The sequence below is a fragment of the Arsenicibacter sp. R0_47 genome (assembly GCF_057652235.1).
Map to the genome: position 1 here is coordinate 89,716 of NZ_JBYFCJ010000012.1, position 106,379 is coordinate 196,094.

At 53.6% G+C, this 106,379-nt stretch carries 67 protein-coding genes; 37 read left to right on the forward strand and 30 right to left on the reverse strand.

What is annotated here, in order from left to right; all coding sequences use genetic code 11:
• Nucleotides 1-200 precede the first annotated feature (200 nt).
• Both AC23NW_RS19675 and AC23NW_RS19680 read left to right on the forward strand, forming a co-directional pair.
• The gene (locus AC23NW_RS19675; protein ID WP_487451461.1) at nucleotides 201-542 is read left to right on the forward strand and encodes a PadR family transcriptional regulator; all 342 of its coding nucleotides are present in this window, start codon (nucleotides 201-203) and stop codon (nucleotides 540-542) included.
• A gap of 129 nt (nucleotides 543-671) precedes the next feature.
• Nucleotides 672-3,323, forward strand: coding sequence for an ABC transporter permease (locus tag AC23NW_RS19680; RefSeq protein WP_487451463.1), 2,652 nt, complete (start codon nucleotides 672-674; stop codon nucleotides 3,321-3,323).
• A 219-nt stretch (nucleotides 3,324-3,542) separates the two neighbouring features.
• Here AC23NW_RS19680 and AC23NW_RS19685 read toward each other — a convergent pair whose 3' ends face one another.
• Nucleotides 3,543-5,927 carry an ABC transporter permease gene (locus AC23NW_RS19685; protein ID WP_487451464.1) on the reverse strand — a complete coding sequence of 795 codons (2,385 nt, stop codon included), beginning with the start codon at nucleotides 5,925-5,927 and terminating at the stop codon, nucleotides 3,543-3,545.
• Between the two features lie 48 nt (nucleotides 5,928-5,975).
• A complete protein-coding gene (locus tag AC23NW_RS19690) occupies nucleotides 5,976-6,269 on the reverse strand; it encodes a hypothetical protein (protein WP_487451465.1) in 294 nt (97 codons plus the stop codon).
• A gap of 46 nt (nucleotides 6,270-6,315) precedes the next feature.
• Between AC23NW_RS19690 and AC23NW_RS19695 the strand changes: the two genes are divergently transcribed.
• Both AC23NW_RS19695 and AC23NW_RS19700 read left to right on the forward strand, forming a co-directional pair.
• Nucleotides 6,316-6,660 (forward strand): PadR family transcriptional regulator, encoded by a 345-nt coding sequence (locus AC23NW_RS19695; RefSeq protein ID WP_487451467.1) that lies wholly within the window; start codon nucleotides 6,316-6,318, stop codon nucleotides 6,658-6,660.
• A 97-nt stretch (nucleotides 6,661-6,757) separates the two neighbouring features.
• Nucleotides 6,758-9,415, forward strand: coding sequence for an ABC transporter permease (locus AC23NW_RS19700; RefSeq protein ID WP_487451468.1), 2,658 nt, complete (start codon nucleotides 6,758-6,760; stop codon nucleotides 9,413-9,415).
• 173 nt (nucleotides 9,416-9,588) lie between these two features.
• Here the strand turns inward: AC23NW_RS19700 and AC23NW_RS19705 are convergent, their stop codons facing one another.
• Together AC23NW_RS19705 and AC23NW_RS19710 are read right to left on the reverse strand one after the other, a co-directional pair.
• On the reverse strand, nucleotides 9,589-9,978 hold the full coding sequence (locus AC23NW_RS19705; protein ID WP_487451469.1) for a DoxX family protein: 390 nt from the start codon (nucleotides 9,976-9,978) through the stop codon (nucleotides 9,589-9,591).
• A gap of 224 nt (nucleotides 9,979-10,202) precedes the next feature.
• Nucleotides 10,203-12,314, reverse strand: a complete 2,112-nt coding sequence (locus tag AC23NW_RS19710) for a S9 family peptidase (RefSeq protein ID WP_487451471.1) — start codon at nucleotides 12,312-12,314, stop codon at nucleotides 10,203-10,205.
• 180 nt (nucleotides 12,315-12,494) lie between these two features.
• On the opposite strand from AC23NW_RS19710, the gene AC23NW_RS19715 reads away from it, so the two are divergent.
• The 5 genes from AC23NW_RS19715 to AC23NW_RS19735 all read left to right on the forward strand — a co-directional run bounded on the left by AC23NW_RS19715 (nucleotide 12,495) and on the right by AC23NW_RS19735 (nucleotide 23,798).
• Nucleotides 12,495-12,830: a PadR family transcriptional regulator gene (locus AC23NW_RS19715; protein ID WP_071506666.1), complete on the forward strand. Its 336-nt coding sequence runs from the start codon at nucleotides 12,495-12,497 to the stop codon at nucleotides 12,828-12,830.
• 105 nt (nucleotides 12,831-12,935) lie between these two features.
• Nucleotides 12,936-15,584, forward strand: coding sequence for a permease prefix domain 2-containing transporter (locus tag AC23NW_RS19720; protein ID WP_487451473.1), 2,649 nt, complete (start codon nucleotides 12,936-12,938; stop codon nucleotides 15,582-15,584).
• Between the two features lie 69 nt (nucleotides 15,585-15,653).
• Nucleotides 15,654-18,299 (forward strand): ABC transporter permease, encoded by a 2,646-nt coding sequence (locus AC23NW_RS19725; protein ID WP_487451475.1) that lies wholly within the window; start codon nucleotides 15,654-15,656, stop codon nucleotides 18,297-18,299.
• A gap of 55 nt (nucleotides 18,300-18,354) precedes the next feature.
• Nucleotides 18,355-21,039 carry an ABC transporter permease gene (locus AC23NW_RS19730; protein ID WP_487451477.1) on the forward strand — a complete coding sequence of 895 codons (2,685 nt, stop codon included), beginning with the start codon at nucleotides 18,355-18,357 and terminating at the stop codon, nucleotides 21,037-21,039.
• A 56-nt stretch (nucleotides 21,040-21,095) separates the two neighbouring features.
• The gene (locus AC23NW_RS19735) at nucleotides 21,096-23,798 is read left to right on the forward strand and encodes a permease prefix domain 2-containing transporter (RefSeq protein WP_487451478.1); all 2,703 of its coding nucleotides are present in this window, start codon (nucleotides 21,096-21,098) and stop codon (nucleotides 23,796-23,798) included.
• A gap of 53 nt (nucleotides 23,799-23,851) precedes the next feature.
• Here the strand turns inward: AC23NW_RS19735 and AC23NW_RS19740 are convergent, their stop codons facing one another.
• The 3 genes from AC23NW_RS19740 to AC23NW_RS19750 all read right to left on the reverse strand — a co-directional run bounded on the left by AC23NW_RS19740 (nucleotide 23,852) and on the right by AC23NW_RS19750 (nucleotide 27,496).
• The gene (locus tag AC23NW_RS19740) at nucleotides 23,852-24,442 is read right to left on the reverse strand and encodes a molybdopterin cofactor-binding domain-containing protein (RefSeq protein WP_487451480.1); all 591 of its coding nucleotides are present in this window, start codon (nucleotides 24,440-24,442) and stop codon (nucleotides 23,852-23,854) included.
• A gap of 171 nt (nucleotides 24,443-24,613) precedes the next feature.
• Nucleotides 24,614-26,290 carry a serine hydrolase domain-containing protein gene (locus AC23NW_RS19745; RefSeq protein WP_487451482.1) on the reverse strand — a complete coding sequence of 559 codons (1,677 nt, stop codon included), beginning with the start codon at nucleotides 26,288-26,290 and terminating at the stop codon, nucleotides 24,614-24,616.
• Nucleotides 26,291-26,350: 60 nt separating this feature from the next.
• Entirely contained in the window at nucleotides 26,351-27,496 is a 1,146-nt protein-coding gene (locus tag AC23NW_RS19750) for a helix-turn-helix domain-containing protein (RefSeq protein ID WP_487451484.1), read from the reverse strand.
• A 226-nt stretch (nucleotides 27,497-27,722) separates the two neighbouring features.
• Here AC23NW_RS19750 and AC23NW_RS19755 point away from each other — a divergent pair, with 226 nt between their 5' ends.
• The 5 genes from AC23NW_RS19755 (at nucleotide 27,723) to AC23NW_RS19775 (ending at nucleotide 38,832) form a co-directional block, all read left to right on the forward strand.
• On the forward strand, nucleotides 27,723-28,043 hold the full coding sequence (locus AC23NW_RS19755; protein ID WP_293837397.1) for a PadR family transcriptional regulator: 321 nt from the start codon (nucleotides 27,723-27,725) through the stop codon (nucleotides 28,041-28,043).
• Between the two features lie 110 nt (nucleotides 28,044-28,153).
• Complete coding sequence (locus tag AC23NW_RS19760; RefSeq protein WP_487451486.1) at nucleotides 28,154-30,775, forward strand: ABC transporter permease; 2,622 nt, start codon at nucleotides 28,154-28,156, stop codon at nucleotides 30,773-30,775.
• A 117-nt stretch (nucleotides 30,776-30,892) separates the two neighbouring features.
• The gene (locus AC23NW_RS19765; protein ID WP_487451488.1) at nucleotides 30,893-33,508 is read left to right on the forward strand and encodes an ABC transporter permease; all 2,616 of its coding nucleotides are present in this window, start codon (nucleotides 30,893-30,895) and stop codon (nucleotides 33,506-33,508) included.
• A gap of 441 nt (nucleotides 33,509-33,949) precedes the next feature.
• Nucleotides 33,950-36,376, forward strand: a complete 2,427-nt coding sequence (locus AC23NW_RS19770) for an ABC transporter permease (RefSeq protein WP_487451489.1) — start codon at nucleotides 33,950-33,952, stop codon at nucleotides 36,374-36,376.
• Nucleotides 36,377-36,417: 41 nt separating this feature from the next.
• On the forward strand, nucleotides 36,418-38,832 hold the full coding sequence (locus tag AC23NW_RS19775; protein WP_487451491.1) for an ABC transporter permease: 2,415 nt from the start codon (nucleotides 36,418-36,420) through the stop codon (nucleotides 38,830-38,832).
• 289 nt (nucleotides 38,833-39,121) lie between these two features.
• Here AC23NW_RS19775 and AC23NW_RS19780 read toward each other — a convergent pair whose 3' ends face one another.
• Together AC23NW_RS19780 and AC23NW_RS19785 are read right to left on the reverse strand one after the other, a co-directional pair.
• Nucleotides 39,122-40,552, reverse strand: coding sequence for a tetratricopeptide repeat protein (locus AC23NW_RS19780; RefSeq protein WP_487451493.1), 1,431 nt, complete (start codon nucleotides 40,550-40,552; stop codon nucleotides 39,122-39,124).
• Nucleotides 40,553-40,599: 47 nt separating this feature from the next.
• Entirely contained in the window at nucleotides 40,600-41,037 is a 438-nt protein-coding gene (locus tag AC23NW_RS19785; RefSeq protein ID WP_487451494.1) for a hypothetical protein, read from the reverse strand.
• A gap of 503 nt (nucleotides 41,038-41,540) precedes the next feature.
• On the opposite strand from AC23NW_RS19785, the gene AC23NW_RS19790 reads away from it, so the two are divergent.
• The 5 genes from AC23NW_RS19790 to AC23NW_RS19810 all read left to right on the forward strand — a co-directional run bounded on the left by AC23NW_RS19790 (nucleotide 41,541) and on the right by AC23NW_RS19810 (nucleotide 48,910).
• Nucleotides 41,541-42,632 carry an efflux RND transporter periplasmic adaptor subunit gene (locus AC23NW_RS19790; protein ID WP_293837389.1) on the forward strand — a complete coding sequence of 364 codons (1,092 nt, stop codon included), beginning with the start codon at nucleotides 41,541-41,543 and terminating at the stop codon, nucleotides 42,630-42,632.
• Nucleotides 42,633-42,723: 91 nt separating this feature from the next.
• Nucleotides 42,724-45,831 (forward strand): efflux RND transporter permease subunit, encoded by a 3,108-nt coding sequence (locus tag AC23NW_RS19795; RefSeq protein WP_293837388.1) that lies wholly within the window; start codon nucleotides 42,724-42,726, stop codon nucleotides 45,829-45,831.
• Nucleotides 45,832-45,946: 115 nt separating this feature from the next.
• Nucleotides 45,947-46,807: a sugar phosphate isomerase/epimerase family protein gene (locus AC23NW_RS19800; protein WP_293837387.1), complete on the forward strand. Its 861-nt coding sequence runs from the start codon at nucleotides 45,947-45,949 to the stop codon at nucleotides 46,805-46,807.
• Between the two features lie 136 nt (nucleotides 46,808-46,943).
• Complete coding sequence (locus tag AC23NW_RS19805) at nucleotides 46,944-48,287, forward strand: Gfo/Idh/MocA family protein (protein ID WP_487451496.1); 1,344 nt, start codon at nucleotides 46,944-46,946, stop codon at nucleotides 48,285-48,287.
• A 236-nt stretch (nucleotides 48,288-48,523) separates the two neighbouring features.
• Entirely contained in the window at nucleotides 48,524-48,910 is a 387-nt protein-coding gene (locus AC23NW_RS19810; RefSeq protein WP_487451498.1) for an iron chaperone, read from the forward strand.
• A 69-nt stretch (nucleotides 48,911-48,979) separates the two neighbouring features.
• On the opposite strand, the gene AC23NW_RS19815 is transcribed toward AC23NW_RS19810, so the two are convergent.
• Complete coding sequence (locus AC23NW_RS19815) at nucleotides 48,980-50,215, reverse strand: TlpA family protein disulfide reductase (RefSeq protein WP_487451500.1); 1,236 nt, start codon at nucleotides 50,213-50,215, stop codon at nucleotides 48,980-48,982.
• 249 nt (nucleotides 50,216-50,464) lie between these two features.
• Between AC23NW_RS19815 and AC23NW_RS19820 the strand changes: the two genes are divergently transcribed.
• The 3 genes from AC23NW_RS19820 (at nucleotide 50,465) to AC23NW_RS19830 (ending at nucleotide 52,928) form a co-directional block, all read left to right on the forward strand.
• A complete protein-coding gene (locus AC23NW_RS19820) occupies nucleotides 50,465-51,370 on the forward strand; it encodes an esterase-like activity of phytase family protein (RefSeq protein ID WP_487451502.1) in 906 nt (301 codons plus the stop codon).
• A gap of 152 nt (nucleotides 51,371-51,522) precedes the next feature.
• Nucleotides 51,523-52,287, forward strand: a complete 765-nt coding sequence (map, locus tag AC23NW_RS19825) for a type I methionyl aminopeptidase (protein WP_293837383.1) — start codon at nucleotides 51,523-51,525, stop codon at nucleotides 52,285-52,287.
• A gap of 17 nt (nucleotides 52,288-52,304) precedes the next feature.
• Complete coding sequence (locus tag AC23NW_RS19830) at nucleotides 52,305-52,928, forward strand: DUF2306 domain-containing protein (RefSeq protein ID WP_487451503.1); 624 nt, start codon at nucleotides 52,305-52,307, stop codon at nucleotides 52,926-52,928.
• Between the two features lie 66 nt (nucleotides 52,929-52,994).
• On the opposite strand, the gene AC23NW_RS19835 is transcribed toward AC23NW_RS19830, so the two are convergent.
• A complete protein-coding gene (locus AC23NW_RS19835) occupies nucleotides 52,995-53,762 on the reverse strand; it encodes a nuclear transport factor 2 family protein (RefSeq protein ID WP_487451504.1) in 768 nt (255 codons plus the stop codon).
• A gap of 554 nt (nucleotides 53,763-54,316) precedes the next feature.
• On the opposite strand from AC23NW_RS19835, the gene AC23NW_RS19840 reads away from it, so the two are divergent.
• The 9 genes from AC23NW_RS19840 to AC23NW_RS19880 all read left to right on the forward strand — a co-directional run bounded on the left by AC23NW_RS19840 (nucleotide 54,317) and on the right by AC23NW_RS19880 (nucleotide 64,180).
• Complete coding sequence (locus AC23NW_RS19840; protein ID WP_487451506.1) at nucleotides 54,317-55,180, forward strand: AAA family ATPase; 864 nt, start codon at nucleotides 54,317-54,319, stop codon at nucleotides 55,178-55,180.
• Nucleotides 55,177-56,313 carry a vWA domain-containing protein gene (locus AC23NW_RS19845; protein ID WP_487451508.1) on the forward strand — a complete coding sequence of 379 codons (1,137 nt, stop codon included), beginning with the start codon at nucleotides 55,177-55,179 and terminating at the stop codon, nucleotides 56,311-56,313. The genes AC23NW_RS19840 and AC23NW_RS19845 overlap by 4 nt, the downstream gene beginning before the upstream one ends.
• A 73-nt stretch (nucleotides 56,314-56,386) precedes the next feature.
• On the forward strand, nucleotides 56,387-57,499 hold the full coding sequence (locus AC23NW_RS19850) for an XdhC family protein (protein WP_487451510.1): 1,113 nt from the start codon (nucleotides 56,387-56,389) through the stop codon (nucleotides 57,497-57,499).
• Between the two features lie 138 nt (nucleotides 57,500-57,637).
• Nucleotides 57,638-58,087, forward strand: coding sequence for an SRPBCC family protein (locus tag AC23NW_RS19855; protein WP_293845535.1), 450 nt, complete (start codon nucleotides 57,638-57,640; stop codon nucleotides 58,085-58,087).
• A 79-nt stretch (nucleotides 58,088-58,166) separates the two neighbouring features.
• Nucleotides 58,167-58,643 carry a (2Fe-2S)-binding protein gene (locus AC23NW_RS19860; RefSeq protein ID WP_487451512.1) on the forward strand — a complete coding sequence of 159 codons (477 nt, stop codon included), beginning with the start codon at nucleotides 58,167-58,169 and terminating at the stop codon, nucleotides 58,641-58,643.
• Between the two features lie 66 nt (nucleotides 58,644-58,709).
• Complete coding sequence (locus AC23NW_RS19865) at nucleotides 58,710-61,073, forward strand: xanthine dehydrogenase family protein molybdopterin-binding subunit (RefSeq protein ID WP_487451514.1); 2,364 nt, start codon at nucleotides 58,710-58,712, stop codon at nucleotides 61,071-61,073.
• Between the two features lie 128 nt (nucleotides 61,074-61,201).
• Nucleotides 61,202-62,059: an FAD binding domain-containing protein gene (locus AC23NW_RS19870; RefSeq protein WP_487451515.1), complete on the forward strand. Its 858-nt coding sequence runs from the start codon at nucleotides 61,202-61,204 to the stop codon at nucleotides 62,057-62,059.
• Between the two features lie 81 nt (nucleotides 62,060-62,140).
• A complete protein-coding gene (locus AC23NW_RS19875; protein WP_487451517.1) occupies nucleotides 62,141-63,277 on the forward strand; it encodes a cysteine desulfurase family protein in 1,137 nt (378 codons plus the stop codon).
• An 84-nt stretch (nucleotides 63,278-63,361) separates the two neighbouring features.
• The gene (locus tag AC23NW_RS19880; RefSeq protein ID WP_487451519.1) at nucleotides 63,362-64,180 is read left to right on the forward strand and encodes a ThuA domain-containing protein; all 819 of its coding nucleotides are present in this window, start codon (nucleotides 63,362-63,364) and stop codon (nucleotides 64,178-64,180) included.
• 89 nt (nucleotides 64,181-64,269) lie between these two features.
• Here AC23NW_RS19880 and AC23NW_RS19885 read toward each other — a convergent pair whose 3' ends face one another.
• The 6 genes from AC23NW_RS19885 to AC23NW_RS19910 all read right to left on the reverse strand — a co-directional run bounded on the left by AC23NW_RS19885 (nucleotide 64,270) and on the right by AC23NW_RS19910 (nucleotide 76,218).
• Nucleotides 64,270-66,627 carry a hypothetical protein gene (locus tag AC23NW_RS19885; RefSeq protein WP_487451520.1) on the reverse strand — a complete coding sequence of 786 codons (2,358 nt, stop codon included), beginning with the start codon at nucleotides 66,625-66,627 and terminating at the stop codon, nucleotides 64,270-64,272.
• Nucleotides 66,628-66,630: 3 nt separating this feature from the next.
• Entirely contained in the window at nucleotides 66,631-67,758 is a 1,128-nt protein-coding gene (locus tag AC23NW_RS19890) for a DUF4249 domain-containing protein (RefSeq protein WP_487451522.1), read from the reverse strand.
• 19 nt (nucleotides 67,759-67,777) lie between these two features.
• Complete coding sequence (locus AC23NW_RS19895; protein WP_487451523.1) at nucleotides 67,778-70,546, reverse strand: TonB-dependent receptor; 2,769 nt, start codon at nucleotides 70,544-70,546, stop codon at nucleotides 67,778-67,780.
• Nucleotides 70,547-70,548: 2 nt separating this feature from the next.
• A complete protein-coding gene (locus AC23NW_RS19900) occupies nucleotides 70,549-71,271 on the reverse strand; it encodes a hypothetical protein (protein ID WP_487451525.1) in 723 nt (240 codons plus the stop codon).
• A gap of 279 nt (nucleotides 71,272-71,550) precedes the next feature.
• On the reverse strand, nucleotides 71,551-72,672 hold the full coding sequence (locus AC23NW_RS19905) for a glycoside hydrolase family 88/105 protein (RefSeq protein ID WP_487451553.1): 1,122 nt from the start codon (nucleotides 72,670-72,672) through the stop codon (nucleotides 71,551-71,553).
• 264 nt (nucleotides 72,673-72,936) lie between these two features.
• On the reverse strand, nucleotides 72,937-76,218 hold the full coding sequence (locus AC23NW_RS19910; RefSeq protein WP_487451527.1) for a cyclic nucleotide-binding domain-containing protein: 3,282 nt from the start codon (nucleotides 76,216-76,218) through the stop codon (nucleotides 72,937-72,939).
• Between the two features lie 106 nt (nucleotides 76,219-76,324).
• Between AC23NW_RS19910 and AC23NW_RS19915 the strand changes: the two genes are divergently transcribed.
• Genes AC23NW_RS19915 through AC23NW_RS19935 form a run of 5 tightly spaced genes read left to right on the forward strand, consistent with a single transcriptional unit; the run spans nucleotide 76,325 to nucleotide 82,350 of the window.
• On the forward strand, nucleotides 76,325-77,695 hold the full coding sequence (locus tag AC23NW_RS19915) for a sensor histidine kinase (RefSeq protein WP_487451529.1): 1,371 nt from the start codon (nucleotides 76,325-76,327) through the stop codon (nucleotides 77,693-77,695).
• 1 nt (nucleotide 77,696) lies between these two features.
• Nucleotides 77,697-79,904, forward strand: coding sequence for a sensor histidine kinase (locus tag AC23NW_RS19920; protein WP_487451530.1), 2,208 nt, complete (start codon nucleotides 77,697-77,699; stop codon nucleotides 79,902-79,904).
• A gap of 56 nt (nucleotides 79,905-79,960) precedes the next feature.
• A complete protein-coding gene (locus AC23NW_RS19925) occupies nucleotides 79,961-80,893 on the forward strand; it encodes a sensor histidine kinase (protein ID WP_293845646.1) in 933 nt (310 codons plus the stop codon).
• Between the two features lie 39 nt (nucleotides 80,894-80,932).
• On the forward strand, nucleotides 80,933-81,307 hold the full coding sequence (locus AC23NW_RS19930) for a response regulator (protein ID WP_487451531.1): 375 nt from the start codon (nucleotides 80,933-80,935) through the stop codon (nucleotides 81,305-81,307).
• Nucleotides 81,304-82,350 carry an adenylate/guanylate cyclase domain-containing protein gene (locus tag AC23NW_RS19935; RefSeq protein ID WP_487451532.1) on the forward strand — a complete coding sequence of 349 codons (1,047 nt, stop codon included), beginning with the start codon at nucleotides 81,304-81,306 and terminating at the stop codon, nucleotides 82,348-82,350. Before AC23NW_RS19930 ends, AC23NW_RS19935 begins: the two co-directional genes overlap by 4 nt.
• Before the next feature lie 80 nt (nucleotides 82,351-82,430).
• Here the strand turns inward: AC23NW_RS19935 and AC23NW_RS19940 are convergent, their stop codons facing one another.
• From AC23NW_RS19940 to AC23NW_RS19980, 9 genes are all read right to left on the reverse strand, one after another.
• Nucleotides 82,431-83,411 (reverse strand): alpha/beta fold hydrolase, encoded by a 981-nt coding sequence (locus AC23NW_RS19940; protein ID WP_487451534.1) that lies wholly within the window; start codon nucleotides 83,409-83,411, stop codon nucleotides 82,431-82,433.
• A 290-nt stretch (nucleotides 83,412-83,701) separates the two neighbouring features.
• Nucleotides 83,702-85,489 (reverse strand): RagB/SusD family nutrient uptake outer membrane protein, encoded by a 1,788-nt coding sequence (locus tag AC23NW_RS19945; RefSeq protein ID WP_487451536.1) that lies wholly within the window; start codon nucleotides 85,487-85,489, stop codon nucleotides 83,702-83,704.
• Nucleotides 85,490-85,496: 7 nt separating this feature from the next.
• Nucleotides 85,497-88,688: a SusC/RagA family TonB-linked outer membrane protein gene (locus AC23NW_RS19950; protein WP_487451538.1), complete on the reverse strand. Its 3,192-nt coding sequence runs from the start codon at nucleotides 88,686-88,688 to the stop codon at nucleotides 85,497-85,499.
• A gap of 409 nt (nucleotides 88,689-89,097) precedes the next feature.
• Complete coding sequence (locus AC23NW_RS19955) at nucleotides 89,098-90,402, reverse strand: MFS transporter (RefSeq protein WP_293840715.1); 1,305 nt, start codon at nucleotides 90,400-90,402, stop codon at nucleotides 89,098-89,100.
• On the reverse strand, nucleotides 90,399-91,064 hold the full coding sequence (locus AC23NW_RS19960) for a beta/alpha barrel domain-containing protein (protein ID WP_293840718.1): 666 nt from the start codon (nucleotides 91,062-91,064) through the stop codon (nucleotides 90,399-90,401). The genes AC23NW_RS19955 and AC23NW_RS19960 overlap by 4 nt, the downstream gene beginning before the upstream one ends.
• Nucleotides 91,065-91,118: 54 nt before the next feature.
• Nucleotides 91,119-92,129 (reverse strand): sugar kinase, encoded by a 1,011-nt coding sequence (locus AC23NW_RS19965; protein ID WP_293840721.1) that lies wholly within the window; start codon nucleotides 92,127-92,129, stop codon nucleotides 91,119-91,121.
• Nucleotides 92,068-93,534, reverse strand: coding sequence for a glucuronate isomerase (uxaC, locus tag AC23NW_RS19970; RefSeq protein WP_293840724.1), 1,467 nt, complete (start codon nucleotides 93,532-93,534; stop codon nucleotides 92,068-92,070). The genes AC23NW_RS19965 and uxaC overlap by 62 nt, the downstream gene beginning before the upstream one ends.
• Nucleotides 93,535-93,655: 121 nt before the next feature.
• The gene (locus tag AC23NW_RS19975) at nucleotides 93,656-95,311 is read right to left on the reverse strand and encodes a UxaA family hydrolase (protein ID WP_487451541.1); all 1,656 of its coding nucleotides are present in this window, start codon (nucleotides 95,309-95,311) and stop codon (nucleotides 93,656-93,658) included.
• 32 nt (nucleotides 95,312-95,343) lie between these two features.
• Complete coding sequence (locus AC23NW_RS19980; RefSeq protein WP_487451542.1) at nucleotides 95,344-96,873, reverse strand: tagaturonate reductase; 1,530 nt, start codon at nucleotides 96,871-96,873, stop codon at nucleotides 95,344-95,346.
• Between the two features lie 253 nt (nucleotides 96,874-97,126).
• Between AC23NW_RS19980 and AC23NW_RS19985 the strand changes: the two genes are divergently transcribed.
• On the forward strand, nucleotides 97,127-98,146 hold the full coding sequence (locus AC23NW_RS19985; RefSeq protein ID WP_293840732.1) for a LacI family DNA-binding transcriptional regulator: 1,020 nt from the start codon (nucleotides 97,127-97,129) through the stop codon (nucleotides 98,144-98,146).
• Between the two features lie 44 nt (nucleotides 98,147-98,190).
• Here the strand turns inward: AC23NW_RS19985 and pelA are convergent, their stop codons facing one another.
• The 4 genes from pelA to AC23NW_RS20005 form a co-directional block, all read right to left on the reverse strand.
• Complete coding sequence (pelA, locus tag AC23NW_RS19990; RefSeq protein WP_487451544.1) at nucleotides 98,191-99,219, reverse strand: pectate lyase; 1,029 nt, start codon at nucleotides 99,217-99,219, stop codon at nucleotides 98,191-98,193.
• A gap of 84 nt (nucleotides 99,220-99,303) precedes the next feature.
• Nucleotides 99,304-100,377, reverse strand: a complete 1,074-nt coding sequence (locus AC23NW_RS19995; protein ID WP_487451546.1) for a pectinesterase family protein — start codon at nucleotides 100,375-100,377, stop codon at nucleotides 99,304-99,306.
• A 98-nt stretch (nucleotides 100,378-100,475) separates the two neighbouring features.
• Nucleotides 100,476-102,392 (reverse strand): glycoside hydrolase family 88 protein, encoded by a 1,917-nt coding sequence (locus tag AC23NW_RS20000; protein WP_487451547.1) that lies wholly within the window; start codon nucleotides 102,390-102,392, stop codon nucleotides 100,476-100,478.
• A gap of 1 nt (nucleotide 102,393) precedes the next feature.
• Nucleotides 102,394-104,727, reverse strand: a complete 2,334-nt coding sequence (locus AC23NW_RS20005; RefSeq protein WP_487451549.1) for a glycosyl hydrolase family 28 protein — start codon at nucleotides 104,725-104,727, stop codon at nucleotides 102,394-102,396.
• Nucleotides 104,728-106,379: the final 1,652 nt, after the last annotated feature.

A 106,379-nucleotide genomic window follows, 5' to 3' on the forward strand; every position in this document is an offset into this window, starting at 1 on the left:
AACCAACCAGCAGCCACCAGAACCAACCAGCAGCCACCAGAACCCCAAAACAACAAACTAAAACCGGACAAAGAGCGTCCGGAAACGGACAGCGTAACCAATACAAAATCAGACAAAAACGGCCCGTTCTACGCCTGAACGGGCTTTTTGTTTTTCTGGCAGAAGATTTGTTCTACAAAAGTGAAATTAATACCGCTTTTATGAAACGCAGTTATCTGGGCGAATTCGAAGAACTGGTTTTACTGACCGTGGCCACGCTGGGTCAGGGGGCTTACGGCGTGGCCATTGCCGACGAACTGGACCAGCAGGCAGGACGGCCGGTGAGTATCAGCGCCGTTCATGCTGCCCTGCACCGGCTCGAAGAAAAAGGGATGCTTACCTCGCATATGGGCGATGCCACGGCCGAGCGGGGTGGTCGCCGGAAGCGGCTGTTTTCCGTCACCGCCCTGGGCAGCCGTACCCTGCACGACATCCGCGACATGCGCAACCGCCTCTGGGACGCCATTGCTCCGAACACCTTACCGGCAACGGGTATACTGTAAAATGGATAATGAACAATGGATAATGGTTTGTCGCCATGTCCGTCAGTAACCACCTACAGCATCATTCCTGATTATTCATTCTACATTATTCATTTTACATTTTACATTTTACATTATTCATTCTATCGTATGCATACACCACCCCGCTGGGCCGACCGGCTTCTTGACTGGTTCTGCGCCCCGCACCTGCTCGAAGAAGTGCAGGGCGATTTGTATGAGCGCTTTCTGCGAAATGAACGCCTCTTCGGCCTGCCGATGGCACGGCGGCAATATGCATGGGAAGTCATTACGTTTCTGCGCCCTTTCGCGCTGAAACGGCAACCGGGCGAACAGTCAACAACATATACTCTTTCTCCAGCTATGATCCGGAATTACCTGACCGTTGCGTGGCGGAACCTGCTCCGCAACAAAACCTTTGCCGCCATCAACATCACGGGGCTGGCCGTCGGCCTGGCCACCTGTCTGATGATTATGCTCTACGTGATGCATGAGCTCAGCTACGACCGCTACCATGCTAAAGCCGACCGCATGTACCGCATGACCATTATCGGGCAAGTCGAAGGCAAAGCCCTGAATATCGCCTATTGCAGCGTGCCCGCCGGCCCGACGCTCGCCAACGACTATCCCGGCGTGGAGGCCGTTACCCGCGTGGACAACAGGCAAGGCACCTTTATTGTCACACGCGGAACGGAAAGCTTCAAGGAAGAACATGTTGCCCACGCCGATTCCAATTTTTTCGATACATTTTCGATTCCGCTGCTGAAAGGCAGAGCCGGCGATGTACTGACCCAGCCCAATACGGTTGTCCTCAACGAATCAACCGCCCGCAAATACTTCGGCAACGAAGACCCTGTCGGACAAACCATTACGCTCGGCACACTCGGCTTATACCGCGTAACGGGTGTGTTTAGAGACATTCCGTCGAACACCCATTTTCACTACAACATCATCGGCTCCCTACGCTCGCTCAAACTGCGTGACACATGGCTCAGCAGCGGCATCATGACCTATATTGTGCTCCGGCCGAACTTCGCCATCAGCCAGCTGGAAGCCCGTATACCGGAGATGGTCCGGAAACACATCAGCAGTGAAATGAAGCAACTACTCGGCGTCAGCCTGTCCGATTTCCAACATAAAGGCAACAGTTTCCGGTTTGGGTTTCAACCCATTACCGACATTCACCTGCATTCACATTTAGAAGAGGAGGCGGAGCCGAACGGTGACCTGAAGTATGTGTATATTTTCTCGGTTATCGCGGTGTTTATTCTGCTGCTGGCCTGTATTAACTTCATGAACCTATCAACGGCAGGGTCGGCAAAACGGGCGCGCGAAGTGGGTGTCCGTAAAGTACTGGGCTCTCATCAGGGCCAGCTGATCGGGCAGTTTCTGAGCGAATCCATGCTGGTCACGTTCATGGCGCTGGTTATTGCCCTGGGGCTCGTGTTCATGGCATTGCCTGTATTCAATCAGCTGGCAGGCACGGATTTTACATTCAGCGCATTGCTGAGCGGCCGCATGATTCCCGCCATTCTGCTGTCCAGTCTACTGATCGGGCTACTGGCAGGCAGCTATCCGGCCTTTTTCCTGTCATCCTTCAAACCGGTCAGCGTACTGAAAGGCCGGTTTCAGACAGGCGCCCGAAGCGGCTGGCTGCGGCACTCGCTCGTAACGGTGCAGTTTATGGTGTCGATCGGCATGATCATCGGGACGCTGATCGTTTACCGGCAACTTCACTTTATCCAGCACAAAAAGGTTGGTTTCGACAAGGAGCAGGTGCTGATGGTCCACGACACCTATACGCTTGGGGATAAGACCGGTACGTTTAAAAGCGAACTCCGGAAACTGGCCCAGGTGGTTGATGTTACCTCCGGCGGCTACATGCCCGCCGGCCCCTCCAACCATTCAGTCGATGGCATACGGCTGGAAGACGGCAATCCGCAGGCGACTCTGTATCGGGAAAAGAGCTTTTACATTGATGACCGCTACATTCATACGCTCGGCATCGCATTGGCACAGGGCCGCAATTTCCTGCCTGCCCACCCTGCCGATCAGTCGGCGGTGCTGCTGAACGAAGCGGCTGTAAAACGGTTTGGGTTCAAACAGCCGGTCGGGCAACAAATCTGGGCGGTTGGCGACGGTAGCCCGAACAGCCAGCGCCGGTATACGGTCGTCGGGGTTTTGAAGGACTTCCACTTTGAATCGATGCACGAGGCCATTGCGCCGCTGATCATGTTTTACGGCGAAGATAACTACCAGATGGCCATCCGGATCCGGACCGACAAGTTGCCTGAGTTACTGAAAACACTGGAAACAATCTGGAAAGCGCAGACCAATAACCCGTTTGCCTACTCGTTTCTGAATGAACGCTTTAACGCCATGTACCAGTCCGAAGAGCGCGTCGGTAAGCTATTCGGCATCTTTGCGGGCCTGACCATCTTTGTAGCCTGTCTGGGGCTGTTTGGTCTGGCAGCCTTTACGGCGCAGCGCCGGACCAAGGAAATCGGCGTCCGGAAAGTACTGGGGGCGTCGGTAGCCAGCGTCGTAGTCCTGCTCTCCCGCGATTTTCTGAAGCCGGTGCTGATCGCCCTGATCATTGCCACGCCGGTTGCCTGGTATGGTATGCATCAGTGGTTGCAGGACTTTGCCTACCGCATCAATGTCGAGTGGTGGGTGTTTGTCCTCGCCGGTGCGCTGGCCATCGCCATTGCGCTGCTGACGGTCAGCTTTCAAAGCATCAAAGCAGCGCTGGTCAATCCGGTAAAGTCGTTGAAAACGGAATAAACTTTTGGTTGTTTTTTTGTTGCTGATTGTTCTGGGTTACTGGTTGTTGCTGGGTTACTGGTTGTTGCTGGGTTACGATAACAACCAGTAACCACCAGAACCATCAGCAACTCAGAATAATCAGCAACTCAGAACCACCAGAACTACCAGCAACCACCAGAACCAACCAGTAACCACCAGAACCATCAGCAACCACCAGAACTATTCAGAACCAAAAAACTATTCCGACTTCAATGATTTAACGGGGTTAATGAGTGCGGCTTTGAGGCTCTGGTAACTGACCGTCAGCAGCGTGACCGCCAGGGCACCGAGAGCCGCAATCACAAATACCCACCACGAGATATCGACGCGGTAGTCGTAGCCGCTGAGCCAATCGTTGAGATAGTACCAGGCGATAGGGCTGGCAATCAGGGAAGAGAACAGCACCAGCAGGGCAAAATCACGGGTCATCAGCTGCCACAAACTCAAAACACTGGCACCCAGCACCTTGCGGATACCAATTTCTTTAGTACGCTGTTCGGCCACAAAACTTGCCATGCCGAAAATACCCAGGCACGAGATCAGTACGGCCAATACGGCGAAATAGGACGATAGCTTACCGATCCGCTCTTCCGATTCGAATTTGCTGCCGTATTGCTGATCGACGAACTCGTAATGAAACGGTACATTGATTACATACTTCCGCCAGATTTTCTCAATCTGCGCCAACGACTGGCTTGAGCTTCTGGCCGGATTCAGGCGAATCACCATGTTGTACGTATTTTCGGTGTTAATGTGGTAGATCGACGGGCGCACCGGATAGAACGGTGACTCAGCCATGATGTCGCTCACTACACCGATAATGGTATACGGTTTGTCGTTCCATTTAAGGATTTTACCGACGGGAGACCCCTTAAAATTCAGAAATTTGACCATCGCTTCGTTAACGATAAACGCCGAGGAATCAGTGGCAAATTCGCGGGAGAAATCGCGGCCTTCCTTTACTTTCCAGCCCACCGTTTTCCCCCATTCGTAGGTCACGTTCGAGTTCGGAAAGTCGACAGCCAGGTTCGGGTCTTTGCCCTCCCAGTCGAATCCGCCGTTTGTGTTCCAGACACCCGTCAGCGGGCTGTTTGATCCGGCCAGCTCTTCAATTGCGCCAGCAGATTTAAGTTCATTCCGGAAGGCGTCAAAATGGTCCCTTACTTCTTTATCAACCGCCATATTGACAAGCCCGGAACGGTCATAGCCAATCGGCCGGTTTTTGGCGTGCTGGATTTGCTGGTATACGATGATGGTGCCGATGATGAGCACAACCGACACCGTAAACTGCACCACTACCAACGCTTTACGCGGCACCGATGCCCATTTGCCCACCCGGAACGTACCTTTCAGGACGCTAAGCGGCTGGAACGACGACAGGTAAAACGCCGGATAACTACCTGCCAGCAATCCGGTAAGACCAAGTACAAGCAGACAGATAACCCAAAACAGCGGGTTGGCCCACATGAACTCAATCCGTTTGCCGGCCACCTCATTAAACGGCGGCAACAGCACCAATACCAGCATGACCGAGCATAAAAACGCCAGAAACACAACGAGATAGGATTCGGCAAAAAACTGGCTAATCAGCTGTGACCGTACCGAGCCGATAGCCTTGCGGATGCCGACTTCCTTGGCCCGTTTTTCGGAGCGGGCCGTGGCCAGGTTCATAAAGTTGATGCAGGCCAGCATCAGCACAAACACACCAATGATGCCGAACATCCAGACGTATTTTATTTCCCCGCCGGTATTAACCCCGTTTTTGAATTCGTTGTACAGCTCCCATTTGCTCATCGGGTGCAGAAAAACAGCCCATTTATACTTCGCCTCTTCCTTCCCAACATTAGCCAGCTTCACGTTTTTGATCCGCGCCGAAGCATCCTCAATCGCTACATTGTCGGCGACCTGCGCAAACGTCTGGCTGAAGTTGCTGTTCCATGGATTTTTCATGGTCTTCACCCACGGGTTATCAATCTGCCACAACGACCACGGCAGGATTACTTTCAGATCGCGGAACCAGGTATTGTATGGCAGGTCTTCGTAAACACCGGTTATTTTAACGTCGAACCGCCGGCTGAGCTTGATCATTTTCCCCACCGGATTGGCGTCTCCGAACAGCGATTTCGCTACCGATTCAGAGAGCATGATCGAATACGGATCTTTCAGGCCGGCCTGTGTACCCTGACGCATGTGCAGCGCCAGCATGGCCGGTGCGTCCGGCTCCATAAACATCCCTTCTTTACTCACATGCGTATTGCCAACCGATAGCACATACGAGCCGGGCCACGACGTCTGCACCACGTATTTAAAATAACTACCGTACTTATCACGGATTTCCGGCCCCATAGCAGCAGGGTTCGCGGTCTGCGTCTCTACTTTGCCGTTGAACGTCCCGTGCTGCATAACCTGCGCAATGCGGTCATAATTTGTGTGGTACTTATTGTAGCTCAGTTCGTCGTATATCCAGAATCCGATCAGCATCGCTACGGCCAGACCCACGGCCAGCCCACCGATGTTAATGAATGAATACGCCTTATTTTTCTGCAGGTTCCGCCAGGCAATCGTGAAGTAGTTCCGTAACATAAGCAGTCGGGGCTATTGGTTGAGGTTCGGTAGTACTTGTTGTTTGTTTTATATGCGCAAATCTGCTGCCAGAGCGTAAAAAATGCCTTTTATGGCCCGTTTCTGGGTGTATGGTCCGAGGCGCTGTCCGTTTCTGGACAGTGTTTTGTACGGGATGGGACGCGCAACTCTCCGTCCCTGTCCAACTTCCAGGAAGTTCAAAACTTCCTGGAAGTTGGACAGGGACTCTTTATCCATTGCCGGACACGTTTCTGTCCGGAGCCGGACAAGCAAATAGACCATACCCCCAAAAAAACGCTCCGGACGGGCATTCCGGAGTTTGGCACCGGATTTGATTTGCATTATTATAACTAATCAGAAATTGTATCGGCCAGACCGGTTTTGCGATATGAAACGAGCGTTTTTAGGAGAATTTGAAGAGGTGGTGCTACTGGTAGTGGCTGCCTGTACGGAAGAAGCCTATGGGAACATGATTCTGGAGCATCTCCAGGAGCAGACGGGCCGGCAGATTACCATCAGCGCCGTTCATGCCACCTTATACCGCCTCGAAGAAAAAGGCTACCTCGCCTCCGAACTCGGCGGCGCAACGGCTGAACGCGGCGGGCGCCGCAAACGCTTTTTTACCCTGACCGAAGCAGGCAGCAAAGCCCTGCTCGACATTCAGGCCATGCGCCAACAACTCTGGCAGGCCATCCCCAACGGTAAACTGATGAGCGTTGGGCAGAGCGCTTAGAGCAGAGAGCTTAGGGCGGAGAGCTTAGAGTCCTATGCTCCAAGCCCCAAGCTCTACGCCCTAAGCCCCCTGCCCCCAACACTAAGCCCTAAGCCCCATGCACAAAGCCCCTCAACATACACCGCCCCGCTGGGCCGACCGCTTACTGGAATGGTTTATTTCGCCCTATCTGCTCGAAGATGTACAGGGCGATCTGTACGAATTTTTTGAAAAACGACTCACGCAGGTCGGGCCGGCGAAGGCCCGCCGTGAGTACGCATGGGCAGTAATCTGTCACCTGACCCCGCTCTTTTTCCGCTGGAAAGCCAATGACGACTACCTGAATGAATCACCTCTTTTTACCAACCAATACAACAACATCACGCTAATGGACATGATCGGTAATTACCTGAAAATTGCATTCCGGAATCTGGCCAAACACAAAGGCTATTCCTTTTTAAACATGGCCGGTTTGTCGGTCGGCATGGCGGTGGCCCTGCTGATCGGGCTGTGGTTGTGGGACGAACTGTCCTACAATAAATACCACGACAACTATGACCGGATCGGGCAGATTAAACAGCACCTGAACAACAACGGCGAGGTTCAGACCTGGTCGACTACCCCTTATCCGCTGGCCGAAGAACTCCGGAAAAACTACGGCAGCGACTTTACTCATGTGGTTCTGGGGCGCGAAGACGGCGACCATATCCTGACCTACGGCAACAACAAATTCACGAAACGGGGTATGTTTTTCGAACCGGCCGTTACGGAGATGCTGTCGCTGAAGATGCTGAAAGGCAGCCGAAACGGTCTCAACGAACCGGCCTCGGTGCTGCTGTCGGCCTCTACGGCACAGGCGCTGTTTGGCGAAGACGAGCCGATGGACAAAATTATCCGGCTGGACAACCGGCTGGACGTGAAGGTGACGGGTATTTATGAAGACCTGCCCCGCAACTCGACGTTCCACGAACTGACGTTTATGGCCCCGTGGCAGCTCTATTACAACACCAACGACTGGGTTAGAGCCGCACCGGACCCGTGGCGGCCGAATGCCTTCCATATTTACGCACAAATCGCTGAAAACAGCGATTTTGACAAGGTATCGGCAAAAATCAAAGACGCCAAACTGAACAGAGTCAGTGCTGAACTGGCCAAGAAAAAGCCGGTACTTTTCCTGCATCCGATGTCGCGCTGGCATCTGTATTCTGACTTTAAAAACGGTATCAACGTCGGGGGCAAAATCCAGTACGTCTGGCTCTTTGGCATCATCGGTGTGTTTGTGCTGCTGCTGGCGTGCATCAATTTCATGAACCTCAGCACCGCCCGCTCCGAAAAACGGGCCAAGGAAGTCGGCATCCGCAAGGCCGTCGGCTCGGTACGGTCGCAGCTGATTTATCAGTTTTTTGCCGAATCAATCATGGTCGTTCTTTTTTCCCTGGTACTGGCACTGATCTGGACTGCCGCACTCTTACCGGCGTTCAACGAGGTGGCCGACAAAGACGTCCGGATTCTGTGGGACAAACCGCTGTTCTGGGGCATTTGTCTGGGTGTCAGCCTGCTGACCGGCCTGATAGCGGGTAGTTATCCGGCGTTTTACCTGTCATCGTTCAACCCCGTTAAAACCCTTAAAGGCACGTTCAAAGCCGGCCGGCTGGCGGCGATTCCACGAAAAACGCTGGTGGTGTTGCAGTTTACGGTGTCGGTTACGCTCATTATCGGCACCATCATGGTGTTCCGGCAGATTCAGTTTGCCCGCAACCGCCCGATCGGGTACCAAAGCAACGGACTGGTCGCGGTTCCGCTGGTAACGGGCGACATCCAGCGCCATTTTGAGGCCGTGAAACATGACCTGCTGCAAACCGGCACCATCGTCAGCATGGCCCAGGCCAGCAGCCCGCCCACCGAAATCTGGTCGAGCAGCAGTACGTTCGACTGGAAAGGCAAAGACCCTAACCTGTCGGTTGACTTCCCGGTGATGGTCGTTTCCCACGATTACGGCAAAACCATTGGCTGGAACATAAAGGCCGGCCGTGACTTTTCGACCTCCTTCGGCACCGACACCAGCGCCCTGATTCTGAACGAAACCGCCGTCCGGTTTATGGGGCTGAAACATCCGGTTGGCGAAACCATTCAGTGGTGGCAGCAGCCCTACCGCATCATCGGTGTTGTCAGCGATCTCGTTATTCAGTCGCCTTATGAGCAGGTGAAACCTACCATTTTCAGCCTGGGGCGTGATGCGACGTTTGCCGTCCTGAAGATTAACCCGGCCAAAAGCGCGGGGGAGGCGATGATCAGCATTGAAGCGGTATTTAAGAAACACAATCCGTCGCAGCCATTTGAGTACCGTTTTACGGATCAGGCGTTTGCGCAGAAGTTCGGCAACGAAGAGCGGATCGGAAAACTGGCGAGTTTTTTTGCCATACTGGCGGTGTTTATCAGCTGTCTGGGCATTTTCGGGCTGGCCTCGTTTATGGCTGAACAACGGACCAAGGAGATTGGTATCCGTAAAGTACTCGGCGCATCGGTACCGTCACTCTGGCGGTTGCTCTCGATGGATTTTGTCGTACTGGTCCTGATTTCCTGCGTCTTATCGGCCCCCATCGCCTGGTATTTCCTGCATGGCTGGCTGCAAACCTATACCTATCGTACCGACCTGTCGTGGTGGGTCTTCATCGCCGCCAGCGGTGGCGCCCTGCTCATTACTCTCCTGACAGTCAGCTTCCAGGCCATTAAAGCCGCGACGATCAACCCGGTCAGGTCGTTAAAGTCAGAATAGTCTTTATTTTTGGTGGTTACTGATTGTTGCTGATTGTTGCTGATTGTTGCTGGTTGTTGCTGGTTGTTGCTGGTTGTTCTGAGTTACTCAACCATCAGTAACCCAGAACAACCAGCAACCCAGAAAAAACTATCAGTAACCCAGAACAATCAGCAACCACCAGCAACTCCTTTTTACAGATTATTCGTGCTTTTCAGCGCCCAGTACACCAGAAGCGGCTGAAAAAAAAGACGGGCCAGGCGTTTCTGATCGGTGTCGAGGCCGAATGCGCTGCGTTTATTGACGTATTGCGAGATATTTCCCGGGAAAACGGCCGTAAAAAATGACGCCGCCACTTTGCCGACGGTTTCCTGATGGGCGTTGTCGGTTAAGACCAGACTGCTGCCGAGCGCGATTTCAGCAATGCCGGAATATACGACGGTATCGTCTTTCTGAAGCGGCACCCAGTCGGGCACCTGCGCCCTGAAGGCATGGCGGGCGAATGTCAAATGGCTGATCCCTGCCACAATCAGGTTGGTTCCCAGCAGGATACGGGCTACTTTTTTAGCGGTTTGTTCGTTCATGTCTGTATTGTTGTGTACTGTAACACAAACCGGCATCACCCGCTTTTGTTTCCGGAAAACGATTCGTTTACGTGTTGTCTTTAGGTATTGGTTGTTCCGGGTTGCTGGTTGTTCTGATGGTTGCTGGTGGTTCTGAGTTACCGGGCCATATTTAGTGGTGGCACGACTAGGCGGCCCCGTCAAAATCGTACCATGTACCATCACTCACTCATTCAATCATTCAATCACTCAATACCCCTTAGTTTCCGTTTAAAATAGTCGGCGGTGATTTTACCCAGCCGGAGAGCGTTGGCGTGTTTCATCCAGTGATGTGTATCGTCGACGATGACCATGGTTTCCATCGGAACGCCTTTGGCTTCCAGGCGGCGAACCAGATCCGTACTTTGCGAAAACCGGACATTCCGGTCATCATCGCCGTGAATGATCAGGACCGGTGATGTCCAGGCCGATACCGACGAAATCGGCGACGAGTCGTAGGTAATTTTAGCGGCCAGTTCGGCATCCGGAATTTTCTCGAAGCCCGTCGAAGCCCCCGTTGCCCGTTGCTGCCCCCAATCGTGCACGCCGTGAATATCGACACCGGTAGCAAACAGTTTTGAGTCACGGGCCAGTGCCAGCGCGGTCAGATAACCGCCATACGAACCACCGTAAATACCGATCCGCGACGCATCAATCCCGGGCTGTTTGGTCAGCCACAGCGCCGCCGCCTTTACATCCTGATACTCCGACGCCCCGTTGGCCCCGCCATTGGCCGGCTGATGGAAATTATAGCCATACCCGATGCCCAGCCGGTAGTTAACCGATAACACCGCAAACCCCTGACTGGCCAGATACTGGTTCATCGCGTAGGCATTGGCGTAATAGTCCGAGTAGTTCCAGCCCAGCAGCATCTGCCGTGGCGGTCCGCCATGTACGTAAATGATCGCGGGCTTTTTGCCGGTTCCGTTGGCCGGTTCAAACAACTGCCCGTGTACCGTCATGCCGTCCGGCGCGGTAAAGGTGACCTGCTTCGGCGTCACAAGCTGCTGCAACGGGAAATTTGCCGGCATCAGGTTTTCGGCCAGTACCGCCGGTTTACCGCCAGCAAACGGCATGGTGGCCGGCAGCGGCGGGCGTTGTGCCGTCGCGCTGATCATAGCGACCGTTGCTCCGTCGCCGGTCACCACCGGCATCCATTCCAGACCGGTGCCGGGCGTCAGGACTTCCATAGCGGCTTTATCGACGGGCACACGAACCACGTGGCGGCGGTCAATATCCAGTTTGTCAGGGCCCGTATTGCCGCTGCATACAAGCCACTTACGGTCATGGGTCAGGGTGATGTGTTCCGCCATAAACGGGCCGGCCGTTAACAGTAACGGGTTGCCGCCCGCCGACGGCAGCGAGTACAGATGCGGCCAGCCATCTTCGTAAGACAGGTACACAATGCGGTCTCCGGCAGCCCAGTGCAGGTTGGTGCCGCCATGCGTCGTCGGGACGGAGCCGGCGAGGGTCTTCGGTGCCTGCCAGATTTTGGAGGCAGTACCCGTCGACACGTCGGCCGTCCAGATCGCCCACGGCCGGTGGCGGCGGGCCAGTATAGAATCGGGTGCGCCACCAGTACCCGGCGTCCGGACAAAGGCCAGTTTCTGCCCGTCGGGTGACCAGCGGGGCGAGGCATCACGGGCAAAGGACGGCGCAATCCAGGTAACCGGAGCCGTTTCGGACGTAAATACCCCGACAAACGCATGGTCTTTCCGGTCGCAGACAAAGGCAATTTTCGAGCCGTCGGGCGACCATTGGATACCGCTGTTGGTGCCACGGGCCGTAAACAGGAGTTTGGCCGGTGCCGATCCGTCAACCGGTGCACTCCATACCTGCCCGCCTTTGATGAACGCAATCCGGTCACTTTTGGGTGAGATTACCGGTTCGTCGCCCTCGGCAATGGCTTTGGGCTCCCCTCCGGCAAACGGAACGGCCCAGATCTGCACCTTAGGCGCTACCGGCATCGACCCCGTATTCACCGGCACGTCATCATCCCAGTTCGATCCGTGATCGCCGCCACGGACATAGACCACCCACCTGCCATCATCCGAAACAGACAGACTGGTGATTTCCTGCCCGTCGTCTTCGGTGTAGCCGGTCAGTTTACGGGGCGTAAAAGCGGGTCCTTCGGCGACGTAGACATTGCGTTTGCCCTGTTCGTTGAATGCCCAGGCAATCCGCGCCCCCTGCGCCGAACTAGTCAGCTCATTCGGAAACGGATAGCTTTTAATGGCCTCGAAGGTGAATGTCTGGGCCTGTGCCCCCTGACAGAGCAGCCATGCTGATACCAGAAAATAAAGGAGATGTTTGTTCATGGGTTGTATCCAACTGTCCGGCTGCGTACAACCATTGTCCGCGAACGGACAGTTCAGGTTTCCTTAAATATAGTAAAAATGGCATTTCCAGCGTGCCTGCCTGCTAGTTTCCCGTTTGGCGCAGGATTTGACATACCGAAATAGATGATATAAACACCGGCCTCCATACCGGTTAACGATATGCGACGAAGCGATCTGGGTGAGTTTGAAGAAGTGGTACTGCTGACGGTAGCGGCCCTGTCGCCGGGAGCCTATTCAGTGGCCATTGCCGAAGAGCTGGAACAGGAAACCGGCCGGCCCGTTAGTACGGGAGCCGTTCATGCGGCTCTGCAGCGGCTCGAACAAAAAGGGTATCTGCGCTCAGAAATGGGCGAAGCCACCGCCGAACGGGGCGGCCGCCGGAAACGGTTTTTCACCGTGACAGCCCTTGGCGGCCGCGTGCTCAACGAGGTTCACGATGTCCGCACCCGCCTCTGGGACCGCATCGTACCAACCATCCGGCTGGAATGGCGATGACCTAAAATAGTGATTGAGTAATTGAGTGATTGAGTGACCGCTCAATTACCGCGCAGTAGCCGCTCTTTCACTCTTCCACTCTTCCACTCTTTCACTCTTTACCCCATGAGACCTCCCAAACTCGCTGACAGGCTGCTGGCCTGGTTTTGTGCCCCCCACCTGCGGGAGGACGTCCTTGGCGACCTCCACGAGCGCTTTGCCCTGCGCACCACACGGGAGGGTGTGCGCAACGCACGCCGGCGCTACTGGCGCGATGTGCTGGCCTACGTACGGCCGGAGTTTATCAGACGACAACCTGAGGTATACCCTCAACCAACAAATACAACTATGCTACGGAATTATATCAAGATTGCCTGGCGCACATTCAGGAAAGACACCACCTTCACCATGATTAACGTGGTTGGTTTGGCTACAGGGCTGGCAGTGGCACTGCTTATCATCCAGTATGTGCGTTTTGAGTTAAGCTACGAGAACACGCACCCGCTGGCAGACCGGATCGTGCGACTTACCATGGACTATATGAATGGTGGTACCGTTTATTCGCAGGATACGGAAACAAACCCACCGCTTGGGGCCAGAATAAAGCGGGAAATGAGCCAGGTAGTCAACTATACCCGTGCTTATCCAGTCGGTGAACCCAATATAACGGTTCAAATTGGTGAGAATTATCACCTCGTAGAGCGCGTACTGGCGGTGGATTCTTCGTTTTTCTCTCTTTTCAACTACCCGCTCATTCGGGGCAACCGAAATGCCCTCTTTACCAAGCCCCGGCAAGCTATTCTGACGGAGTCTATGGCGTTGACTTACTTTAACACACTGGATGTGGTGGGTAAAACTGTGAAAATTCCAAAGTCAGCAGGTAGCATTCTGTTGGAGGTCATTGGCGTAGTGCCGGATAGTCCGGCCAATACGCACCTGAAATTCGATATGCTTTTATCATATCCAACGATGCTGTCAGACTTTGGCGAACGGGAAGATAACTGGGAGGGCAATAATACCCTTACCTACGTCCAGCTAGCCGAAAATGCCAGCTACGAACGTTTTGAAAAATCGCTGATCGCCTTCAACAACCGATTACACAAAGAAAAGAGGCTTGTGAATGAGCAGGTGATTGGCCAGAAAATCAGCGATATTCACTTGTATTCCCACAAAACCTTCGAAACGGAGCCCAATAATGAAGCACGGTCAGTGTATTTTCTGCTGGGCGTAGCGTTTCTAGTGTTACTAAGCGCCTTTGTCAACTACGTAAATCTGACCACGTCCAAAGCACTCGACCGGGCGCGGGAAATCGGTATGAGAAAGGTCGTCGGCTCAACGCGGAGACAGATAAAGACCCAGATTTTTACGGAAACGTTGCTGATCAACCTGGTTGCCGGAGGACTGGCGGTGGGGTTGGTAGCCGCCCTTCGGTCAGTGTTCGTTGAGGTAGCGGGCCTCCCTGAAGGCTTTACCGTATTTCAGGACGCATTTTTCTGGGAAAGTCTGGGGGCTTTTTTATTGTTAAGCATTGGCCTTTCGGGTTTTTATCCGGCCTTTGTTCTGTCGTCCTTCGATCCGGTTGTTGTTCTCAAAGGCAGCTTTTCCCGCTCTGTCAGAGGCACGCTGCTGCGCAAATCGCTGGTGGTTTTCCAATTCACCGTTACCGTTATTCTGCTGGCCCAGACATTCGCGGTTTACAAGCAAGTCAACTTTTTGCGTGACCAAAACTTAGGCGTCAACATAGACCATACCCTGGTGGTAAAAGCCCCGGCAGGAGCCAATGCCCAAAAGGATTACGGTGCGTTCCGACAAATGTTACTTGACGAGTCACAGGTCAAAGCGGTGTCTCTTTCCGGTACTGTACCAGGCTTGAGATCGACCCACATGGGTACGACAACAGGCGTTAATCTGTCAGACGCCATCAAGAAAACCTCCTACAATTATTACCTGACTCAGATAGATACATCATTTATCGGGCTGATGGGCCTTACGTTACTGGCGGGGGAAAACTTTGATGCTTCGACCCAGCCAGCCTTTTCGGATCCAACAAACCGGCAACTCATTGTGAACGAAGAAACCATACGACTCTGGGAAATTCCCACACCCGCAGCAGCTATCGGGAAACAGGTAGACCTCTGGGGGCGCAAAGCAACGATTCGGGGTGTTGTCAAAAATTACCACTATGAATCGCCCAAGGCGGCCTATATCCCAATTATTCACATGTACTCGCCCAATTTCGATTCGTTCGCCAGCGTGAAGTTTGCAGGTGGCAATGCCAGGGATCAGCTGACTATGCTTAGAAAAGTGTACGAGGCTAACTTTCCTCATTCACCGTTCAGCTACTTCTTTCTGGACAGTGAATATGACAAACAATACAAAGCCGATGATCGCTTTCAGCAAGTATTTGGGGCCTTAACGGGCTTTGCCATTCTGATTTCCTGCTTAGGATTATTTGGTCTGGCTACGTTTACCGTTTCCAAACGGACTAAGGAAATCGGCATTCGTAAAGTCATTGGTGCCAGTACCATCAATTTAATGGTCTTACTCTCAGGGGATTTTATCCGAACCGTGCTGATATCCATCTTTATCGGCTTGCCAATCACCTACTTTATCATTAAAAACTGGCTAGCCAATTATGCGGTCCGTATTGAATTAAGCTGGTGGCTTTTTGCATCCCCGGCCCTATTGGTCATGCTGCTGGTACTGGTATCCATTAGCAGCAAAACGATTGCAACAGCGCTCATGAATCCGGTAAAATCGCTTCGATCAGAATAATGGAAGAGAGAAAGAGCGGAAAACAATTTAGCCACTCTTTCTCTCTTCCACTCTTTCACTCTTTACCCCATGAGACCTCCCAAACTCGCTGACAGGCTGCTTGCCTGGTTTTGTGCCCCCCACCTGCGGGAGGACGTCCTTGGCGACCTCCACGAGCGGTTTGCCCTGCGCAACGCACGGGAGGGTGTGCGCAACGCACGCCGGCGCTACTGGCGCGATGTGCTGGCCTACGTACGGCCGGAGTTTATCAGACGACAAAAACAGACAGAAATACCCTTATTTCCTTATACCGAAACCTACAGTAAACCAGCAAATACGACAATGATCCGGAATTATCTCAAAATCGCGTGGCGGACTCTCCTGAAACACAAGGGTTACTCGTTCATTAACATTTTCGGGCTGGCTACCGGTATGGCGGTGGCCATGCTGATCGGCTTGTGGCTGTACGATGAACTGTCGTATAACAAGTCATTTGCCAATTACGACCGCGTAGTGCAGGCCATGCAGCATCAGACCAGTAACGGCAAAACAGGTACACAGATTGCTATTCCGGTTCCGCTGGAAGATGAACTGCGCAACAAATACGGCAGTTCGTTTAAACACATGGCAATGGCTACCTGGCAGGGAAGCCGTATTCTGACCTATGGCGACAAGAAAATTACCCGGTCCGGCAATTTCATGGGCGCGGATATGCCCGAAATCCTGTCGCTGCCGATGATCAAAGGCAGCCGCGACGGCCTGAAAGACAATAACTCGGTGCTGCTGTCGGCCTCTACGGCAAAATCGCTGTTCGGCGAGACCAATCCGATGGGCAAAATCATCCGCCTCGATAATAAATCGGATGTGAAGGTGACGGGTATTTACGAAGACTTTCCCCATAACAGTGATTTCCGGGAGCTGACGTTTATTGCGCCCTGGAAGCTGTATGTCAGCACCCAAACGTGGGTAAAAAAAGCATACGACGAACGCCAGTGGGGTAACAACTCCTTCCAGCTCTACGCACAACTTGCTGACAATGTGCAGCTCGAAGCGGTTAACACGCGTATCAAAAATGTAAAGCTCGACAACGTTGATCCCGAAGACCGAAAATACAAACCAGAAATTTTTATGTACCCCATGTCGCGCTGGCACCTGTACAACGACTGGGAAGAGGGCGTCAACACCGGCGGCTATATCCAGTATGTTCGGTTGTTTGCCATTGTCGGCATTTTTGTCCTGCTGCTGGCCTGCATCAATTTCATGAACCTCAGCACCGCCCGTTCCGAAAAACGGGCCAAGGAAGTGGGCATTCGCAAGGCCGTCGGCTCGGTACGGTCGCAGCTGATCAGCCAGTTTTTCAGCGAATCGTTTCTGATCGTCGGTATCGCCTTTGTGGGTGCCGTGAACCTTGTGTTACTGTTTCTGCCGTGGTTCAACGAAGTGGCAGGCAAGGAAATGGATTTCCCGTGGACACAGGCCCTGTTCTGGCTGCTGAGTCTGGGCTTTATCATCATCACCGGCCTGCTGGCAGGCAGCTATCCGGCGTTGTATCTTTCTTCATTCCAACCGGTTAAAGTCCTTAAAGGTACGTTCAGGGTTGGCCGGTTTGCCGCCGTTCCCCGCAAGGTGCTCGTGGTCGTTCAGTTTACGGTGTCGGTAACGCTCATTATCGGAACGGTCATTGTCTACCGCCAGATTCAGCACTCCAAAAACCGGCCGCTCGGCTATAATAATGACGGGGTCGTGATGATTCAGATGATGTCACAGGAATTCTACGGCAAGTATGACCTACTCAAAACACAACTGCTCAATGCCGGCCTCATCACGGACATGGCGGAGTCGTCGAGCCCGCTTACGCAGGTGTGGTCGAATAACGGCGGATTTTCATGGCCGGGCAAAAAACCGGGTGTCGACGGCGAGTTTAACACCATCTGGGTCACGCATGATTTCGGCAAAACCATCGGCTGGCAGTTTAAGGAAGGCCGCGATTTTTCCCGGCAGTTTTCGACCGACACCTCGGCGATGGTCATCAATGAAGCAGCCGTTAAATTCATGGGCCTGACCGGGTCGCCGGTCGGGAAGGTGGTTACCTGGGGGAGCAGTCAGTACCGGATTGTCGGTGTGATCAAGGATATGCTGATGGAGTCGCCATATACGCCGGTTTATCAGACGGTGTACATGATGAACTACGAAAACGTCAATTGGATGATTCTGAAACTGAATCCGGCTAAAAGTCCGACGGAGTCACTGGCGGGTATCGAATCGACATTTAAAAAGCTGATTCCGAGCGCCCCGTTTGACTACAAATTTGCCGACGACGAGTTTGGCAAGAAGTTTACCTCTGAAGAACGGATCGGGAAACTGGCCGGTGGTTTCGCCGTACTGGCCATCCTGATTTCGTGCCTTGGCTTATTCGGGCTTTCCTCGTTTGTTGCCGAGCAGCGGACGAAGGAAATCGGTGTCCGCAAGGTACTGGGTGCTTCGGTCCTGAACCTGTGGGGGCTGTTGTCGCGCGATTTTATCCTGCTGGTCCTGGTCGCCTTCACCATTGCCACGCCGGTGGCCTGGTACTTCCTCGATGACTGGCTGCTGCAATACGAATACCGTACCGACCTGTCGTGGTGGATTTTTGTCCTCTCCGGGCTGGGGGCGCTCCTGCTCACGCTGCTGACCGTCAGCTTCCAGAGCATCAAAGCCGCGCTCATCAACCCCGTTAAATCACTGAAATCGGAATAATCATTGCTACCTTCCAGGAAGTTTTGAACTTCCTGGAAGGTTAATCTATAACCCTATGTCAGAAACGCCGCCCCGCCTTGCTGACCGGTTGCTGAACTGGTTCTGTGCGCCCCACCTGCGGGAGGACGTCCTCGGCGACCTCCACGAACGGTTTGCCCTGCGTGCCGCCCGGGAGGGTGTGGGCAGGGCAAGGCGGCAGTACTGGCGCGATATGCTGGCTTATGTCCGGCCTGAATTTATTCGACGACAACCCGAACCGGCACGTTACCCGATACCGGAATACACAAAACCAACAAATACGACAATGCTTCGAAATTATCTTAAAATCGCCTGGCGGACGCTGCGCAAACAGCAGGGGTTTACCGTCATCAATGTCTCCGGACTGGCGCTGGGAATCGCCTGCTGTCTGCTTATTTCGCTCTACGTGCTCGATGAGCTGAGCTATGACCGCTTCCATACCAAAGCCGACCGGATTTACCGCATTAATTCGGATATTCATTTCGGGGGCAACGACATGCATTTTGCCGTTTCGCCCGATCCGCTGGGAGCTGCTCTGAAAAAAGATTACCCGCAGGTAGAAGCTTACACGCGCCTGCATCAGCGGGGTACATGGCTGGTTAAGCGGACCGACGAGGTGCAGAGCCGGAGTGAAAAAGACATCCTTTTTGCCGATTCTACCGTGTTTGATGTCTTTACGCTGCCGCTCGTTGCGGGTGCCGAGCCCAAACGCGCGCTGGCTTCCCCGAACGCAGTGGTGATCAGCGAATCGGCAGCCAAACGGTATTTCGGCGATCAGCAGGCGGTCGGCAAGACACTGACCTTCGACAACCGGCTGACGTTTACCATAACGGCCGTTATGCGCGATATGCCGCTGAACAGCCACTTCCGGAGCGATTTTCTGCTGTCGATGCAGAACGATGACTACCCGTGGGGGCAGTGGCTGAGCGTTAACCACCACACCTACATTGTCCTGAAGCCCGGCACCGATCCGAAGGTCTTTGAACGTAATTTCGATCAGGTGATTAAAACCTATGCCGGGCCACAGGTGAAGCAGGTTCTGGGCAGTACACTGGAAGAATTTACCAAAACCGGCAATTCCATGCGGTTCTGGCTGATGCCGCTGACCGACATTCACCTGCGGTCGAAACAGACCATTGAGCTGGGTGCCAACAGCGACATTCAGTACGTGTACATCTTCTCGGCCGTTGCGCTGTTTATCCTGCTGATTGCCTGCATCAACTTCATGAACCTGGCAACGGCGCGGTCATCGAAACGGGCCCGCGAGGTCGGCGTCCGCAAAGTGCTTGGCTCCGAACGCAGCCAGCTGATCGGGCAGTTTATGGCCGAGTCGATCCTGATGACAACGCTGTCGCTGGTACTGGCCCTGGGCATTCTAACGACCGTAATGCCTTTGTTCAACGACCTTACCGCCAAAGACTTAACCTTCGAGCGCTTGCTGACACCCCGAATGCTGGCCGGCATCGCTCTGTTGCCAATCGTAGTCGGCGTGCTGGCGGGCAGTTATCCGGCCTTTTTCCTGTCGTCGTTCCGGCCGGTCAGTGTGTTGAAAGGCACGGTCAAGAACAGCCTCAAAAGCCTGAACCTGCGCAGCGGCCTCGTAGTCTTTCAGTTTGCCACCTCCGTGTTGCTCATTGTCGGAACGCTGGTGGTTTACCGGCAGATTCATTACATCCAGACCAAAAAACTGGGCTTCGACCGCGACCAGCTACTCATTATCAACGACGTATACGGCCTTGGCAATATCGGCCCCGAAACGTTCCGGAAAGAGGTGTTGCAGTTACCCGGCGTAGTTGCCGGCAGCTTATCCGGCTTTTTACCAACCCCGTCGAACCGGAACGACAGCGGCTTTTTTCCGGAAGGCGAATCCGATCCGGCCAAAAGTCTGAATATGCAGAGCTGGGCCGTCGATTACGATTACGTGAAAACGCTGGGTATGGATATTATGCAGGGGCGCAACTTTTCCCGCTCCTTCGGCACCGACTCCGCCGGTATTATCCTGAACGAAACGGCGGTTAAAATCCTCGGCGTTAAGAACCCGATTGGGATGCGTATCTACCGTTTTAACGATCCGGAAGGGAAAACGCATAAAAATTACACGGTCATCGGGGTTGTGAAAAACTTCCACTTTGAGTCATTACGGAGCAACATCGGTGCCTTGTCGCTGGTGCTGGAGCCGAACACCACTTCGGCCGCTTTCCGGCTCAGCAAAACGGCCGATGTTCCGGCGATAATCAGCCAGATTGAGGCGAAATGGAAAAAAATGGCACCGGGTCAGCCGTTTAACTATTCGTTTTTACAGGACAACTTCGATCAGGTTTACCGCGCCGAACAGCGGATTGCCTCGGTGGTACTCCTGTTCTCGGTGCTGGCCATCCTGATTGCCTGTCTGGGCCTGTTCGGGCTTGCCGCCTTCATGGCCGAACAGCGGACCAAGGAGATTGGCGTCCGGAAGGTGCTCGGGGCCAGTGTCACCAGCGTTGTGGCCCTGCTCTCCAAAGATTTCCTGAAGCTCGTTCTGATTGCCATCGTCATTGCCTCGCCGCTCGCCTGGTACGTCATGAACCAGTGGTTAGACGACTTCGCGTACCGGATCACCATCGACTGGTGGGTATTTGTGCTGGCCGGTATGCTGGCCATCAGCATTGCCCTCCTGACGGTCAGTTTCCAGAGCATCAAGGCTGCACTCATCAACCCCGTTAAATCACTGAAATCGGAATAATCATTGCTACCTTCCAGGAAGTTTTGAACTTCCTGGAAGGTCAATTCGCTGCCCTTATGCCCCAAACGCCGCCCCGCCTTGCTGACCGGCTGCTGATCTGGTTCTGTGCACCGCACCTGCGGGAGGACGTCCTCGGCGACCTCCACGAACGGTTTGCTATGCGCGCCGCCCGGGAGGGTGTGGGCAGGGCAAGGCGGCAGTACTGGCGCGATGTGCTGGCCTATGTTCGGCCGGAGTTCATCCGGCGTCCGGAAAAACCCCGTATCGATGATTATCCCGTTCCAAACCAAGTGCTTATGTTTCGTAATCACGTCAAAATAGCGCTCCGCTCGCTGAAGCGGCACAAAGTATATACGTCGCTCAACGTGGCCGGGCTGGCCTTTGGTCTGACCTGTTTTCTGCTCATTGGCCTGTATCTGTTCGATGAACTGACGTTCGATCAGCAACATAGTCGGCAGGCCCGCATTTACCGGGCGATTCAGCACAAAAAAATGCCTGCCGACGAGGTTACGGTTGCAGCATCGAGCTACAACATCTCCGAGCAGGCTCCCCGTCAGATCAGCGAGGTCGAAAACACGGCACGGCTGGTCCGCCTCGGCAGAGCCAACATTACCAATCCGGCCAACAAGCACGCGTTTCAGGAAACCGTTACACTGGGTAATAAAGGTCTGCTGGCCGTTTTTGATTTTGAGACACTGGACGGTAACGGCAAGGCCGCACTCGACGAACCGAACTCGGTAGTGATGACCGAAGAATTCGCCCAACGGCTGTTTCAGACCAGCGATGTCGTCGGCAAAACCGTTTTTCTGGATTTCATTCCCGATAAGGCGCTGAAAATTACCGCCGTTCTGAAGAATCACCCGCGAAATTCGAGCTTTGACTTTACCTACGTACTGTCTGAAGAAACGTTAAAAGGCCTGCCCCGTTTTGAGCAGCAAACATCCGACTGGCTGTCGCAGTCCTACCAGACCTTTTTTCTGCTGAAAGAACAGGCTGATCCTGTAGCAACGGCCAATAAGATTAATACCCTGCTCAATGCCAACGCCAAACCGGAAGCCGGTACATCGGTCCGCTACGCACTACAGCCGCTGGCCGATATGCACCTCCATTCGCAGCACATTACCGATGGCGCGCGGAACGGAAACGTGCAGAGCATGGCTACGGGCACGTTGCTCTACCTCCGGATTTTTGCCATTGTTGCGTTGTTTGTTCTTCTCATTGCCTGCATCAACTACATGAATCTGGCCACCGCCCGGGCGGCCAACCGGGCGAAGGAAATCGGTGTCCGGAAGGCCAGCGGGGCGTTCCGCAGCCACCTCATCGGGCAGTTTCTGACTGAATCGCTGGTTGTTACGGCCATTGCCTTTGCACTTGCCGTTCTGGCGGTAAACCTGCTGCTGCCGGCTTTCAATGAGTTCACCAACAAGGCTCTGTCGCTCGGTTTCCGGACCGATTACCGCATCTGGCTGCTGGCAGTTACCGCCCTCGTGCTGACCAGTTTGCTGTCGGGCAGTTATCCGGCGCTGCTGCTTTCGCGGTTCAGTCCGCTGCTGTTACTCAAAAGCGTACGGTTTTCGAACAGACGTGACCTGTCACTGCGGAAAAGTCTGGTGGTGTTTCAGTTTGCCATTTCAGTGGTGATGATGGTGGCCACGATTGTGCTCTACCGGCAGGTGCGCTATGCCAACAACAAGGACCTTGGCTTCAACAAGGAGTTGCTGCTGGTGGTCGATATTAACAGCGGAAAGGTCAGAAACGGAGCGGCTACGATTCAGGCTGAATTCAGTAAACTGCCGGCGGTGAAACAGGTGTCGGTTACCTCGCGGGTGCCGGGAGAGTGGAAGAATATTCCGCTGATCAAACTAAAGCAGGACGGCAGTACGATGGAGCCCAAAACCGCCTATATCCTCGGCGTTGATGAGCAGTTCAGTCAGACCTTTGCCGTACAACTGCTTAAGGGCCGGACGTTTGCCGGGCTGAGCGATTCATCGTCTGTCATCCTGAACGAAACGGCCGCTAAGGCGCTCAACATCAACGAACCCTCCGACCAGCTGATTGATATTCCCGCTATGGCATTCGGCGGAAGTTTTATGCCGGTTTACGAGACAAATCAATCGTTTAAGGCGCGGGTGATCGGCATCGTGAAAGACTTTCATTTTCAGTCGATCCGCGAGAAGATTGCCCCGATGGTGCTGGCCTACCAACGGAATCCGGTTACGAATATTGACTATTTCACGTCCCGCATTGACGGGCATGACATACCGGCAACCCTGGCTGCTATGAATCACATCATGACCGGCATTGACCCGGACCACCTGCTCGAATACCATTTCCTCGACGACCAGCTGGCTTTGTTTTATCAGGAAGACCAGCGGCGCGAAACCATGCTGATCTGGGTGTCTCTGGCCACGATTTTCATTGCCTGTCTGGGTTTGTTCGGTCTGGCGACCTATGCCGCCGAGCAGCGTATCAAGGAGATCGGCGTCCGGAAAGTACTCGGTGCCAGCACGTTCAGCCTGACGGCGCTGTTATCCGGAGATTTCCTGAAGCTCGTCCTGATTGCCAACGCCATTGCCTTCCCGGTTGCCTGGTGGGCGACCAACAAATGGCTGGAAGAATTTGCCTACCACATTGAGGTGGAATGGTGGATGTTCCTGGTCTCCGGTATCGCGGCCATTTTCATCGCCTTACTGACTGTCAGCTATCAGGCCATCAAAGCGGCCACGGTGAATCCGGTGAAGTCGCTGAAATCGGAGTAAATGGGAAACGGTAGCGTCAGGGCATGGTCTGGCGCTACCATTTCCGATAAATTTCATCCGGTATATCCATCCGTTTTTGAAAAATCCCTGTATTTCCAGCTTTTGGGCTCCCGCAACGTCACTTCCGGAACGGGCAGCAGGGCCGCCGCAGCGGCTACTTCGCCGTAGCGGACATATTTCGTCCCGGAAATAACCCAGCCGTTTTGCGTGCGGCACTCGGCGGGGGTAACGCCCATTTTCCGCGCGGCCGCCGCCACGAGCATCGTTCTGGCGACAGCGCCAGCCTGCCGGTAACGGTCAAATTCCTGTTTTGTCGATTCGGAGCCGCCGGTTGAGCGGTAGACAAGTTTTCCCGTAAAATCGGCTGCCTGCCCCGGCGGGCTGGCTTCGACCTTGATTTTGTTCAGGTCACAATCGAGCTCCTCGGCAATCAGCATAGGCAAGGTCATCCAGATCCCCTGTCCCATTTCTACTTTCGACAGCATAACATGGATGCTGTTGTCCCGGCCGATTTTCAGAAATGTACTGAGCTGCGTATACGTTTCGTCCGGTTCACCGGCATCTGCCAGCCCCGGGGTTCCAATGCCAATCAGCAAGCCACCTCCGGTAAGGGCGCCTACTTTCAAAAAAAAACGACGATTCATCAGGTTGTTGTTTACTGCCCTATGATTAGTATGATTGACTGATGGGCATGATTTCTTATGGCAGCAAATTTCCGGCCAGTTCCCTATCCGTCCGCAACAGCCGCTCTTTATACGATGCTTCAGCCGCTCTTTTTCCACAAAGGCAGGTTCCGCTACGCGACAGCCGCTCTTTCATTCTTTCATTCTCTCGCCCTTTAAAACTACCGCCGGCAGCACAAACGCTTCCATGATCCGGTCAACCTGCGGATGGGCATAATACTGGTTGTAGGCCCTGGCCGTCACCACCACCACAAGCGGCTGATCCCTGAACACGAAGATTTTGTTTCCGCCATTGCCCGTACAATAGTACGTTTCGTAGCGCTTTCCCTGCACCTGATAAGTCTTGTTCCAGAACAGATAGCCGTAGAACTCGTCCGGCCGGTCGGGCAGCGGTTTGTGGTGTTGAAACGACTGCTGCACCCACGCCGCCGGTAACACCTGCCGGCCATTCCAGCGGCCGTTATTTTTGTAAAGCTGACCGAATTTGGCAAAATCCAGGGCTTTCATCCGGATACCGCCCGCCATGCTGACCGCCTTTTGCGGGGTGTAGGCCCATTGATGGGTTGTGATGCCCAGCGGCCCGAAGAGCGTCCGGTTTGCATACTGCTCCAGCTGCCCAGGCACTACCTTGTTCAGCACATCGCCCAGCAGCACAACGCCGGTCGTAAAGTAATGCCATTTCCCCCCGAATTTCTGCGGCAACACCGGCAGGTCAAGCGCAAACTTAATCCAGTCGGGCGTCGGGTACATGTTTTCTTCGTTGCCCGGCGAGCTGTCGTCGTTGTCGTCACCATCGAAAGCCGAACTCATGGTCAGCAGCTCAGCCAGCCGGGTATTGGCCTTGGCGGCTGAATAATCAGCGTACTGTTTCAGGTCATAAAAAGCCGATAATGGCTGGTCAACGCTTTTCAGATACCCATCATGCAGGGCAATGCCGGTCAGCGCCGAAGCAAAGCTTTTCCCCACCGACCGCACGTCGTGCAGCGAATCGCGGCCAGCGCCATTAAAATACTCCTCGATCAGGATTTTCCCGTTTTTCAGCACCACGACACTCGTAATGTTCCGGAAAACGCCTTCGTCAATACTCCCTTTCAGCATCTTGATTTTGTCAGCATCAAACGGCTCCGCGGACACCGGCAGACCAGGATACGGCTTCGGAGCGGTCAGCTGCACTGCCGCCAGATTGATGACGGGCCTGCGCTTTACAGTCAGTTTCAGTTCACCGGATGCTATTAATTCACCGGCCACGGGACTGGCGTAATTCACATACGGCCGGATGTCGAGCCGGAACACATGCGGGCCGTCCGTCAGGGCCTGATCGCCGCCGTTATAGATAAACCGCCCCCAGGCCGACTGACTCCACCACGCGCCTTCGTGCTGGTTATCGATCAGGGGTTTCCGGATCAGGGTTTCGGTATTTTTGATGCGGGCATAGGGCGCCCCGGGGTGCAGATTGCTCTGATAAATCTGCCGGCCGTCGACAAAAAACGTAAACTGGTAACCGCCGTTTTTTGTGAGCGAATCAGCTGACAGTCCGGGCGCTATCTGGTGCATGGCGTTGGTCAGCGACGTGCCCATAAACACCGTCATGAACAGGTTACTTTTGTTGGTCAGTGTGTACTGGTTCAGAAAGTCGGTCTCCCGTAGCGAAGCCAGCGGAATGTCTTTATCGGTAAAGATAATTTTACCGACATTGGCCCGATGGATGTCAGCCGTAATGCCCTGTGTACTGACAAATTCCGGCGACTGCGCGACGGCAGTACCAGCGAAAAACAAAACGAAGAGTACGTAATAAAAGCGGCGTTGCATAAGTGTGTTGACCTGAAAACACCGCAAAATGGCCGGAAAACCTGTCCAAAACGCCCCGGCTTATAAATTGGTCGCTTTTTTCAGCCCGTTTTTAAAGCTTGCCGGTGTCTCGCCCACCAGTTCTTTAAAGGTCCGGTTAAAGGTCGTCTTCGAATTAAAGCCCGAATCATAGGCAATACCCAGCAGCGTGATCCGGTCGTAGGCAGGGTCTTTCATTTTGCGTATCACCTCGCCGACACGGTAGCCATTGATCAGGTCGCTGAAGTTTTTGCCGGTACCCAGATTGATCATCCGCGACAACTCATTGGGGTGCAGCTGCAAGGCTTCAGCCAGTGAACGAAGGGTCAGGCCGGCGTCCAGGTAAAACAGGTTTTCTTCGAGTTGCTGCCGCAGCCAGCGCCCTTTTTCCAGCAGCTCGGGGGTAGGCGTTTCTCCTTCAGTGACGACAGTTTTTGGTTTGTCAATCTCCACAATCACCAGTTCGGGCCGCAGAAACGACTCTGCCCCGATCCAGATCGTCATCACGGCGAGCAGCAGGTAAAGCGGGTAATAGCTGACAATGTCCAGCCGGTAGTCGTAGACAATATAATCGACCAGCGTATACGGTATCCAGGTCAGCCATAAGACACCGAAAAGCACCAGCAACCGCTGTAGCCACTGCGACTGGTACCGGCTGGCGTCGCTCAGCTGACCGGCCACGTCGCGGTCAAACGCCCGGAGGCGCTTCAGCGACAGTACCAGATAAACCGTTACCGAGATGATGGCACCCAGCTGTAGTACCGGATTCCATAACCCAAAGACCGTTGTGTTGTAGGTCGGCTGCTGCGTCTGCCAGCTTTCCCGGATTTGCAGCAGTTGCACGGCCTGCTCGGGCAGCAACGGACTCAGGTGCCACAGGTCGCGGGAACGGATGTGCCAGGCCGGATCGGTGCGTTTGCGGACGTAGAAATACAGCAGCGGCCCGATGGTCAGCGAATACTGAAGCGGCCACCAGCTCCAGCGCGGAATATACCGTCCCAGATCAATGTCAATCGCCGCAACCCAGACTATCCAGAGCACAATCGTCAGCAGGACCAGCCCCAGAAACCGGTTGGCCGGCCGGTTTATCCGCTTTGCCAGCAGCAACAGCAGACCAAACGTGGTGCCCACGCAGATGGCCGCAAAGAAAAACAGGTCATACAGGTTTATACCGAACTGTGGTTTCATGGATAATGGCTATCCCGGTTAGCCGGGTCAGTAATTGAAAGCATACTACCTGTCTGAACCTACCGATTCCGCCGGTTATTTGTCCGGCACTGTACAGCAAGTGTCCATTAATGGACACATACGTCATCAATAGCTCACACGATTTAAGGCAAATTATCTCATTTACAGGGTATTTAATATTCTGGCCTGCCATTTGTCATACATTTACACAAGTAATTACCAGAACATGAAAGGAACGTACTTAGGCGAGTTTGAAGAAGTGGTTTTACTGGCCGTAGCCATCCGCTCAGGCGACGCTTACGGGGCAGCCGTTGTCAACGAAATTGAACAGCAGATGGGGCGGTCAGTCAATTTGGGGGCTGTTCATTCGGCCCTCAACCGGCTTCAGGAAAAAGGACTGGTCAGCTCCGAGATGGGCGGCATGACGGCCGAACGCGGTGGCCGCCGCAAACGACTCTATACCGTAACGGCCTACGGGCGTCGTGTGCTGGAAGAAGTCCGGCAACTGCGTAACCAGATGTGGAATGCCATTCCGGGATTTAATTAATGACTAATGGAAAATGAGCAATGGAGAATGCGCCCGTAAAATGTCCCGGCCAATCATTTTCATCTCTTTATCAAGCCATTATACATTATTCATTATCCATTCTAAAGCCTATGCCCAACAAACCACCCCGACTGGCCACGCACCTGCTGCACTGGTTGTGTCCGCCCCACCTTGCCGAAGAGCTGGAAGGCGACCTCGATGAGCTGTTTCAGCAGCGCATACCCGAGGCAGGGCTGAGGCAGGCACAATGGCGGTATGTACGCGATGTGATCTCGCTGGTGCCCCTGGCGCTCGCCCAACGGAATACCGATACCGTTTTTTCTCAGAAACCAACAAATACGATCATGATCCGGAATTATTTTAAAATCGCTTTCAGGAATATGGCCAGAAATCAGGTCTATTCCTTCATCAACGTATTCGGGCTGGCATCAGGTATGGCTGTGGCGATGCTGATCGGTCTGTGGATATACGACGAACTGTCGTTTAACCGGCAGTTCAAACACCATGACAGGCTGGCGATATTGTGGCAGTTTGTCAAGTTTGATGCCGAAAAAGCAGCCTATGATGTCATGCCTATCCCACTGGCGCAGGAGCTACGAAGCAAATACCCTGATTTTGAATCCGTTGGACTGTCTGTATCGCGTAACGTTATTGTGGCGGCCGGCGAACGCAAACTTTTTAAAACCGGCAATTATGTTGAACCTGAACTGATTGATATGCTCTCGCTAAATATGCGCTCAGGCACACGGTTCGGGAGCGCTGATGTTAATTCGATTTTACTGGCCGAATCATTGGCACATACCCTTTTCGACACCACAGATCCGCTCAACAAGCTGATCCGGCTGAACAACAAACAGACTGTCAGAGTGGCTGGTGTTTACCAGGACTTTCCGGACAACAGCACGTTCAAGGACGTACTGTTTCTGGTTCCCTGGAAGTTTTTTGCGGCCAATAACGAAAATGCCAAACGGGATCAGGATCAATGGGATTCAAATTCGTACCAGATTTTCGTTCAACTCAAGCCGGGTGCTGATTTTGAAGCTGTTTCAGCCAAAATAAAAGATATCCGGATGAAGCGGGATAATCCGCCGGGTTATAAACCTGAATTTTTCCTGCACCCGATGAGCAAATGGCACCTGTATTCCGATTTTAAAGACGGGGTAAATACCGGAGGGCTCATCACATTTGTCTGGCTGTTTGGCAGCATCGGCGTTATTGTACTGCTGCTGGCCTGTATCAACTTCATGAACCTCAGCACTGCCCGAAGCGAAAAACGGGCGAAGGAAGTAGGTATCCGGAAAGCAATCGGGTCACTGCGCAGCCAGTTGATAGGCCAGTTTTTCAGCGAGTCGCTGCTGATGACATTGCTGGCGTTTACGATAAGCCTGCTGATTGTACTGCTCACCCTCCCCTTCTTCAATCAGGTTGCCGAAAAAAAGCTGGTCATTTTATGGACAAATCCGGTATTCTGGCTGGCCGGCCTGAGCTTCAGTGTGCTGACCGGCCTGATTGCGGGCAGCTATCCTGCCCTGTATCTGTCAGCCTTTCAACCCGTTAAAGTACTTAAAGGCGTATTACAGTCCAGCCGGTCAGCTACCATTCCGCGCCGGGTACTGGTGGGCTTTCAGTTTACGGTTTCCGTTACACTGATTATCGGGACAGTTATCGTATTCCGGCAAATCGAACACGCCAAAGGCCGTCCGGTGGGTTATAGCCGCACTGGTCTGATTGAGATGAGTATGAATGCTCCGGAATTGCGTGGCCACTACACCGCTCTGCGTACTGATCTGCTCAATACAGGCGCCGTCGCCGGTATGTCTGAATCGACGGACTTAATCACAGAACAAGCCGGGGGCACCACCGATATTTCGTGGAAGGGTAAAAAGGACGACAGCAAACCGCTGGTGATGTCAAATTACGTAACGCATGACTATGGCAAAACAGTTGGCTGGCAGATTAAGGAAGGCCGGGATTTTTCCCGCGACTTCCCGACCGACAGCGCCTCAATGATCCTGAATGAAGCAGCCGTGAAACTAATGGGCTTCGGGCAGCGGAATGGCGGGTCGCCAATCGGCCAGACCGTTGTGCAGAGCGGGCGGCAATATACCGTAATCGGTGTTATCCATGACATGATCAAAGAAGACCCGTTCAGGCCGGTCAGTCCATCCTTTTTCGCCGTCAACTACAGGAATGTGAACACCATCAACATCCGCCTGGCACCACAGCTATCGACTACTGACGCTCTGGCAAAAGTAGAGCAGGTCTTTAAACGCTACAGCCCGGATTCACCGTTCGACTACAAGTTTGCCGATGATCAGTATAACCGGAAATTCGGGACCGAACAGCGGATTGGCCGGCTGGCCGGCGGCTTTACCATCCTGGCTATCCTGATCAGTTGCCTGGGTCTATTCGGCATGGCTTCATTTATGGCCGAGCAGCGTACCAAAGAAATCGGTATCCGGAAAGCACTGGGCGCTTCGGTGTTTAACGTCTGGCAACTGCTCTCAACAGAATATGTGGTGCTGGTAGCCATCGCCTTCTGTCTGGCAACGCCGCTGGCTTACATTATCCTGTCGGACTGGCTCCGGAATTACCCCTACCGGATTGAGTTGTCGTGGTGGATTTTTGTACTGGCCGGACTCAGTGTGTTAGTCGTTACGCTGTTAACTGTCAGTTACCAGAGCCTGAAAGCCGCCCTGATGAATCCGGTCAAATCCTTACGGTCTGAGTAACTAGTAATGAATAATGGAGAATGAGCAATGTATAATGCGCCCGTAAAATGTCCCGGCCAATCATTATCATCTCTTTATCAAGCCATTATACATTATTCATTATCCATTCTAAAGCCTATGCCAAACAAACCACCCCGACTGGCCACGCGCCTGCTGCACTGGTGCTGCCCGCCCCACCTGGCCGAGGAGCTGGAAGGTGACCTCGACGAGCTGTTTCAGCAGCGCATCAGGGAGGCAGGGCTGCGGCAGGCACAATGGCGGTATGTACGCGATGTACTCTCGCTGGTGCCCCTGGCACTCGCCCAACGGAATACCGATACCGTTTTTTCCCAGAACCCAACAAATACGATCATGATCCGGAATTATCTTAAAATTGCGGTGCGCAACCTGGTACGTGCCAAAGGCTTTGCGTTCATTAACATTGCCGGGCTGGCCGTGGGCATGACGGCCGCCGCCCTCATCGGCCTGTGGATTCAGAGCGAACAGACCTACGACCGTTTTTACCCAAAAACTGACCGGATTTATCAGGTCTACAACCGCGATACGTTCAGCGGAGAAACACAGGCCTGGGAAACCACCCCGCGCCCGCTGGCACCGTATCTGGCCGCCCATTATCCGGACATTGAGGCTACGGCACGGTACCGGCCCACGTCGTTTTTATTCACAACGACCGGCAACCACCTCAATGCCGACGGCGCCTTCGCCGATCCGTCGTTTCTGACGCTGTTCGACTTCCCGTTTGTGGCGGGCACCGTTCAGACCGCCCTCCGCGAACCAACGGGAATCGTTCTGACCAAATCACTGGCCGTCCGACTTTTTGGCACGGCCGAAGCCATTGGCAAAACCGTTCAGCTCGATCATACCGACAGCTTTCTGGTTACAGGCGTGCTGGACGACCTGCCCGATAATTCACGCTTCAGCAAGGTGGAATACCTCCTGCCCTACGCTTATTTTATTGCTCAGGGCCGGGGTTCCGACGAATGGAGCTCCAACAATGACTATTCATTTGTCCTGCTGAAACCCAACGCCTCCGCCAGTGCAGTCGATGCGAAGATCAAGGCCGTGACGGCCCGGCAACTGAACGGTATATTGGATGATGTTTCGCACCGGCAAATTTTTCTGCATCCGGCCAGCCGGTGGCACCTCTATGCAAAGCAGGAAAACGGGCAGCTGGTTGCCGGCCAAATCGTTACGGTCCGGTTATTTGCGGTCATTGCGGCGCTGATCCTGCTGGTGGCAGCCGTCAATTTTGTCAACCTGAGTACTGCCCGCAGCGAAAAACGGGCGAAGGAAATCGGGGTCCGGAAAGTGGCGGGGGCGCTGAGATCATCGCTTATTTTCCAGTTTCTGTGCGAATCGGTGCTGCTGGCAGTTGTCGCCGGTGTGGTAACGCTGGGGCTGCTGTTATGCTGCCTGCCGGTTTTCAACGAAATTACCGGCAAGCACCTGTCACCGGGCTTTGGTTCCTGGACCTTCTGGCTGATGGCCTTTGCCTTTGTCCTCTTTACCGGCCTGCTGGCGGGCAGTTATCCCGCTTTATATCTGGCTAATTTCCAGCCCATCCGGATTATAAAAGGCACGTTCAGACCGGCACAGTCCGCTTTTTCGCCGCGAAAAGGGCTGGTTGTGCTCCAGTTCACCTTTGCCATTGTGCTGATTATCGGTACGCTGGTGATCAGACAACAGATCAGCTATGCCCGGGAGCGCGACAACGGCTATAACCAGAACAACCTGCTGTTCAGTTACCTCAACGGCAACCTATCCTCCCATGTTACAGCGCTGCAACAGGACCTGATCAAAAGCGGGGCTGCTGTTTCGGTCAGTCAGTCAATGGGGCCGATGACCGAAATCAATACGCGGCAGTGGGGCCTCAGCTGGCAGGGCAGTACCAAAGCCGACAAAGACCTTGAGTTTGACCGTTTCGGCACCGATGCGCATTTCCTGCAAACCACCGGCACAAAACTGGCCGCCGGTCGTGAACTCGACGTGTACCGGTACCCCACCGATTCAAACGCGGTGATGCTCAATGAAACCGCCGTAAAAACCATGCGGCTTAGTCAGCCGCTGGGGGCTACCATCCGTTTTCTGAATCAGGACTGGCATGTCGTCGGGGTTGTGAAGGATTTTATTTTTGCTTCCCCTTATGAAGCCGTCAATCCCGTTATTGTTTCGGGGCCGAATAAATCCGTAGCGCTTAACTGGACCAGTATCCGCCTGAACCCCGAACGGCCGGTTGCCGGCAGCCTGGAAACGATTGAAGCCGTTTTTAAAAAATACGAACCCAACTACCCGTTTGATTTCGCCTTTGCGGATGAATCATACAAAGCCAAATTTGTCGCCGAACAACGGATCGGGGTGTTGACCGGCCTTTTTTCCGGACTTACCATTTTCATTACCTGCCTCGGACTGTTCGGCTTAGCTGCCTATACGGCCCAACAGCGTACCAAAGAAATTGGCATCCGGAAAGCACTCGGTGCCTCCGTGGGCAGTATTATTCAGCTATTATCGGTTCAGTTTCTGAAACTGATGCTGATCGCGTTCCTGATCGGTGCCCCGATTGGCTGGTATACGCTGGATCAGTGGCTGGCCGGTTATGCCTACCGCATTGCCATTGGCCCGGGCATTATCGTCCTTACGCTGGTAGTTGCCACCCTGATTGTTATGGCAACCGTCAGTTCACAGGCGATCAAGGCAGCGCTAATCAACCCGGTAAACGCATTGCGGTCCGAGTAGAGACGCAATATCTTGCGTCTCAGATGCGCCAGCCATTTTATAAAAACCATCCGGACAGGAGACGCAATATCTTGCGTCTCTACTTGCGCCAGCCATTTTATAAAAACCATCCGGACAGGAGACGCAAGATTTTGCGTCTCTACTTGCGCCAGCCATTTTATAAAAAACCATCCGACAGGAAACGCAATATCTTGCGTCTCTACTTGCGCCAGCCATTTTATAAAAACCATTCGGACAGGAGACGCAAGATATTGCGTCTCTACTTGCGCCAGCCAGTTTATAAAAACCATCCGGACAGGAGACGCAGGATCCTATCCGGTCATCGTCCGTTTGCGGACAACTAACCGGAACACCAAAAATACAACACACTAAAAAACAATAACTTACAAATATGGTATAGCTTTTGAGAACCAGAATAAAACAACGTCAACGGCTACGGCTATGCTACAGAACTACATCAAAATCGCCCTGCGCAACCTCTGGAAAAACAAAACGTTTTCCGGCATCAACATCGCAGGGCTGGCACTCGGCATATCTGCCTTTGTGCTGATTCTGGAATACGTCAGTTTTGAGAAGAATGTAAACCGGTTTCATGAAAAGCGCGAGCAGATTTACCGGGTATTGGTACAGCATAAAAACGGCCCGACCGACGATTTTGTGCCCTCTGCGCTGGCGGGTGCCCTAAAACAACAATTCCCTGAAGTAGCGGCAACCTGCCGGCTGGCCTATGTTCAGAAAGGCATTGTTACGGTACCCGATACGCAGAAAACGGCCAATCTCCGTTCTTTCCGCGAAGACAATGCCCTGTCGGCCGACGGTGATTTTTTCCGCATTTTTTCATTTCCGGTCGTATCGGGCTCTCCGTCAATGGCCCGGCCTAATACCGTAGCCCTGTCTCAATCAAAGGCGCGTACATATTTCGGGCAACAAGACCCGATTGGCAAGGTAATTACCCTGAACAGCCAGTTCGGCAAAACGCCGTATACGGTTGTTGCTGTGTTTGCCGATGTTCCGGAAAACTCGGATATTCAGTTTGACATGGTGTATGCCCTCAGCTCGCTGGACAACGCGGCCAAAAACAGCGGAAATGACTGGGCGCGTCTGGATAACTGGTACGGGGCCTTTTCACAAACCGTGCTGCTGCTGAACCCGACGGCCAATCCAACGGCCCTCGAACAGAAATCAGCCGGTCTGCTGAAGCAACACCGCCCCGACGAGCAGGAAACCATGCTGCTCCAGCCTCTTTCGCACCTGCATCTCGGCGAAAGCCTCGGCGACCAGCGCCCGACGGCCGGTAAGCTCAGTTTTGTCTACACCCTCGGCGCCATCGCCTTTCTGATTCTGGTTATTGCGTGGCTGAACTACATCAACCTCTCAACGGCCGGTTCGCTGAAACGCGCTAAAGAAGTCGGCGTCCGGAAAGTAGTCGGTGCTAACCGCGGACAGATCATCGGTCAGTTTCTGGGCGAGTCGCTGCTGCTGAATATCATGGGCCTGACACTGGCGCTGGTGCTGGTCAGCGGGCTGCAAAAACCGTTCAACGACCTGGTTGGCCGGTCCCTCAGTCTGGCCACCATCGGCGAGAGCCCGATGTGGCTGGCCGGTGTCGGGGCGTTGCTGATCGGCGCTTTATTATCGGGCAGTTATGCGGCCTTCGTCTTGTCGGGTTTTCCGGTAGTGAGCATTGTCAAAAATGCGTTTGTCCGCTCCGGACAAGGCATCCGTACCCGTCAGCTGCTGGTTGTCTTCCAGTTTTCGATTTCCATCCTGCTGATTATTGCCACCGTTGTGCTCTACCGGCAGCTGTCGTTTATGCAAAACCAGAATCTGGGCATGAACCTGGAGCAACTGCTGGTTATTAAAGGCCCTGAAGTAGGGTCTGATTCGGTCAAAAGCGCCGGTAAAGTGGCTTTCCGGTATCAGATTGCGCAATTACCGTTTGTCCGCGACTATTGCAACTCGGGTAGTGTGCCGGGAGGCTGGTATAACTTTAACTCCGACGGTGTTACACGGATGAACCCGTCGCCGGGCGATGAGAAAAAGAATTATGCCTTTACCTACATCGACGACCGGTTCCTGAAAACATACGGTATCGCACTTACTGCCGGACAGAATTTTACCCCCGATATGTGTGAGAAAGGGATGCAGGCACACAGAGTCATGCTGAATGAAAACGGTGCTAAAAAGCTTGGATTTAGTTCGGCGCAGGAAGCCGTAGGGCAGAAAATCAAGTTCGGTGAGGAGTATGAAGTGGTCGGCATTGTACAGAATTACCATCATCAGTCACTGAAACAGGCCATTGAACCGCTGATTATCTTTCCGTCTTATCCATCCAGTAATTACACCATCCGGCTGTCTACGCAAAACATGCCACGGCAACTGGCAGCGCTTGAGCAGGAATATAAACAACTGTTTCCCGGTAACCCCTTTGAATACTTCTTTGTGGATGAACAGTATCAGAAACAATACCAGAGCGAACAGCAGCAGGGCCGGATTTTTACGGCGGCTTCGGCGATGGCGATTCTGATTGCCTGCCTCGGCCTGTTCGGGCTGGCGGCCTACACCGCCGAACAGCGGACCAAGGAAATCGGGGTCCGGAAAGTGCTGGGTGCCTCTGTTGCCAGCATCATTGTGCTGCTCTCGCGTGACTTTATCAAACTGGTTGTGATTGCGCTCGTGCTCGCTTCGCCGCTGGCCTGGTGGGGTATGAACCAGTGGCTGCAGGACTTTGCCTATCACATTACGATTGATGGCTGGGTCTTTTTCTGGGCAGGTATTGTTGCCATCGGCATCGCCCTGCTGACGGTGCTGTATCAGTCGCTGAAAGCGGCCTACAGTAATCCGGTTAAATCGTTACGTGCCGACTAGAGACGCAAGATCTTGCGTCTCTACTGTAAACCTGCTCCATCATGTTTCTGAATTATCTGAAAATAGCGTTCCGGACGCTGACCAAACACAAAGGCTATTCGGTGATCAACATCGGCGGCCTTGCCATTGGTATGGCAGTAGCAATTCTGATCGGTCTGTGGGTCTATGATGAAGTAGCCTACAACAGACAGTATACCAACTACAACCGCATTGCCGAGGTTCGGCACTATGGCACCGAACCCACGACCGGCATCACGCGGGGCAGTCAGGCCTGCCAGATTCCGCTGGGAACGGCCCTGAAAACGCGCTACAACACTTATTTCAAACACGTGTTGCTGGGTAACTGGATCAGTGACTACACCCTTACAACCAACAACAAAAAACTGACCGGACGGGGCAAGTTCATCGAAGGCGGCGTAATTGACATGCTGTCACTCGCTATGCTGTCCGGCAACAAAACCGCCCTCAACGACCCGCACTCCATCATCCTCTCCAAATCAATGGCGGAGTCGGTCTTCGGCAAGGAAAACCCCGTTGGCAAAATGCTTAAAATCGACAACCGCATGGATGTGACGGTGACGGGCGTGTACGAGGATTTGCCCCAAAATTCCGATTTCGGCGAGGTAAAATTCTTTGCCCCGTGGGCACTCTGGGTATCGTCGAACGACTGGATACGGGACGTTGTCACCAGCTGGGAAAACACTTCCTTTTCAGTCTATGTCCAGCTGGCCGATAATACGTCGCTGGAAGCCGCCAATGCCGGTCTGACCGGTTTTTATCCCAGAAATATGCCGCCGGAACTGGGCCGCGAAGCAGATGAATACAAGATGGTGCTCTACCTCTATCCGATGGAACAGTGGCATCTGTACTCCGATTTTAAAGATGGCCGGCCAGCTCCGGGGCGGTTAAAATTTGTCTGGCTGTTTAGTATTATCGGCGGATTTGTGCTGTTGCTTGCGTGCATTAACTTCATGAACCTCAGCACCGCCCGCTCCGAAAAACGCGCGAAGGAAGTCGGCATCCGGAAAGCCATCGGCTCGCTTAAACGGCAGCTGGTGCAGCAGTTTCTGAGTGAATCGTTTCTCATCGTTTGCCTGGCGTTCGGGATTACACTGTTACTGGTGTACAGCCTGCTGCCGGTTTTCAACGAGCTGGCGGCAAAGGACATGCAGTTTCCGGCCGGCAACCCGTATTTCTGGACGGTCTGTTTGCTGTTCATGGTACTGACGGCGCTGCTTTCGGGCCTTTATCCGGCCTTCTACCTTTCTTCGTTTCAGCCGGTTAAGACCCTGAAAGGTTCCTTCAGGGCAGGCCGTGCGGCGGCCTTGCCCCGTCAGGTGCTGGTCGTATTACAGTTTACGGTATCGGTGGTGCTGATTATCGGTGTTTTTGTGGTTTACCGGCAGATTCAGCATGCGCAGAACCGGCCGGTGGGGTATGACCGCGACGGCCTGCTTTCGGTGATCATGAACGATCCGGCTTTTCACGGACGCGAAGACGCCATTAACCGCGAACTGGTGGCGACCGGTGCGGTGGCGGGCACTGCATTTTCGTCGAGTCCGCTGACGAGTGTCTGGAACAATACCGGCGGATTTACCTGGACCGGCAAGGATCCGAAAGCGGAGTCTGACTTCTCGATTACCAAAGTATCACACGGTTTCGGTACGCTGGCAGGCTGGAAATTTCTGGCAGGCCGTGATTTCTCCCGCGCGTTCGGCACAGACACGGCGGCGGTGATCATCAATGAAACGGCAGCCAAATACCTCAACCTGAAAAATCCGGTCGGTGAATTTGTAAAAATTGATGACGGCCGTAAGTCACTACAGATCATTGGCGTGATCAAAGACATGCTCATGCAGTCGCCTTACGAACCGGTAAAGCGGGGGATGTATTACCTTGATGCAAACCACAACGATGCCCAACGGCTCATCATCCGCCTGAATCCGCAGGTGAGCGCGCAGGAGGCGTTACCCAAAATTGAAGCTGTCATTAAAAAAATGGTACCTTCGGCTCTCTTCCAGTCTTCGTTTGTCGATCAGGATTTTGCGGCAAAATTTGCCTCTGAACAGCGGGTTGGCAAACTGGCGGCCGTCTTCACCTTGCTGGCGATTCTTATTTCCTGCCTGGGCCTGTTCGGGCTGGCATCGTTCATGGCCGAACAGCGGACAAAAGAAATCGGCGTCCGGAAAGTACTGGGGGCCAGTATCCTGAACCTATGGGGGCTGTTATCAAAGGACTTTCTGATTCTGGTCGTTATCGCCTTCGGCATTGCCACGCCGATTGCCTGGTACCTGCTCGACAGCTGGCTGGCAGATTACAAATACCGCACCGATCTGTCGTGGTGGATTTTCGCCCTCGCCGGTTTCTGTGCCGTCGGCATTACCTTACTGACCGTCAGCTACCAATCGGTCAAAGCGGCCCTGATGAATCCCGTCAAATCATTACGATCGGAGTAGAGACGCAATATTTTGCGTCTCAGTTTACAACATTTGAACGCAAAATATTGCATCTCCTTTTAGCCATATAAACAGCCGTTTTTGGGCCGTGATGAGACGCAAAATATTGCGTCTCTACCTAACACGTACCCCCCTTTTAGCCGTATAAACAGCCGTTTTCGGGCCGTGATGAGACGCAAAATATTGCGTCTCAGTTTACGACATTTGAACGCAAAATATTGCATCTCCTTTTAGCCATATAAACAGCCGTTTTTGGGCCGTGATGAGACGCAAAATATTGCGTCTCTACCTAACGCGTATACAATGATCCTTTGGCGATGGTCGATTCGTATTCGAAATTGATGGTTTCGAGGAATTTGCCCGTTACCCAGCCAATGTCGGCGTCGCGGATAAAGACAAAGCGTTTGCTGCCCGTTTTGTTATGGGCCTTAAACGCCGCTTCCAGCAGCGTTGCACCGGCAATGAGCTGCTTACGGGTCAGCTGATTCTGCATCAGCCGGATATCCTGTCCGGCCTTGTCACGAATAGCAGGCTCGTCAATACCGGCTAGTCCGGGCTGAATCAGTGCCTCATACTGAGTCAGTGCGAGCTGCTTAAACCGCTGCACCTCGGCCAGGGTCACCGGTACTGCTGTTGTCAGCGCTTTTTCAGGATGCAGATACGCTACCAGCGCAGCAACGATGGGCCCGCCAACGCCTACAGTCCGGCGCTGAGCCAGCCCCGGCATGGCCGGAATCAGGGCAGCGTCAGCAATGCCGTTAACCGCCTGCTGCACCTCGCGCCCGAATGCTTCCGGATTGTTGCCCGCCCGCGCATCCACCTGACTCACTAACGTATTTATGCCAACCGGCGCGGTATGGTAATGAAACGGCCGGTCAGCCGCAGTGGTCACCTTGTCGAAATACCCCACCGTCACCGCATTGGCGCCCACATTCAGTGCCGAAGTAGTTGGCCACACCTTACGGGGAATGGCACCGATGGTAAACAGTTCGGCTTCGCGGGCCGGCGTCAGCGTACTGTCGATCTGTAACTGGCTACCCTCCGGTAAGACAGCCGCTAATTGGTCATACAGCCGGTTTTTAGCCTCCTGACTCAGCTTTTTCGACCCCGTCACTTCACTGCTGAACACGATAAACACCCGTTCGTTGGGAATTTTGTAACGGCGGATGCTGTCCAGACAGGTTTGCAGGGCAATCTGTCCTTTCTGCAGGCCGGCACCGGCATTGGCCGTCAGATCAAGGTCCGGCACCGCAATCACTGACCGGATATCTTTCTCATAAAAATCGCTCTCGTACTGGGTCTTGAAAATTGCCAGCTTAACATCTGACGCCCCGATCTGAATACCGGCATACATATTTTTGCCCGAAATATCCCGCAGCATCTCATTAACGCCCCACGCACTGGCGACATACTTTAGTTTAGCAAACTGCGCACGGGCCAGTTCCAGATACCGGATGGCAGCGTCATAGTCCTCCGTTTCATTGTAGCACAGACCCAGCATTTCGTTGGTCACGGCTTCCCAATACGCATTTTTCGATTCCACGGCGGGTAATGCCCGTTTAAGCAGACTGATCGACTCATCGGATTTCCGGACGGCCCTCAGTGTATTAGCCAGCTTGATATAATGAATGGCCTGATTAACCGAACGGGCTTCCTGGGCAACAACAGTAGTGGCTGATGCAAAAAGCACCAGCAGGCATAGGTAAAACGCTTGCTTCATGGTACTGAAATAGTTGATTTACTTGCTTTATTAGGTGAATTGACTGGTTAATAGCGGGCTCTCTTTTTCCGGTTCAGCAGCCGTTCGAGGTCGCTCTGCGCAGAATCGACGGTGGCAGCCGGGACAGGTGCGGCCGTTTTGCGGACAGCTTGCCGGATAATGGTACGTTGCGCGGAGTCTGTCCCGGAAGGCTTAGGGTTAGCACCAGCTGGCAATACGGTTGGGATAGACGAGTTCGAGACCGGTACCAAGGCAGGTTGCGGAAAGCCCGGCGATGGTGACTGCGCCGTAACGGACACAACGCCATCTCTGGACGGTGGCGTTGCCGGTTCGTAGACCGTAGCCAGCCTCAGCGTATCATTCACTTGCAGACCGTAGGCCGCGCCGGTTTTAGCGGGTTTTGTGGCCCCGGATTTTTGAGCAAAAGCAATCAACGGTGCAAACAAAACAAGCACACAGAGACTGCGAAAAGAAAAGCGTTTCATTTATCGGGTTGTTACGGATTGATCAGATCACGCAATAACCTACGGAATCAGGCAAAAACCGGATTTTTAACAAATAGACAGGCAAGCACTTTTTTGTATTTTCCGGATCCTGACAGTCGCCGACAAGACACATAATAACATATCCATCAGCATATTAAATAAAAATCTAAAATTGCCTTAGGTTTTAAATTTCTCAGAATTATCAGGAATAACTTGTTACCTTTTTAAGTATTCAAAATACTCCTTATTTATATAACCAAATTATAAGTTTTCATCCTGATCACGGCTGGCGCGAACTAACCGTTATTTCTGTACAGCTTATCCGGAATGTGTAAGAGGATCACAAAGGGTTTTTATATTGGCTTACAAAACGCCCGGCGACCGTCCTCAGCTGCGGTTTTGCGCAGGCAGAACCAAATAATCTACGCAATCCTGATGGATAAAATGTTTATTTAGCGGTAACTTTACACTTCTTCACAATTGTCCGGTTACCGTATTTTCTCATGCGTACGTTTATTATTCTGTTTCTTTTAATTGGCGCGTTAGTACTTGGCAAAATTTTCTTTTTCCCCAAACCCGAAGGCAAATCAAAGGATGGCGCGGGTGGCGGTGGCTCCGGCAAAGGAGGCGATAAAGGCAAAAGCGCAGAAAAATCCCCTACAATTCCCGTCAGTATTTACCTGGCAAAAACTGAAAAGTTCGACAATACCCTCGCCGTTTCCGGCACTGTCCTCCCCAACGAAGTCGTCGAACTGAAGGCCGAACTCTCCGGCCGGCTCATGCAGCTCAACGGCAAAGAAGGCACCTACGTCACTAAAGGTGAGCTGATTGCTAAAATCAACGACGACGAACTAAAAGCACAGCTGGTTAAACTGGGCTACGTCGAAAAACGGGCCCGCGACCTCGAAGCCCGCCAGAAACGCCTCCTGGCCATCGACGGGATCAGCCGCGAAGAATACGACATCGCCGAAAGCAACGTCAACACGGCTCATGCCGATAAAGATCTCCTCCTCGCCCAGCTCGCCAAGACCGAAATCCGGGCACCGTTCAGCGGCAAACTCGGCCTGCGCGCCATCAGTCAGGGCGCCTACCTCTCGCCGGGAACGCTGATTACGACACTCGTTCAGACAAACCCCGTTAAAGTCGACTTCGCCGTTCCGGAAAAATACGCCGGTCAGGTGCGGGTAGGCAGCATGGTGCGCTTCACAACCGAGGGCGTCAGCGCGCCGCTGTATGCCCGCGTAGCCGCCGTAAGCCCGTTGATTGATGAATCATTGCGGACGCTGAAAATCAGAGCCTATGCGGCTAATCCGTCGGGTCACCTGGTGCCGGGTATGTTCGTGCGGGTTGACCTGCCGTTGCAGGGGGATAACAATTCCATCCAGATTCCGAGCCAGGCCATTGTACCTGTGTTGAAGGGCAAAAAAGTGTACGTTGTCCGCAATGGTAAAGCGCAGGAGAAGTTTATTAAAACCGGTATCCGGAACGACCAGCAGGTACAGGTTACGGAAGGCCTGACACCCGGCGACTCGATCATTACCAGCAGCATTATGGCCCTTAAAAACGGCACCAGCGTAAAGCCGAAGATTCAGTAATAATGTAAAATGAATAATGCGTAACGGATAATGTCTGATACGACGCATCAATCCATTGCACATTATCCATTACCCATTAAATCAACCAGTTATGAGCATTTCAACGCTATCGATAAAACGCCCGGTGCTGGCCCTCGTGATGAATACCCTCATCATGTTTTTCGGGTTTCTGGGGTTCCGTTACCTGGGCGTGCGCGAATTTCCGTCGATTGACCCGCCCGTGATTTCGATCCGGACCAACTATGCGGGGGCCAATGCCGACATCATCGAATCGCAGATTACCGAACCCCTTGAAAAGCAACTGAACAGCATCGAGGGCATTAAATCCATCAACTCGTCGAGCAGCCAGGGGCGCAGCGAAATCACCGTGGAATTCGGTATTGACGTGGACATGGAACGGGCTGCCAACGACGTTCGGGACAAGGTATCGGCCTCGGCCCGCACCCTGCCGCAGGACATCGACGGGCCACCGATTGTGAGCAAGGCCGATGCCAACTCCGATCAGATCATGATCCTGACCCTTCAGAGCGATACACGGTCGCACCTGGAAGTGAACGAATACGCCGAAAACGTGATTGCCCAGCGCCTGCAAACCATCAACGGTGTCAGCGAGGTCTCGATCATGGGGCAGAAAAAATACGCCATGCGGATCTGGATGGACCCCGATAAAATGGCGGCGTTCAACATTACGGCACAGGACGTTAAAGCGGCCCTTGACAAGGAGAATGTAGAACTGCCCAGCGGTAAGGTTGTCGGTAACTCCACCGAGCTGACGGTAAAAACCATCGGCCGGTTTAAGACCGAAGACGACTTTAACAACATGATTGTGAAGACACTGGGCGACAACGTCATTCACCTCAGCGACATCGGGCAGGCTGAGCTTGGCCCCGAAAATGAGGAGAGTGTCCTGCGCCTGAACGGGGTACCGATGATCGGTCTGGGGATTGTGCCACAGCCCGGCTCCAACCACCTCGACATCTCGGAAGAGGTAACGAAGCGGGTGGCCGAAATCCGGAAAGACCTGCCCAAAGACTACAAGCTGGATGTGATGTTCGATACGACGATTTTCGTGAAGCGGTCGGTTGAAGAAGTAGCCGAAACGCTGTTGATCGCCATCGGGCTCGTGGTACTGATTATCTACCTGTTCTTCCGCGACTGGCTGGTAGCGTTCAGGCCGCTGATCGACATTCCGGTTTCGCTTATCGGAACGTTTTTCGTCATGTACCTTATGGGCTACTCCATCAACGTCCTTACCCTGCTGGCCATCGTAATGGCAACCGGTCTGGTGGTCGATGACGGGATTGTGGTCACCGAGAATATTTTCAAGAAGATTGAGCAGGGCATGAACCCCATCGAAGCCGCCATTAAGGGCTCGAATGAGATCATTTTTGCCGTTTTGTCAACGTCGATTACGCTGGCGGCGGTGTTCTTGCCGGTGATTTTCATGGAAGGATTTGTCGGTAAGCTCTTCCGCGAATTCGGGGTGGTGATTTCGGTGGCCGTGCTGATTTCGGCCTTCGTATCGCTGACGCTGACGCCGATGCTGAATGCCTACCTTAACCGGAAAACGCACAAGAAAGGCTGGTTCTACGAAAAAACCGAGCCTTATTTTGAGGCCATGACCAATGCGTACCACAACCAGCTGGTCAGTTTCTTCAAAGCGCGCTGGGTCGCCCTGCCGGTCATTGCCCTCACTATCGGCATGATCTGGTTCTTCGGCCGCGACCTTCAGTCGGAACTGGCCCCGCTCGATGACCGCAACTGGTTCCGGCTCAACATGACTGCCCCCGAAGGCACCTCGTTCGAATACATGGACGATTACATGCAGCGGGTGCAGAGCATGCTGCAGGACTCCATGCCCGAAAAGCAGGGCATTATGCTGGTAACAGCTCCCGGCCGGACCGGCTCGGGCAGCCCTAACTCCGGCAGCGGACGGGTGTTCCTGACCGACCGCATGAGCCGTAAAATGACCCAGCAGGCCATTGCCGATAAAACCACCAAACTGCTCAAAAAACTGCCCGATGCCAAGTCGGTGGTGGTGCAGCAGCAGACTATTTCGGTCGATACGCGGGGCGGTCTTCCGGTGCAATATGTGGTACAGGCCCCTGATTTTGAGAAACTCCGCGAATACCTGCCGAAATTTATTGAACTGGCTCAGGAAGATCCGACCTTCACCTCGGTCGATGCGAACCTCAAGTTCAATAAACCGGAAGTGAACATTATGATTGACCGCGAGAAAGCGAAGTCGATGGGCGTGTCGGTGGCCGACGTAGCGCAGACGGTGCAGCTGGCACTCGCCGGTCAGCGGTTCGGTTATTTTACGATGACCGGCCGGCAGTATCAGGTCATCGGCCAGTTCGACCGTGCCAACCGCAACGAACCGCTCGATGTGTCGAAAATGTACGTGAAGACCGCCGGCGGCGACGTTACTCAGCTGGATAACATCGTGAAAATGGACGAACAAAGCAGCCCGCCGCAGTTATTCCACTTCAACCGCTACATGAGCGCCACGGTGCAGGCCGCCCTCGCGCCGGGCAAAACAATCGGCGACGGCATCAAGGCCATGGATCAGGTCCGCGATAAGCTGGCCGATCAAAGCATCCGGACGGCCCTCAGCGGTGCCTCCCGCGACTACGCCGAAAGCCAGTCGAACACGCTGTTTTCCTTTATGCTGGCGCTGGCGCTGGTCTATTTCATTCTCGCGGCTCAGTTTGAGAGCTTTATTGACCCGTTCATTATCATGCTGACGGTGCCGCTGGCCATCGGCGGTGCGGTGTTCTCGTTGTGGTTTTTCAACCAGACCTTCAACATTTTCAGCCAGATCGGCATTATCATGCTCATTGGTCTGGTGACGAAAAACGGGATTCTGATCGTGGAATTTGCGAACCAGCTGCGGGAAGAAGGGATGTCGGTGAAAGAAGCGGCGCTTGAAGCAGCCACGCTCCGGTTACGGCCTATTCTGATGACCAGCCTGGCTACGGTACTCGGTGCACTGCCAATTGCTTTGGCACTGGGTTCGGCCGGTCAGAGCCGGATGTCGATGGGGACGGTTATCATCGGCGGCCTCCTGTTTTCGCTGGTCCTGACCCTGTTTGTGATTCCGGCTATGTATACCTTCCTGTCCCGGAAAAACCGCGGCCACAGTGCCGAAACCCGGCAACTGTTCATCGACGAAGACAAATCGGTAGCGGCATTATAATCCGGAATGGCCTGCTTCACGGCGTACATCGCAGGGGCAGGCCATTTTTAATAAGTAGAAAATGCCCCTTCTGCGCCTTAGCATAAAAGAAGACAACCAACTCACGACTTCCTATATGACAACACGCAGATCGTTTCTGAAACATACGGGCGGGCTTATGGCATTAGCCGGAGCAAGCCCTGTGATGGCAACAGCTGTTGCGCCGGAAACTACCGCTGCCGCGCCGGCCGAAGACCTGTTTAAACTCGGCATGGCCGGTTACACGTTTGTGCACTTCAAGCTGGATCAGGCCCTCGAAATGATGCGCAAAGTCGACGTGCATTACCTGTGCATCAAAGACTTTCACCTGCCGCTCAACAGTACCGACGAGCAGATTGCCGCCTTTCATGCCCAGTTAAAGGCCTCCAACGTAACAGGCTATGCGGTCGGGCCGATTTACATGAAAACGACCCAGGAAATCGACAACGGATTTGCCTACGCGAAGCGGGTTGGTGTTAAACTGATCGTGGGCGTTCCGAACGAAGACCTGCTGCCGTATGTCGAAAAGAAAGTAAAGGAATACGACATGCGCTACGCCATTCACATTCACGGCCCGGACATTAAGCTGTGGCCGAATGCGTCGTCGGTGATTGACGCGGTGAAAAACCTTGACCCGCGCATGGGGATGTGCTTTGACATGGGCCACGATGCCCGTTTCGGCGACGATCCGATTGCCGATCTGAAAAAATACGCCGACCGGATTTTCGACATTCACCTCAAAAACGTATCGGCGGCCTCGAAAGAAGGCAAAACCTGCGAGCTCGGCCGGGGTATCATCGACGTACCGGCCTTTGTTGACATGCTGCGTAAAATCAAGTACAGCGGCAGTTGCAGCCTCGAATACGAAAAAGACATGAAAGATCCGCTGGCCGGCATCGCCGAATCAATCGGTTATTTCAAAGGGGTTTGTGATTCAACCAAAAAGCGCAAAAGCTAATATACAACCTACCCCACCTCCTGCCCCTCCCCTGAAAACAGGCGAGGGGATCGTCCCTGACGTGTTTACGCGTTTTCGTTCCCCTCCCCTCAATTGAGGCGAGGGGCCAGGGGTGGGGTTAAGCTACATATAACACATGGAAAACTCCAGAAGAGAATTTATAAAGAAGGCAGCCCTCGGCGCTGCCGGTCTGACCGTCGGTGGCCTGGCAAACGGCATGTCGGCGAAAAGCTACAACAAAATCATCGGGGCCAACGAGCGCCTGAACCTCGCTATTGCCGGTCTGGGCCGTCGCCTGGGTGCTTATTACGAGCCGGTTAAGCTGAAAAGCAGCAATGTGGAACTGGTTTATCTCTGCGACGTAATGAAGAAGCAGCGGGAGTCGGGCATGCAGCGTTTTTCGAAGCACATCGACTACAAGCCGAAGCTCGAAAACGATATCCGCGTTGTGCTGGCCGACAAAAACGTCGATGCCATTTTCATCGCCACCCCTGACCACTGGCATGCGCCCGGCACCTGGATGTCTGTACAGGCGGGTAAGCACGTATACGTGGAGAAACCGTGTAGCCACAACCCGCGCGAAGGGGAAATCCTGATGGAATGCCAGAAAAAATACGGCAAGGTTATCCAGATGGGCAACCAGCAGCGGTCGGCGGCCGAAACCATCGACATCGTCAATCAGATTCATAACGGCGCCATCGGAACGGCCTACAAAGCCATTGCATTCTATGCAGCCATGCGCGGCGAGGTGCCGATTGCGAAAAAAGCACCTGTTCCGGACGGCCTTGACTGGGATCTGTTCCAGGGCCCTGCCCCCCGCACGGCATACACCCACGATACCTGGGATTATAACTGGCACTGGTATGGCTGGACTTACGGTACGGCGGAAAGCGGCAACAACGCCACACACGAGCTTGACGTTGCCCGTTGGGCCCTTCAGGTTGAATATCCGGAGTACGTTTCGGTTGAAGCCGACAAGCGCCACTTCAAAAACGATGGCTGGATGGTATACGACACCATGGATGCCAGCTTCCGGTTCCCGGGCAACAAAATCATCAAGTGGGACGGCCAGAGCCGCAACGGCTACAAAACGTATGGCAGTGACCGTGGTACGGTGATTTACGGCTCAAACGGCAGCGTATATGTTGACCGTGACGGCTATCGCCTCTACAACCGCGACGGCAAAATGATCAAGGAAAGCAAAGCCAGCGGCAACGAAGCCGGTACGGCTCTCGGCGGCGGCGGTGATATGACAACCCGTCACGTGGTGAACTTCTTTGAAGCCATCCGCGGTAAGGAAAAACAAAACTCGCCGATCGACGAAGGTGCAAAGAGTACGCACCTGTGCCACCTGGCCAATATTTCGTACCGGACCAATAAATCGTTTGCGGTAGATACTAAAACCGGCCATATCCGCGACAAGGAAGCGATGAAGCTCTGGAGCCGCGAATACGAAAAAGGCTGGGAGTTTAAAGGCTAAACGCTATTCCGGATTAGTTGCTATTCCGGATTTAAAATCCGGAATCACATAACGTCGGATTTAAAATCCGACGTAGCTAAAAAATGACCTCCCCGAAAATTCAAAACTTTCGGGGAGGTCATTTTTTAGCCTTACGCAACAGCCGCAAATCCCCCTGTCTTTGGCGCAATTTGCCTGCCTGTTGCGTTTGCATTCTCCTATCTTTGCGGCAAGACAAACCTGTTAACCAGAGCACTATGCAAATGAACGCAAACAAACCCGCTGATATCGACAGCTATATCGAAGGCCATCCGGAAACAATACGTCAATTGCTGAATCAGGTACGGGCCTCTATCCGCGAAATAGCCCCGACCGCAACGGAAAAAATCAGCTACGGCATCCCGACCTTCGACCTGCACGGTAATCTGGTTCATTTTGCCGCCTTTAAACACCACATCGGTTTTTATCCTGGCGCGGGTGGTATCAAAGCGTTCGAAGAAGCATTGTCCGGCTATCAGAGTGCTAAGGGGTCGGTGCAGTTTCCGCTGAATCAGCCTATGCCACTGGCGCTGATTCAGGAGATTGTCCGGTTCAGGGTCCGGGAGAATGAGGAAAAAGCGGCCATTAAAAGAAAGAAAAAATAAGCAGCTACACAAAATCTTCCGGGAAGCGAGTGGCTTCCGGGAAGATTTTGTAGTTATTAGTCCGGCATACTAGTTGATGCGGTTAATCTGATACGTCGTTAAAGGTTTCCGGACCTGCTTCACACCCAGACCCACGGTTTTCAACCAGTCAGTAATCTGATCTCCAGACATTTCGTACATATTAGTCAGATTTTTATATACACACATACCTTTAAGTGTCTCATCTGCTTCGTAAATAGTACCGGTTTTTGTTTCGAGAGTATAAACCAGATCATTCGCGGACACATAAAGCTTATCCAGTCCAGAGTCTTTTATTTCTTTCGCTGGTTTTATGTTTTCAGATCCTGCCTGAACCGTTAAGACGTTTACCTCCTGCATTTCCGTTGTCGAGTCGAGCCGAACCAGCAGGTTTTCAGCCATACCCTGTTGTATGTCAACAATCATTTTAGGATAGTCTTTACTACGTTTGCGGTAAATGACATCATAGCGGGTTGTATCACCGGTGTTATCGTGCACCCATGCCGTACTCCTCAGCTCTTTCAGAATATAGAAAACTTCGCTTAGTGTCGCACCGGCAACCGTAAACCCTACATATCCGTTGCTATCATTATTCCCCCATCCATATAAACTCTTTTGTAATGACTGCCGGATTATAAACTGATAGGGAGAAAATGTTGTATGATTTTTTTCATCAAAAATCTTCTTATGTGTCTTCCCCTGAGCGGCTTGAAATCCTGTTACAAGCGGATCAATACCACCATGATACGAACCGTAACGGATAGTAGTGGCTGCATTTACCTGTCCGTTCACGGGTTGCCCGCTGCTGGCCGTACCCTGAAGCACCTTATCCAGAATTTGCTGGTTTAACTCATTTCCCCTGTAGGCAATTTTTCCGTTCCGGTCGATGATAACAACCGTGGGCAAAAACTCAATACCATACGCTTTAAAATCCTTAGCATCACTGTCCCGGCCAAACCAGAAATCGAATTTTACTTTACTCAGAAACGGTTTTACTTTAGTTTCTGCTTCATCGGTCATGGCAAGAAGCACCACACCTTTATCCTTATTTTCATTATAAATTTTGTTATTTTTTGGGAAAGAGGCGACACAAGGTCCACACCATGTTGCCCAGAAATCAAGAATCACGACCTTTCCTTTCAGATCCTGTAATGATGGGATTTTACCATCAGGTTTGTTGTAAATACTTTCCAGGCTAATTTCGGGAGCAGATTCGCCCGGTTTTGGCTGTGCAAACAGTGTAATACTCAATAAAAACGCCGCAAAGGCACCAATCGTTTTTTTCATCGTCTGATCTGTTTTAGTTACGGATAACATTATGCTGTTGTAGACGACTAACTACATGCTATGTTGCCGCCTGTGGCACACATTCATTATGTTTTTATTACATAAACAGATAATTAGCACACGAACATGTCTTTTTATTACATCAACGTATCATACAATTTGAAGGTATTTATAATCCTGTGTCTTAGCCTTTGCATTTGGTCAGCCTCATCTGGACAGGTATACATAGTTCGAGTAAAGCAGTATACCGTGCTTAATGCCGGCGCGCTCACCTCAGAAGCCGACCGGAAGCACTTTGGCGGCATTTCGGCCATTGAGTATGTCCCGGGCGGACCGTGGATACTGGTCAACGACCGGGCTGTAAAACCGAAGAAAGATTCGGTTACTGACCAGACCAGTTACCTGTTTACGGCCACCGATGCGGCTCAACTGACTGCGGGGGCGTTTTCGTCGGTCAGGGGCATCAGCGGGATGGAAAACGTGGAATCGTACCGCTACAATCCCACGCTTAAAACATACTTTTTTGCGGCCGAACGCGATCAGGAAAGTCTGATCGGCATGATCAATGACCAGGGCATCCCGGAAACGCTGTATACCGAAACGCCGGCTGACAGGCGTATAAGTGACAATCGCGGCATTGAAGGCCTGACCTTCGATCAGGACAACAACCTGTGGTTTTCGCTGGAATCAGGCGGCGAAACAGACTGCCGGAAAGCCACGGCGACTTACCTGTTTAAAGTGCCCTTCGACACCAAAACCAACCGGTATGACTTTGCCCGGAAAACGGCGTATACTTACCCGTTTGATGCCTGCGCCTGTCTTGCCAACGACAGTCCGTTTGATGGTAGCCTCGGCAACGGCATCTCTGAGATTCTGAGTGTTGATACGCAAAATATGCTGGTGCTCGAACGCTGCTACGACGGCAAAGGCAAGGGAACCAACGTCAAGCTTTTCCAGACTACTATCAATGAACGCACGAAAGCACTGCAGAAACGGCTGCTTCTTAATTTTAATGACTACCTCCAGCCCGATAACCTCGAAGGCATGACCTGGGGGCCTGACGAAGACGGGCGACGAACATTGTATGTCATCAGCGATGATAACTTTAGCAGCAAACAAACCACCCAGCTGATAGTACTAACCGTTGACAGGTAGTACGGGATGAGTGATGCAACTAATGGTCAGGCGCTATTTTAACGCCACGGTTAGTAAAACACGCCCTAATACCCGTAAAACAGAGAAAACAGGCTTGCAAACCTTCAGGCAAATGCTAAACTTGCCGGTTCACAGCCTTATTCAAAAAAACAATGTCAATCTCTCTGGAGTCGGAACTCATCGGGATGCAGATCATCAGCGAAGTAGTTGCCACCACCCTGAAAGCCATGCGGGAGCACGCAGCGCCCGGCATGAGCACAAAAGAACTTGATGACTTTGGCGGCGAAATGCTCCAGGACCTGGGCGCCCGCTCTGCCCCCCGCCTGACCTACGATTTTCCCGGCTGGACCTGCATCAGCGTCAACAACGAAGTCGCCCACGGCATCCCGTCGGCCAACAAAATTCTGGCGGAAGGCGATCTGATCAACATCGACGTATCGGCCGAACTGAATGGTTTCTGGTCGGATAACGGCGGATCGTTTGTCCTTGGCGCCGACCTACACAACCACCAGAAGTTAGTTGATGCGTCGAAACGGATTCTGCAGCGGGCCATCAGCCAGATTAAAGGCGGGGTTCGTATTGCCGACATCGGCCGGTTAATCGAGAAGGAAGCCAAACGGTCCGGCTACCGCGTGATCCGCAACCTGACCGGCCACGGTATCGGCCGCGGACTGCACGAAACACCCCACGAAATTGCCAACTATTACGATCCGTATAACCGCGAACGCTTCCGGAAAAACTCGGTCGTCGCCGTCGAAACCTTTATTTCTACGGCCTCAAGCATCGCCAATACCGAAGCCGACGGCTGGACACTGACCGGCGACCGGGGTGGTTTCGTAGCGCAGCACGAGCACACCATCGTCATCACCGACGGAGCGCCGATTATTCTCACCGCCATGAACGGCATCTGGAACTAATCCTGACTGATGTCGCCATGCCGATCCTGCTGAAATTCCTGCGCCGTTCGCTCCTGTTTCTGCTGGCGTTCGGGGTCGCACTCTATGCCTGTATCTATTTCTCGTTCCGGACAGACTTTCCGGTTATATCAGCCAAAGGGCCTGCTGTCTTCACGCAACCGGCGTGGCAGTTTGCCTTCTACGGGCATATTGTTGGTGGCATCCTTGCGCTGACCACCGGCCCGTTTCAGTTTCTGCGCCGTCTCCGCAACCGGAATCTACAGCTGCACCGGCGGCTGGGTATGGTATATGTTTTGGCCATTCTGCTGGCAGCGCCCTGCGCATTTTATGCCGCTCTGTATGCCAACGAAGGCTGGATTGCCCGCAGCGGATTCGCTTGTCTGGCCGTTGCCTGGTTTCTGACTACCGTTCAGGCTTACCTAACTATCCGCGAGAAAAATATACTGGCCCACAAACGCTGGATGGTCAGGAGTTATGCCTGTTCAGCGGCAGCCATCACCCTCCGGGTCTGGTTACCGATTGAAATGGCCGGCTTCCATCTGTCGTTCCCGACCGCTTATCAGCTTGTGGCCTGGCTCTGCTGGATACCGAACCTGCTGGTCGCCGAATGGCTCATTGCGCGGCGGAAATATGATTTATAAGCAATTACAGTTTACCTTCCGGTAACAGGGCCACCAAGTGGCCCTGTTACCGGAAGGTCGTTTACATTACACCTGCCACTGCTCCACAATCCTATCGCCGGTAAGGCGATAGATCATAAACAACTCACGGTCGGCAATCGCCGCAAAGACGACGACAAAATCGCCCTCAGCAACAACGGTTTTAATGACCGGTTTCTCTTCTAAAGCACTCAGGTAACGGGTTAGTCCCGCACGCCCGTCCGCAATGTCAGGCGCATGTTGAATCAGGTTTTCAGCTACAAAGCGATGCAGCGCACCGGAGTTACCGGCCTGAATGACCGCTGCATAGAAATCCAGTACGTGTTGCTTATTCCGGCGGCTCAGTACCGCATCACCGGTTAGCGGCAACGGGCCATCCATCAGCGCACGGCCGTTGAGGGAAGTAGCCGGTGGGCGGGCCGTTACGTCCCAATGTTCGGCCAGTTGACCGCCGGCGATGCGGACAAGGTCAACCACGACCTGCTGTTGCCCGCCCCACTGAAATGCCATGTTGGTTACGACCCATTCACCTTCGGCAATCAGCCGCATAAACGGCGGGGCGGCGGGCGTTACCGGCTCGGGATTACGGGGCATGGCGGCAATCATCGCCAGCAGGGTTTCTTTGGCAGAACGTGGCGGCTGGCCGGATTCAGGCGACCACGTGTCAGTTTTGGGCGACCACGTGGGGTCGCCCGTACGAAAATGGTGTTGGTATGTGTCAGCGATAATTTCCCGGGCAAACGCGAGGTCGCCTTGCCCGATGGCCTGCCGGTAAAAAGCCCGGACAAGCGATTTATTGGCTTCGATGGAAGACATTGTGGTTGTGTGTACCAGTACCGGCACACGGGTTTTGCCTGATCATTCATGGATCAGGGATAGAAGACTGGTTAGCTATTGACAATAAAAAGCCGGGCAGCGGGGTGGCTGCCGGTGCTAAGCCCGAAGAACGGCTTAGCCCGAAAAGGCGTATGTGAGGAGTCGCTTAATCAATTACACAAACATACGGTTTAATTTGACAGGATTACAGGAATACAATCAGGTTTATTAGCAGTTATCCAAAGCAAAACAATCCTGTAAATCCTGTAATCCTGTCCAAAACATTCATTGCATCAAGACAATCAGGCGTACTATCAGTTATCCAAAGCAAAACAATCCTGTAAATCCTGTAATCCTGTCCAAAACATTCATTGCATCAAGACAATCAGGCGTATTGTCAGTTATCTAAAGCAAAACAATCCTGTAAATCCTGTAATCCTGTCCAAAACACTCATTGCATCACGGCTGCACAGGTAAATTCCGCAATCGTATCCAAAAATCGACTCAAAGTGTAACTTGCGTGTCAACACTCACTTCATAACCCCTTTTCCAACGTGCAACCGTTTCTGCCTGATTCGCCCAACGACATTATGTCGAGCCTCGAAAAACAAGACTATATCACTGATGATGAGCTGGCAACGGCCTTGTTTCTGCTCATCAGACTGGGAAAACCCTGTTTGCTGGAAGGCCCGCCCGGTGTCGGCAAAACTGAAATAGCCCTGGCGCTGGCCCGGTTGCTGGACACTGACCTGATCCGGCTGCAATGCTACGAGGGGCTGGACGTGAACGCCGCCGTGTATGAATGGAATTACCAGAAACAGCTCCTCGGCATCAAACTTCAGGAAAGCGAACACCTGTCGCTGTCTGAAAAGGAAGCCCATATTTTCGGACCGGATTACCTGCTCAAACGGCCGCTCCTTCAGTCGATTACGCATCCTAAACAACCGGTGCTGCTGATTGACGAAATCGACCGGGCCGACGAAGAATTCGAAGCCTATCTGCTCGAACTCCTCTCGGCTTTTCAGATCAGTATTCCCGAACTGGGCACGATAAAAGCAATCCACAAACCGTTTGTGATCCTGACCTCGAACCGGACCCGCGAGCTGAGCGACGCCCTCAAACGGCGCTGCCTCTACCACTGGATCGACTATCCGGACCTGATCAAGGAGATGACGATTGTTAAAAAACGCCTGCCCGATATCGACATCGACCTGCTGGGGCAGGTGGTTGGCTTTGTGCAGAAACTCCGGAAACGGAAACTGGTAAAAATGCCGGGCGTGTCGGAAACCATCGACTGGGCCGAGTCGCTGCTGGCGCTGGGATTCAGCCAGCTGACCGACGAAGCGATTGACCAGACACTGGGCTGCATCCTGAAATCCATCGACGATATTAACCTGATTAAAGCCGGTAATCCATGAAATCAGACGCGGCCAACATCACCGAAGCGATTGTGGGCTTTGCGCAGTTTGCCCGGCAAAACGGCCTGAACGTCGGCATTCAGGAAACGCAGGAAGCGCTGCACGCCGCCCGGCTTGGCCTGCTGACCGAACGGGTCGGGTATCAGCATGCGCTGCGCCTGTTATTCTGCCAGTCGCCCGAAGAACGTCAGCGGTTTGATGAGTTGTATGCGCAGTTCTGGCAGCTGGGCGTAACGCGGCATATCGAAGATAAAAAGCCGGTCAGCGAACCGGCACAGGTAACGAAAAAAGGGACCGGCTCCGTAGTGTTTATGGGCAAAGGCCGCCAACCTGGTGCCGACGACGAGGAAGACGGGCAGAACGTATCGGGCGCCAATGCGGAAGAGCGACTCCGCAACATGGATTTTGCCCGGCTCAACGACGTCGAAGCGGCCCTGCTCGAAGAACTTGCCCGCAAGCTGTTCGGGCAGATGGCGCTGCGGTTACGGCGACGCCATAAGGACGGCCACCGCACCGGTCCGCTGCACCTGCGCCGGATTATCAGGAAAGGCCTCGGCACCGGCGGAGACATGATCAGCCTGTTCCGGAAATCGCCTAAACCACGCCGGCAACGGCTCATTGTGCTGCTCGACGTGAGCGGCTCTATGGACAAATACAGCTTTTTCCTGCTGCGGTTTGTAGTGGCGCTGCGCGAAAACTTCCGCCAGCTCGAAGCCTTTATTTTCAGTACGACCCTGCTGCGTATTACACCGGCCATTCAGCACCAACACCTTGATCAGTTGCTCATTACCCTGTCGCAGCAGGTTGATAACTGGTCAAGCGGCACAAAGATCGGCGAGTGCCTGCAAACCTTTAACGAGCAGTTCGGGAAACGCACCCTGAACGGCTCTCCTACCGTGGTTATTCTGAGCGACGGCCTCGATACCGGACCGCCTGAATTGCTGGCCACGGAACTGGAAAAAATCCGGCGGCGTTCACGCAAAGTCATTTGGCTGAACCCCCTTAAAGGTTCGCCGGTTTACCAGCCACTGGCACGGGGCATGAAAGCCGCCCTGCCCTCGGTCACTACCTTCCGGTCGGCCCACAGTCTGGACAGTCTGCTGGAGCTGGAACGTATCCTGGCACAGGTCTGAGGCTGTGCAGCCCCATCCGGCCGTGTGCGGCAGATCATTGAACAAAATCAGCATAAAATTTACTTTTGCTTTTATGAAAGAGATTAAAGCCATCATTGACGCCTACGATGCGATTGATCATACGACTACCAAATCGGCGCTGGCAACCGTCGTGCGGGTTGAAGGGTCGTCTTACCGGCGTGCCGGTGCCCGGATGCTCATCATGGATAACGGTGTCTGGGTTGGTGGCATCAGCGGCGGCTGTCTGGAAGGCGATGCCCTGAAACGCGCACGGCTCGCCATTGCGCAATCGTCGCCGAGCCTGGTCACGTACGATACGACCGAGGACGATGCCCACCAGATTGGCGTCGGCCTGGGCTGTAACGGCATCATTGACGTGCTGATTACGCCCCTCCAGGCCGGTTCGCCGAATGCGGTTGACCTGCTGCGCACCTGCGTTGAACAACCCAGACAAGCCCATATCCTGCTGACAATCACCCGTCTGAAAGGGTCTGTAAACGGCCTGCAACTGGGGGCTATGGTGCCCTATGCCGGAGCCGATAGTCTGGCCGTATTCGGGGATAACGGTGTTCAGGAAGCCATTCAGACAGGCATCCGGACATCTATCGACAAGAAGAAGTCGGGACCGGCTTCGTTTGACCTGCCCGACGGCCGTGAGCTGGAGCTGTTTATAGAGATCATGCCTCCCCTCACCCATGTGGTACTGATGGGGCAGCAGTACGATGTCTACCCGATGGTCCGGATCATAAAAGAGCTCGGCTGGCAGGCTACCGTTGTCGCCAACAAACAGAAAGTTACCCAGACATTATTCGCCGCCGCCGATGCCATTGTGTCGCCCGATGCGTTTGAGGAATTGACGATTGACGACCACACAGCTATTATTCTGATGGCCCACGATTTCAAAACCGATAAGAATAACCTGCCGAAGGCGATGGCAACCAATGCGGCATTTATCGGCATTCTCGGGCCACGCGTCCGGACGGAGAAAATGCTGAAGGAACTGGCGGCCGAAGGACGGGCCGTAACGCTGAACGACCGCATTCACGCACCGGTCGGGCTTGACATCGGTGCCGTTTCGCCGGAAGAGATCTCGCTGTCGATCATTGCCGAAATCCGGGCCGACCTCTCGGGCCGTGACGGGTCGTTTCTGCGCCTCCGGCAGTCGACTATTCACGAGCGTGACTAAACAATGCTACCGGAAAGTTGAACGATCCTATCATTTTAGACAAGAATAAGAAAATTTAATCCTTAAATAATTACAAATACTCACCTTTTCGTTTACATTTATCGGACGACTATTTCGGTTCTTAACTGACGCGTACCGATGGATTTATCAGGAAGCCATACATTACCTGCCTCCGCAACCCATATCTGGGATATGCTTATGAATCCGGATACACTGGCCAAAGTGACTCCGGGAATTTCCCGCCTCGAGCTTGAAAGCGAAGGCGTTTATAAGGCCATTGCCGAAGTCAAGATCGGCCCGGTCAACGGCAAATTTGAAGGCCGTGCTGAAGTGGCTGATCCGGTAGCACCGGAAAGCTTTACGCTGAAGGTGGTGCAGAACAGCAAAATCGGCAACGTTGCGGCCGATATCCGGATGCACCTCAAACCGGTCTCCGACAGCGAAACCGAACTTTCCTTCGACGGGAAAGCCGATATGTCCGGCTTGCTGGCCCGTACCGGCAACCGGGTTATGAGCGGGGTAGCCAATACGCTTACCAAGCAGTTTTTCAGCAATTTCGAGAAAGAACTTGCCGCACAGGGCGCCTGATATCCGGACCGGATACCCGCGCCCTGTGCCGGTTTTATCACCATCCATAATCCTAATACGTCTTAATCCTTAGCTAGTTATGTCAACAATATCAGTAACCGTTAACGGAAAGTCCTATACGAAAGATGTTGAAGGCCGTACGCTGCTTGTGCACTTTCTGCGTGATACGCTCGGCCTGACGGGCACTCACGTAGGCTGCGACACCAGCAGTTGCGGTGCCTGCACCATCCACCTCGACGGGAAAGCTGTTAAATCATGCAGCATGCTGGCGGCCCAGGCCGATGGCAGCACCATTACCACCATTGAGGGACTGGCACGCGAAGGTGAGCTGCACCCGCTTCAGGTCGCCTTTAACGATGAGCATGGCCTGCAATGCGGCTTTTGCACACCTGGCATGATCATGACGGCCGCCGATTTACTGAGCCAGAATCCGAATCCGACCGAGCGCGAAATCCGCGAAGGGCTGGAAGGAAACATTTGTCGCTGCACAGGCTACCACAACATCGTCCGCGCCATTCAGCTGGCGGCCGAACGCACTGCGGAAGTACCTGCCTAAACCTGTTGAGGAACGAGGTACGACTCCCGTCCTTGTTCAAACCCTCAAGCCTTCAATCAGTCAACCATGAGCAACAAATTCATTGGCAAATCCGTAAAGCGCATTGAAGATAAGCGCTTTACAACCGGCAAAGGCCGTTATACTGACGATATTGTGCTGCCGGGCATGACCCATGCCTTCATGCTTCGCAGCCCCTACGCACACGCCCGCATCAACCGCATCGACACTTCTGAAGCCGAAGCGATGGAGGGTGTGGTTGCCATCATTACGGGCGAGGAAGTAAGCCACTACAGTGTGCCGTGTGGCTGGCAGGTGAACTTCAAAAACGGCGATACCATGAAGGAGCCGCCGCACCCGCTGCTGGTCAAAGACAAGGTACGGCACGTGGGCGACGCGGTGGCGATGGTCATTGCCGAAACCCGCGAACAGGCGCAGGATGCCGCCGAAGCCATTATTGTTGATTACGAGGTGCTGCCCGCCGTTGTCAACGCCGCCGAAGCCGTAAAAGCCGGTGCTCCCCTCGTTCACGACGATGTACCGAACAACATTTGCTTCGACTGGGAAATCGGGAACCCGAAAGCCGAAGTCGACGAAGCCATGGCCGGTGCGCACCACATTACATCCCTGGAATTTGTGAACCAGCGCGTGTCGCCGAATGCAATGGAACCCCGCAGCTATATCGGGCATTACGACAGCGTTTACGATAAATATACCCTGTACACCTCAACCCAGAACCCGCACCTGATCCGGCTGCTGATGTGCGCCTTCGTGCTGGGTCTGCCCGAGCATAAGGTACGGGTGGTCGGACCGGACGTAGGGGGTGGTTTCGGCAGCAAAATCTACCACTATACCGAGGAGGCGCTGGTGACGGTAGCCGCTAAAAAAATTAACCGGCCGGTGAAGTGGACCGAAACCCGGTCGGAAGCGTTCCAGACCGACGCCCACGGCCGTGACCACGTAACCCATGCCGAAATGGGCTTCGATGCAGAAGGTAAAATCGTTGGCCTGCGGATTAAAACCTTCGCTAACCTCGGTGCCTACCTGTCGACGTTCTCGACAGCCGTGCCGACCTATCTGCATGGTACACTGTTGCAGGGTTTGTACACGACGCCGAAGATTCACCTCGACATGACCTGTGCGTTTACGCATACCACGGCAGTCGATGCGTATCGGGGAGCCGGGCGACCGGAAGCTACGTATCTGCTGGAACGACTAATGGACCTGTCTGCCCACGAAATGGGCATGGACCCGGCCGAGCTGCGCCTGAAAAACTTTATTCCGCCGTTCGACGGGGTGGAGCAGCCGGGCTATCAGACCAACGTGGCACTGCAATACGACTCGGGTAACTACCACGGCGTACTGGAACGCGGTCTGCAAATGCTTGGCTATGAAGACTTTCGGAAGGCACAGCAGGAAGCTCTGGCCACCGGTAAGCTGCTGGGCGTTGGTTTTTCGACCTACATTGAAGCCTGCGGTATTGCGCCGTCGGCGGTGGTGGGTTCGCTGGGAGCCCGCGCCGGTCTGTATGAAGTCGGGCAGGTCAGGGTGCAGCCAACCGGCAAAGTCAGTGTCTTTACGGGTGCTCACTCACACGGGCAGGGCCACGAAACAACCTTTGCGCAGGTGGTTGCCGACAGGTTAGGCATTCCGATGGAAGACGTCGATATCATCCACGGTGACTCCGATACGGTAGCCTTTGGTATGGGCACCTACGGCTCCCGTTCGCTGGCCGTCGGTGGTAGTGCCATTATGAAGTCGCTGGACAAAATCATCGAGAAAGGCGCTAAAATTGCCGCCCATAAACTTGAATGCTCGGAAGAAGATATCGTGTTTGCCGACGGGAAGTTTACCGTGACCGGTACCGACCGCAGTCTGGGCTTCGGCGATATTGCGCTGACGGCATATGTACCGCATGTCTATCCGCAGAACCTCGAACCAGGTCTGGATTTCAGCAGCTTCTACGACCCGAAAAACTTTACGTACCCGTATGGCTGCCACATCTGTGTGGTTGAGGTAGACAAGGAAACCGGTGAAACAAAAGTGAAGCGATTCATTGCGGTAGACGACGTGGGCACGGTCATCAACCCGATGATTGTCGACGGACAGATTCACGGCGGTCTGGCGCAGGGTATCGGGCAGGCGTTGATGGAAGGCGTTGAATATGACGAGACCGGGCAGCTGATCAACGGCAGTTACATGGACTACACCATGCCGCGCGCCGACGACTTCCCGATGTTTGAGCTGGATCGGCAGGAGACACCGTGTCCGCACAACCCGCTGGGTGTCAAAGGTGCCGGCGAAGCAGGCTGTATCGGTTCAACGCCGGCTGCCGTCAACGCCGTCATCGACGCCCTCTGGTCAGGCGGATTCAAGGTCAAGGACATCAAAATGCCCCTCACCTCCGAACGCGTCTGGAGAGCGATGAATTAATTTGTGATTGAGCGGCCGCTGTGCGGCAATTGAGTGATTGAGTGAAGGTTTACCGCTTCTTCGCTCAGGCACCACGCAGCAGCCACACAACCACTAAATCACTCAATCACGAAATCACTCAATACCTCATGATACCTCAAAAAGTTGACTATAAACGGGCGGGGTCGGTAGCGGAGGCATTAGGTCTGCTGAGCGCCAATCCGGACGCCAAAATTCTGGCGGGGGGCCATAGCCTGATTCCGGCCATGAAATTACGCCTCAACAGCCCCTCGCTGCTGATCGATATTGCCCGCATTCCGGAGCTGCGGTTTATCCATGAGCAGGACGGCGGGGTAAAAATCGGGGCGGCCAGTACGCACCACGATATTGTTTCGAACGCGACCATCCGTGAGCTGTATCCGGCCATGGCCGAAGCCGGTGAACTGATCGGCGACACGCAGGTGCGGAACGTCGGCACCATCGGCGGCAGCATCGCCCACGCCGATCCCTCGGCCGACTGGCCGGCGGTACTGCTGGCACTCGGCGCAACGATCCATGTCGAAGGACCGGCCGGCGCGCACGATGTACCGGCACCGGAGTTTTTTACGGGCTTTTTCAGCACGTCGCTGGAAGAAGGCGAAATCGTGACGGCCATTACGCTGCCGGCCCCGTCGGCCGCGCACCAGTCGTCGTACAAGAAGTTTATGCAGCCCGCCTCCCGCTTTGCCATTGTCGGCTGTGCGGTGGCAATTGTTGCCGACGGCGGTACCATCACCGATGCGAAGGTAGCCTTTACCGGCGTATCAGATGCCGCATTCCTGGACGAGGCCGTGGCGTCGGCCCTGATCGGGCAACCGGCTATTCCGGAAACCATCGAAGCCGCTGCCAACGCCGCCGCTGAGGGCGATATACACATTAACGAAGATCATTTTGCCTCCCAGGCTTACCGTAAGCATCTGGCGAAAGTCTATGCCAAACGGGCGCTTATGGAGGCTTGCGGCCTATAAATTTCCTAATCTAGAGAAGTGTTTAACCGTGCGGGGATTTCCCTGCACGGTTATTTTGTTACAGTGCTATATTTTCGTCTTATGGATTACCCGGTTTACCTCGACTACAACGCAACGACTCCTGTCGATCCGCAGGTGCTCGATACCATGCTGCCCTTTTTCAGTACGCATTTCGGCAATGCTGCCTCCCGTACGCATGTGTATGGTCTTAAAGCCGAAGCGGCAGTAGATACTGCCCGCGAACAACTGGCTGAGCTGATCGGCGCCACGCCCAAAGAAATCGTATTTACCAGCGGTGCTACCGAGTCGATCAATCTGGCGATCAAGGGGTTTTATGAGGCGAACCAGCATCGGGGCAATCACCTGATCACGGTGGCTACGGAGCACAAAGCGGTCCTCGACACCTGCCACCACCTCGAACAACTGGGGGCAGAGATCACCTACCTCCTGCCCGACAGCGATGGACTGATCAGCCGTGAACAGCTTGACGCCGCCCTCAAACCCACAACGATTCTTATTTCGGTCATGCTGGCGAACAACGAAACCGGCGTTATCCAGCCGCTTCAGGATCTGGCCGGACTGGCGCAGGAACGCGGGATTGCCTTTCATACCGACGCAACCCAGGCTGTGGGAAAACTGCCCGTTAACCTGCGGAAACTGCCGGTTGATCTGCTGAGTTTGTCGGGGCACAAGCTGTATGGTCCCAAAGGCGCCGGTGCGCTGTACATCCGCAAGGGCATTTCGCTTACGGCCCAGCAGGACGGTGGCCACCACGAGCGCAACCGCCGGTCGGGTACGCTGAACGTGCCGGGCATTGTCGGCTTAGGCAAGGCTGCGGCCCTGTGCGATGCACTCCTGTTCGACGAAGTGCAGCGGCTGGCCGCTTTACGTGATCAGCTCGAAGCGGGTATTCTGCACCAGGTTCCGGGCACTCACGTGAACGGAAGCCGGACGCACCGGCTGGCGAATACCACCAACATCAGTTTCGGGGGCGTTGACGGTGAGGTGCTGCTGATGAGCCTGAATGCCATTGCCGTATCCAACGGTTCGGCCTGTAACTCGGCCTCGACCGAGCCGTCATACGTACTGAAAGCCCTGAACCTTTCCGACGATCTGGCTTATAGTTCGGTCCGGTTCAGCCTCGGCCGCTTCACAACGGAGGCCGATATTGCCCTGGCGATTGAGCATGTAACGGAGGTCGTGGCGCGTCTGCGGTAAGAACAGTAGAACGGGATGCCATCTCGTTTTACATAGCTGACAGGTTCACTCAACCGCAAATCGCTCAACCACTCAATATCCCTGATGCCACGATTTTTACTGACGGCCTTTCTGCTGTGTCTGTCCCTTTTCACAGCCGCCGCGCCAAAACCCAAATTCAGTGTAATTGCCTTTTTTACAGGGAAAAACGATCAGGCACACGTCAGCTATGTGCGGGAAGCCAACCGCTGGTTTCCGCAGATGGCGGAGAAATATCATTTCCGGTACGACACCACCAGTAACTGGAACAACCTGAACCCGCAGTTCCTGGCCAATTATCAGGTTGTTTTGTTTCTGGACACCCGCCCCGAAGCACCGGCGCAGCGGCAGGCTTTTCAGGAGTACATGGATAAGGGCGGGGCATGGATGGGCTTCCACTTTGCAGCCTTCGCCCTAACGCCGTCGAAATATGCGCAGGACTGGGACTGGTACCACAACCGGTTTCTGGGCTCGGGACAGTACAAAAGCAATACCTGGCGGCCTACATCGGCCGTTCTCCGCGTCGAAGACCCGAAGCATCCGGCGGTGAAAAAACTCCCCGAAACCTTCACCTCATCGCCTAACGAGTGGTACCGCTGGGAACATGACCTGACCAAAAATCCGGATATCAACATTCTGCTGGCGATCGATCCGGCGAGTTTTCCGCTGGGAACCGGCCCGAAACAGCACGAAATCTGGCATAGCGGCTATTACCCCGTTGTCTGGACCAACCGGAAGTACCGGATGATCTACGTCAACATGGGCCATAATGACATTGATTACGAAGGCAAAACCAATAAGGAGCTGTCGTTTACCTTTGAGAATCCGACGCAGAATAAACTGATTGTGGAAAGTTTGCTGTGGCTGGGAAAAGGAAGACGGTAAGTTAAAACTACCCGAGGCAGCTTACCTTAACTTCCAGGAAGTTCAGAACCTCCTGGAAGTTAAGGTAAGCTGACCTGAACCAGACAGTATTACTTCACTAAACCCTTCACCTCAAACCACGTCCGCTGCGTACCGGCCTGGCCATTGACAGAAAGGCCGTGGACTTCGATCAGGTAGCGGCCGTCCTGGTCAGAGGTAAAGAAATCAATCTGCCCTTCGCGGCTGACCGTCACCGACGGGTTCCAGTACAGCAATGTGCGGGCGTCCGGCATACGGGTCAGCTGCTGATTCTGCGTCTCGTAACGCGGCGCATAAAACTCGCGCGGGATCTGCAACCCGTCATATTCCTGTTTCAGCAGGCGTTCATCGAGCGGGTAGCCCGACAAATCACCCTTGTAGGTAATAAAGCTCACAATACCCGAAAACATGTTCGGGCCGAGGAAATAGCGGTTGGTCACTACATCCAGCTGTTTTACTTTCAGCGGGCTGTAGGCCATCAGCTTGTCCATATCCTGCACCGGCACACCATCAATCATCACCACCGACGGCTCCTCGAAAAACTCCTTATACGGCAGGTTCAGTACCATCAGCCGGAACTTGCCCTGCCGTTTTCGTGGTGCTACGCCGGGCACATACTCCCGCAATACCTCTTCCATGGCCGGAAAACGTGTATAGGCATCCAGCAGGTACGATTCCGACGGCTTACCGTAAAAAGCAGCACTGTCGATCTGCGGCAGACGGTACCGGATCATGCGCTCATTCCAGTACGTTGCCTGCACCTGCATGGCTACGCTCCGGTTTTCCAGCACCCCTGTGTGCGACTGATCAATGGCCATCGCCGGTAGTTTAGTCCGGGCGGCGTCTGCCAGAAACGGACTGTTGATGCTAACCTTCAGCAAGCTGTCTACGGCGTCTGACGGCTGCGCCATGATGGTGCGTGGTCCGTAAAAATCCTTTGTTTCAAAGACCAGCCGGCCGGTTGAATCACTCCGTGAGGTGAACAGCCGAATCGGCTTACCCGGCGTCGACAGATAGGCCCCGCGGCCGGCTACCGGCTTGTTTGTACGCGGGTCAGTCAGTTTACCTTCCACAATCAGCCCGTGAATTTCAGGCAGATAAGCAGCCTGCTCCTGGCTTTTACCGGTCAGTATATCCTCCCATCTGAACCGCCGCCAGCCGTGGGTCAGCATCAGGTTATCAACGGCTTTGTTTACCGCCGGACCTTCGGTCTGTACATAATAGGACGGTTCTTCAACAGCGCCGCGCAGGTCTGATGACATCAGCAGATAGGTCTGAATATCCGCCGAGGTCAGTGACGGTATCGAGTCAACCCGGTAAACAGCCACCGATAAATTAGCGGGCGACGGCGTACCGAGGCTTACGTTAACTTTTGTCCGGGCCGCGTATTGCTCCTTATCGGTTTTGGCCTGGATAGCCAGAGCCGTTGCCGGACGGCGGAAGTATAACCGTTCGCAAACCGGCTTCCGCGCGGCGTCAAACAGGGTCAGGTGCGAAACCCCTTCGCCGAGTGCATCCTTGTTGATAACAAACGTAGCTTCCTGCTGCACGGTGCGCATTTCTGCAAATTTGGCCTGCTGCCGGGTATGGGCCAGTAAATACACCACCGACGCATCGGCGGCATTTGTCCTGACCGTAACCTTAACCTGATTCGAACCGGCCTCTTCGACCTGCATCGCGTATCCCCGTTCGTATACCGTCGGGAACGCATGGCTCGTTGAGCGCCCCTGCCCGTCCTTTACCACGACGCGGTAGGTACTGCCCGCTGCGGGGGTAAACGTAAAGCTGCCGATGCCAAACCGCTCCGGCTGAAAACGCGCCACGGTATCGGACCCGTTCACCACTGCCCCCTGAAACGGAACACCATGTCCGGACGCGTCAGTTACGCGGAAAGCCACCCGCGAAGGCAGCCCCTGCACCAGATTGCCGCCTTCCGGAAATAACTGCACATCGTATCCGGCATTTTTCGCCAGCGCAGGCAGCCCGAGCTTACGGAATGGGTTAACGATGGTTACCGGTTTTTCGAAGAAATAATCAGCCCCGGCATTTTTCATCCAGTTGGTATACGCACGGACAATGTAATTGCCCGAATTCAGCGAGGCCGGTAAAAACAAGGCCCCGTCGCCCTTGCCTGCTGCCAGCCCGACTTTGGCCTGAAGCACAGCATGCTGTTCGCTGTCGAGTATTTCGAGATAGGCTACCTTGCTGAGGTCAAGCGGGCGGTGGAACGTGCCGTCGACATAGTACAGCTTAAACCACATGGTTTCGCCCACCATATACACCGGCCGGTCAACGTGAACAAACAGTTTCTCCTGAATGTGCTGCCGGCTAAACTGGTCAAACCGCTGTTTGATGGTATTCAGGCCATCCTGTTGCGCAGACGCCCGTAAACCCGTAATGATCAACAGCGTAACAAATAAATATCTCATGGTCTACTGGTTCCAGAATGACGGTTTAACGTTGGTGCCTCGCAAACGGCAATCAACACATATTTCCTGACCGGTTTCATAGGTGCCGTCCGGCAAATCAATGACCGGGATCTGGCCCGGATACTTGTTATCAATCAGCTCCTTAGCGGTCAGCGTATCTTTTACACAGTCTTCGTAGCCGGTTTTGGTCGGCCAGTACGGCAGTTCCATCCGGCGGATAAACATCCGTTTCGTCGTTACGGTACCGGCACTAAAATAGCCCAGCGCCGGTTCACCCGGATTGGTCAGGTTCTGGATATTACCCGTTACCTGGGTTGGCTGCGGGTCAAAGAGTGTACCGATGCTCTCGGTTGTTTTGCCCAGTTGTTCCCAGTACTGATAGGCGTCCTGCGTCAGGGCATATTGTTTTACCAGAATGCTGTAGCGAGAACCGATTTTGATCGAATACCCGGGTATGTATGTAAGCGGCATCTGATGAATCACATCCTCGCTCAGCTTTGCGGATGAGTTAATGAGAATATTCCGCGATTTTTCGCCGTTCCAGCAGGTAAAAATATCATTCTGCCGCTGTATAATCTGCTTATTCTTTACCTCGTACGACGAAAACCAGGCCGAGTAAAACTCCCAGGTTTCTTCATACTCCCAGCGGTAATTACGGGTCTTGCCGGCAGCATCGTGCGTATCCACGTAAATCCGGATACCATCGCTTTCGGCTTTCCAGTTTACCTGATCAATGGCCGGGCTTGCTTTAAACGCAACCATGTCGGACAGGTATTCCACCCCGCGGCTTGTTTTGATCCGAAGCCGGAAGGTTTCTCCCGTCTGGCTGGGCACGCCGGTATAAGAATACACCCCGTTGGTCACTTCCTTTAAACTGTATTTCAGGTTCCGGCTGCTTTCGATGGTCACCGTGGCCTTGGTTTCCAGGGTCGGCGCTTTGGCATCGGTCAGGTTTTGCGACCGCGACAGCTTAAAGGTCGTTACGGCTCCGGCGGCAATGTCCAGAAACCCGTCGACAACCAGATAGCTGGCCGGTGCTGTAATTTCGGGTGGGCGGTACGGATCAACGCACCCGCCCATGAGGAGAATAAACAACCAGCCGAGTAATTGTTGTGTATGCTTGGTTTTCATAATCGCTTACGGGACAGGTTTAAAATTTAAAGTTATACGTCACAGACGGGATTGGCTGGCCGAAAATCGACAGCTTATACCCACGAACCCCGCCATTTTCTGACTTGAAGTAAATCGAATAGGCATTCCGGCGACCGGTCAGGTTATAGATCGAAATCGTCCATGAGCTATGGGCCAGCTTCTTCACCTTGTGGTTGCCTTCGATGTTCATCGCAAAGTCGGTCCGGAAATAGTCCGGAATCCGGTACTGGTTCCGCTCCGAATACAGCAGGCGCTGTGCTTCGCCAAGGGTGTATTTGGCCAGCGGCAACGTAATCGGGCGACCGGTGCTGTAGGTCATATTGATCGAAATACTGAACCGGCGGCTGAACCGGTAATTGCCGATCATGGTCACATCATGTGGTTTGTCGTAGTTGCTCGGGTAGTATTTGCCCTGATTAATGACTTCACCAACCTGCGTGCCTGTTGTCCGCAGGAACGTGCGGGCGTAGGTATAGCTGATCCAGCCGTTTAGTTTACCGGTCAGTTTTTTCGCCATCAGCTCAACCCCGTAGGCCTTTCCTTCGGCATTGACCACATCGGTTTCAATATGGTGGTTCAGGATCAGCACGGCTCCGCTCCGGTAATCGATCAGGTTCTGCATCGTTTTATAATACCCCTCAGCAGACAGCTCAATCGTGTTGGCTTTCAGGTTTTTATAAATACCCAGCGAGTACTGATCGCCGACCTGCGGCCGGATGTGGCTGTCGCTCAGCTTCCAGATGTCGGTCGGGGCAATAACGGTGGTATTCGACAGCATCTGAATGTACTGGCGCATCCGGTTAAAGCTTGCCTTGATCGACGAGTTTTCACTCAGTACATACCGTGCCGAGAACCGGTATTCCGGCCCGTGGTAGGTCTGAATTGGTTTGTTGGCCGCATACGAAACGGTATCAACGATGTTGGTGGTGGTCACCGGCAGGCCCGGCGCATAGGCAAAGACCGACTTCGGCCCGAGATAGCTGTAGAGCGAATAGCGGAGCCCGAAGCTGAGCGACAACCGCTGGTTGATGTCGTAGCGGTCGCCGACGTAGACAGCACTCTCAACCGCCTGCTCGGCCGGTACGCGGTCCGACGCCACCAGCGACTCGTTGCCCCGCGGCAGGTAGGTGCCCGGCTGCAGCTGGTAGTACGTAGAGCTCACCCCAAAATCAATGGTATGTTTCGGATTCGGGAAATAGTTGAAATCCGCTTTTACCATCTTCTGGTTAATGCCGAAATCAAGATCGTAGGCATTAACCGGATTACGGTCTGCCGACACGTTGTACTTATACTGGCTCACCCCGCCCGTGAAAACGCTGTACAGCTTGTTGTTGAACAGGTGTTTCCATTTCAGCGTCAGGTTCTGATTCCGGTAATTATAGGCCGTATCGCTGTTCAGCCGGAAATAATCCTGGCTCAGGTAACCGGTCAGGTAAACCGTATTTTTGTTGTTGTAGTCGTGCGTAATGTGCACGTTCACATCATAGAAGTTGGCGCGGCTGTTGCGGAACGTACTTACCGGCACCTGCTTCAGCAGCCAGCTCGAATACGAGGAACGGCCGCCGATAATAAACGACGTTTTGTCTTTCAGGATCGGCCCTTCCAGTGTCAGACGGCCTGTCAGCAGGCCCAGACCACCCGAGCCGCCGAATTTTTTCTTATTGCCGTCGCGCGTCATCACTTCCAGCACCGACGACAGGCGGCCGCCGTACCGCGACGGGATACCGCTTTTGTAAAGTTCAACGCTCTTGATCACATCCGGGTTAAAGGCCGAGAAAAAGCCGAACAGGTGTGAGGTATTGTAGATGGTGGCGTCGTTATACAGAATCAGGTTCTGGTCGGTAGCACCACCCCGTACGTTCAGGCCGGTCGAACTTTCGCCCACCGACTTCACCCCCGGCAGCGTCATGACTACCCGCAGCAGGTCGGTTTCACCCAGCGCCGTCGGTACCTGCTTCATGGTCCGGATATCGACCCGCTCCTGCCCCATTTGCAGGCCCGATACGTTGACGTCCTTTTCGGCGGCAATCACAACCTCTTTGAGCGGAATCACGTCGTCTTCCATGTTCATATCCAGTGAGCCATCGCCGTACAGGATAATCTGCCGCTGCGTATCTTTCATGCCGACACTGCGGAGTTTCAGCGCATGCCGCCCGCGCGGCAACGTAAATGAGTAATAACCAAACTGATCGGTTGACGTACCGATGCGCGGATTGTCGATATAAACGGCCGCACCGACAATCGGTTCACCCGATGCCTGGTTCCGGACATAACCGGCCACCGTGGCGCGGCCGGGCCGGATCGGGTTTGTCCGTTTGCCGACTTCATAGATTTTTGTTTCAGGCGCCACGATCTGCTTCCGGCTTTCGGTCAGGTACGCGTTGGCTGTCGAATCGTCTTTACCGGCCGCGTTTCCGCGGTCAAAAAAGTCGATGGGAAGATTGGTCCGGATCGGACGGTTTACGGTAATGTATACACGTTTCCGGGCGTCAATCGCATACTGAAACAGCGTCCCGTTAAAGAGCTGCTGGAGTACGTTGCTCAGCGGCTTACGGTCGACATTCAGGTTTACGACCACACTATCAAGTTCGCCGGGCCGGTAGTAGAACCGGTAGGGTGTAGCCTGTTCAACGGTGCGGGCAAACTGTTCAAATTTCACATTTGTAAAGTTGCCGCTGACCAGATCCTGTCCGGACTGACCAAATCCCGTCAGATTAAAGGCAAATACAAAAAAGGCAAGTAAGGCGAGACGGTAAAAATGGCTCATAATTAGCGGGTTAATGCATCATACTCCCTGGCTAACAGTACCAGTGTTTTTTCTTTATTCTCCTTGAACTTAATGCGTTCTGTACGCAGGTACTTCCGGAGTTCTTTCTTTTTGTCGCCATAGACGCCCAGCGCGCCGCCCAGCGTTTTTACCGGATAGTACCGCTGATCACGACGGATCCAGTATTCATCTTTAGGAATATATTCGGCTTTGTATACGCCGGTTGAAATGTCTTCCACAACCGCCTTGACCCGATGAGAAAGTACCTGCGTACGGCCGCTATACAGTAGATCGTAAAAGCCGGTCCGGACCCCAATCAGACTATCGCCCGTGAGCCGGACAAACTGGTGGCCGTTAAAGGAGAACCGGTCTACTTTTTCGCTGTTCAGCCGCATCCGGTAACCGCCGTCCAGGTGACGGATAAAGATTTCATCCCGCACAATATCATACCCCATCGGTATGTCATTATACTCAACGGAATAATAGGTAACTGAGCCCTTCTGCAAGCTATCTAACTGAAAATAAGGGTGTACCTTAATTCGGAAGTCGTGCTGAATGTACTCATTACCGTTGTAAATCGCCGATTGCGGATTCATGACCTTGTTGTACTGCGCGACTACAGTCGAACGCGCCTGTTCCAGGAAGGCCGAATCGGCAGGGAGCGACTGACTGACGCCCCGGCTGATGGTGAAACACAATAAGAGGAAGAGTAAAAATTGCTGCATGCTGTTGTTTACAAACGAATGCGGGTTGAGTTTCTGTCGTTTACGAGGTTATCTGCACATTCGTTGCATTATTTCAATAAAGACCGCACAATTTAAGCAAAGGTTGTAACCAAATAAACCTTTAGTGTGATAAATTTTTTTCATGCATGAGAATGTGTAGATATTCCGGAATAGCCGGTATAAAACCGGCAACCCCGAAAATGGCAAACGCCTTTTACCGCAGCTTGTCTGAACGACAGTAGCTATGGTAAAAGGCGGTACTAACCGGCGGGCACCCAGCTACTTCATTTTACTGATTTCGCAGCCGGCCAGCAGGTAGCAGCCCAGGCCGTAGTCTTCGAAATCAGGTTTACTGGTGTAGGTCACCGGCTGACCATCTTTCGGTTCCTTACCCGTTCCCTGCACAAAGCCAAGGAACCCGTTCGGATGCAGCGATTCGCTGGCCATCGCCTGCCAGGCTTTAGCGATTACCGGTTTATATCTTTTCGCATCCAGCAATCCGTGGTTGATGCCCCAGGCCATGCCGTAGATAAACAGACTCGTCCCCGACAGCTCCTTGCCGCCAAAATTGCTCGGGTCGTGCAGGCTGACGTTCCAGTAGCCATCTTCGCGCTGCAAGGCCGGCAGGGCCTGAATCATGTCGAGAAACATGGCTTCGTATTCGGCACGGTGGGGCGCGTCGGCCGGCATAATGTCGAGTACGCGCACCAGAGCCGCCACGACCCAGCCGTTCCCGCGTGACCAGTAGCAGTCCTGCCCGTTCGGCTCCTTATAGGGCGGTACAAAGTCTTTATCGCGCCACCATAGTTTGTCCTCCGGATTATAAAGTCCTTTGCCGCCGTGTACGGTTTTCGAGTAGGTATAGATCTGATACATTTTCTCGAAATAGGCATTGTCTTTATACATCACGCCGAAACGGGCAAACACCGGCATAGCCATCTGCAAGGCGTCAATCCAGTTCCAGTCGTCGATTTTATCGCTGGCCACCATGTTGTCGATACACGCTTTGATGTCGCGGATACGCTCCGGATGGTCATGACCGGCCGCTTTGTCGATCAGGTACAGGTCGATGTAGGTGTGGCCACAGCACTGGTCATCGGCGTTGCGGGTTTTCGTGCCGCTGCGGAGGCCCCACTTATGCTTTTCACCCCATTCAACGGCGTAGTCATAATATTTTTGCTGCTTATCGAGCGCATAGAGGGCCATCAGCCCTTCGTAGTAAACGGCGCGCGTCCAGATGTTGCTGGGGCGCGTTTTGTTAGTCACGATTTCTTTGCCGGGATCCGGCCATGTCTGCATAAAATAGGCATTGGCCAGCGTCATCTGCCGGAGAATTTCTTTTTTGCCGGGAAGTTTCTGAGCAGACACCATCAGGGACGATACGGTCAGCAGGCAGGCCATCCAGAGCCGGCAGCGCATGAAACGGTAGTACATGAAAGGGACAGGTTAATTGGTAAATCCTGATTTGATCCCAAAATTATGCCATCTGCAAACCTGACCGTCCTGCACTGTAGGGTATGTGCTGGATACTGGGTGCTTGTTAGTGGTGCCCCGACTAGGCGTCCCCGACCGACAGGCGGCCCTGTCAAACGGGGGCGTCCTACGCTCGTGCCACCACTTTTGGTGCTTCGTGCTCCTTTCTTTCTTCCCGTCTTTGTGGTCTGTCTACGCCTCAGCCGGCATACTGCGCAGTTTGATGTTCTGCTGGCGGATACGCTGACACAGCACGCGGATCATGTTGCGGAGTACTTCTTCGCGTTCCGTCATGAGGTCAAAGATGTCATCCTGATCGATCCGGAACAGCGTAACCGGCGTGTGGGCCACGGCCGTAGCCGAGCGGGGTTCGGTATCCAGCAGGGCCAGTTCACCGAAGAAATTGCCGCGCTCCAGAACCGCCAGTTCCTTGTGTTCGTCGTAGATACCTACCTGCCCGCTGTAGATGATAAACATACAGGTGCCCGGTTCTCCTTTACGGACAATGTCTTCCCCTTCGTTAAAGGTCACCTCTTTCATAATCGGGACCACACTACTCAGCACGTTATCCGGCGTACCTGCAAACAGGGCATTATTTTTCAGGATAAACACGCGTTCGGTAGCCGAAACGGTTGATGCTGCGGTTGCGTCGTGACTCATAGCTTTGGTTAATTCGGGGTGTTGGGTAATTAATGCCTGAAAAACAGCACTCTTTTGCCGGGCCAGCCGGGTCAGCGCATCCAGCGCCCCCTCCCGGATCACCGGATTGCTGTGGCTGAAATAAAAAGGTACCGTCAATAACTGTTCCTGGTCAGCGGTTGGCAGGTTCCGGAGTGCACAGGCAATGGTCCAGTCGGTAAACAGGTTATCCCCTTGTTCAAGAATAAACTGCTGAATGCTGCCATCCTGCTGATAAACACCGACCTGCTCGTTGAATTGCCGGATTTTCTCCGATACCGGCAGGTCTTCCACCAGAATCTGCAAGCAGTTATAGACCGGCCGCGGCACCAGGTTTTCCAGCACCTCCAGCGAATTGGCCTGCCGCTCCGACGACTCATGGGCCAGATTGGCCCGCACATTTTCAATAATTTCCTTGTCGTACAGCTGCGACAGTGTCAGCAGCATCCGCTGCGTCAGCCGTTCCTGCTCGTACAACAAGCTATTGTCAAGCGCTTCATCCTTAACGTCGGCAACGGCATTCAGCAGCCGCTGCGCTAACTGCACATCATTATCCAGCGCACGGTAAAAGACGGCATTATAACGCTCAATGTGCGGGAAATTCTTTATTGCCTTGAGCACCGCCGTCCGGACGGCCACCAGCGGGCTGTCCATCAGGGTAATCAGCCATTGATGCGATTCAGAGGTCCGCATCCGCTCGGCCACCGAAATGACACGGATCAGAATGGCAGGATCGGTTTGCAGTTTGTAATATGCTTTCAGCCCCGACAACACATCACCGTGCATCGCAGCGATGCTGCGGGCGGCCATCCGGCCAACGTGCTTATCGGCCAGCAGGTTAAGCTGTGCCGGCAATAACCGTATGTCGGCCAGTTCGGCTGCCGTATCAAGTGCCGCCGGAGTCAGTAAGGTTTCGTTTGCCGACAGACATGCCTCAACAAAGGGCACATAATCCATCAGTCGTAAGGTACGTATACACGTCAGGGCAAACTGCTTGTGGGTGATATCCGGATCAGCACACCACCCATCCAGGCTCTTCCGTGCCGGCCCGTATGTCGGATTAGCCTGTAGAAAGCCCAGAATAGCGCCTTGCCGCACGGCAACATCGGTTGATTCAAGCAGTGCCAGATCCTGCGGGCGTTTGCTGCGGCTACAGAGCACTACGGCCGCCTCCCGGCGCACATCCGCATCAGTGTCCTGCTGTGTTAATGCATATAGCTCATCGTCCGGCAATGCCAGCGATTTGTAGTCGGTCAGTACCCGCAGGCGGATAGCAGCCGCCGGATGGCGGATCAGGACCGATGCCTGCTGCGCCAGTACATCAGGTTTATTAATCCGCAGCCAGTCAATGGCGGTCAGTACTTCTTCGGGCCGCTCACTTTGCAGGTGTTGGCGGACCAGTTTCGTCGCATCGTCGGTCAGGGGCAGCTCGTCAGCAGCAATGAACCGGCGGCCCAGGGCATCATGCAGTGTAGCCAGGTACTGCCGGTAGGTGCGCTGTATAAACCCGATGGTCACGATACCAACCACCGCCATACCGGTCAGCAGCACCGCATTCAGGTTTTCGTGGCCGTTGCGCAGCAGGAAAATCATCCCACCGGCCAGCCCCATGCCCAGCGGTTCGTAAAAGCCTTTCGCCAGCGTGTGTCCTTTCAGGCGCTGGTGCGGCGGCAGTGGCTGGAAAAGGACCAGAAACACCGGATCGAACAGCGACCGGCGTACCACCTCAAACACCAGATACAGGCCGCAATAGTAGATCATCAGACTGGTTTCGTCGGGTGTCTGCCATGCAACAATCAGGTAGCCGGCAATCCAGAGCAGGGCGGCCACCGGCAACAGGCGCATGGTGTTCAGAATCCCGAACCGGTCGAGCGCCCGGCGCGAGGCCAGCAGCTTCACGATCATCGCCAGTAAGTACGTACTCGCCAAAACAATACCAAGCGACCGCATCACCAGCGCCTGATCGTGGAAGCGGTACTTTACATTGATAAAAAACGCATATTCGATGCCGGCGGCGATAGACGCAATGCTCAGCACGCTCAGGCACATGGCAAATATCAGTTCGCTGCCGCCAAAGAGCTGTGTTACCAGCTTCCCCTGCGGACGACGGACCGGCCGCGACGGGCCGTGGGCTGCATGTACCTCATGCGACTGAATCGTTTTCCAGACTGTAATCAGGGCGGAGCCAAAAAAGACAAACGCAATCAGCAGCAGGTAGATCAGTTCGGTATGGTTATGCACCAGCGCGGCCAGGATGGCCCCCATCGCCTTGGCGGGCATATCGCCGGAGCTAATGACGCTAAAGAGCCGTTTGCCCTGCCGCACGTCGAAGACAAGTGCCGAAATACCCCAGAACTCCAGGTTGGTCAGCAGGTAGATAGCCCGGTATCCAACCATGATCGCTACCGCCATCGCCACGGAATGCCCGATGGCCACCAGGCCGACGATCAGAACCGTCAGGATAATCACCGACCATACTACCCTGAAAACCAGACTGGAAAGCGGAAGCCGGTGTTCAAAATACGCATATAACTTGCCAACCCCCATCATCCCCAGGGCGGCCATGACATACGCAACGGGAAGACTCGTCTCGGGGTGATTTTCCAGCAAAATCACGTTGGCCGATACATATACCAGAATGGTCCCTAATCCTAAAAAGAAGTGGTGCAGAAAAAACAGCCGTACCGTGCGTGCTTCTTCTGACCGTACACCCAGCGAGCGATTCAGACGCTGGGCCGACGCGGTATTCATCATAACCACAAAGAAAACAGAATCGGGCAGTAATCTGAAACGCATGGGGCAGGAAAGCGCCGTAAACAGGGGATTTTCCTGGCTAAGCCGAATTTCCTGGTGGTTTTAGCGTATATTGCAGTATTACCCCTACTCTTTAACACATTACCGTATGGGTCTTCCTACGCATTTTCTGATTGCTTTTTTTACGATTCAACAACTCCGGAAAATTACGAAAGACAACCCCGGATTCCGGGAGTTTGATTTATATCTGCATATCGGCTGGTATGCTACCATCGGTCTGATCAGTGGTGGTTATATCTTTAATATTCCGGATACGGCGACCATCCTCCTGATGCTGATCTCGGTGTCTGCCATGTATCTGATTCACACAACAGCTGAGTTTCAGACCTACCGCTACATCATCGGAATGGCCGGCCCGTATCTGGGCGTATCGCTTTTAGCACAGATTATTAAATTCATTGCGCCGGACTTTTACAAGTCGATTAACATGTTTGTTGAGGGCTTTGTCCTCATTACGTTTGTCTGGGGATGGGCCAACTGGTCGTCGATGCGGAAACAGCAGAAGGCGCTGGAAGAAGAACGGAAAAAGCGGGAGACCGAGCAGGAAAACAACCGCCTGATTTCGGCCCAGCGCGATGAGCTGGAATACCTTGTGTCGGAGCGGACGGCCGAGCTGACCAAACAGAAAGAAGAACTTCAGCGCGCACTCGATGAACTGAAAACGACGCAGGCCCAGCTGATTCAGCGCGAAAAAATGGCCTCGCTCGGGGAACTGACCGCCGGTATCGCCCACGAAATTCAGAACCCGCTCAACTTTGTCAATAACTTTTCGGAAGTATCCGTTGAACTGCTGGACGAACTGGACGAAGAACGCCGCAAAGACGCCTCCGCGCGGGACGAAGGACTGGAAGGGGATATTCTGTCGGACCTGCGGCAGAACCTGGAAAAAATCAGCCACCACGGCCACCGCGCCGATTCGATTGTTAAGGGTATGATGGAACATTCGCGTACCTCGAACGGCGAAAAACGCCCGACCGACCTCAACGCCCTCACCGACGAGTACATGAAACTGGCCTATCACGGGCTGCGGGCCAAAGACAAATCGTTTAATGCCCAGCTCTTTACAAAATACGCGGAGAATATCGGCGAGGTCAATATAGCGCCGCAGGAAATCGGGCGGGTCCTGATTAACCTGTTCAGTAACGCCTTTTATGCGCTTCAGGAAAAACAACGGAACGCCGGCGGACCGGTGGTATTTCAGCCCTCGCTGAAAGTCAGCACACAGCTCGAAAACGGCAAGGCCGTACTGCGTATCAAAGACAACGGCACCGGTATCCCGCAGGAGATCATTAACAAAATTTACCAGCCGTTTTTTACGACCAAACCCACCGGTCAGGGCACCGGCCTTGGCTTATCGCTGAGCTACGACATTATTACCAAAGGCCACGGCGGCGAAATCAGGGTTGACAGCGTTGAAGGTATGGGGACGACCTTTGAGATTACATTACCGAAAGCGTGACATGAAGGCTTATTTAGTTTTGCTGCTGGCTTGTGCGTGTTGTTTAGGCACGTTTTCCGGCAACGCCCGGCCGGTTATTCCAACGGTAGCGATTCGTTCCGATTCCGTAAACCATACGCTGGATACCACCGAATTTCAGATTTTAGAAGACCGCCAGGGCAGTTTACGGATTGAGCAGGTCGTCAATAATCCGGGGTTTCAGCTTGACACGTATTTTAACCCCAACCGGCGGTCGCATGTCTACTGGGTCAGGCTGCAGCTCCGGAATGCACTGGACCACCCGGTAAGCCTGTACCTGTGTGATTTTAACAGCAGCTATGTTGACCTTTACCGGCAAACAGGTCCGGGCAGGTGGGAGCATCAGCGAACCGGCCCGCTGGTTCCGCTCAGCTTGATTCCGGCTCACGAAGGTAACCGCGAAACCAACCGGATTCTGGTCACGATTCCGGCGGGGCAAACGTATACCTATTACCAGCGGCTCGCCAATCCGTTCTGGAGACAGCCGATGGTGTACATCTCCCCGCAGATTCAGTCACTGCTCAACCGCAAAGATGCCTTATTTGCCTACTACCGCGCCGAACGCGGCTGGGTAGATGTCTTCGTAGACGGGATTATGATCGGCATTCTGATGCTGGCCATCGCCTACAACATTTTTCTGTTCCTGTCGATCCGCGACCGCACCTACCTGTACTTTGGCATTGCCCTGTTTTTCTTCACGTTAGACCGGAATACGTTCCGCATTCAGTCATTGCTGTTTGAGGAATATCCGTACGCGTTCCGGCTGGCAGCCAATTTTTTCTTTATTGCCTTTTTCCTGTTTTTCCTGCAATCGCTGCGCCGGTTTACCGGCTCCTTGCTCAACAGGACGCGTAATAACCGGCTCATTACCTATTTGCTGGCCTTTACGGCGTTTATTAACCTGATTTTCTTTTTTTCATTCAGCATCCCGGGCGCTCCCGCCGATGAGATACTGTTTCTGGAGGAAATTCTGGTGCGGGTTACTCTGCTGCTTTGGGCCTTAACAGTCTGGAAGCGGCGGGCTGTCGGTTCGGTAAACGCACGGCTGGCCCTGATCGCAACCACCCCTCTCCTGCTGTTATGGGTTTATACCCTCATTTCCCGGATGCTGGGGCAGTACTTCGGCGTGGTCTTTTCACAGACCATCAGACAAATAAATGATTATCTGGAAAGTGCCTGTTTCGCCTGGCTGATCATTCTGTTTTCGGGCGCACTAATTAACCGGTACAATCAGGCACGGCAGTTGGTAGCCAAACAGGCGTTGGAACGGGAACAACTGGAAAAAGAGCGCGAAATTGAGCGTAACCGCATCATTGCAGGCCAGAACGAACGGCTGGAGCAGCAGGTAAAGGAACGCACTGCCCAGCTGGAAGCCTCATTGACCGAACTGAAGGCAACGCAGGCCCAGCTGATTCAGGCCGAAAAAATGGCCTCGCTCGGGGAGCTGACCGCTGGGATTGCCCACGAAATCCAGAATCCGCTCAACTTCGTCAACAACTTTGCGGAGGTCAGCATTGAACTCATTGACGATCTGAAACTCGATCTGCAGGATGGCCGTTATGACGAGGTACTATCGATAAGCGGCGATCTGGCGCAGAATCTGGACAAAATCCGGCAGCATGGCCAACGGGCATCCGCCATTGTGCGGGGTATGCTCGACCACAGCCGGACACAGCCGGGGGCGAAAACCGACGTCAATATCAATGAACTGGTCGGCGAAAGTTTAAAACTGGCCTATCACGACATCCGGACCAGAGACAGCCATTTCCGGGCCCGGCTGGTGACCAGTACCGACCGGACCATCCCCCGCCTGAATGTGGTTGCCGGAGACATCAGCCGGACACTGGTCAACCTCTTTACCAATGCCTTTTACGCCCTGCATGAAAAAGCAGACACTGTGGGCCCGATGGCTGGTTTTGAGCCTCAGATCAGGGTCAGCACCGAAGCGGTGGAGGATCACGTGGTGATTAAAATCCGTGACAACGGCACCGGCATTGAGCCCAACATTATCAATAAGGTTTTCCAGCCGTTTTTTACGACCAAACCCACCGGCCAGGGCACCGGCATGGGCCTTTCGCTGAGCTACGACATCATCACCAAAGGCCATGGCGGACAGCTTTCGGTGAACAGCGAAACCGGAAATTTTACAGAATTTACCATACAGCTCCCCCTTGACAATGTGAAGGGATAAAATTGTATATTTATTCCTTTACCGGACCTTTCTTGTAACCTTTGACCAATAACCACATGGCAACCTTGCCAACAAATGAAGAAGCGGCCCTGAAAGCACAGAATGAGCAATTAGAAGAGCTCATTGCCCGACAGGCCGACCAGCTGCAACAGCAGCAGATTGACATTGAGCTTTTGCAGGAAAAGCTGACCGGCTTACAGGAACAGCTGCTGCAACGGGAGAAAATGGCTTCGCTCGGTGAATTAACCGCCGGTATTGCCCACGAAATCCAGAACCCGCTCAACTTTGTCAATAACTTCGGCGAAGTATCCGCCGAGCTGGTTGACGAACTCCGGGAATTTGCCGTACCCAACCTGCCGGAAGGTGATCAGGAGGAAACAAATGCGATACTGGACGATCTGGCAACCAACCTCGAAAAAATCGTTTTTCATGGTAAGCGGGCCGACTCTATCGTGAAGAGCATGCTCCAGCACTCGCGCACCAATGTCACCCAGAAAGAACCGGTTGACCTCAATGATCTGGCCGATGAATACCTGCGGCTGGCCTATCACGGGTTACGGGCCAAGGACAAGGCCTTCAATGCCCAGCTGGTAACAGACTTTGATCCGGCAGTCGGGAAGGTGACTGTCTTCGGGCAGGACATCGGGCGGGTCTTGCTGAACCTGTATACCAACGCGTTTTATGCCACACAGCAAAAACAGAAACGGATCGGTAATCCGGATCAATACCGGCCCACGGTCTGGGTGCACACGAAACGCAACGGACCGGCCGAAATCGAAATCTGTATCCGCGATAATGGCACCGGTATTCCGAATGAGGTGATTGACAAGATTTTTCAACCGTTTTTTACCACAAAGCCAACCGGCCAGGGAACGGGTTTAGGGCTCTCGCTCAGTTATGAAATCATCAGTAAAGGCCACGGAGGTACCCTTTCCGTCGAAACGGAAGACAACAGCTTTACGCAGTTTATCATCCGGTTGCCCGTTTAAATATGTAACTTGCCATTATTTGGCACACTCCTGAAGTCTATGAAAATTCTGGTCGTTGACGACGAAACCGACGTAAAAGCCTTATTCGAACAACGATTCCGGCGCGAAATCCGCAGCGGAGACATTTCGTTTGCCTTTGCCCATTCGGGCGAGGCGGCGCTGGAGGTGTTGCAGGACCACGTCTCTGAATTTGTCCTGATTTTATCCGATATCAACATGCCGGGCATGAGCGGGCTCGAATTGCTGCGCCGCATCCGGACGACCTATCCCGTTGCCCCGCCGAAAGTGATGATGCTGACGGCGTATGGCGACGACGAAAACTATAACCAGGCCATGCAATACGGAGCCAATGACTTTCTGACGAAGCCACTGGATTTCTCCCTATTGAAAGACAAACTTAAAGAAACGCTATGAAGGCCAAAATCCTCGTCGTAGACGATGAAACCGACCTCGAACTCCTGATTAAACAGAAATTCAGACGGCAGATCCGCGAACAGAAATACGAATTTGTTTTTGCCCACAACGGCGTTGAAGCCTTGCAGGAACTCCAGCGGCACCCCGATATTGACATTGTGCTGAGCGATATCAACATGCCCGAAATGGACGGGCTCACGCTGCTCGTTAAATTAAATGAAGTAAGCCCGCTGGTTAAGGCCATTATTGTGTCGGCCTACGGCGATATGGATAATATCCGGACCGCCATGAACCGCGGGGCGTTTGATTTTATCTGTAAACCGGTCAATTTCAGCGATCTGGAAGTGACGATGCAGAAGACCATCGACCATGTACATCAGCTGCATGAGACCCTGAAAGCGGTAAAGGAAAACAACATTCTCCGGATGTACGTCGATGAATCGGTGCTGAAGTTCATGAACCGGTCGGAGTTTGAAAGCACGTTGCTGGCCAACGAAACCGTCGACGGCACGATCGTTTTTATTGATATCTGCGGCTTCACGGCCATTACCGAGCGGCAGCCCGCCGATACGGTCGTGCACCTGATCAACAAGTATTTTGATGTGATGGTGAAGGAAATCATTGCCCAGGGCGGCTACGTCGACAAGTTTATGGGGGATGCCGTGATGGCCGTTTTCCGCGGCGACTACCACCTCGACCGAGCCATTGAAACCGCTCTGGCCGTCCGTCACAGCATCGGCAACATGGAACCGACGGTCAACAACGGCGAAACTTTTTTGCCTCAGGTCTCCATCGGTATCAATACAGGCGAGATGATTTCAGGTAATATCGGCTCCGAGACACTGCGCCGCCTCGACTTTACGGTTATCGGTGATGTGGTGAATACGGCACAGCGGCTGCAATCGGTAGCCAAAGCAGGTCAGATCATCATCAGCCAGAAGGCCTACGAGGAGGTAAAGGAATCATTTAACTGCCGCGAAGTCGGCGAGGTCAGCCTGAAGAACAAGGCTAATACTGTGCATGTTTACGAAGTACTGGAATAAACCACAAAGGCAGGAAGAAGCGAAGGAGCACAAAGAATAATAAAAACTTCGTGCCGCTTCCCGCCTTTCCGCCTTCGTGGTTACAGTTGCTTATTCAGAAACGCGACAATCGCATCAACCGTCGGCGTGAACCACGGCTCAAACAGGCAGAACGTGTGTGGCGCCTCCGGAAATGACCTTACTTCTGAATAAATGCCCAATGCGTCCAGCTTCCGGCGCATATCATCGCGGCCGGCATGCATCCGGTCAACGGAACTGTTAATGAACAGAATAGCCGGTGTTTTCCGGTCAACGTGGTTCAGGGCGCCGGCTTCATGCCATAACTCCGGCCGCGTTTCCTTGTTGACACCAAACCAATAGGTCGCCGCCGAGGTCGACCGGCTGTCGTCGCCCTCACCGGATTCAGGGTGAATAAACACCAGCGTACCGTCAATATCGACAATCGCCTGCACCGCACTTGACACCGGCAGATTCGGGCCGTTACCTTCGAATTTCGGATCGCCGTTGGTGGTGCCGATCAGCGTTGCCAGTTGTCCGCCCGCCGAAAAACCCAGCACCGCAATCCGCTTCGGGTTAATGTGCTCCTGCTTCGCGTTGGCCCGCATCCAGCGAATAGCCGCTTTCAGATCATGAACCGCCGCCGGATACAGTGCCTCCGTTGATAAGCGGTATTCAGCCGTAACGGCTACGTAGCCATGGGCAGCCAGCTGCTGGGCCAGCGGAATATGCTGCGACCGGTCACCGGAGCGCCAGCCCCCGCCGTGGATAACCAGCACCGCCGGATACCCGCCTTTTTTCGGTTTTGTCGGCGCAAAAATATCCAGCTGCATTGCCCGGTCACCATAACGGGCATAGGTCAGGTTTCGTTTTTCCTGCACAGCCGGCAGCGTAAACGGCGTAACAAGCCGGATATCCGGATGTTTCTTCTGCGCATTTTTCAGCGCACTATAGTTCGTAAATGAGGTATCACGGACACCGGTCAGGCCATTCACCGGCTTTTGCGCCACCGCCGGTTGCACTACAGACAGGAACACGAAAATACAAAGGCAGGCTTTTATCATGATCAAATAGTCAAAAAAAATTATTGATTATCAGACACTTATCGTAATTAAAATTTACCACATAGGCACATAGAAAACATAGTTTTTTCTTATGAGCTCTGTGTGGCTATGTGGTAAATCTATTTCTTTAAAAACGCAAAAGTCCCCAAGATGAGGACTTTTGCTGTGATCAAACAACCAGAATTATCGCGTAATTGACTTAAGTAAGCAGAATTAGATTTAGCCCGAGAGCAAAAGGCTGTATCTCAATGGCTTCACTCAATCACACATTCACTAATTCGCTCAATAACTTAATAGCCGGGATTTTGCTTCAGCTTACCTTGATAGGCATCAACCGTCGCCTGATCATACGGGAAAAGCTCACTCTTACCCGTCAAGAAGAAACGGGCAACTGCCTGGTGCAGCGGCAACCCGTCAATCAGGTTACCGGTCAGGTGCTGCGTCCAGTCAAGCCGGTTCCAGCCCGTTGGCGCCGTGGTCAGGGAGGTCGTTTTGTAGAACGAGTTCAGCCACTGAATTTCTTCGCCGTTATTGCGCCAGAACAGGTAACGCGGTATGTTATAAGGGGCTTTTGAGTCCCGGATTGCCTGAATTTTATCACGGGTCTCCTGAATTTTCTGGGCCAGCAGGTTCCAGCGGATCAGGTCAAATTTCCGGATGCCTTCGCTGCCGAACTCCAGATACCGCTCATTTACGATAGCATCAAAGAAAGCCGCTTTTGTGGTCGGCGTAGTACCGATACGGGCCGCATTACCGGCATATGCCCGCTTCCGGACTTCTTCAAAGGCGGAGATGGCCGCCGCCGTCGGAGCACCGTTCAGCTCATTTTCGGTCTCGGCAAACATCAGCAATACGTCGGCAAACCGGATAAACGGCCAGTTGTAGCCTACGTTCAGTGCCGTTCCGGGCAGCAGCGGGTTCCGCCAGTCTTTCCGGAATTTACCGTCGGTCAGTTCGCCCAGTCGGCGCGGTGCCTTGATATTGGTTGCGGCAATCGAATACATCGTCACCGTTACATCGCGGCGGGTATCGGTCGAGTCAAACGCATAGAAGTAGTTCGGCAGTACCAGCAATCCACCGCCACCGGTTCCGTAGCGCGACGAGGGATTCACCGACGGGCCGTTGTAATTCCCCATCCGGCTATCAGACGTTGAGTTTGACCCGCCTGCACCGGCTTCAAAAATAATCTCCCCGTTCGGATCATACTGGAACGATGTCAGTTTGCGCCAGATGTCCTCAAAGCTTGGGTTCAGGGTATGTTCGCCCCGCTTAGCCAGCAGATCTGCACACTCGTCGCGGGCGATTTTATAGTAGGTCAGGTAGTCGGCATTGCGTTCCAGCTTACCGCTGCTGCGCAGGGCATAACCACCACGGAACAGAGCCAGTTTGGCACGAAGCGCTTTAACGGCGCCTTTGGTGATGCGCTCGTTCCGCGTCCCGGCCTCTGTCCGCCACGGCACCAGATCAGTGGCCGTGCGCAGGTCTTCAATCAGTTTTGCATAGGTTACGTCGCGGTCGGCCTGCGCAATAAACAGATCAGGCTGCTTGTACGCCGGTTGCATCGGTGCCGGTACGTCGCCCCAGTTCCGGATCAGTTCAAACATAAACTGTGCCCGCAGCGTCAGCACTTCGCCATGCAGGCGGCGCAGTTCCTTTTTCTCGGCGTCGGTTCCGTTAGTATACTGCGGCATAAGCGGAATCTGCTCAATGCACAGGTTTGCTTTTTCCACCCCGCGGTACAGCTGCAGGAACGGGTTCCGGATTTCGGTGTTGGTCAGCAGCAGCTGGTAGCGGCCAATTCCCCGGCGACCGTTATCAATATTCCCCGACACAATCATTTCGTCGGAGTCGTACGGATAATACATGTTGATCCGGATACCGTAGCCGTTGTCGCCCATCAGCTCGTCATACACGCCGATTACGGCGTTGGTGGCGTTGGCAACGTTTGAAAAGGCATCCGAAATACTGATTTGTGATTGAGGCTGCACCTCCAGATAATCCCGGCAACCGACTACCGAAAACAGGGTGACAGTCAGCGCGATACCTACACTTGAGACTCGTTTTATGATCGAATTCATTGTCTGATTAAAAAGTCACGTTTACACCAAATACCCATGTTTTCGCACGCGGATAGCCTGCATAGTCAACGCCCTGCGTCAGCGGGTCCGACCGGCGTGTGCTCACCTCAGGATCAAAGCCCGAGTATTTGGTCAGGGTAGCCAGGTTATTCACCGTAGCATAGGCCCGGAAGCGCGACATACCCACTTTCTTCGAAATTGTTGCCGGCAGTGTATAGCCTAGTGTAATGTTGTTCAACCGCAGGAACGACCCGTCTTCAACCGCCCATGAGTGCAGCCAGTAACGCTGTACCCGAACCGGTGTCCAGATAGTGGCATTGGCATTCATGGCTTTCAGTTCTGCCGGATCCGTTACGATCTGACCGGCATCGTTGAGGTTAGTCCAGCGGTTTTTCATCATCGACAACATGTTCAGGTTCGGGAACGCACCGTCGGTAAACTCAATTTTGTTGGCGTTATAGATGTCGTTGCCGACTACCCAGTTTACGAACACGCTGAAATCAAAGTTTTTGTAGGTCACCTGGTTGTTCCAGCCACCGATAAATTTCGGGTTGGCATTCCCGATTACTGTCCGGTCTTTATCGGCCGTAATCTGTCCGTCGCCGTCGATGTCTTTCCACTTCAGCATACCCGGCTGCGGCACCCCGTAGACAGAGTTGTAGGCGATACCCGGCTTAACGGTATAGGTTTTTGCGGTTGCGTCGTAGTTAAAGTCGTCAACGGTATAGAAGCCATCCGTCACGAAGCCGTACATCAGACCTACCGACTCGCCAACCCGCACGAGGTAATCATCGGCGCCATCCGATCCCTGCCAGCCCGAGTTACGCGTCAGCTGCGACACGGTACCTAAGCCCGTTACTTTATTGCGGTTGGCCGAGATGTTAAAGTTCGACGTCCAGCTTACGTTTTTCCGTTGCAGCACGTAGGCCGTCAGTTGCAGTTCAAGGCCTTTATTCATAGTCGAACCCAGGTTCTTGATCTGTGACGAATAGCCTGAGGTCGGCGGAATCGCTACGGCTAACAGCAGGTTACGGCCTTCGTTTTTATAGGCATCCAGCGATACCTGGAACCGGTTATTGAGGAAAGCCAGGTCGATACCGAGGTTCTGCGATACGTTCGACTCCCATTTCAGGTCCGGGTTAGCCAGTGCAATCGGCGCGTAGCCGGGCAGTACGGCGTGATTCAGTGCATATTCACCTGTTACGCCGTATAGCTGCTGATACAGTAGGTCGCCGATCCGGTTATTACCGGCCACCCCGTAGCCAAAGCGGATTTTACCGTCCGTCAGCACAGTCTGTTTTTTGAAGAAATCTTCTTTCGAGAAGCGCCACGCCAGCGTACCCGACGGGAACACCAGGGCACCGTTCGCGTAGTTGAACTTCGACGACCGGTCGGAACGCAGCGATACCGTTGCCAGGTACTTGTCTTCATAGCCATAGGTTACGCGCCCGAACAGCGAAAACAACCGGTTTGGCGGCACGATGTTCGACGTTGGCCGTGGCTGTGTAGCGCCGCTCGGCGGTGAACCAAGGCCCATGTTGGCCAGTGCCTGATCGGCCGAAATATCAGCCGGGAAGTAACGGGTTTCAATACCGGTACTTTTTGAACTGTTATCATAAATTTCCTGACCGACCAGGGCCGTGACATCATGCTTGCCCCCGAACTTCTGCGAATACTGCAGTACGTTCGAGTTGTTGATCGTCACGGTTCCGATCTGGTTGATCGACGCTACCGGCAGCGAGGCATAGTTCCGGGCGGTTGACGTAATCTTGCTCCAGAACGCGTTGATCTGCTGATCGTTGTTATCAATCCCGATGGTTGTTTTGAACGTCAGGTTTTTCAGAATGTTATAGCTGGCATACCCACTCAGGTTCAGCGCTTTGGTATAAGCCCGGCGGTATTCAGCCTGCGTCATCAGAATCGGGTTCACAAGGTTGCCTGACGAGATGTACAGGTCTTCGTCAAAGTCATCCACATCCGGCTGAGCCGTCGTCAGCAGCGGACGGTACTGAATCGAGTGGCGTAGGCGGTTTGTGCTTTTTGTACCCGAGTTGGTCGTACCGGCTCCCCGGATGGTCTGATTCAGGTAGCGGACGTTGAAGCCCAGGCGCAGTTTATCATTGGCTTTGTGGTCCATCCGGAATGTAGCCAGATAACGTTCAAAGCCCGATTCCAGCAGCAAGCCGTCTTCCTTGTTAGCCGTTAAGCTCAGGTTATAGTTCGTGTTGGCATTACCACCGTTGACGTTCACATTGTGGTTCTGGTATTGCGCCTTCCGGCCGAAAATCTCCTCCTGCCAGTTAATTGGTGCCGTACTTTTGTACTGGTCAATAGTATCCCACGTTCCGTACAATTTCGCAAAGCTGGTTTCGGCCGTAGCATCGCCACGGCTGCGCTCATACTGCCAGCGTACGAAATCATACGGGCTCATGACATCCAGCTTTCTGGAGATTTCGCGGAAACCGGCCGAGCCGTTGTAACTCACGGTTGTTTTTCCGTTTTTGCCGGACTTGGTGGTGATAATAACTACCCCGTTGGCACCACGCGCACCGTAGATGGCCGTCGTGGAAGCATCCTTCAATACGTCGATGGTTTCAATATCCTGCGGCGAGATAAACGACAGGGCATTTTCCACCTGAATACCGTCTACGACATAAATCGGTGAGTTATCCTGGGTAATTGACCCGCCACCACGGATCCGGATCTGGATGTCAGCGCCGGGAGCTCCTTCCGAGGTAGTCACCCGTACACCCGCCAGCCGGCCGGTCAGCGCCTGCGCCGCGTCCGTCAGCGGAATATCTTTCAGCTGCTTTGCCCCTACCGATGAAACAGAACCCGTCACATCGCGGCGGTTTACGGTGGCGTAGCCTACAACGACTACCTCATCGAGGGTTTTCTGATCGCTTTCCAGCGTTACCTCTACACTCGTCTGCTTACCAACGGCTACCTGCTGCGACGTGTAGCCGATAAAGCTGAACGTCAGCGTCAGGTCATTTTTGTCAGGCACACGCAGGGTAAATTTCCCGTCGGCATCGGTGGTAGTACCGGCTGTTGTACCTTTCACGATCACACTCACGCCAGGCAAATAACCGCCTGTGCTTCCATCCTTGACCCGACCTGCGATCTGCCGTGTCTGCTGCGCAAACCCCGCAGTGATCACCAGCAGCATGACAACGGTCATCAGTAATTTTTTAATCATAGATTAATTGAATTTACCCAAGATTTATCAGGATACCTCTTAAGGAAAGTGAAACTTACTCTTACTTCGAACCTAAAGAGCGAAATCGGCCTTAACAATCTTTTCGGGCACTTTTTCTATGCAATCGTTATCGGGAACGTTGCCGGAAGCTAACATTTCGTATAATTTTGATAAGAAAATATAGTATTGCTATACATGCATGACTGGATGCGCTGTTTCTTTATTCTGCTTTTCTTCGCTAAAAAGTTAGATTTTTCCTATATATCGTTTCTTAATGAATCATTAATAAATGCCTTGTAAAAGGGCAAAAAAAAGTGGTGGCACGACTCTAACAGAACGTCTGCCGGTCGTGCCACCACTACTATGTCTACTCTGATTTCAGCTAAACGCCCGCATTTCGGGCAATAGCCTATGCTAAGTCAATTTTCTTATACCGCGGAACCAGGAAGTGCATGATCACCCAGGCCGATAGATACGCAACGCCGCAAACGACGAACATGATGTAATAAGCCGTCTCAATCTGATTGATCGAGCGGTAGTACACAAACATGTTTTTCTGTACCAGCATTGACAGCAGGATACCGCCCAGCGCCCCGAACATTCCGCCGATACCGGTAACAGATGCCGTTGCCTTTTTCGGGAACATGTCCGATACGGTTGTGAAGATGTTGGCACTCCATGCCTGGTGGGCCGCCGCCGCAATACCGATTACCAGTACCGCCAGCCACATATTGATGCTGCCCATCACCTGAGCCGTAACGATAGGAATAACCAGGAAGGCAAAAATCAGCATCGACGTTTTACGTGCCTTAAACACCGGCCAGCCTTTTTTGATAAAGTACATCGGCAACCAGCCACCCCAGATACTGCCAACGGTCGAGAGGGTATACACCACCGCTACCGGTACGGCAAACTGCGTAGCCGTCAGGCCGTACTGGCTTTGCAGGAAGTCCGGCAACCAGAACAGGTAAAACCACCAGATCGGGTCGGTCAGGAGTTTACCCATCGCAAACGCCCAGGTTTGTTTAAAACCCAGCAGTTTACCCCACGACACCGCAGCTACTTCCGGCTCGCCGTCTGTAACCGGCGCTTCGTCCTTGTCCGAGTGAATGTAATCGAATTCTTCTTTGGTCAGCTTGGCGCTTTTAGACGGTATTTCGTAGAAATAAAGCCAGAAACCAAGCCAGACAAACCCTAACAGACCGGTGATGATAAACGCCCACTGCCAGCCAATGCTGCTGGCGATAAACGGTACCGACAAGGGCGCAATAATGGCGCCGAAGTTGGTGCCTGAGTTAAAAATGCCCGTTGCGAGCGCCCGTTCTTTCTTCGGGAACCATTCGGCTACGGTTTTAATGGCCGACGGAAAGTTACCGGCTTCGGTAACGCCCAGGGCCGACCGCACCACCGCAAACCCGAATACCGAACTAACGAAGGCATGGGCCAGGGCAGCAATACTCCACAACGTAGTAGCCAGGGCATACCCCAGTTTCGTACCCAGCTTATCAATCAGCCGGCCGGCACCCAGCATCCCGAACGCGTAGAACAGCTTAAAGGCAATCTCGATGTTTGCATAGTCACCATCGTTCCAGCCTAATTCGGTCGATAGTGTCGATTTTAATAAACTGATCACCTGCCGGTCAAGGTAATTGACGGTTGTGGCAAAAAACACAAGACCACAGATCATCCAGCGATACCTGCCTACTTTGTTCATACGGGTTGAGGAATATAAGGTTTGAGAATGGTCAGTAGCTGAGCAATACGCTCCGTCAGTACCGCTGCCGACAGGTCATCGCCGGCAAACAGTTGAGAACCGATGCCTACGCAGGTTACACCGGCCTTGAACCAGGCATTCAGGCTGTCGGCGTTCGGTTCGACACCACCCGTCACCATCAGGCGCAGGTGTGGCATCGGGCCTTTAACGGCTTTGATAAAGCCGGGGCCAACCACGTTGCCCGGAAATACCTTCACCACCTCAGCCCCCAGTAAGGTTGCCTGATGAATTTCATTTAATGTAGCCGCCCCCGGAAGCCATGGGATATTGCGCTGCTGACAGGCCTCCGCCACGGCCGGGGTAATCACCGGCTGTACAATGAACGACGCCCCTGCATCGATGAACGCGTTGGCATCGCCGGCCGTCAGGATGGTTCCGGCACCTAACAGCATGCCCGGGCAGCTTTCGCCCACATAGGCAGCCAGTTCCCGGAATACTTCCAGCGCGCCTTCGCCCCGGTTTGTGTATTCAAATACCTGCAAGCCGCCGTCATAACAGGCTTTCAGGATACCTTTTGTGTAAGCCGCATCAGGGTGATAAAACACCGGAACGATGGGTGCCTGCCGGCATTTCTCCAGTAAACTACTTGGTTGGCTACTCATTCAAGCGTATAGTTTTCTTTTTCTGTTGCTCCCCGCAACAACAACATTTATTCCTTACCGTAACAGGCGACCGGAGGTATTTCCGCGCATAACTTCTTCAACCTCAGCTACTGAAGCCAGATTAAAGTCGCCATGAATGGAGTGCTTAATCACCGATGCCGCAACGCCGCACAGCAGCGCTTCGCTGGCCGACGGATAAGTCAGTGAGCCGTAGATAAACCCGGCCATAAAGGCATCGCCGCCACCGATCCGGTCCACAATCGGCACCATGTCGTAGGTCGGTGTTTCCACAAACGACTCCCCGTCGTATAACAGGCCGCGCAGCTGGTTGTGCGACGCGCTCAGCGTATCGCGGCGTGTCGTGATAACTTGCTTTATGTTCGGGAAACGCGCCATCAGCTGCTCCGACATCGACACAAACGAGTGTTCCGCTGCGGGATCGGGCGTAATACTGAACAGATCATCAGCGTCATTTTCGGCGCAGACCACCACGTCGCAGCCTTCAACGAGGGCCGGCATCACGTCCTGTGCTTTTTTGCCGTACTGCCACAGATTGCGGCGGTAGTTGACATCGGCGCTAACCTTCACACCCAAACGTCGGGCGGTAGCGATGGCTTCGGCGCAGGCCTGTGCGGCAGCATCCGAGATGGCGGGTGTAATGCCGGTCCAGTGGAACCAGTCGGCGCCGGACAGGATATTTTCCCAGTCAAAGCCGGCAGGATCCAGGTTGGCAAAGGCCGAATCAGCCCGGTCGTATACGATTTTACTCGCCCGTACTGAAGCACCGGCTTCCAGAAAATACAGCCCGAGCCGGTTGCCACGGAACACGGTATTGGCCATGCTGACCCCGTATTGCTGAAAAAACTGTGCCGCGGCTTTACCAAGATCGTTGGCCGGAAAACAAGTTACGTGTTCGGCCGGAACCCCCATCTGCGCCAGTGAAGCCGATACGTTGGCTTCACCGCCGCCATAGATGATATCCAAGTTGTTGGTTTGTATTAATTTATAATTCAGCGGAGGCGACAAGCGCATCATCACCTCGCCGAACGTTACTACTTTTGTCATTCTTGAAATCGAAATAAGCTTTGGCGTTACCGTAACAAATATTCTGTACTACCTGACCAATCCAGTTGATGTCGTCCGGAAGCTCGCCGTTTTCAACATCATTACCAAACAGGTTGCAGAGGATACGACGGAAGTACTCGTGACGCGGGTACGACAGGAAACTCCGCGAGTCGGTCAGCATACCAACAAAGCGGCTCAGCAGTCCCATGTTAGATAAAGCATTCATCTGCTTTTCCATACCCTCTTTCTGGTCTAAAAACCACCATCCTGAGCCAAATTGTACTTTCCCGGCCACTGAACCGTCGTTAAAATTGCCGATCATGGTTGCCATGAGCTCGTTATCGGCCGGATTCAGGTTGTAGATAATGGTCTTCGCCAGCTTATCGTTTTCGTCCAGACGGTTCAGAAATTTCGCCAGCGCACGGCCCTGCGAGAAGTCGCCGATGCTGTCCCAGCCCGTATCCGGACCCAGCAGACGCAGCATGCGTGAGTTGTTGTTGCGGAGCGCTCCGAGGTGGAACTGCTGCGTCCAGCCTTTCTCCCAGTCCATTTCGGCCAGATACACCAGCATGGCTGATTTGAATGCCAGAATTTCGGCATAACTCAGTCCCTGCCCGTCGCGGATTTTCCGGAAAATGGCTTTGATTTCAAGCTCTGTGAAGTCTTCGGCGTAAATCTGCTCCAGGCCGTGGTCAGACAGCTGGCAACCCATTTCAGCAAAGAAATCATGCCGGTTACGCAGGGCGGCCATGAAGTCGTCGAACGAAGCAATATCAATCCCTGCCGCTGCCGAGAGTTTCTCCACGTAGGCGTTAAACGTAACCGCATCCTCGACGGCCATCGCCTTGTCGGGCCGGAACGTCGGCCGCACACTTATGGCGAAACCCGACGCCGCAATCTGCCGGTGGTATTCCAGGGAGTCAATCGGGTCGTCGGTTGTGCACACCGTTTCGACGTTCATGTTACGCATCAGACTCCGTACCGAGTAATCCGGCGTCCGGAGTTTCGCGCTGCATTCGTCGAAGATGCGTTGGGCGCTGTTGCCGTTCAGTACCTCCGTTACCCCGAAATAGCGCTGCAATTCGAGGTGTGTCCAGTGGTACAGCGGGTTCCGCATGGTATAAGGCACAGTCTCCGCCCATTTTTCAAACTTCGCAAAGTCTGACTGATCGCCGGTACAATAGCTTTCGTGGATGCCATTGGTCCGCATGGCCCGCCACTTGTAGTGGTCGCCGTAGAGCCAGATCTGGGTCAGGTTTTCGAACTGTTTATCGGCGGCAATCTGGTCCGGCGGCAGGTGGCAGTGATAATCAATGATCGGCATCTGCTTCGCGTAATCATGATAAAGCTCCCGCGCCGTCTCGGTCTGCAACAAAAAGTCTTCGTTTAGAAAGGGTTTCTTCATTATGTAATGAGTGATTGAGTGAATGAGTGATTGAGCGGGTACCGCTGCGGTGAATGTAGCTATTGCCTTCTTATATCGGAGTGGCAATCGCTCATTCGCCAATCACTCATTCACAAATTAGTTAAAGTGAAACGCCCCGTTTCCAGGGAATAAAATCATCTTGTCCGTGGCGGACGGCACTGACTTCGATTTCGCCGCTGGCTACACCGATGATGTACTCAAGCATGCGCTCTCCGGCTTCTTTCAGGGTTTCGTCCCCGTCAATGATCGGACCGGCATTGAAGTCAATGATGTCGGGCATCCGGCGGGCGAGGGCCGTGTTGGTCGCTATTTTGACCACGGGCGCAATCGGGTTCCCGGTCGGCGTGCCAAGGCCGGTTGTAAATAAAACAACATTTGCCCCCGAACCTACTTCTGCCGTTGTCGATTCTACGTCATTTCCGGGCGTACAGAGCAAATTTAACCCTGGATTAACACACGGCTCCGGATAATCGAGCACCGCCACGACCGGCGATGAGCCGCCTTTTTTGGCCGCACCCGCCGACTTGATGGCGTCGGTAATGAGCCCGTCGCGGATATTGCCGGGCGACGGGTTCATGTCAAAACCCGACCCGACGGCCTGCGCCCGGTCGGCATAGGTTGCCATCAGGGTTGAGAAGCGGCCGGCGGTCCCGCTGTCGACGCAGCGTTCGCAGAGTTCCTGCTCCACACCGCAAAGCTCCGGAAACTCGGAGAGAATAACGCGGGCACCCAAGCCAACCAGCAGGTCGGAGGTATAGCCGATCATGGGGTTGGCCGAAATGCCGGAGAAGCCGTCAGAGCCGCCGCACTCCAGACCGATGCACAGCTTGCTCAGCGGAGCCGGTTTCCGGCCATTGGCATTGGCCTGCATCAACCCCGCAAACGTCTGCCGCAGCGCCTGGCTGATCAGCGACTCTTCGGTGCCGACTGTCTGCTGTTCCAGCACAAACAGTGGTTTGGCAAACGCAGGGTCGCGCTTCTGTATTTCTTCCTGCAACATGGCCACCTGCGCGTTCTGGCAACCCAGACTCAGCACCGTTGCCCCCGCCACGTTCGGATGGGTGATATAGCCGGCCAGCAAGCCGCACAGCGCCTGTGCATCCTGACGGGTTCCCCCGCAACCGCCTTCGTGCGACAGAAATTTTACGCCGTCAATATTCGGAAACAGGCGCGGCCGGCGGTGATCGGCCAGGGCGGTCTGCAGGTCGGCCTGTAAAATATCATCCACTGTTTTTCCGGCCGACACCAGGGAAATAAGCTCCTGTGTCTGATTGCGGTAGGTACGCTGACGGGCGTAGCCCAGGTCCTGCACCAGCGCTTCTTCGAGGACTTCGATGTTCCGGTTTTCGCAGAATACGAGCGGAATAACCAGCCAGTAATTGGCAGTGCCTACCTTGCCGTCGGAACGATGGTAACCCATAAACGTCCGGTCGGCCCAGGCCGTTACATCGGGGGCGGTCCACGACGGGGCCTGGTGATTTTCCGGCGAATACGCGTCGGTCGCGTGTTTGAGGTTAAACGTTGTAATGACGCCCCCCGCCTGAATCGGTTGTTTGGCTTTTCCGACCAGTACCCCGTACATATACACCGAATCACCGGTATAGAGGTCATGGGTAGTCATTTTGTGTTTGGCTTCAACCGGTTCAGTCACCAGATAGTCGATGCCTTCGCAGTGAACGGTTTCACCCGGTGACAGATTGGTCAACGCAACCAGTACGTTATCGTCCGGGTGAATTTTAATAACTCGTTGTTTCATGGGTATATAAAAAACAGGGCGGTGGTCAGCCCTTAGCTTACGGTTTCTTTTTTGTTCAGGAACTGAGCAACGGTTTCGTAAACGCCCCCGTTCAGCATGTCGCTGAGGTAGCCGTGGACACTGTTGGCAAAGCCCGGCAGCTGGGTCAGGTCAAAGCCCCACAGCGATTTACTCGCCAGTACAATCGTCACCAGTTGTTTCGGGGCATAGCTCGACCACAAATCCGCGAAATACGCTGCTTTCTCGTCCTGGATCAGGTACGGGACGCCGTTGGCAATGCCCCACCAGCCCGATTCATTCTCGCGGATGGCCCGCATGAACAGGATATAGGCCGCAAACCCGAGTGCCATGTAGCCCGGCACGCCGCCTACCTGCCGGTAGAAATGCAGCAGGGTCGGCACGTTGCGCATCTGCATTTTGGCCGAATACTGCATGGTGATCGACAGCCATCGGTGTTCGATATACGGATTCCGGAAGCGGTCGATGACCTGCATGCCGAAGCGCTGTGCCATTTTTTCGTCGAGCGCCATCGGGATACCCGGCACCATTTCGCCCAACATCAGATTCTGGACATAACTGGCCATCAGCTCGTTATCGAGGGCTTCGCGTACGGTTTCAAAGCCGCACAATACACCCAGTCCGCAGCTAAAGGTATGTGTACCGTTCAGGAGCCGTAGCTTCAATTCGCGGTACAGGCTGATGTCGGGACGGATAATGACCCCTTCATCGGCCTGGCTGAACGAAAGAATATGCTGCACATGCTCATCGCCTTCGATAGCCCACAGACGGTAGACTTCCGAGATTGTGAGCAGTTCGTCGTCGTAGCCCAGCTGCTCTACCAGAGCGTGGCGCGTGGCCATGTCGGGACGGCCCGGTACAATCCGGTCAACCAGCGAATTACAGCAGTAATTGGCTGATTCGAGCCAGTCGATGAATTCAGCTTCCAGGGCATTGCGGTGGGCCAGTTCCAGCAGAATAGCCTCCAGTTTGGTACCATTGTCTGGAATCAGCTCCGTCGGCACAACCACCAGTCCTTTGTCGCGATCCCCGCCGAACGCCTTAAACCGCGCATACAACACGGCCAGGAGCTTGCCGGGGTACGACTTTGGCGGCGACTGCCGGATATCATCCTGCTGTAGCTGAATACCGATCTCGGTCGTATTCGAAATAACAATCTGTAAATCAGGGCTGGTGGCCACCTCCAGAATTTCCTGCCACTGCTCCTTTGCCGACAGCACGCGGCTGATTGCCGAACAGATCACATTCTGCTCAACGGTTTCGCCTTCGTCCAGACCACGGATACAAACCGTATACAGGTTATTCTGCCGGTTAAAGGCGGCCAGCTCTCCCCCCCCGTCCGTCGACTTTACCACGACGATGCGGCCATTGAAGATGCCTTGCCGGTTGGCTTTGTCAATCAGGTAGTCCGGCAGACCGCGTAACAGGACACCTGTGCCGAACTGCAGTACCCGCTCGGGTAAATGGCTTAGCTGCTCACTGGCCGGAAAACGGGTATCACCGCCGGCATTCAGCTTCAGGTACTGGAGAGATAGCTGTTCCACAGTTTTGTAATTTTTTAAGGAAATTTTGTTAGTCAATACGTTTTCGCATTCGTCGGTACGTTAAGCTTACACAAGCCGGCTGACATCCGGAACGCTTTGATTTTTTTTATTTGTGCAAACGTTATCGGGAACGTTGCCAAAAAATCCCTGAATAAACATGTTCAACTTTCCGGGTATATTTCCGCACTTTTTACTCTCTATACATAGCAGAGGCTCTTTCAGGCCTCAGATTGTATTTTAACTGTATTGTCCCTTGGATAACGTCACGATAAAAGATATTGCCCGGGCGCTCAACCTGTCGACCTCAACGGTGTCGCGGGCGTTGCGGGGCAGTTATGAGATTAATCCGGAGACCAAGCGGCTGGTGATGGAGTATGCCGAACGCCTGAATTACCGGCCCAATCCGATTGCCCTCAGCCTGCGCGAAAACCGTAGCCGCGCCATCGGGGTAATTGTCCCGCAGATTGCCAATTACTTTTTTTCGCAGGCCATAAACGGCATTGAGGCCATTGCCTACAACCGCGGGTATCACGTTATCATTTTTCAAAGCCACGAATCCTTCGAACGTGAGGTGACCAACGTCGAGCAGTCGATGGCCCGGAAAGTCGACGGACTGCTGATTTCGCTGTCCAGTCAGACGTCCGATGTCGGTCACCTGCGCAACATCCAGCAACGGGGTGTCCCGATTGTGATGTTCGACCGTGTGTCCGACGAGATCGAGACGACCCGTGTTGTGGCCGATAACTTTTCGGGCGCTTTTGTTGCCACCGAACACCTGATCAAAACGGGTCGCCGGCGCATTGCCCACATCACCACCCAGCCCTGGATGTCGATTACGCAGGAGCGGCTGGCAGGCTACAAGGCCGCACTGGTCCAGTATGGCGTCCCGTTCGACGAGGAACTGGTCCGGTATGGTGGTTTTAGTCGTGAAGAAGTGCAGCCGGTGGTTGAGGACCTGCTGACGTTACCCAATCCGCCCGACGCGTATTTTGCCGCCGGCGACCGGCTGGCGTTAGGGTGTCTGTCGGTACTGCGGCAGCGGCATATATCGGTGCCGGATCAGGCATCGCTCATCGGCTTCACCAACCTGAACGTGGCCGACATGCTGTCGCCTGCCCTCAGCACGGTGGTACAACCGGCACAGGAAATCGGTCAGGCCGCCGCCGAATGCCTGATTGAACTCATTGAACGAAAGCAGAAAGGCATTGATTTTAAAACGGTTAAACTACCGACACAGCTGATCATCCGCGAATCTACAGAACTGGTTAGCTGACCCATCCGGTAGCAAGTACGTTCAACCCTTGCTACCGGATGCGCTTATTTACCCCATTTTTCTTCCCATTTCGGATACTCGGCGCGAAGGAGTTTAGCCGGCCAGTTGCCATAGTAGCCGTACCCGACCCGCCGCTCGTTTTCAATTTCGGCGAGTGTTTTTCGTTTGATGCTGTCGCGGCCGACAAAAAAAGGAGTATTGGTGTCCAGATCATAAAACCGCGCCCACAACGTCGACGACGGATCATCGACCACAATCCGGTCGCGCCCTTTCGGCTGATTCGCATCCACAATGTCTTTTGTATTGATCCCCGGCAGCTTTACGGCGTCAAACCACGCCACGGCCGCCCGGATTGCCTGTTTGATCTCCGGCGACGGGTTCGGCACCTGCATCAGGAACCGGACCAGCCCCACGCTTTCGGCCCCGCTCAGCGACGGCAGCTCAAACGCCCGGGCTTTGGCCGGCAAAAGCGTATTGCGGTCGTGCTGTGCACACCAGACCGTTAGTTTCCCGTTCTGCACATACTGCGTTTTCAGAATGCAGCGGATGCCTTTGTCAAGCGCCTGCCGGGCCTGCGGGACCAGTGCCGGATCGAGTGCGTCGAAGCCATTGGTCCGTTCGGCCGTGTATTTCATCACGTTCAGCACATTCAGCATGGCATTATCGTTGTAGGTAATGTGCTTGTGATACCCGCTTGAATCAGGATAAAACTGCCCCCAGCCCCCCTGCGCATTCTGAGCAGTCAGCAGGTACCGGACACCACGTTCAGCGGCCGTTTTGTAGGCATCGTTTTTCGTTTTCTGATACGCTTCTACCAATCCGCGGATTTCGCGCGTGGTTGCGTCATCATCAATGGTTGTATCCAGCTTATCTTTTTCCGAGAGGAGCTTTTTCTTCTGCACCGGCGTCAGGCTCAGCTGGTATTTGATCGGATCGCCGCCGGGCTGTGGCCAGCCGCCATTGGTGCGCTGATACATCAGCATCCGCTCCCCTACCGAATCCTGTTCGGCTACCATGCCACCGCTCTGTGCAGGCATGCTCAATGCACCGGCTATCAACAAAAATGCGATCATTGTATTGTGTTTTTTTACCACATAGCCACATCAGAAAACAGAGATTTTTTATCTCTTCTGTGACCTATGTGGTTTGTTAATTCTCTACGGTTTCCACTTGCCATCGAATGTCCAGACAACAGAAATATCGGCGGGCTTGACGGGCAGGTTGTCTTTGTGCCAGGCAAAATCACCGCCCTTCCGGTGGCAATCGTAGTAATACACCCGACGGCCCCATTGCACCGGCGCGGGGGCGTTGGTTACCCAATAGATATCGGCATCGGCCATGTTCTCCGGAAACCGGCAACCAAGCAGGTAAAACTGGGCTTCGCGGTGGTAACGGCCCAGCTTAAAGCCGGTATCACCCTCAAACGCACAGTTTTTCAGCACGGTTTTCTGCGACGGGTTGCCACTGCCGTCGTGCCAGATGGCAGCGTTCATGTTGTGGCACACGAAATGGCAGTTTTCGGCATAGCTCCAGCCGCGCGGGCAGTAGAAATCAACGCCGCCTTCCATGGTGCAGTCCTTAAAATAAAACATGCCGGCTTCAACATCCCACGGGCTGACGGTATCCCCGCCCAGCGCCCTGAACGTACAGTTCCGGAACACCAGCCGCGTGGCGCCCGGCATCGACCGGAACGCCATCTGATGGCCATCTTTCCGGACGATCTTCGTACCCGCTTTTTCGGTTTCTTCGCGCGGCAGGCCTACCCCGCCGGGCTTTGGCGCGTTACTGCCCGATTCATTCTCACAACGGATAGTGGTGTCGCCCTTTGCTTTGAAGCCATAGTCGTTGATAACGGTCAGCTTTTCGAACACCAGGTCATGGGCCCGTACGTTGATGGTTGCGGTGCCGTAGTCGTCCGGATGTTCGCAGCGCCACATGTCGCGCGCCTGACTGATCAGGATACGTACCCCTTTTTCGCTTTGCCCCTGTAAGGTCAGAAAATGCTGTTTTCCGATGTAGAGCTTTTCGCGGTACGTACCGTTTTTAATCAGAATGACGCGCTGCTCCCGCTTTGCCGAGTCGGCCAGCGGAAGGCTCTCAATCGCCGCCTGAATGGTCCGGAAATCGCCCGAACCATCCTGCGCCACAACGATTGGTTTGGCTTTCTGCACCGACCAGCCCGACAACAGTAGTCCGGTGGCCAGCAAAAAAAATACGGTCAGATTACGCATAGAGGACTAAAAACAGGCCACAACGTACACACCACCCAACGAACTTGCCTCCACTGCATCGCTGTTCGGATTCGCCGTGTACGCTGCGGCCAGACTGTTTACTTCTTTGTTGTCAATAACCACTTAGCCAGATCCCTGGCCGCCTGGAAGTTTTCGTATTCGGCCGGAATCTTCCGGCCATCGGTGTACTCGTTATACAGCCACGGATCGCCGACGGCAAAGACGGTGCCTTTGCCCACTTTGGCCACCCCGATGATCACATCGCCCTGATCGGTCAGCGCCGACCGTGCCGGTGCCTTGACGCTCAGCGGCGACAGCTCCTTGATGTACACCTCTTTTGTATTGGCAAAAATTTCGTGATTCGCCGGAATCATGATTTTGCCTTGCTCGTACTGATCGCCCTTCACCATGTTCCGGTTTTTCGGCAGGAACTGCATGCCGAAAGCGGCCGCCAGCTGGTTAAAGTGCTTGTGTTCGCAGTTTGAGGTATCGTTGGCCATCAGCACCAGCGTACCACCGGCTTTCACCCAATCCGAAATGGCTTTCACATCGGCATCCGACACATAGTTTGGTTTCACGGTTTCTTTCGGGGTGTCCGGATCAACGATGATGTACACGTCGGTACCCTTCAGCGAAGCCGCTGTTGGCGCTGCCGGAATCATTTTCGTTTTGGCACCGTAATCGCGGAACACATTGCCCAGCCAGTAGAAACCGGAGTGCTGCCGGTCGTCGAGCGTGTAGTGGAACGGTTCCTGATCGCCGTTGACCCCTTTACGGAACTCGTGGTTAAAGTAGTTGTCGATGCCAACGGTTTTGCCTTTTCCGACGCCCAGTTCCTTCGCCGTCTCCATTTCGAGCGCCGCCATGATAAACGGCCCGACGCCTTTCAGATCGTCCTGCCGGATTTTCTCGCTCAGGTAGTATTCGTAGCTGCCGTCGCGGTACGGGTTGCCGCCCAGACCGCCAACCAGCACTGTTTTTTCGAGGTGAATCAGCCCCTTGTCATCCGTTGAGATAAAGTTTTTCAGGATGCCATTGAAGCCCTTGTCAGCATACTGCATCATCGACGCGGGCAGATAGCCTTTACGAACGCCTTTTGCCAGCGTATACACAAACATCGACGAGCCCGAGGCTTCAAGGTAATTACCTTTGTCGCCTACGCGGTCAGTTATCTGATACCAGACGCCTTCTTTCGGGTCCTGGAATTTCACGATGGCCGGTGCCAGCCGGTTCAGGATCGCAATCAGCTCACCGCGCCGGGGATGATCCTGCGGCAGGTAGTCCAGCACATCGACCAGGGCCAGCCCGTACCAGCCAATGGCGCGGCTCCAGAAGTTCGGCGACTTACCGGTTTTGGGGTTCGCCCATTTCTGCTCGCGGCTTTCGTCCCAGGCATGATACAGCAATCCGGTCTTTTCGTCGCGGGCATTTTTCTCCATCCAGACAAACTGATTGATGATGTCATCAAAGTTCTTCGGCTGGTTAAAGACGAGGCTGTACTCGGCATAGAATGGTTCGCCCATGTACAGGCCATCGAGCCACATCTGGTTCGGGTACCGCTTTTTGTGCCAGAAACCGCCTTCCTTCGTCCGGGGTTGCTCCGACAGCTGCTTCATCAGCAGGTCCGCCGCCTTTCTATATTTTTCCTTGTTCGGCAATGTCTGCTGGTATAAAGTCAGCAGCGCACGCCCCGGCGTTACGTTATCAATGTTGTAATCTTCGAGCTTGTAGGTTTTGATGTTTCCGTCGGCCGTCACCAGCTGGTCCATCACCTTATTGATGTAGTTGAAATAGCGGGCATCGCCGGTGCGGTACCAGACCTGCTCGATGGCTTTCAGCAGCAGCCCCATTTCGTAGTTCCAGTGTACCCGCTGGCCCTCCTTCACGTAAGCAACCGAATCTTTATTGACCGTCATCATCGTTGCCGTCATCCGCTGCGACCACGGAAGCGTCGACTGAGCTACGGCAGCCTGACCGGCCAGCAATAAGCCGATCAATAGGTGGTTCTTTTTCATGTTATTTCTTTGTTACAACTGTAGATAGTGCGTTGCTGCCGAATTCTACTTCTTTCTTTGCCTTTGAGGCGTCCGTGTTCAGCAGGCGGATCGCCTTCGAGCGGTCACCCATTACTTTGAGTAACAAATCGGCGCCGGGTTTATAGCTGATCTGATCGAGGGTAATGTTTTTGCTGTTCTGCACCTTCATCACCGTTTTTTCGCGGGTCATCAGCGTGATATTTTTCAGGCTGATGTTTTCGGCTTCGATGCAGACGAGGCCTTTATTGGCTTCGAGCACCGCATTCTCGATATCAATGTCCTTAATCGACATTTCGGGCAGGCCACGGATCAGGATACCGGTTTCGGCACCCTGGCAAACAACATTCCGGATATGAAAATCACGGAATTGCGGTGTCCCATCGTTCAGCGGCTGCGCTTCCATCGCCGGCAGTTCATTGCTTTCGCCGGGCTGCGGAACAGGGTCTTTGGCCATGTAATACATATCAAACAAGATGGCCTCGCCCGGAATATCGGTCATGTTGATGTCGGTTACGTAGATTTTCTCGACCACTCCGCCGCGCCCCCGCGCCGTTTTAAAACGCAGGCCCACATCGGTACCGAGGAAATTGCAGTTCGACACATACAGGTTTTTCACCCCGCCCGACATTTCAGAACCAATCACAAATCCGCCGTGTGCGTGGTAGACCGTACAGTTGCGGACAATGAAATTTTCGGTCGGTACACCGCGCTTGCGGCCTTCTTCGTCACGGCCCGATTTGATGCAGATGCCATCGTCGCCGACATCGAACGTACAGTTTTCGACCAACCCGTTGCGGCATGATTCCAGATCAACGCCGTCGCCGTTCTGGGCATACCACGGGTTGCGTACCGACACGTTGCGGAGTGTAATGTGGTTACACAACATCGGGTGCAGGTTCCAGGCCGGTGAGTTCTGGAACGTGACGCCTTCCAGCAAAATGTACGAGCAGTTGGTGAGCCGCACCATGTTGGGACGCAGGAAGTTTTTGAACTCCTTCGAGCTTTCGATGGTATAGCCCGCCGCTACCTGACCGGCACGCGGAATTTTTGAGCCTTTCAGGGAGGCCTCGGTCGGATACCACATGTTCTGCGACTCATCCAGCACCCCGCCCGACGCCACCAGCTTTTTCCACTGGTTGGCCGTCATTTTCTCTTTCTTCACGGCCCGCCACACCTGACCGGCTCCGTCGATAATCCCGGCACCGGTAATGGCAATGTGATGCGCATTCTCGGCACTTACCGGTGACTGACACCGGATTGCTTCCTGCCCCTCCCACGATGTTTTGACGAGTTGGTATTCATCGTAATTTTCGCTGAATTGCAGCAGTGCTCCTTTTTCGAGGTGCAGGTTTACATTCGACTGTAACACAACCGGGCCGGTCAGCCAGAATCCTTTCGGAATCAGCACCGTACCGCCGCCCGCTTTCGTACAGGCGTCAATGGCCTGATTAATCGCTTTCGAGTTGACAGTCAGCCCGTCGGCTTTGGCCCCGAAACGGGTGATGTTAAATGTATCCTTACGGAAGGCCGGTTCAACGGTTTTCGGCAGTTCATAGGCATATTTGCCCGGAAACGCCGATGGTTTCAGCAGTCCCGCCAGCGGGGCAATTGACCGGAAACCCTCAGCCACCAGACCGGCCATCACCGCCGCCCCATAGCCCGAAAAATGCGTATCATCGACTTTGCCGTCCGGAAAGCGCGGGTACATCTTCGGCGGCAGGTGCATAAACAGCTCCTTCGAGCCTTCGACGCCATGCCTGACAATCACCTCACGGCTCGTGGCGTGCAGATCGATCAGGGGCAGTCTGTATTCTTTCGCAATGGCCCGCACCACGCCCGGGTACTCGCCGTGCTGATCCACGAACTGACCATTGGCGTCAAATTTCCGGCGCATTACCGGTGTCAGCAGTACGGGGGTTGCCCCTTTTGCCTTAGCCTCCTCGGCATAGCGGATCAGGTTTTTGCGGTAATCGGTCTGCGGAGCGGCATAGCGCGTGGTATCCTCACTTTTCTGGTCATTGTGCCCGAACTGAATCAGGACAAAATCGCCGGGACGCAGCTGTTCCAGTACCTTCTGCCAGCGGCCTTCGGTACGGAAGCTTTTGGTACTACGCCCGTTTACGGCATGGTTCTGAACCTCCACGCCCTCCAGCAGGTAGTCGGGCAGGGCCATGCCCCAACCGGTTTCAGGAGCGGCATTGGCCGGTTTGTTGGCACAGGTCGAGTCACCGATCAGAAAGATACGCGGCTTGTTTTCGGCCCGGGTAAAGGCCAGGATCAACAGCAGCAGGGCAATACGGTATACGAATTTCATGGTCATGAGGTTGCAAATGAGACTAGCATGCCTGACTGAATGCGTTTTCAAAAACCGTCAGGCTTCCCTTCTCAGCATGAAGGGTATCAAGATAAAAGAGCTGCGGCATCTGGTTACGGGAATCCGGCTGTTTCGGAGCTATCCGGGATAACCCCGAAACTTACCGGTCGTCAAATGAATATGACTTTTTTGATATAGGTTGGCTGTTGCTCCCGATAAGGGCTTTATTCAGCTAAGGGAAGATGGAAAGGAAGGCTGTACTATGCAATGAAAAGCTTTTACTTTTTTTACGCAAACGTTCCCGATAACGTTTGCAATTGCGAAGACGCCTGAGCAAGGCCGTGGCTTCCGGCACGCATTTCCGGCTTTTTTTCTACCGGGCCGATGATTTTCAGATGGATAGTGCCCCCGGCTGATTTGTACTTTCCTGCGTTTAGTCAGTGCTGTCGCTCGTCGGGATTTAAAATCCCGACGCACCTAATCGCGGATGTATACATCCGCAGTCAGCAACATCCGGATTTAAAAATCCGGATGAGCGGGATAAGCCACCATTATACAAAAGCCCCGCTTCGCGGATGCGGGCGGGGCTTATATGAAAAAATATTAATTTGCAGTGCTGATCAACTGTTTGCAGCAGCCGATCAGCCCGAAACCTCCCCGGAGGTGGAGGGTTTTGTTTAACACTCAACCATGTATCCGCATGAAGAGAGCTAAACAGCACAGCTTAGTCCAGAAACTACTAAGTTGGCTAAAAACGTATCAGCCGCTGATCCAAACGATCTTTGGCGCGATACGGACTGGCTTTTCGATGTTGATGGAATGGCATCGACATCAGTAGGCTAGTTCTTAAAAGCGCTCCGTCCGGCAAGACGGGGCGTTTTCTGTTATCAAAGTTAACCGCAATTTCCAAAAAAACAAACGCGTTTTCGCCGGATGCCCCGCTCGTCGGGATTTTAAAATCCCGACGCACCTAATCGCGGATGTATACATCCGCAGGCAGCAGCATCCGGATTTAAAAATCCGGATGAGCGAGGGTACGGGAGCACACAAAGAGTTTACTACCTTTTATTTTTAACCCCAAACTGAAGTTTGGGGCTTCTGGCAAATCTCCCGAACCGGCATGGCATGATTAAGAGTGTGTCGTCAAGCAGTACATTTGCGCTTCGATACCATCCCCATGCCTGCCTAGAAGAGCTGTCCGCCATTATCCCTGAGCTAAAGCACAGGGTTCGTTCAGGAAGCCGCCGCTCGTCGGGATTTAAAATCCCGACGCACCTAATCGCGGATGTACACATCCGCAGTCAGCAACATCCGGATTTAAAAATCCGGATGAGCGGGAGTTTTTTTTTAGCAACCCTAAATCGACTCAATTGACTACATTAACAATTCCAAAACATTAGCATGATGAAAATTGCAATCGAAAGTCACTATCCTAGTTCATGGGTAAACAATACACCTAAGAAGATAGAGCATTATACTTATTATGAAAGCACTTATCTGGATTGGACTATCAAAAAAATAAAAAACTTGAGAGAAGAGTTTCCCGACTATAGTATTTATGGTGTAATAGACCAGCTGAGGTGGTCCGGTTTAGCGGCACACTGAACTTGCAAGTTTAGTATAATACTCCTGCTCAAACTGTTCAGGGCTTT

Bases quoted from the DNA above. Each gene is read 5' to 3' on its own strand.
- AC23NW_RS19700 (WP_487451468.1), top strand. From the start codon at position 6,758: ATGCACAAAGCCCCTCAACATACACCGCCCCGCTGGGCCGACCGCTTA.
- AC23NW_RS19955 (WP_293840715.1), bottom strand. From the start codon at position 90,402: ATGAACAAAGTAGGCAGGTATCGCTGGATGATCTGTGGTCTTGTGTTT.
- AC23NW_RS19755 (WP_293837397.1), top strand. From the start codon at position 27,723: ATGAAAGGAACGTACTTAGGCGAGTTTGAAGAAGTGGTTTTACTGGCC.
- AC23NW_RS19735 (WP_487451478.1), top strand. From the start codon at position 21,096: ATGCCCCAAACGCCGCCCCGCCTTGCTGACCGGCTGCTGATCTGGTTC.
- AC23NW_RS19675 (WP_487451461.1), top strand. From the start codon at position 201: ATGAAACGCAGTTATCTGGGCGAATTCGAAGAACTGGTTTTACTGACC.
- AC23NW_RS19905 (WP_487451553.1), bottom strand. From the start codon at position 72,672: ATGGCCTGCCTGCTGACCGTATCGTCCCTGATGGTGTCTGCTCAGAAA.
- pelA (WP_487451544.1), bottom strand. From the start codon at position 99,219: ATGATCGCATTTTTGTTGATAGCCGGTGCATTGAGCATGCCTGCACAG.
- AC23NW_RS19765 (WP_487451488.1), top strand. From the start codon at position 30,893: ATGCCAAACAAACCACCCCGACTGGCCACGCGCCTGCTGCACTGGTGC.
- AC23NW_RS19935 (WP_487451532.1), top strand. From the start codon at position 81,304: ATGAAGGCCAAAATCCTCGTCGTAGACGATGAAACCGACCTCGAACTC.
- AC23NW_RS19880 (WP_487451519.1), top strand. From the start codon at position 63,362: ATGCCACGATTTTTACTGACGGCCTTTCTGCTGTGTCTGTCCCTTTTC.
- AC23NW_RS19725 (WP_487451475.1), top strand. From the start codon at position 15,654: ATGAGACCTCCCAAACTCGCTGACAGGCTGCTTGCCTGGTTTTGTGCC.
- AC23NW_RS19815 (WP_487451500.1), bottom strand. From the start codon at position 50,215: ATGAAAAAAACGATTGGTGCCTTTGCGGCGTTTTTATTGAGTATTACA.
- AC23NW_RS19925 (WP_293845646.1), top strand. From the start codon at position 79,961: ATGGCAACCTTGCCAACAAATGAAGAAGCGGCCCTGAAAGCACAGAAT.
- AC23NW_RS19795 (WP_293837388.1), top strand. From the start codon at position 42,724: ATGAGCATTTCAACGCTATCGATAAAACGCCCGGTGCTGGCCCTCGTG.
- AC23NW_RS19730 (WP_487451477.1), top strand. From the start codon at position 18,355: ATGTCAGAAACGCCGCCCCGCCTTGCTGACCGGTTGCTGAACTGGTTC.
- AC23NW_RS19680 (WP_487451463.1), top strand. From the start codon at position 672: ATGCATACACCACCCCGCTGGGCCGACCGGCTTCTTGACTGGTTCTGC.
- AC23NW_RS19750 (WP_487451484.1), bottom strand. From the start codon at position 27,496: ATGAAACCACAGTTCGGTATAAACCTGTATGACCTGTTTTTCTTTGCG.
- AC23NW_RS19960 (WP_293840718.1), bottom strand. From the start codon at position 91,064: ATGAGTAGCCAACCAAGTAGTTTACTGGAGAAATGCCGGCAGGCACCC.
- AC23NW_RS19950 (WP_487451538.1), bottom strand. From the start codon at position 88,688: ATGATTAAAAAATTACTGATGACCGTTGTCATGCTGCTGGTGATCACT.
- AC23NW_RS19805 (WP_487451496.1), top strand. From the start codon at position 46,944: ATGGAAAACTCCAGAAGAGAATTTATAAAGAAGGCAGCCCTCGGCGCT.
- AC23NW_RS19710 (WP_487451471.1), bottom strand. From the start codon at position 12,314: ATGAACAAACATCTCCTTTATTTTCTGGTATCAGCATGGCTGCTCTGT.
- AC23NW_RS19900 (WP_487451525.1), bottom strand. From the start codon at position 71,271: ATGCAGCAATTTTTACTCTTCCTCTTATTGTGTTTCACCATCAGCCGG.
- AC23NW_RS19975 (WP_487451541.1), bottom strand. From the start codon at position 95,311: ATGAAACAACGAGTTATTAAAATTCACCCGGACGATAACGTACTGGTT.
- AC23NW_RS19745 (WP_487451482.1), bottom strand. From the start codon at position 26,290: ATGCAACGCCGCTTTTATTACGTACTCTTCGTTTTGTTTTTCGCTGGT.
- AC23NW_RS19685 (WP_487451464.1), bottom strand. From the start codon at position 5,927: ATGTTACGGAACTACTTCACGATTGCCTGGCGGAACCTGCAGAAAAAT.
- AC23NW_RS19940 (WP_487451534.1), bottom strand. From the start codon at position 83,411: ATGATAAAAGCCTGCCTTTGTATTTTCGTGTTCCTGTCTGTAGTGCAA.
- map (WP_293837383.1), top strand. From the start codon at position 51,523: ATGTCAATCTCTCTGGAGTCGGAACTCATCGGGATGCAGATCATCAGC.
- AC23NW_RS19855 (WP_293845535.1), top strand. From the start codon at position 57,638: ATGGATTTATCAGGAAGCCATACATTACCTGCCTCCGCAACCCATATC.
- AC23NW_RS19695 (WP_487451467.1), top strand. From the start codon at position 6,316: ATGAAACGAGCGTTTTTAGGAGAATTTGAAGAGGTGGTGCTACTGGTA.
- AC23NW_RS19945 (WP_487451536.1), bottom strand. From the start codon at position 85,489: ATGAATTCGATCATAAAACGAGTCTCAAGTGTAGGTATCGCGCTGACT.
- AC23NW_RS19760 (WP_487451486.1), top strand. From the start codon at position 28,154: ATGCCCAACAAACCACCCCGACTGGCCACGCACCTGCTGCACTGGTTG.
- AC23NW_RS19895 (WP_487451523.1), bottom strand. From the start codon at position 70,546: ATGAGCCATTTTTACCGTCTCGCCTTACTTGCCTTTTTTGTATTTGCC.
- AC23NW_RS19775 (WP_487451491.1), top strand. From the start codon at position 36,418: ATGTTTCTGAATTATCTGAAAATAGCGTTCCGGACGCTGACCAAACAC.
- AC23NW_RS19850 (WP_487451510.1), top strand. From the start codon at position 56,387: ATGAAAGAGATTAAAGCCATCATTGACGCCTACGATGCGATTGATCAT.
- AC23NW_RS20005 (WP_487451549.1), bottom strand. From the start codon at position 104,727: ATGAAATTCGTATACCGTATTGCCCTGCTGCTGTTGATCCTGGCCTTT.
- AC23NW_RS19875 (WP_487451517.1), top strand. From the start codon at position 62,141: ATGGATTACCCGGTTTACCTCGACTACAACGCAACGACTCCTGTCGAT.
- AC23NW_RS19810 (WP_487451498.1), top strand. From the start codon at position 48,524: ATGCAAATGAACGCAAACAAACCCGCTGATATCGACAGCTATATCGAA.
- AC23NW_RS19800 (WP_293837387.1), top strand. From the start codon at position 45,947: ATGACAACACGCAGATCGTTTCTGAAACATACGGGCGGGCTTATGGCA.
- AC23NW_RS19740 (WP_487451480.1), bottom strand. From the start codon at position 24,442: ATGAATCGTCGTTTTTTTTTGAAAGTAGGCGCCCTTACCGGAGGTGGC.
- uxaC (WP_293840724.1), bottom strand. From the start codon at position 93,534: ATGAAGAAACCCTTTCTAAACGAAGACTTTTTGTTGCAGACCGAGACG.
- AC23NW_RS19785 (WP_487451494.1), bottom strand. From the start codon at position 41,037: ATGAAACGCTTTTCTTTTCGCAGTCTCTGTGTGCTTGTTTTGTTTGCA.
- AC23NW_RS19865 (WP_487451514.1), top strand. From the start codon at position 58,710: ATGAGCAACAAATTCATTGGCAAATCCGTAAAGCGCATTGAAGATAAG.
- AC23NW_RS19915 (WP_487451529.1), top strand. From the start codon at position 76,325: ATGGGTCTTCCTACGCATTTTCTGATTGCTTTTTTTACGATTCAACAA.
- AC23NW_RS20000 (WP_487451547.1), bottom strand. From the start codon at position 102,392: ATGAAAAAGAACCACCTATTGATCGGCTTATTGCTGGCCGGTCAGGCT.
- AC23NW_RS19965 (WP_293840721.1), bottom strand. From the start codon at position 92,129: ATGACAAAAGTAGTAACGTTCGGCGAGGTGATGATGCGCTTGTCGCCT.
- AC23NW_RS19845 (WP_487451508.1), top strand. From the start codon at position 55,177: ATGAAATCAGACGCGGCCAACATCACCGAAGCGATTGTGGGCTTTGCG.
- AC23NW_RS19995 (WP_487451546.1), bottom strand. From the start codon at position 100,377: ATGCGTAATCTGACCGTATTTTTTTTGCTGGCCACCGGACTACTGTTG.
- AC23NW_RS19885 (WP_487451520.1), bottom strand. From the start codon at position 66,627: ATGAGATATTTATTTGTTACGCTGTTGATCATTACGGGTTTACGGGCG.
- AC23NW_RS19790 (WP_293837389.1), top strand. From the start codon at position 41,541: ATGCGTACGTTTATTATTCTGTTTCTTTTAATTGGCGCGTTAGTACTT.
- AC23NW_RS19715 (WP_071506666.1), top strand. From the start codon at position 12,495: ATGCGACGAAGCGATCTGGGTGAGTTTGAAGAAGTGGTACTGCTGACG.
- AC23NW_RS19910 (WP_487451527.1), bottom strand. From the start codon at position 76,218: ATGCGTTTCAGATTACTGCCCGATTCTGTTTTCTTTGTGGTTATGATG.
- AC23NW_RS19835 (WP_487451504.1), bottom strand. From the start codon at position 53,762: ATGTCTTCCATCGAAGCCAATAAATCGCTTGTCCGGGCTTTTTACCGG.
- AC23NW_RS19870 (WP_487451515.1), top strand. From the start codon at position 61,202: ATGATACCTCAAAAAGTTGACTATAAACGGGCGGGGTCGGTAGCGGAG.
- AC23NW_RS19930 (WP_487451531.1), top strand. From the start codon at position 80,933: ATGAAAATTCTGGTCGTTGACGACGAAACCGACGTAAAAGCCTTATTC.
- AC23NW_RS19890 (WP_487451522.1), bottom strand. From the start codon at position 67,758: ATGAAAACCAAGCATACACAACAATTACTCGGCTGGTTGTTTATTCTC.
- AC23NW_RS19720 (WP_487451473.1), top strand. From the start codon at position 12,936: ATGAGACCTCCCAAACTCGCTGACAGGCTGCTGGCCTGGTTTTGTGCC.
- AC23NW_RS19780 (WP_487451493.1), bottom strand. From the start codon at position 40,552: ATGAAGCAAGCGTTTTACCTATGCCTGCTGGTGCTTTTTGCATCAGCC.
- AC23NW_RS19920 (WP_487451530.1), top strand. From the start codon at position 77,697: ATGAAGGCTTATTTAGTTTTGCTGCTGGCTTGTGCGTGTTGTTTAGGC.
- AC23NW_RS19705 (WP_487451469.1), bottom strand. From the start codon at position 9,978: ATGAACGAACAAACCGCTAAAAAAGTAGCCCGTATCCTGCTGGGAACC.
- AC23NW_RS19690 (WP_487451465.1), bottom strand. From the start codon at position 6,269: ATGCAAATCAAATCCGGTGCCAAACTCCGGAATGCCCGTCCGGAGCGT.
- AC23NW_RS19860 (WP_487451512.1), top strand. From the start codon at position 58,167: ATGTCAACAATATCAGTAACCGTTAACGGAAAGTCCTATACGAAAGAT.
- AC23NW_RS19770 (WP_487451489.1), top strand. From the start codon at position 33,950: ATGCTACAGAACTACATCAAAATCGCCCTGCGCAACCTCTGGAAAAAC.
- AC23NW_RS19830 (WP_487451503.1), top strand. From the start codon at position 52,305: ATGCCGATCCTGCTGAAATTCCTGCGCCGTTCGCTCCTGTTTCTGCTG.